Consider the following 115,343-nt stretch of genomic DNA (forward strand, 5'->3'; position numbering starts at 1 on the left):
AGCGGCAATGATTAGCCAAAAAATCGTCTCTGCTCGGTACTAAGCAAGAATGAAGCCAGCTTTTTATACAACCTATGAATGACATCAATAAATATTATTGAGCACTATTTCTGCAAAACAAAGTCTAATTTTATGCAACTTGTGTAATCGAATTACACAAGAAATAACCATGTTGTTCGCATGCCAGACACTTTCTGTAGTTTTCTTTCACATCTATTCTTAAAGTGATCTAAATCAATCACCCCAAAGGGCTATCTTGCTAGACTCCGCCCCAATGATGAGGAATTTTTTGTGCCTCAACACAACAAGTTATTAGCTATGCTTAGGCACGAGTTGTTCGTGCAACAAAATCTAATAATAGCTAGCATAGGAAGTGCCGCAGGAAGCGGAAAAACACAATTCAATTTAGAATTCATAACTTTTAAATATATGAGGAATCTATGTCAGACGCAGTGAATAAAGCGCACTCTGATTCGGATATCGAGACTAAAAGCTACCGCGAGCTTCACCGTCCATCATCTGAGTTCGCAAGCCGTTCAGACTACCTAGACCACGAACTACAAATCATGAAGCCACGTCGCTATGGTTTGAACTTACCAGGTCGTGACTTCCGCTTTGAGCTTGAAGACCTTGTTCCAGCACTTGCTGGTACTATCGGTATTATCGCAATGTACTCTGCGGTAATGATGTCTTGGGCTGAAGGTCTTACTGCTGCATGGGACCACGTTAACTTAGGCAAAGATTTTGCTATCGAAGTTGCTCGTGTAGAAATGCTTATCCCTGCACTCCTTTTCTGTGTACTTGCTTCTGGTTTTGTTAACCCTAAAGCCAACCTTGCAGGTAACCACGGTCCAATGATCCCTCTTATTGGTACCATCGCTCTAGCTGGTGCCCACCCTCTTGCATTGGCAATTCTAATCGGTGTATTCGGCCTTCTACTAAGTGCCTTGAAAGGCGGCTCCAAACTGGTGAACCTCACCTCAGAAGGTACAGCCGGCGGCTTGCTTATCTTCTTGGGCTTAACAGGTACCATGAGCCAAATTACTTCGATTCAAGAATGGGCGGTTGGTCTACAACCTTCTACTGTTGAAGCGGGCAGCATGGGTTACGTTGGTCTTATCGTACTTGCAGTGACTATCGCGCTATATGCGTTCCTTGCAAAAGTGAACAAGCGTTGGCTAGCAATTCCAGTATGTGCTTTCACAGGCCTTGCAATCGCGCTTGTACTAGGTGCTGGTTTCGATATTAAATTCGTAACTGAAACAGGTCTTCCGAACCTAAACCCAGTTTACTGGTGGGGCAGCACAGAAGAAGGTTGGATGCTAGGTCTTCCTAACATGGAACACTTCATCGCATCACTACCGTTTGCAATCCTAGCAGTAGCGATGTGGTCTCCTGACTTCCTTGGTCACCGTATCTTCCAAGAACTGAACTACCCTAGAAAGACTGAAAAAGTACTAATGGACGTTGATGACACAATGACTATGTGTTCTATCCGTCAGATGGTAGGTACTGCAGTGGGTGGTGGTAACATCACTTCATCTTGGGGTACGTACATGATCCCAGCAGCGATCGCGAAGCGCCCTATCCCTGGTGGTGCTATCCTTCTAGGTCTTCTAGTAATGATCATCGCAATCCTTGGTTTCCCAATGGACATCGCGGTATGGCCACCAGTAATGCGTGTTGCTCTTCTTGTAGGTGTATCTCTACCTCTACTTGAAGCGGGTATGCAAATGGTGAAAGACTCGAAAGATTCTCAAGCAGCAGGTATCTGTATCTTTGGTTCAGCAGTTGTTAACCCAGTTCTAGCTTGGGCACTAACGATGCTTCTAGACAACAACGGTCTAATTGGTGATAAAGAGCGTGCATCTCGCCTATCATTTGTAGACAAGATTGTGATCCCTGTAGGTGTACTTGTTATCTGTTTAGTCGCTATGCTTGCAGTAGGTATGCTAGAAGGACAATATGGCATTAAAGCTTGGCTATAATGACATTCGTTCAAAAATTGTGTGGGTAGCGCTTGTCGCTACCCAATTTTTATTGAGTTTTTTTAGTATTTATTGATTTAGTTTAAGGTTTGCAAAATTTTTTTAGTGTAGCCTTGAATTGTGGTTGGGAAGAACCCACATTGTTAGCAGTGACAATATTTATAGTTTTATGAACCAAACTTTCTTATTTAAGACTATAAATATTGTTATTCATTAAGAGTGTACTGTTCTCCATTTGAAAGTGGAGATAGCTGGCTCAACGGCGAACCAGTACGTATTTTTTTCTACTACAAAGGTAGGTATGTCATGGCAGAGCAATTTGCTAAAGCTTGGGAAGGTTTTGCTGCAGGCGACTGGCAAAACGAAGTAAACGTTCGTGATTTCATTCAGAAGAACTACACTCCGTACGAAGGCGACGAATCTTTCCTAGTTTCTGAAGGTACTGAAGCGACTAACAAGCTTTGGGCTAAGGTAATGGAAGGTATCAAACAAGAGAACGCGACTCACGCTCCTGTTGATTTCGATACTTCAGTTATCTCTACCATCACTGCTCACGATGCAGGCTACATCGAAAAAGACCTAGAAACTATCGTAGGTCTACAAACTGAAGCTCCTCTTAAGCGTGCAATCATCCCTAACGGTGGTATCCGTATGGTTGAAGGTTCTTGCAAAGCTTACGATCGCGAGCTTGATCCACAAGTTAAGAAAATCTTCACAGAATACCGTAAAACGCACAACGCTGGCGTATTCGATATCTACACTCCAGATATCCTAGCATGTCGTAAATCAGGCGTTCTAACTGGTCTTCCAGATGCTTACGGCCGTGGTCGTATCATCGGTGACTACCGTCGTGTTGCTCTATACGGTATCGACCGTCTAATGAAAGACAAGCTAGCTCAATTCAAGTCTCTACAAGAGCGTTTTGAGAACGGTGAAGATCTACAAATGACTATGCAGCTTCGCGAAGAGATCGCTGAGCAGCACCGTGCACTTGGCCAAATGAAAGTTATGGCTGAGAAATACGGCTGTGACATCTCTCGTCCAGCTGAAACTGCACAAGAAGCAATCCAATGGACTTACTTCGGTTACCTAGCAGCTGTTAAATCTCAAAACGGCGCAGCTATGTCTCTAGGTCGTACTTCTACTTTCCTAGATATCTACATCGAGCGTGATATCGCTGAAGGTAAGATCACTGAAGTTGACGCACAGGAAATGATCGACCACTTCGTAATGAAACTACGTATGGTTCGTTTCCTACGTACTCCTGAGTACGATGATCTATTCTCTGGCGACCCAATCTGGGCAACAGAATCTATGGGTGGTATGGGTCTTGACGGTCGTACGCTAGTTACGCGTTCAAACTTCCGTTTCCTAAACTCTCTATACACAATGGGTCCTTCTCCAGAGCCAAACATCACTGTTCTTTGGTCTGAGCAACTACCTGAAGGCTTCAAGAAGTTCTGTGCGAAAGTATCTATCGATACTTCATCAATCCAGTACGAGAACGATGACCTAATGCGTCCAGACTTCGAGTCTGATGACTATGCAATCGCATGTTGTGTATCTCCAATGATCATTGGTAAACACATGCAGTTCTTCGGCGCTCGCGCTAACCTAGCTAAGACTCTTCTGTACGTTATCAACGGCGGTGTGGATGAGAAACTGAAGATCCAAGTTGGTCCTCAAATGCCTAAGATCACTGACGAAGTTCTAGACTTCGACGATGTATGGGGCAAACTAGACCACTTCATGGATTGGCTAGCTAAGCAGTACGTGACTGCACTAAACAGCATCCACTTCATGCACGACAAGTACAGCTACGAAGCTGCACTAATGGCTCTACATGACCGTGACGTTCGTCGTACTATGGCTTGTGGTATCGCTGGTCTATCTGTTGCAGCTGACTCTCTATCTGCAATCAAATTCGCGAAAGTTAAACCAGTTCGTGACGAAGATGGCGTAGCAATCGACTTCGAAATCGAAGGCGACTACCCTAAATTCGGTAACAACGATGCTCGCGTAGATGACATCGCTTGTGAGCTTGTTGAAGTATTCATGAACAAGATTCGTCAGCTTAAGACTTACCGTGACGCAATCCCTACTCAGTCTATCCTAACTATCACTTCAAACGTGGTATACGGTAAGAAGACTGGTAACACGCCTGACGGTCGTCGCGCAGGTGCTCCTTTCGCACCAGGTGCTAACCCAATGCACGGCCGTGACGAAAAAGGTGCTGTAGCGTCTCTAACGTCTGTAGGTAAACTACCGTTTGCTCACGCTAAAGATGGTATCTCTTACACGTTCTCTATCGTACCTAACGCTCTAGGTAAAGATGAAGGTTCACAACGTGCTAACCTTGCTGGTCTAATGGATGGTTACTTCCACCACGAAGCTGGCGTTGAAGGTGGTCAACACCTAAACGTGAACGTTCTTAACCGCGAAACTCTAGAAGACGCTGTTAAGCACCCAGAGAAATACCCTCAGCTAACAATCCGTGTATCTGGTTACGCTGTACGCTTCAACTCTCTAACTGCAGAGCAACAAGCTGACGTAATCGCACGTACATTCACTGAGTCTCTATAAGACTGATTGAATTAGCACTTTGAGTGATAGAACAGAGGCCGATGCTGTAAAGCGTCGGCCTTTTTTTGTGTCTTGAACTAAAGTTGTGACATTGCCTAAGATTTTGTTCTCGATCTTCCGTATGATGCGCAAAAAGCTTGCAAACATCATATATGAAACTTAGTAAATTAATCGTCCTTGCCTTGGTGTCTCCAGCGGCACTTGCAACCACAAAATCCACAGTCTCTTTCACTTTAGATAACGATGGCATCTTCGGCGTAGACCAAGATTACACCAACGGTATTTTCCTTTCTTACGCAACCGATAAATTGCGTGAAGACTCTGAGTGGAAATGGTTTACCTTAAACGGCAACGGCCAAAGCAACGTAGATAAAATTGAGTTGGTACTGGGCCATAAGATGTACACACCTAGTGACATTGAAGCCGACTACCCTCTTGTTAACGACCGCCCTTATGCCGGCTACCTTCATACTGAAATCAACTACATCTCACTGACGCCTGACCAAGCAGTACGTTACAACTTCACCATCGGTGCAACTGGCGAGAGCTCACTGTCAGAAAAAGCACAGGAATTGGTTCATAGCATTACGGGTTCAACCGACCCTCAAGGCTGGGACTACCAAATTGATGATGAGATTGCATTCAGCGTAGGTTACCGTGCATTCAACAAACTGATGCGCAGCGAAGGTGAAAACACACAATGGGAAATCACCAACGTAAACGACATCAATGCGGGTAACTTCCGTAGTGACGTTTCACAAGGCGTGATGTTCCGTTGGGGTACCAACTTAGCAAACAGTATTGGCGCGGCAAACATCAGCGTCGAGAGTCCATTCCATGCGAGTATGCTGGCTAAAAGCACTTCGAGTTGGTTCTTGTTTACCGGATTCGAGGGTCGCTACCGCTTTAACGACATCACTATCGAAGGCGATCGTTCTGGTCTCCCAGAACCATCAGACCAATACGATGTGACGCTACAAAACTGGCAAGCAAGTGCGGTTGCTGGTGCGACTTGGTACAACCAAAATTATGGCGCAAGCTTAACCTTCACGGTGAAAACACCGGATTATAAAGAAGCACAAACCGATGTTTACGGCACTGGCTCTCTTTCTTTCTTCGCCTTCTTCTAATTAAATGCCCCTATGCGGCGTGTGAGTTTTCATTCGCCGCTTTCTTTGCTCACTATCTCACCAACGAAAGCCCTCTTAGACTGTTTTAACCCTGCAATTTGTAATAAAATAACGGACAGAATTTATTAAAAAATGAGAGCAAAAGATGTCAACAACTGGTCGTATTCACTCATTTGAGTCATGTGGTACCGTAGACGGACCTGGTATCCGTTTTATCGTCTTCTTGCAAGGTTGCCTAATGCGTTGTAAGTATTGCCATAACCGTGATACTTGGGACACGCATGATGGCAAAGAAGTGACAGTGGAAGAGATTATTGCAGAAGCAAAAACTTACCGTCACTTTATGAATGCATCTGGCGGTGGTGTCACGTGTTCTGGCGGTGAAGCAATGCTTCAACCTGAGTTCGTTCGTGACTTCTTCCGCGCTGCTCAAGCAGAAGGCATTCACACTTGTCTGGATACCAATGGCTACATCCGTAAACACACTGACGTGATCGATGAAGTGTTGGATGCGACTGACCTAGTCATGCTTGATTTAAAACACATGAAAGACGAAATCCACCAAGACTTCATTGGTGTGTCTAACCGTCGTGTTTTAGACTTTGCTCGTTACCTACATAAGATCGGTCAAAAGACTTGGATTCGTTACGTGGTAGTGCCTGGTTACACTGATGAACCAGAGGCTGCACACATGCTTGGTGAGTTCATCAAAGATATGGACAACATTGAGAAGGTGGAGCTTCTTCCTTACCACAAACTTGGTGCACACAAGTGGGAAGCTCTGGGTCTTGAGTACCCGCTTGATGGCGTTAACCCTCCGTCAAAAGAGACCATGGACGAAATCCAATCGATCCTTTCTCAATACCACTCAAATGTGAAATACTAAGCCTCGCTAGGCTATTGAGTATTCTGAAGATACCAGCAGCTCGCTGGTATTTTTTTGTCTACACCTTGCCTAATACACCAAACAAACTATCGCTTTCGATGCCCTGTAAAGCCGTATCGGACGTATATCAAGGTAGTAAACAAGAAGTAAACTCGCAGGAATCAGAGTTGGGATAGTGCACATGGATTGGTTTAATTTTGTCTCGGTCATCATTGTTGGTTGGGTTTTTATCGCTTATTGCTTGCCAGATTGGCGCAACGTCGTTTGGCCTAAGATGACACAAGAGAAACCTTTCCAACATTTGGTCTTCGCCACACTCTTTCTGCTCTGTATTTTGTGGTCTGCACAGGCTGGTGTGAAAGATGGCCTTCAGATTCACTTTCTTGCGTTAACAACATTGACCATGATGTATGGCTGGCGAATCGCGTTTCTACTTAGTATCCCAGCTATAGTCGTCAACCATTTACTGCATGGTATTCCACTGTCTATGTTGCCTTCAGCATGGGTGCTTTCTGCACTAGTGCCAATACTCATCAGCTATCTAATTTTTTTGCTAAGCTACCGTTACCTTCCACGTAACATTTTTGTTTTCATTTTTGTGGCTGGGTTCTTCAATGGGGCACTCACCGGTAGCCTGCATTTACTCATCAACTCGTTTTATCATCTTTCTGTGGGTCATTACGACTGGCAAACTATCCAACACAATTACTTTGTTTTCGTTCCGCTACTCGCCTTCCCTGAAGGCCTACTCAACGGAATGTCTCTGGCCGTATTGACCGTATTCAAACCAGAATGGCTGCGAGTATTTTCAGACCGAGACTATATATACAATCACTACCATAAATAAGCTGTCATCACCCATTAACACGGTGTTTGTAAACTGGCTAAATTCGACAATTCTTGCCATTTTTCATATTAAATATGTGTTGAGATCATGTTTCACCTTCGTCCGAAACGTTAACCTAAGCACATTAAAAATGTATTAGATTATTTAGTGAGGTCATCATGGAAATGTCAAACGCTCAACGTTTGATCCTATCAAACCAGTACAACCTAATGTCTCAACTTGACCCTAACAATGCAGCAAAATACAAGCGTCTACAAACTATCGTAGAACGTGGCTATGAGTTGCAAATGCGTGAGTTGAACAAAGATTTTGGCTGCATCACTGAAACAGAATGTCGTGAAATTATCGACATCATGGAGATGTACCATGCGATGCAAGAGTCCAACAAAATGCTGGATGATGAAGAGCGTAGCAAAGTGGATCAGCGTCGTCTTCAGTTCCTTGGCTTCGACATCGCAACAGAAGCACAGCAAGTGCATTACGTACGCTTCCTAGTGGATTCAGAAGGTCTCTACCCTCAATTTGATAAAGCAGACCACCACTTCAACAGCCAAATGCCAACGCTAGAGAAGTACCGTCGCATGCTAAAAACATGGCGCAACTGCCCTCGTCAGTACCATCTATGTGCGAACGAGTTAGCGCAAATCTTTAGTGCATAACACAGCAAGTATTTGAAAAGGAGGGCAAAGGCTCTCCTTTTTTCTTTTGCCCTGTCACAATTAACCTCACTCCTGTCTGCGCACTTTTGCCTTTCTTTCTCCCTACTTACGTACGAATCACTCATTGCCGTGATTCAAAGCCAAATATCTGATTTCTCAACCTCCTATTCACAGCACAAATTTTTATCTCTTCAAACAGTGATTCAAATGTCACTTTTGCAATAAATTCATAATTGTTAAGCAAAATTGGAAATCCCCGACTAGGCTTAGAATGAGAAAGGGAGTGATTGAAAGGTACCTATCCATCGTTCTCCGTTGCAGTGAAAAAATGTCCATAAAGCAAAGTCTTTGGTGTTGTCTAGCTTGCATTCAGTACAAACCAAACGAGATAACAGGACGTATAAGTTCATACAACGAAGGGCATATCAAGGATGGATAAGCCTGCGTCAACGTTCGTCGGTAGACTGACTAGTTAAAGGGGAAAGCGACATGAGTATTTTCGACCACTATCAATCAAGATATGAAGCTGCAAAAGATGAAGAGATGTCGTTACAGGAGTTTTTGGCCCTGTGTAAGGATGACAAAAGCGCTTATGCCAACGCGGCAGAACGACTACTGATGGCTATCGGAGAGCCGGAAGTCATTGATACTGCTCAAGACCCAAGATTGAGCCGCATCTTCTCAAACCGAGTTATCTCACGATATGAAACCTTCAAAGACTTCTATGGCATGGAAGATGCGATCGAACAGATTGTTTCTTATCTCAAGCATGCTGCGCAAGGTTTGGAAGAGCGCAAACAAATTCTGTACTTACTCGGCCCTGTGGGTGGTGGTAAATCATCGCTTGCCGAGAAGCTAAAAGCATTGATGGAAAAAATGCCCGTTTATGTATTGAGCGTAAACGGTGAACGAAGCCCAGTAAACGACCATCCATTCTGTCTATTCAATCCGACAGAAGACGGTGAGATATTGAAGAAAGAGTACGGCATTGAACATCGTTACCTACGCTCAATCATGTCACCATGGGCTGCAAAACGTCTGCACGAATTCGGTGGTGATATTACCAAATTTAAAGTGCTTAAAGTTCGCCCATCTATCCTAGACCAGGTCGGTATCGCTAAAACTGAACCAGGTGATGAAAACAACCAAGATATTTCATCGCTGGTCGGTAAAGTCGATATCCGCCAACTTGAGCATTTCTCACAAGACGACCCAGACGCGTATAGCTACTCTGGTGCATTGTGTAAAGCGAACCAAGGTTTGATGGAATTCGTTGAGATGTTTAAGGCGCCAATTAAGGTGCTACACCCACTCTTAACGGCAACTCAAGAAGGTAACTTTAACGGTACTGAAGGTCTATCGGCGATTCCATTCGACGGTATGATTCTGGCTCACTCGAACGAATCTGAGTGGCAAACCTTCCGTAACAACAAGAACAACGAAGCGTTCTTGGACCGTGTATACATCGTGAAAGTGCCTTACTGTCTGCGTGTATCGGAAGAAGTGAAGATTTACCAGAAACTGCTTGAAAACAGTGAGCTGTCTAAAGCGCCTTGTTCACCAAGTACACTCGAAACTCTGGCACAATTCAGTATTCTTTCACGACTTAAAGAACCTGAAAACTCATCCATTTTCTCGAAGATGCGCGTGTATGACGGTGAAACACTGAAAGACACCGATCCGAAAGCGAAGAGTTACCAAGAGTACCGTGATTACGCTGGCGTTGATGAAGGTATGAACGGCCTATCAACACGTTTTGCGTTCAAGATCCTGTCTCGCGTATTCAACTTCGACCAAACCGAAGTGGCTGCAAACCCGGTTCACCTATTCTATGTGATTGAACAACAAGTGGAACGTGAACAGTTCCCTTCTGAAGTGGCAGAAAAATACCTTGAGTTCTTGAAAGGTTACCTAGTGCCTCGCTATGTCGAGTTTATTGGTAAAGAAGTTCAGACTGCGTACCTAGAGTCCTACTCTGAATACGGTCAAAACATCTTCGACCGCTACGTCACATACGCAGATTTCTGGATTCAAGACCAAGAGTATCGTGACCCAGAAACAGGCCAACTGTTCGACCGCGCTTCTCTCAACGCTGAGCTAGAGAAGATCGAGAAAACAGCAGGCATCTCTAACCCGAAAGATTTCCGAAACGAAATCGTCAACTTTGTGCTTCGTGCGAAAGCCAATAACAATGGTCAAAACCCTGTTTGGACCAGCTACGAAAAACTGCGCACGGTAATCGAGAAGAAAATGTTCTCCAATACCGAAGAGCTACTTCCGGTTATCTCGTTCAATGCGAAAACCTCTTCTGAAGATCAGAAGAAACACGACGACTTTGTCGCTCGCATGATGGAAAAAGGCTATACCGAGAAACAGGTTCGCCTACTTTCTGAGTGGTACCTACGAGTACGTAAGTCATCCTAACCAGTTTGAGTTAGGTCGCTTGTGAAACATGAAGAGGGCTATTTCATGGCGCAATTTATAGACCGAAGGCTCAATGGCAAAAACAAGAGCGCTGTTAATCGACAGCGCTTCTTGAAACGCCATAAAGAGCAGATTAAAGAGTCGGTAGCTGACGCAGTGAATCGACGCTCGATCACGAACACGGAAACGGGCGAAGACGTCGCTATACCGCACAAAGACATCAACGAACCTATGTTTCATCAGGGTAAAGGGGGCGTGCGTGACCGCGTGCATCCTGGTAACGACCAATTTATCACTGGTGATAAGATCGAACGCCCGAAAGGTGGCGGCCAAGGTGGAGGTGCAGGTGAAGGCAATGCCAGCCCTGACGGTGAAGGCCAAGACGAGTTCGTTTTCCAAATTTCAAAAGATGAGTACCTCGATATCTTGTTTGAAGATTTAGAGCTACCGAATCTTGAGAAGAACCAAATTGCCAAAATCACAGAATGGAAAACACACCGTGCGGGTTATCAAACAGCGGGTATCCCATCCAACATTGCTGTCGTTCGTTCGCTACAACAATCTTTGGCACGACGCACCGCAATGACAGCAGGTAAAAAACGTCTTCTAAACGAGTTGGAGGATGAACTTACTCGCATCAAAAACATCGAGCCCGCTCAACAGCTCGAAGAAAATCGCCTGAAGAAGGAAATAGAAGAGCTACGCAAGAAAATTGAAAGCGTACCCTTTATTGATACTTTCGACTTACGTTTCAAGAACTATGAGAAGCGCCCAGTGCCTTCAAGCCAAGCGGTCATGTTTTGTCTGATGGATGTATCTGGTTCTATGGACCAGGCCACCAAAGACATTGCAAAACGCTTTTATGTACTGCTTTATCTGTTCTTAACGCGCACCTACGAGAATGTGGAGGTGGTCTTCATTCGTCACCATACCCAAGCAAAAGAAGTGGATGAACATGAGTTTTTCTATTCGCAAGAAACGGGCGGCACGATTGTTTCGAGCGCGCTGAAGTTGATGAACGAAATCGTCCAAGACCGTTACCCTGTGGGTCAATGGAACATCTACGCAGCACAGGCATCCGATGGTGACAACTGGGCTGACGACTCGCCTCGCTGTCGTGAGTTACTCGTCAATAAACTACTGCCTAACTGCCAGTACTATTCATACATTGAGATCACGCGTCGCTCACACCAAACACTGTGGCACGAGTATGAGAAACTGAGCGAATCGTTTCCAAACTTCGCCATGAAAAACATCCGCTCCGTGGAGGATATCTTCCCAGTCTTCCGTGAACTATTCCAAAAAGAAACGGCGTAAGGAGGCTAGCGATGAATACCGCAACGACAAACCTTTCGGGGGAAGCCTCGAAGAAGCGCAGAGAAAATATGCTTCCAGATGGTCCAGATTGGACCTTTGAATTGCTGGAGCGTTACCACAAAGAAATCAAGCGTGTGGCGGAGCATTATCGTCTCGACACCTACCCTAACCAAATTGAGGTCATTACCTCAGAACAAATGATGGATGCATACTCAAGCATCGGTATGCCCATCAACTACAATCACTGGTCATTTGGTAAAAAGTTCATCCAAACGGAGCAGAACTATAAGCATGGTCAAATGGGCTTGGCTTACGAAATCGTGATCAACTCAAACCCATGTATCGCTTACCTGATGGAAGAGAACACCATCACCATGCAAGCGCTGGTTATTGCTCACGCCTGTTATGGACATAACTCGTTCTTCAAGGGCAATTATCTGTTCCAAACTTGGACCGACGCCAGCTCGATCATTGACTACCTCTTGTTTGCGAAGAACTACATTGCGGAATGTGAAGAGCGCTATGGCGTACATGAAGTCGAACAACTACTCGACTCTTGCCATGCTTTAATGAACTTCGGTGTGGACCGTTACAAGCGCCCTGAGAAGATTTCCATTAATGAGGAGAAAGCCCGTCAGGAAGAGCGTGAAGCTTATCTGCAATCGCAAGTGAATGAGCTTTGGCGAACCGTTCCACAATCGAAAACCAAAGAAGAAGACATCAAAGTGCGCTTCCCAAGCGAACCACAAGAGAACCTGCTCTACTTCTTTGAAAAACACGCGCCATTGCTTGAACCTTGGCAGCGAGAGATTGTACGTATTGTGCGTAAGGTAAGCCAATACTTCTATCCACAGAAGCAAACTCAAGTTATGAACGAAGGCTGGGCAACCTTCTGGCACTACACCATCCTTAATCACCTTTACGATGAAGGTTTAGTGTCTGAAAAATTCATTCTCGAGTTTCTGCACAGTCACACAAGTGTGGTTGCACAACCGCCTTACAACAGCCCTTACTTTAGCGGCATTAACCCGTATGCGCTTGGCTTTGCGATGTTCCGCGACATCAAACGCATCTGTGAAGAGCCAACCGACGAGGACAAAGAGTGGTTCCCTGAGTTAGCAGGAACAGACTGGCTAGATGCGGTTCACTTTGCCATGCATAACTTCAAAGACGAGAGCTTTATTAGCCAATACTTGTCACCGAAACTCATGCGTGATTTCAAGTTGTTTGCCATTAACGATGATGATCGCAAGAACTTCGTCGAAGTAGCTGCGATTCATGATGAGATGGGTTACCGACGCATTCGTGAAACGTTGGCAGCGCAATATAACTTGGCGAATCTAGAGCCGAACATTCAAGTCTTTAACGTGGATGTGCGAGGCGACCGCTCTCTAACGCTTCAGTATGTTCCTCATAATCGCATTCCTTTGGATAACAGTTATGAAGAAGTCTTGAAACACGTTTATCGCCTATGGGGTTTTGATGTGATTCTTGAAGAAGTGAAAGACACCGGACACAGAGAAATTCTCTCGACATGTCCGAAACGCAATCAGTACGACACCAATATCTAACCGATACAGCGTCCGCGCTATCGTAGATACAAAAAGGCTCCTCAATGAGGAGCCTTTCTAATTCTAAAATCAATACTCACTTATTGGGCTTGGCTAGCGACAATGGCTCGTACTGCTTCTAAATCTGCTGGTGTATCCACACCTGCTGCTGGCGCTTCTTTTGCCACTTCAACATGAATCTTTTCACCGTGCCAAAGTACTCGAAGTTGCTCTAGACACTCGATTTGCTCAAGTGCGCTCGGCTGCCAATTCACATAAGTATTGATAAAACCAGCACGGTAAGCGTAGATGCCGATGTGACGCATCAATGGATTCACGATGGTTTTGTCTTGCTTGGCAAAGTTGTCACGATCCCAAGGGATTGTTGCACGACTAAAATACATAGCGTAACCACGCTCGTCCGCGACTACTTTTACCGCATTCGGGTTGAAGACTTCTTCTTCCGATTCGATCTCAACCGCAAGTGTTGCCATTGGCGCATCGCAACCTGCTAGGTTGTCAGCTACTTGGCGAATAATAGACGGCGGAATCAATGGTTCATCACCCTGAACGTTCACCACGATATGGTCGGCAGGGATAGCCATTTTTTCTACCACTTCCGCTAGTCGCTCAGTGCCAGATTCGTGGTTTGGCGAGGTCATACAAACCTTGCCACCAAACTGCTCTGCCGCCGCCGATACGCGCTCATCGTCAGTTGCGATAATAACGTCTTCTGCGCCCGCTTGTAAGGCTTGTTCATAAACCCATTGGATCATTGGTTTGCCACCAATGTCTGCCAACGGCTTACCCGGTAAGCGGCTTGACGCGTAACGTGCAGGAATGACAACCGTAAAAGACATTAGCGTCCCTCGTCCATGCTCATTGTTCGTGCTTCTGGCTCAAGCAGAACAGGAATACCCTCTTTGATTGGGTAAGCAAGGCGATCCAGTTTGCAGATCAACTCTTGATTATCTTTGTCGTACGTCAGCTTACCTTTGCACACAGGGCAAGCTACAATCTCAAGCAGACGGTGATCCATAAGTCGCTTTAACCTCTTTAATTCGATTTAAAATTCGCTCTGCATCGTTTGATTCAAACTGAGCAGAAACGGGTAGATACCACCAATTGTCTTGCGCATAACTGTCGCATTTGACGGCATCCTTTTCTGTCATAATCACATTCGCCCCTTGTTGAGCCAATGCGTGTAATTCTTGCTGATCAAAGTCTTGATGATCGGCAAAGCCTTTCGTCACTTTGACATCCGCATTCATTGCGTTAAGTGTATTAAAAAATCGTGGTGGATGCCCAATCCCCGCAAACGCAACGAGATCACGTAATTCACTGACCTCGACTTGTTGTTTTGTCTTCAGGTTTATCGCCTTTGATGGCGCTAAAGACATTGGCATTTCGCCTTGCTGAGCTTGACCACCATTAGTGATGATAAAGTCGACTTCAGCAAGACGCTCTACCCCTTCACGTAGCGGGCCAAGTGGAATAAGGCTTTCATTGCCAAAGCGGCGATTACCATCAACGATAACGAACTCGATATCTCGCTCTAGAGCGTAATGCTGGAGGCCATCGTCAGTAATAATGATGTCAACGCCAGTTTCAAGCAATGCTTTCACCGCATTGGCTCGAACCGGATCTACAGCGACAGGCGCACCAGTACGACGATAAATCAGTTTCGGCTCGTCTCCACAGTGTTTCGCTGGAGTATTGTCATCCAAAACAAGCGGATACTGCGGCGCTTTCGCCCCATAGCCACGAGACACAACGCCTGGTTTGTAACCAAGCTGCTGTAATTGCTCCACCAGCCACACAACAACCGGTGTTTTACCATTGCCCCCAGCCGTAATGTTACCCACCACGACTACAGGCACTGGCGCTTTGTAAGCTTGTTTTTTACCTGATTGATATTGTTGACGCTTAGATTTACTGATCGCACCAAACAACAAGCTCAGTGGCCACAAAAGCGGCCACAGCAGGTATTTGAGAGGATGGTTTTCGAACCAGATTTTTTCAACCACAGTTCTTAGGCACCAAATTGGATTCGATGAAGTTGAGCGTACGCGCCGTCTTTCTTAGCAATCAGCTCAGCGTGGTTACCACGTTCAACGATAGAGCCTTCATCTACCACTAGGATTTCATCTGCATTCTCGATCGTCGACAATCGGTGTGCAATCACCAATACCGTCTTATCTTTTTGCAGTTCATCCAACGCCGATTGAATAGCACGCTCAGATTCCGTATCCAGAGCTGATGTCGCTTCATCAAGAACCAAAACAGGGGCATCGCGAAGAAGTGCACGAGCAATGGCGACACGTTGACGTTGACCGCCAGATAGACTCGCACCATTCTCACCAATCATCGTATCAAGGCCGTCTTCCATCTTGCTAACGAACTCAGTGACGTGAGCAAGTTTAGCGGCACGTTCGATGTCTTCACGTGTGTATTGATCTTCTGTCGCGTAAGCAATGTTGTTTGCAATCGTATCGTTAAACAAATGCACGTTTTGCGATACAAGCGCGAACTGCTCACGTAAGTTTTTCAGCTCATAATCGCGAATATCGTGACCATCAAGCGTAATCGAACCGCTGCTCACGTCGTAGAAGCGGTTGAATAAGTTCGCGATGGTACTCTTACCTGAGCCTGAACGACCAACAAGAGCCACCGTCTTGCCTTTTGGAATATCAAAGCTTACGTTCTCAAGTGCTGGTTTCTCTGCACCTTCGTAGGTAAAGCTGACTTCTTTCACTGCAACATCACCATTTGCACGTTCTACAGTGAACTTACCTTCGTTCTTCTCTGGCTCTAGATCTACCAGTGCGAACAAGGTTTGGCTTGCTGCCATACCGCGTTGGAATTGTGACGTTACGTTTGTCAGCGCTTTAAGCGGACGCATCAAACCAAACATTGCAGAGAACACAACGGTAAATGTACCCGGCGTTAATTGATCTTTGATTGAGTCGATACTTGCTAGGTAAAGCACCACAACAATCGCGATAGACGCGATCATTTGAATGATTGGGTTTGCTGCCGCTTGAGCCGTCACCAACTTCATGCTTTGTTGACGCATTTGGTTGCTGACTTTTTCGAAGCGTTTGCCTTCGATATCTTGACCGCCGTAGCTTAGTACGACTTTGTGACCTTTCAGCATTTGCTCAGCAGACGCCGTCACATGGCCCATCATAGTTTGCATGTTCTTAGAGATCTTACGGAATCGCTTCGAAACGATACCAATACCCCAAGCAACAACTGGAGCAACAGCAAATAGAACCAAAGAAAGCTGCCAGCTGTTGTAGAACATTAATACAAGAAGACCGATGATGCTCGCGCCTTCACGTACAATGCTCACCAACGCTTGGCTTGTTGCAGCAGAGACTTGTTCTGAGTCGTAAGTAATACGGGATAGCAAGTTACCTGTTTTTTCTTTGTCAAAATAAGACACAGGCATGTGCATAAAGTGGTTGAACACCATTCGACGAATTTGCATTACCACATTTCCGGATACCCAGCTTAAACAGTAAGTGGAAACAAATCCGCTCACACCACGAATAAACATCATGGCGAAAACAATCAGTGGAAGCGTGCGTAGAAAATCAGATTCCGCATTACCAAAACCTTCATCAAGAAGCGGTTTTAGCAAAGAAATCATATAGGTATCTGAAAGTGCATTAATGACTAACGCAATGACGGCAACGATAATGCCCGACTTATAAAGGCGAATAAATTGCCATAGACGCTTAAACGTCTGCCAGGTCGTTTCATCAGTATTTATCGACATAGAAGTGCTTTATTTTCTTACATTAAGACTCTTATTCTACTCCCTTACGCAGCATCTGCCTATACCAAGGCTCAATTGTCTCGCTACGTTTGGTTTCAAAATGCCAATCGTCTTGATCTATGAACAATGACACTTGACCGCTTGTTCCTGTATCCAACCAGTGTGCGTTTGCATTCTCATAAGCCTGAATAACCTTGTCTGCAGGCATTCCCCACTGATTGGCTTTAGCTAAAGACGCAATAGCAAGTTGCGGAGAAACTGCTTTCACAAACTTAGTGTTGGATGAACTTTTGCTGCCATGGTGAGGCACAAGCATCACATCACTTTCTAGTCTGGCGGGTTCACGAACTAATATCCATTCGCTGATGGCTTCAATGTCTCCCGTTAGAAGCAGTTTAAAATCAGATTCTGCGTCGACGACTCGAATAACACACGAATGAGGATTGTAAGCACGGTTTACCTGCTTAGGCGGCCACAACACTTCAAATTTAAGCGTCTGCCAAATCCATTGCTCTCCTGCGATACATGGTTGGTAATCAAAGTATTGCTGACTGCTGTATTTTATTTTCGGAGAAAAGTGTTGCTCTATGTAGTCTCGACCACCAGCATGGTCTGAGTCTGCGTGACTCACAATCAATACATCGATAGAACGAAAGCCTCTGCGATGCAAAACGGGCGAAACAACCTGTTGAGCGATACTGCCTGTGTCCCACGCTTTCCCAGTATCATAAAGAAGAACCTCTCCCTCCTTCTCTATCAAAACGGCCAGACCATGCCCCACATCCAATACATCGATGCGCCAACGTCCAGATTGACATTCATGAAACAGAGCAGCAGACACAATCACGAGCAGCAAAATAACCATCACGCCTTCGGTTAGAAATCTTGCCCCGATGAAAGCACAAGTTATCGCAATTACCAGTAGCGTCATCTCAAGACTCATGGAATACCAACTGCCTTCAGCGAACTGCAATGACCAACTAAGAGGCCAAAGCATCCAGTCTAAACATTGCCACAGAAGAGCAGCAATACCGTCAGACAAAGGAGTAGCAATGAGCGCGATAAACATCAAAGGAACGACAATGAACCCAAACCAAGGAATAAAAATGAGGTTATAAGCGATGGAGGACAAACTGGTTCCTGAGAAAAACACACCACTGATGGGGACAATCAACAAAGTAAGTACTAACTGTACTTTCAGTAGTGCTGTTAACTTAGCAATCCAGTGGCCTTGAGCCTGTTGTACAACATTAACGGCTAACAATACCGCGACAACAGAAAGGTAAGACAACCAAAAGCTTATATTTAGAGTTGCAAACGGCTCTAAGCAAAGCTGTATTGAAACCGCAAGTAGAAGCACACGCCATGGGCTCCAATAAACCAAGCTAAATTTCAGCAACAAATAAATGGCGCAGACAGAAAACGCACGAGTTGTTGGTAAAGAGAAGTTGGCTAACCATGCATAAGCAAGAGCAGTGACAAGTCCAAATAATGGCGGGAGGAAGGCGTAGCTGGGCAGCCCATACCTAACAACAAGTCCGACACTCATTCCAAACGCAAAAGCCATCCCTATGTGCAAACCGGATATCGAGACCAAATGCAGTAAGCCGCTGTCTCTCAAAGCCCCCCAATCGGACTGAGTAAGCAATGATCGGTCACTAAAGGCGAGTGCACTGATCAAAGGAAAATGTTCAAGTTCTGAGATATGTTCATTGGTGGTCGCGATGATTTGCTGACGTATAGACGTTTGTGTGCGGATCACCCACGTGGCATCAGAAATGACTACCGCCCTTGCAACGATACCTTTTCCAGCAGCTTGTTTCTCTGCATCGTACCCAGCTTCATTCTTCAGACCCAAAATGGGTTTCATCGTGACCTGAGTGGTGAATTCACTGTTAACAGTCAGAGGGAATGCGGTTATCAATCGGATTTTTGGTTTAAGAAAAGGTAACAGCTTTTGAGAATTCACCTGATTGATCTGCGCAATTCCTTCATATCCGTGACTTATTTGCGTAAAAGGGCTGTCAACTTTACCATTTATGGTAATATTCACCCCTGCTTGAAACAGGGCTTGTCTTTGATGCTCCATAACATTGCCGTGGATAATGACAACCATAAAGCCCCAAATTGCGCCTATGCTCAATAAGCCGCGCCGTAATTTGATTATCGAGCCAATGGCAATTATTCCCAGCAGCAACCATCGCCAATCTGGCATCGTCGGCCACCACGCAGACGAGATAATGCTTGCTACAAATAACGCCAAGGTCAAACTTTTTTCTAAGAGAGTCATGTCGTCCTATGCCTAGAAAGCTGATTAAACGCTTCATGCCAGATCATGAAATGATCAAACGCCAAAAAGCACTGAAGGTCTTCGGCAACGTTTTATACAACCCAAATCTGTGGTGTTTAAATCGTCGCTCTGCATCTGGTGCTTTTGCTGTTGGTCTGTTTATGGCGTTTGTTCCGCTTCCGAGTCAGATGATCATGGCTGCAGGTCTTGCCATCATGCTTGGCGTAAACTTGCCTCTCTCTGTCGCCCTTGTTTGGATCAGTAACCCAATCACCATGCCAGTACTGTTCTACTTTGCGTACAAACTTGGCGCACTGGTGATGCATGTACCACCACAACCTTTCCACTTTGAGTTGTCGTGGGAATTCATCATGCAACAAATGAACACCATTGGGCCTCCGTTCTTGTTGGGCTGCGCGATTTGTGGTGTTGCTTCGGCAATCATTGGCTACTTCGGAATTCGCGGACTCTGGCGCTATTCAGTAGTGAGAAGTTGGCAAAAACGCAAAATACGATAAGTACTTATTGAAAAAATGGCAGGTTACAACGCGTTGATTGGAAAAGAGTTAACGTTTGAAATGAAAGAAGATGTAGCCAAGGTATGAAAAATACTGAGCCAGTATAGACTTAAAAATAAAGGACCGAAATTCGGTCCTTTATTTTTTTTGTGTTTCGTTTATTTGGCTTGTTATTTCGAGCTCAAAACCGCAGCGGGATTCAGCTTCGCAGCTCTCGAAGCCGGATACCAAGTTGCAAGCAAACTCAAAATAATCGCCGTGCTTGATACCAAAGCAACATCTGGCCAATGCAGTTGTGATGGCAAGAAGTCGACAAAGTAAATGTCCCCTGATAAGAACTGGTGCCCTATCAAGCTCTCTAAGGCTTTGATGATTGGTGTTAAGTTTAATGCGACAAACACACCCACGATACTGCCAGCAATGCTGCCGAATACCCCTGAGAACACTCCCTGCCAAACGAAAATGCGCTTAATCAGCCCATCTTTCGCGCCCATAGTCCGAAGAATCGCGATTTCTGCAGCGCGGTCTTTCACCGCCATCATTAATGTCGAGACAATATTGAAGCTCGCTACGCCAATCACTAGCACCATCACCAAGTACATAATCGTGCGGACTAACTGGATATCGCGATATAAAAAGCCAAACTGTTGTTGCCAGCTTTTTAGATACACATACACATCAATCAGATTACCTACTTCTCTCACAATCGAAGGGGCGTTCAGCACATCATCGGTTTTGAGAGAAATCCCGGTAACGCCATCACCCAAGCGCGCATACGCTTGAGCATCCTTCAGTGGGACTAGAGCGAGCGAATGATCTATTTGACCATTTAGTGTTAGAAAGCCTGCGACCTTAACGCGAACACGCTTCGGTGCTTGAACTTTATTGGTGCTGCCTGTTTGTGGAATCATCAACGTAATATAGTCACCCACATCGACGTTCAGTTCGTTCGCAACACCACGACCCAAAATCACTTGTTTTTGACCTGGATAGAAGTTTTGCCAAGCTTCTGGATCAATGAATTCAGACATGCTCGAGACGGCCTGTTCAAAAGCAGGGTCGACACCGCGAACCTCTATCGCTTTTAACTTGGTGCCTTTTTCGGCCAAACCCGTAAACCGAACATAAGGTGCTGCCGCGACAACGTGTTCGTGGTTTAGCGCTTGATTCATGGTTTTGGTGTAATTGTGCAGCGGGCCATTCACCCCTTCCAGTTCACCGTGCGGGATAACCGACAGCACGCGCGATTGCAACTCACGCTCAAAGCCATTCATAGCAGAAAGACCAATGATGATCACTGCGACGCCGACAGCAATACCGATGGTTGAAGAAAGTGAAATGAACGACACCATCTTGTTACGCTTTTTAGCGCGACTGAAACGGCCACCGATCATCAATGCTAAAGATGAAAACAAAATTAGCCCTCCGCAACCGCTGTTTCAGTGATAAAGCGATCCACCAGCAAGCCATCTTGCATATGCATTTGACGGTCCATTTTTGCCGCTAACTCGTTATCATGAGTCACGACTAAAAAGGCAATATTCGACTCTTGGTTTAACTCACGCATCAAATCATAAATTGCCAGCGCCGTATTGTGGTCTAGGTTACCTGTAGGTTCATCTGCTAATACCAGATCAGGTTTGTTCACCAATGCTCTTGCAATAGCAACACGTTGGCGCTCACCACCAGACAGTTCAGATGGACGGTGATCCATACGATGACCTAAACCCACTTTTTCCAACAATGCTTGTGCGGCTTCTTTCGCTTCAGAAACCTTTGTTCCGCCGATTAATAAAGGCATTGCCACGTTTTCTACCGCAGTGAAGTCAGCCAGCAAATGGTGGAACTGATACACAAAACCAAGGTGTTTATTACGCAAAGCCGCTTGCTTATTCGAGCTTAACGCGGACAAATCTTGACCGAGAAAATCAACTTCACCTTCTGTCGCATCATCCAATGCGCCAAGAATATGAAGTAACGTACTTTTACCTGAGCCTGATGAACCAACAATAGAAACCAATTCCCCTTTGTCGATATCAAAGCTCACGCCTTTCAGCACTTCAGTATCTAGCGAGCCTTCTCGGTAGACTTTACGAATATCACGACATTCTAATAGCTTATTCATAGCGAAGTGCCTCAGCAGGTTTAACAGAAGATGCTCGGTAAGACGGGTAAACAGTGGCAGCTAGACTCAGAGCAATCGCCAGCACTACCACTAATAAAATTTGGAATGAATCAATCACGATTGGCAGATGGCCACCGAAGCTGAACAAGGCAACGCCTGCGGCTTCCAGAAGCGCATTGAGGTTTAGCGATAAAGCCACGCCGACGGCACCGCCAACAATCGCACCAATCACACCGCTACTTGCGCCTTGGACCATGAAAATCGCCATCACTTGAGATTGCTTCATCCCTTGAGTTTTGAGAATCGCGACTTCTGATTGCTTCTCCATCACCACCATAATCAGAGCAGAAATGATGTTAAACGCCGCAACGCCAACAATCAGACCAAGCATCAAGCCCATCATGTTCTTTTCCATTTTTACTGCTTGGAAAAGCTCACCACGTTGCTCACGCCAATCACTCCATTTCCAATCGTCTGGTAATGGTTTATCTGCAAATTCAGTCACCATAAACGGGTCAGAGAAATACACGCGCCAACCTGAGACGGTGTCTTTCGGCAAACGCATTAGCTTTGAAGCATCCGTCATGTTAACGATCATAAGCTGACCGTCGACATCAGAGCCGGTATTAAAAATGCCTGCAACAGTGAAGTTACGTTGACTTGGAATGCGGCCTAGAGGCGTAAATTGAGTGGCATTGGTCACCATCAAACGCACTTTGTCACCCATAGAAACTTTCAGGGAGCGCGCTAAGCTGTGACCAAGAAAAACTTTATACTCACCCGCTTTTAGTGACGATAAGCGGCCAGCAATAAGGTGATTAGAGATAGGATCGCCCAATTTAGGTTCGATACCAATTAGGTAGCCAGCTGTCAGCTGAGCAGAGCTTTGGATCACCGCTTCACCACGAACGATAGGTTCCGGTTTCGCGCTTGTCGACATATCTTGAATGAACTGAGGGGCATTTTCACTGATAGGAGTTTTACCATCATGTTGTGAAACGACCGCATGAGGAAGCACACCTAAAATGCGTTCTTTAAGCTGGGCTTCAAAGCCATTCATCACGGAAAGTACGGTCACTAACGCCATCACACCGATCGTGATACCCGCTGTCGACATATAAGAAACAAATCGACTGAACCTATCTCCGGAGCGTCCCCGAAGATACCTCAAGCCGATAAACAGAGAGATAGGATGATACATATAAGGCAAACCAACTGGTTTTTTAATAATGGAGCTATTACTTAGCTAATTAATATTCGTTATCTTACCTTACTCTTACTATGAAGAAGACAAGATAATCGCCAAATTTGTCAACGACATGCAATAAGTCCCTATTTACAGCAAAAAGTTCAGCCAGAAAAACAGGTAAACTTGATAACTTAAACTGATTAGCGATAATCATTGCCCTATCCTACTCATTCTTCAATGAAATGAGAGCGCTCGTTGGCAGAAAAGGACCAAATTATGACAGAGCAAGAATACTTCACCGTACACCACAATCTGACGATCAACGTCGAAAAGTTAGAGACGGGCTTTGCTCTGCCAGATGAAGAGACTTTTGTATCAGAAATCCCCGCACCTTTCATTGTCGCGAGTGAATTCAGTCATCTCGATATGTTGGCTGATAACGCAAGACTCGAGCTGCAAAGTAAAGAGCTCAAACACGTCATCTATTTGCTGGATACACAGAACTCAAAATTAAACCTGCTACTGAGTTTTATGCTTTCTCAACAAGATGATGCCAAATTACGTTTTCAAACAACTCAATTCGGCGCTAGCCAGTTGAGCTATCGCAGTGATTCTGAAGTAGAAACAGGAAAACTGGTTCGCGTAAAACTCTTCTTAGATCATCCAGCTGCAGCAATTTACTGCTACGCTCAGATAGTAGAATGCGAATCTACTGAGCAAGGCTATGTGATCACACTCAAGTACAAATTACTTAGAGAAGCTGACCAAGATTTATTAATCAAAGCCGCGCTATACCAACAGCAAAAATTACTCCGTCAGCGCTCACTAGAGCGAGATAACAAATAATTACCATGACAAAAGCAACGATTCTCTCCGTCACGAATCCGTCTGAGCGTGGCGACAAAAAACAGCTTGGCAACCTACCTGGTGCCGCATTGCCGATGGCGATTGCAGAACTGGCTAAACAGCATTCAAGCCACTCTCTGCTTGTAGTTCCCGATCCGCAAATGGCGCTTAAGCTCCAAGCAGAAATAGAGCAGTTTACTGATCAATCGGTCAGCCTATTCCCTGATTGGGAAACGCTGCCTTACGATAACTTCTCTCCGCACCAAGAAATCATCTCAGACCGTATTGCGCGTTTATATCAGCTACCAAACCAAGCCGGTGGCGTAACGATTGTGCCAGTAAGCACCGTATTACAGCGCCAGTCTCCACGTGACTTCTTGTTGCAACACACCTTGATGGTAAAAACAGGCGATCAGTTCTCGCTAGAGAAGCTTCGCGTTCAACTTGAAAACTCAGGCTATCGCCATGTCGATCAAGTGTTTGGCCCTGGTGAGTACGCAAGCCGTGGTTCGATCCTTGATTTGTTCCCGATGGGCAGCTCGGATCCATACCGTATTGATTTCTTCGATGATGAGATCGACACGATCCGAACGTTCGATCCAGAGAACCAACGTTCTATCGAAGACATTCAGCAAATCCAGTTATTACCTGCTCACGAATTCCCGACCACAAAAGCGGCGATTGAAGATTTTCGTACCCGTTGGCGCACTCAATTCGAAGCGCGACGCGAACCTGAATCGATTTACATGCAAGTCACCAAAGGCACGTGGCCAGCAGGTATCGAGTACTGGCAACCACTGTTCTTCGATCATACAGAAACGTTATTTGACTACTTACCTGAAGACTCGCAACTGATCATCGTTGGTGATATTGAAGGCGCGGTTGATACCTTCTTAAATGACGTCGACTACCGCTATGATCAAAAGAAAATCGATCCACTGCGTCCGCTATTGGCGCCACACGAGTTGTGGCTCAAGAAAGACGAACTCTTTGCTCAGTTTAAACAACTGCCACAAGCACAGTTAAGCTTAGAGAAAATCGTTAAGCGCGCTGGCCGCCAAAACCTCGCGGTGCAGTCTCTTGCAGAGCTTGGCGTTCAACAACAGAACAAAGAGCCACTGGCACGTTTACGTCAATTCAGTGAGCAGTTCGTAGGCAAAATCGTCTTCTCAGTCGAGTCGGAAGGTCGCCGTGAAGCGCTGACCGAGCTTCTCCAAGGCATCAAAGTTCGCCCTGTCGTACATGGTTCACTCTATCAAGCGCTTGATTCTGACGATCGCTTCAGCTTGATTCTAGGTGCTGCAGAACACGGTTTTATCCATGATGAGCTCAACTTCGCACTGATTTGCGAAAGCGACTTATTGGGCGATCGCGTTATCCAACGCCGCCGTAAAGACAAGAAGACCGTCAATAGTGACACTGTTATCCGTCACCTAGCGGAGCTTAAACCGGGTCAGCCTGTTGTCCACATCGACCACGGTATCGGCCGCTACATTGGCTTACAAACCCTTGAGGCTGGCGGAATGAAAACAGAGTACGTGACTCTTGAGTATCAAAACGATGCCAAGCTTTACGTGCCCGTGTCTTCATTAAACTTAATCAGTCGCTATTCAGGTGGCGCTGAAGACAGTGCGCCGCTGCATAAACTGGGTGGTGAAGCATGGGCGAAAGCTCGTCGTAAAGCTGCAGAGAAAGTTCGTGATGTTGCCGCTGAGCTTCTGGATGTTTACGCGAAACGAGAATTGAAACCGGGCTACAAGTTTGAGCTAGACCGTGGTCAATACGCGACCTTTAAAGCGACTTTCCCGTTTGAAGAAACCGACGACCAATCAATGGCCATCAATGCCGTTCTGTCCGATATGTGCCAAGCAAAAGCCATGGATCGCCTTGTGTGTGGTGATGTGGGCTTTGGTAAAACAGAAGTTGCGATGCGCGCAGCATTTGTTGCCACAGACAATAGTAAACAAGTGGCGGTCTTGGTTCCGACGACCCTACTTGCACAACAGCACTTTGAAAACTTCCGTGACCGCTTTGCCAACTTACCAATCCGCGTAGAAGTGCTTTCTCGCTTTAAATCGGCAAAAGAACAGAAAGTGATTCTCCAAGATGTTGCCGATGGTAAAGTGGACATCGTAGTAGGTACTCACAAACTGCTCTCAAGCGACATCAAATTCAAAGACCTTGGTTTATTGATCGTCGATGAAGAGCATCGCTTTGGTGTGCGCCAAAAAGAAAAAGTGAAAGCGATGCGTGCGGATGTCGACATCCTAACGCTTACCGCGACACCAATTCCGCGAACTCTGAACATGGCGATGAGTGGCATGCGCGACTTGTCGATCATCGCGACTCCGCCAGCACGCCGTTTGGCAATCAAAACGTTTGTGCGTCAACGTGAAGACTCCGTGGTTCGTGAAGCGGTACTGCGTGAAATCATGCGTGGTGGTCAAGTTTACTTCCTACATAACCAAGTCGAAACCATCGAGAAAACAGCGGAAGACCTGCAGAAGCTCATCCCTGAAGCGCGTGTAACCGTTGCCCACGGCCAGATGCGTGAACGCGAGCTAGAACGCATCATGAATGACTTCTATCATCAGCGTTTTAACCTTTTGGTGTGTACCACCATCATAGAAACCGGTATCGACGTTCCGACCGCCAACACCATTATTATGGACCGAGCAGATAACCTTGGTCTTGCACAGCTGCACCAATTACGTGGCCGTGTTGGTCGTTCGCATCACCAAGCATACGCTTACTTGTTAACGCCACATCCTAAAGCGATAACAAAAGATGCCATCAAACGTCTTGATGCAATTGCATCTCTGGAAGATCTGGGCGCAGGCTTCACCCTTGCAACACACGACCTCGAAATTCGTGGTGCGGGTGAGCTATTAGGTGACGAACAAAGTGGTCAAATTCAATCGGTTGGTTTTACACTGTATATGGAGATGCTTGAACAAGCGGTTGAAGCATTGAAAGAAGGTAAAGAGCCATCGCTGGATGATCTACTTCGCGAGCAAACCGAAATTGAGATGCGTATTCCTGCCCTACTGCCGGATGATTACATTCCGGATGTGAACACGCGTTTATCGATGTACAAACGTATTGCAAGTGTGAGCGACAATGAGGGCTTATCCGAGCTTAAGGTTGAACTGATTGACCGATTTGGTCTGTTACCAGACGCAACGAAGAATCTCCTATCTGTCTCAGAGCTGAAAATTGGGGCAGGAAGTCTCAAAGCGAAGAAGATTGAGGCGCATGACAAGGGCGGATTCATTGAGTTTTACCCTGATGCTGACATAAACCCAGCGTATTTGGTTAAACTCCTGCAATCACAGCCGCAAAAATTTGCAATGGAAGGTCCAACTAAGTTCAAGTTTAGCGTACCATTAACGGACCGACGTAAACGCATTCAGTTTGTTCAAGACTTACTGAATGATTTTAAAAAGAATTTATTACCAACGAGCTAATAGTCGAATGAGAATACTGATCCCATTATTGCTTCTTTGTGTCTCAATGCCATCTTGGGCTGCGCGTCAATTTGATATTGAAGTAATTATTTTCAAGCGAGCAGTCGACGCTGAAAGCACCAGTGAATCATGGCCAAATGAACTGCCTAAGATCGAAATGAGCAATGTCGGCAGTTTAGACAGCGAATCTTACCGCCGTTCAAAAGGCGTAACCTTACTACCACGTTCTTCTTTCCGTTTGAACGCCCAAGAATCCGCATTAAATAATCATGCTGGTTTCAAAGTGCTTAAGCACGTGGCATGGCGTCAAGGTGACCGAGGTAAAGCAAGCGCTCCTATTTTCCGCATCGTTGGTGGTCGTGATTTCTCAGGCTCTTACAACGCTGATGGTAGCCCAATCGGTAGTAGCTCTTCGCTAACAAGCGATGGTTACAGCGAAGAGAACGTGAGCGGTCCACTTTATGAGCTAGACGGCAAGCTACAAATTTATGTCCAGCACTACTTGTTCGCTGAAACGACGATGGATTTACGTGAACCGAGTGTTCGCGAAATCCACATCGAATCACAGCCATCAGATCAGCTGACAAATGAGTTGGGTGAAGTAGACGGTAACGTACAAGTCGGTAACTTGGCAGAAGTGTCACCAACAGTGACCGAAGAGAAGTTCTTGAAGAGCTTCCGAATGGATCAAAAGCGCCGTATGCGCAGTAGTGAAACGCACTACTTAGACAACCCACTGATGGGGATGATCATTCAAGTTCGTCGCGTTCAATAAGTCACGAATTAAACAGAAAAGCGCAGCACTGGCTGCGCTTTGTTTTATCTAGAATCTCACATGGAAGTTGTATCGATTCATGGCACCAGATTTTGAAATCATAACACCACGCTTAGCGCTCAAACTGATTCCATCAGAGCAAGCACACTCATTGCAACGTTTACTCGTCGAATCCCCTTCCCTACATCAATGGTTAGATTGGTGTAACGAGGACGTCTCTCTAAAAGATGCTCAAGATTTTCTATTGGCAACCCGCTTAAACTGGGTAAAAACCGAGGCTTTTGGCTTTGGGGTTTATGAACGAGAACACAACAGCCTTGTGGGAATGGCCGCTGTGAATGAGCTTTACCACACCTTCAACATGGCGAGCATTGGTTATTGGATTGCTGATCGCTATCAGCGCAATGGTTATGCTCACGAGGCGATTAGAGCACTGGCAGAGTTCTGCTTTGCAAAACTGAATTTAACGCGTGTAGAGATCGTCTGCGATTTAGACAACACAGCAAGTCAGGCGTTAATTGAGTCGGTAGGGGCCAAAAAAGAAACCATTGCGAGAAATCGCTTTATCTTTCACGGAAAACCAAAAGACGGCGTGGTGTATTCGCTGCTTCCTAGCGACTTAGAATGAAAAAAGCCACCGACATACGGTGGCTTTTGTTTTATTTATCATTGAGCTCTTTCATCGAACACTCGACACAGGACTCAATCTTCAAATTAGTGCAGCTTCAAGTTTGGACGCAGTACGCGGTTGATACGGCCAACCAACATCATTAGGCCAGTCTTAATCACACCGTGCAGCGCCATTTGGTGCATGCGGTATAGCGAGATGTAAACCACGCGAGCAATACGACCTTCAACCATCATGGAGCCTTTAGTTAGGTTACCCATCAAGCTACCTACTGTAGAGAAGCGGCTTAGAGAAACCAAAGAACCGTGGTCTTTGTATTCGTACTCTTTTAGCTCACGGCCGTTAAGCTTAGCAACGATGTTAGTGAACGCTTGGCTCGCCATTTGGTGCGCAGCTTGAGCACGTGGCGGTACAAATGAACCATCTGGTTGAGTACATTGAGCCAAATCACCTATAACGAAGATGTCGTCATCACGAGTGGTTTGTAGTGTATTTTTCACAACAAGCTGGTTGATACGGTTCGTTTCTAGACCTGCGATATCTTTGATGAAATCTGGAGCCTTGATGCCTGCTGCCCATACCATGATTTGAGCAGGGATCTTCTCGCCGTCTTTCGTTGTCAGACCATCTTTATCAGCTTGTGTCACCATCGTCGCTGTACGTACGTTTACACCCAACTTAACCAACTCTTGGTGTGCCGCAGAAGAGATACGTGGTGGAAGTGCAGGAAGAATACGCTCACCCGCTTCAACAAGGTTTACGTTTAGCTTGCTAGAATCTAGGTCGCCAAAACCGTATGTACGTAACTCTTTCACCGCGTTGTGAAGCTCAGCAGATAGCTCAACCCCCGTTGCACCCGCACCAACAATCGCGATATCGACTGTGCCGTTACCGTTTTTCGCGTGTAGCTTCAAGAACTCGTTGTTCATTTCACTACGGAAACGGTGTGCTTGTTCTGGGCTATCTAGGAAGATACAGTTGTCACGAACACCAGGAGTGTTGAAGTCGTTAGATGTAGAACCAATTGCCATCACTAGAATGTCGTACTCTAGTTCGCGACTTGGCATAAGAAGTTCGCCGTGATCGTCTTTAAGCTCACTAAGAATGATCACTTTACGCTCACGGTCGATGTCTTGAAGGCTGCCCATTTGGAAGTCAAAGCTGTGGTTTTTCGCATGAGCACGGTAGCTCAGTGCATCCACACCTTCGTCCAATGAACCTGTTGCTACTTCGTGCAATAGCGGTTTCCACAAGTGGCTCGCTTTACGGTCTACCAGTGTAATTTGCGCACGGTTCTTACGACCCAGAGTGCGGCCCAGTTTGGTTGCCAACTCAAGGCCACCAGCACCGCCGCCTACAACGATAATGCGTGTCACAATGTTATCCTCTACAAAAATGAATATATGGGTTCAGCTCGATGCTGACTCACAGTAATCTGAGGTCATACATCCAACCGATGAATTCTTTGGTCTCTAGAGGTGAGCTCACTTTTGGATAAACACCGATACCATCTTGTTTTTTGCTTATTCTTATTAGCTTATTGATGTGCATCGGTTTCTTGATCTGAAATACACGATCTCAGACAAAAAATGGGCAAGTTTCTTACTCGCTCTCAATTTTTTTTGATATTTATCAAATTATTTTTACTGAGTTCATTATATAGGGCAATCTTTTGATGGCAACAAAAATCCTTACTCGAGATACGGATTGGCTAATTTTCGTCTGTTTGACGGTAACGTTTTCGTGCCACAAAAGGTTAAATCGATAAATCAAGCCGATAAATCGATACAAAATGTAAAATCTTGAGGAATCAGTGCAGTTCGTTTGAGCACCAGTAGAAACAAAAACAGCACTTCGAAAAGTGCTGTTTAAACAAAATAAGTTTGTTCGCTCTAAGACAAGTTAGGCGCTTTTGAATGCCTTCATCGCTTGCAGATGATGAGAGATCTTCTTGAACTTATGAGTTTGGGTTTCATCCCAAATGATTTCGTAGTGTTTATCCAGTTCTGCTGCGGTTTTTGAGTTGTCGTGGATTTCATCTTCTTTCGACAAAATCACCAAACAGCGCTCTTTGTTTTTCGCACGGAATTGCTCCACACATTTGGTCGCAATATCTTCGTACTCTTCTGGACGGTCAATACGCCCTGCCATCGTCTTCTCTGGATGCAAGTTCGGGTTGAACATCACTTGCTTAATGCCGCAAAGAAAACCAATTCGCTCTGACCAGTATGCGCCAAGGCCAACACCACAAATCAGTGGGTTTGGATCGTCCGCTTGGTCAATGACCTTAGACACTTCTTTCAATAAGTGCTGCATGTCATGCTTAGGATGAAGTGTGCTGTAGTTGATGAAACGAACGTCATCATCGATGAATTGCAATTGAAGAACTTTTTCGTGGTTACCCGGGCTTGTACTATCAAAGCCGTGCAAGTAAATAATCATGTGTACCTCTCCCTGTGACTTGCTGGTACTTCACTTTAAACTACCACTATTTCTTTATGGTTAAAGAGGAAAAAGTCATGAGTTATCAAAACAGTGATCTTCCATACATAATAAGTCTTTAAACTCACGAGCACTGTCTAAGTATTGTTCATCATCCCACAATTTGTAGGCCAATAAATACCAAAGCATCGCCATCATTTGAGTTCTTGGCATCCACGCTTGCACGCCTTCCAACCATAAAGCGACGTCTTCAATACCACGAATCTGGCAATATTGTTCTACACCCCGTTCAATAGGCACATCGGCGAGTTGCAGAACCAGCGTCAAGTCGAGTCTTGGATCCGCTAAGCCAGCGTACTCCCAATCAATCACTTTTACGCCCTCTTCGCCACGAACTAAGTTGTAACACCCAAGGTCAAAATGGCACAGTGCTGCAGGGACTTGCGCCACGCTTGGCTCAGAACGCCACTTTTGATAAAGCGCTTCGTACTCAGTGCCGACGTACTGACCAGCCAGTTCCAACCAATAATGATCGATGCGCGAAAGATACGAGAACGGAACTAAAGGAACCGCCGTTGCAGGATATTCATGAACCCTAGCAGCAATCGGTAATAGCTCTTCAATATCAATTCCTGGCTTCGTCAACGTTTCACCCGGCACCCACTCCACTAACAAACCTTGCTCATGCACAAAGACGGGCTTTGGACCTAGGTTGAGAGGGGCAATCGCATTGAGTACTTGATATTCGTTGTGACGAGAAATAGCAAAGGCCTTGCACACATTACTGGTCGGTCGCCAGACGTAAGCAAGACCTTCTGAGGATTCCAACCGCCAGCAGCGATTGGTAAGCCCACCAGTGACGGTTTGAACCTTCACTGGTGGTGATGCAAAGAAGCCATCAAGCGCATTTAAACTCGGGTCTAATTGTTTCGCTTGTTGCCAAGAAAACCACGCCATGAACGACTTCTCCACTTAGGTCATAAGACCAAACTGAATCAATTAAAGACCAAATAGGCTCTTAGATTGTTCTTTACGGATTTCCGTTTCATCCGCCCATTCGATCAGACCCGTTTCTAGGTCCATTAGGCGCATAGTCATTTTGTAGTAAACGTCTTTGTCGCTGCCTGCGTTTTTCACGATGCTAGAAAGGTTACCGTAAAGCATGTATTGCGCACCGACCATTTTACCGAATTGGATTGCCGTGCTTTGGTTTACTAGCTCATCAGTGTTTTGGAAGTTAAGTTGCTCACGAACAGACTCAACACGATCCATGTCTACGAAACGGAACTTACCAGAGTTCAGCATCTTAGTAGAAATAGTGTCAGTGATAGACTCCGTATCGATGTGTTCGCTTGTCTTGTTCTTGATGCGCTCAACAAACACGATAGGACGTTGGTCACGAGTAATTGCTGCCACTGAACCTGACATCATCATGCTGTCTACCATTTCGCCAGCAATTTTTTGTAGATCCGTCGAGCCGAAGTCGATCGTTGTGGTTTCTGTCGCTTGCGCATCACCGTAAGAGACTTTGTTTGAACAACCACCCAGAATGACGGCAAGACCTAAAAGAGCAATAATACTTTTTTTCATGAGAGTTCCTTAGTTTGTGTTTCATCCCAAGGCGTCTCCACCTTGGCAAAGCAGCATAGCCGCCGAAATTGTGTTACTCGAAACGAGTTAGTTATCTTGTGCTTCGCGAATTTGTACGCGGAATTGAGTCCCGTTAGGGTTCACCGTCACTTCAGACAAAGTCACTTGTTCAAATCCACGCACGATCATTTTGCGCCATGGACCCGGTTTGGTATTCACCTCAAGACCAGTATTGTCGTACCAGTAAAAGCGGTAAAGGATCTCTTGGTCACCTTTATAGTTACTGCTCAACTGCACAACGCCACGCGGACGGTCATCCACATAAGTCGTGGTAATGTTGTCTACCAACAGGCGACTACCCATGACGTTATCGTGGAAGAAAACCTTTTGGGTTTGGCCATCGATTCGGATACCAGCGGTGTTGTCAGCACAACCCGCTAAACCAATGATCACTGCCAAGCCAATAAGCCATGCTCTCATTACAACCTCCCTAGTTGTTTATGCCAAACTGTGGAATGCGATCCCTGACGAGATACCCAAACCAACGTTGTTTGCTGTGCTGGCACTTCGAATTGATACACCTGATCGCCAACGTTTAAGCTTTGCTGCCCCGGTTTCACGACTTTCGAAGCCGTTTTCACCGTACCTGGTAGCGTCTGCCAACTTCTGGTATCAGGTTGTTCGGTTAATGTATTCCACACATTGAAAAGAATGTTGCCGACATCATCGCCTTTTGCCGCTTCTTTTCGGATTCTGTCTTTTGCCCAAACACGAATCGCTTGGCGAATCACAATCGTAGTCAAACGTTCGTGCAAATCGTTTTGCGCCATCGCGTTCACATCGGCCAATGTGCTTGAAGGTAGCTTGTTGCCATTTAGCGCAACATCTCCAAAACGCTGTGTTCCACGTTTCGGGTAGTAAGGCAGCGCAAGCGAATAAATCGCACCGTCGCCTCGGCTATCATAAATCGGCAAGTCAATGCGCCAACCTTGCAGCGCTTCCACCACGCCTTGTTCGTCTATCACGATCACACGACCTTGTGACTTACTCAGTCCTGAAGGCGCTTTGCCGTAACGTTTTTCAAGAATACGAAGATCTTGACGCATACCGAGCTTTTTCGCGGCATACATTGTACTTTCAATCACTTGCTTATTATCTGGCATCACAGCGAGCGCGCGACGATAGTCTACGTACGCACTGTTCAAATCTCGTGACGCTTCATAAAGCAAACCAGAAAGGTAGAACAAGTAGCCGTTTTGCACTGAGCTAAGCTTCTTGCCTGCGTCTGGGTAGTTGGCTAACACGCTACCTAGGTTCGCTGACATACCTTGCTTCTTAAGATCCTTCTCTGCCTGCTTTAGTTCCTTTTCACGTGCTTTCTTTGCCGCTTCTTGCACTTGGTTTGCACGACGCATTTCAACCAGTGCCCCTTCAAGGTCATTCTTTTGTAGGTAGTTCAGACCGAGGTACAAATGCAAAAAGCCGAGTTCATAGTCGGCAGGTTGGTATTCGTTTAGGTTGTCGTTAACGGCAAGAGACCCAACACTGGTCGCCGTTTCCGTTACAGAAATGGTTGCGCGATCTTGTTGTTTACGCACTGCACGATCGCTGTCTTCAAGTGAACTCAGGCTTTTTGGGTAATCTTGGGCAAGAAACGAGATTCGACCTTGCTCAAAGTTGCCAAGTATATCGCCACCAATATCACTCGATTGCAGTTGCTCAGCTTTGGCATATTCACCCGCAACCACTGCCTGATAGACTTGTTTATTTTGGTCGCTGTAATGACTGAAGAGATTGCCAGCGGACAAGTTTGCACATCCTGTAGCAAGCAGGACCCAGCTCATTAATCCGAATAGCTTCACACCATGTTTCACATTTATCTCCACAAATGTGTTGTTCGTCAGGAATAAAGAAGTGGATGAATCACTTCACCCACTTCTAATAGATTAGCTCAATACCATAGGACCTAAAGGACGACCGCCCACTAGGTGCATATGAATATGATAGACTTCCTGACCGCCATGTGAGTTACAGTTTACGATCAAACGGTAACCGTCTTCTGCAATGCCTTCTTCTTTAGCAAGCTTCTTCGCTACCGTGAACATACGTCCCATCATCGCTTCGTCTTCCGCTTCCACGTCATTTACTGTCGGGATCAGCTTATTTGGAATGATAAGGATATGGCTTGGCGCACGCGGATTGATGTCACGAAATGCCGTTACTAAGTCATCTTGGTAAAGGACATCTGCTGGGATTTCTTTGCGAATAATTTTGCTAAAGATGGTTTCTTCCGCCATGGGTACTCCATTTTATAAGGTGTGTAACCTATTTAGTATGCGCTAAGCCAAAAGCGAGCTCAATAAAAAACAGTGTTCACTTAACATTATCAATATAAGTCGTGACGTTGAAGCTTTTTTTGTCGTGTGCGTCATAAAACGTGCGTCGCAAACTCAATACAATCCAGTGAATTTTGTTACTTTTTTAAGACAATTCTTATTTATATTGTCTATTTTTGGGAGAGGAAGCTCACTTATGCGAGGTTCAGTTATTAAACGGATGTATGCAGGCTTCGCACTGATCATCGTCCTGTTTGCTGTCACGATTGCCATTATGATGGGGGGCATGAATGATATTCACGGTAAGTTTGAGACGGTATCTAAGTCTTCATTACCACTTGTTTCATTATCTAACCAAACCAGTGTTGAACTGCTTTCTGCAGACAAATCTTTTAAAGACTTCCTGACCACAGAGAATAAACAACGCATGGACGAGATGCGTCAGGAATTTGCCAAATCTCAACAAACCTTTGAAGCGACATTGAGCCAACTTGAAGTCGCGAGCCAAATCTACCCTTCTCTTGCCGAACCTTTTTCTCAGCTTAAAGAACTTGAGCAGAGCTATTTTACTGAAGCAAAAGAAGCCATGGATAACTACGAAGCCATGTTCGCTGCACAAGAAGAAGTGCAAAAGTCTTCTCGTCGCTTCCAACAACTTAACACTGAGCTTTCTGTTGGTCTGAAAGAGTACGTGGCGGACCAAAGCAGTATCTCTGTAAAAGTGATGGCAAAGAGCTACTTCATCAAATTGAAAGATGCTGAAGTTATTACGTCTGATGCCTTAGCAAGCTCGAACCCTGAGTTTGTAACTGAAGCCGTAGCGAAAAACCGCAAGGCAGTCACACACCTCAACTACGCATTCCGTGGTTTGGTAACTCAACTTCCTGAACTTCAAAAAGCTTTTGGTGAATCAGTAGAACAATTCACACGTGACGTCGGTATGCGTGGTGGTGTTTTAGACCAACACAACAACTACCTTTCGGCTCGTGCGGCGCTTTACAACAACATTGCGAACCTTGCCACCAAAGTTGACTCAAGCATGTCGATTCTTGAGCAATTCACAACAACCGCAACAGACAAGCTCAACGAATCTTTAGCGGATGCAGGAGACATTTACTCAGCAGGCGTGACGAAAGCGATTGTGATTGCAGTGATTGTCGTTCTGTTTGCAACCGCCATCGGTTACCACATCGCACAAAGTGTCCGTGAGCCACTAACACGCATCTTGAAAGTGCTAGAAAGCCTAACAGAAGGCGACATGACACAGCGTATTGAAAATCGTCACAACAACGAATTTAGCCGCGTAAGTGGGCATATAAATACCCTTGCGGACAGTTTGCACAACATTCTTGTGAAGCTTAACGACGCTTCAGAGAACCTTGCTTCGACCGCTTCAACGAATGAGCAAACCTCTTCTCAAGCGCAAGGTCAATTGAACTCACAGCGTGAGCAAACCGCAAATGTGGCGACAGCGATGACAGAGATGTCTCACTCGGTTCAAGAGGTCGCACAAAGTGCACAAGGCTCACTAGAAATGGTTCAGCGTGTAGAAACCGCTTCTGACCAAGGTCGCAACGTTATGAACAGTAACATCTCGACCATTAACCAGTTAGAAACGCGTTTGAATGAATCTGTGTCTGCGGTTTCTGAGCTACAGAGAATGAGCGGCCAGATCGGTTCGATTCTAGACGTGATTCGTAACATCGCTGAACAAACTAACTTGTTGGCACTCAACGCCGCCATTGAAGCCGCTCGTGCTGGTGAACAAGGCCGTGGTTTTGCGGTTGTTGCGGATGAAGTTCGCGTGCTGGCATCCAAGACCACACAATCGACAACTGAGATTGAAGCAATGATCAGTAACCTTCAATCGAGTTCGCAGTCTGCTAGCCAAGTTATTCAGAGCTGTATGAGTGATATGGAAATGTCCGTTGAGCAAGCTTCAAAAGCAAATAGCTCTATGGAAGAAATCCAAGCGCTTATTATCGAAATCAGCCAGATGAGTACCCACATATCTCAAGCGGCAGCAGAGCAGAGCGAGACTTCAGCGGATATTGCGCGCAGCATTGAAGACATCAATAGCATTGCCGATCAAAGCTACCATGCGATGTCGAGTATTGCTCAAACTAGCGAATCTTTGACGCAATTAGCGCATCAGCAAAACGAACTGGTTCATCGATTTAAGCTATAAAATCCGCCGCCAAATTTAACGGATTTATTGCAACCAACTGTATAAGGGTGACTTTTTATTGAAGTCGCCCTTGTTTTTTATGAGCTGTGTCTACATATGGTTTATATGGCTTGCTCATCCCTTTTCTTTTCTCTTTTCGAGCAAGCCAAATAAGAAGGAAAACCTATGGCTGTTCATGTTGGTATTATCGACCAAGATCCAGTGAGATTAGTCACTCCTCTTTTGGATAATCGCACTGTAAGTACACATATCGTCTTCATCGGCGACAAGAGCCAATCCGATATGTACGAGCGACTGAGCGCAGTATTAGAGCAGCGAGAAATTACGTCTGAATTCTTTGAAATTCCTTCTGCAGTAAACACTTCTCTGATCAAACAATCTGTCCACAAATTGGCAAAAGACCTCCACGACCGAGGTGAAGAAGTTAAACTCAACGCAAGTTGTGGCCTACGTCACCGCCTGCTTTCCGTGTACGAAGTCTTCCGTACTTACCGCTGGCCTATCTTCGTAGTAGAACCAAACAGCGACAAACTGTGCTGGCTTTACCCAGATGGCAAAGAAGATACGCAAGTAGAAGACCACATTACCATCTCTGATTACCTAACGATTTTCGGTGCACGCGGTGAATTCCACCACGTAGACCTTCCTCCTCAACTTGACCAAAAGCTTTACGAACTGGGTGAACGCTGGGCATCTAACGCACTTGAGCTTGGCCCTGGCCTTGCGACGCTGAACTACCTTGCAACCACTTGTCGTAAAGAGCAGAAGTTGGATGTTGAGCTTTCTGAGAAACAACAAGGCTACCGCGAGCTGAACATGCTGCTGACCGATTTGGTCGAGGCACAAATCGCGACATACGAAAATGGCGTGCTGACGTTTGCAGATGAAGACGCTCGTCGTTTCTCTAACGGTGAATGGTTAGAAACTCTGGTTCACAGCACTGTGAAGCAGATTCAAGACACCATGCCGACGATCCAAGACCGTTCATTGAACGTGCAGGTTTATCGCAAACTCGGTGAAAGCGAAGTTCGCAATGAACTTGATGTCGCAACGGTGGTGAACAATAAACTTCACATCATCGAATGTAAGACCAAAGGCATGCGCGATGATGGCGATGACACCTTGTACAAGCTTGAATCTTTGCGTGATCTGTTAGGTGGCCTACAAGCTCGTGCCATGCTGGTCAGCTTCCGTCCGCTGCGTCATAACGACATCACACGTGCTGAAGACTTAGGGTTGGCACTTATTGGCCCAGACGAGCTGAAAGATCTCAAAACTCACCTAAGTGCTTGGTTTGAAGCCGCTGGTGGTTCTGACGAAATCTAATCGTCGATATCGTTCAAAAATCAAAAAAGCAGCCTCGAGCTGCTTTTTTATTGCGTCAGATTTGTTGTTTGAATACTCAGACAAAACTGCGAGATAGAAAAAACCAGAGGCGAACCTCTGGTTTTTCCCGTTTGTTTAAATGCCAACTAAATGTTGTGCTTAAAGCATCTTACGCGCTGCTTCTACTACAACTTTAATTGAGCGAGCTTCCGTTTCTTTCAGCGTTGAATGATCTGGAATCTCTTTTTGTGTACGGTTGATGATTACACCCGCCACACAACCTGCTTTCAGGCCAGAGCTTGCACACATGGTTAGCAGTGTTGCTGACTCCATCTCGAAGTTCAGAACGCCCATGTCTTGCCACTCTTGCATAGAACCTTGGAAACGCTTAACAACACGGCCAGAGAATGTATCGTAACGCTCTTGACCTGGGTAGAAAGTGTCACTTGAAGCAGTCACACCCATATGAACAGTTGCACCAGACTCTTCAACAGCCGCTTTCATTGCTGTTGCGATTTCGAAGTCTGCTACTGCTGGAAACTCCATTGGAGCAAAGTGTAGGCTCGCGCCGTCTAGACGAACAGAACCCGTAGTCACGATCATGTCACCTACGTTTACGTGCGGCTGGATTGCGCCAGTAGTACCAACACGTAGGAAAGTGCGAACGCCAAGCTGCGCTAGTTCTTCTACTGCGATAGACGTAGATGGACCGCCGATACCTGTAGAACAAACCACAACAGGTTTACCGTCTAGCTCTGCACGGTATAGCGTGTATTCACGGTGACTTGCTAGAAATACTGGGTTTTCCATTTCTTCTGCGATTTTTTGTACGCGCGCTGGATCGCCTGGAATGATTGCTAGAGTAGCACCATTAAGATCCGCTTCAGTAACACCTAAATGGAATACAGCTTGAGACATAAGTCGCTCCTTGTTGTGGCTTATTTTGTAAACAATAAGCTCATTAATAAGTTGTTGGGTACAGATGCACTGTAGCGAACCTTTCACCAACATTGAGTGATCACAGTCACAATGAAACAATGTAATAAATCTACACTTTCAAATAAAAACGGTTTAGATCACACTTTAATAGCCAAAAGATCATTTCGTTGCATACTAATGAGTGATTTGCCAAACGAATTATTCAGCATAGTGATTACCGTTTTATGGACACAAAAAAGCCCAAGACAGTACGCCTCGGGCTTCTTATTCATCGCTCAGCTGTTAACTGATTTATTTCACTTGTTTTGATTCAAAGCGAAGCAGACGCAGAGCATTCAATGTGACTAGTGCCGTTGCACCACTGTCGGCAAGTACCGCAACCCACAAGCCAGTAATGCCCAGTAAGCTTGTTACCAAGAACACACCTTTTAGACCCAGCGCAAGCGCCACGTTCTGACGGATGTTATTCAGCGTCGCACGTGATAGCTCGATCATACCTGCTAGCTCGATCAAACGGTTGTGAGTCAGTGCAGCATCAGCCGTTTCAAGTGCAACGTCAGTACCACCGCCCATCGCAATACCAATGCTTGAAGCTTTCATTGCTGGCGCATCATTAATGCCGTCACCCACCATCGCGACAGTGTGCTGTGCTGAAATCTCTTCCACGTAGTGCACTTTGTCTGCTGGTAGCAAGCTTGCTTTGTAATCAAGGCCAATTTGATTCGCAATAGCTTCGGCACTGCGAGGGTTATCGCCAGTTAACATCACTGATGAAATACCCAGTTTTTTCAGTGCAGCAACCGCTTGTTGAGCGTCTTGGCGAAGTGTGTCTTGCCAAGCAATCAAACCAATCACTTGTTCATCGTGACGAGCGATAACCACCGTCTTACCTAGATCTTCCAACGCCACGACTTGCTGTTCGATGTCAGACGCGATGGCAAAATCGGCTTTCGATGGCGCAATCACTTGAACCAATTTGCCTTCAACAAGCCCTGTCACACCAGAACCAACCTGCGCCGTTTTGTCTGCCGCTTCAGGAATGTTGATGCCCTGCTCTTGTGCTTTGTTCACCAAAGAAATTGCTAGCGGGTGGCTTGAGCCAATCTCAATCGACGCCGTTAAGCTTAATAGCTGCTCTTCTGTTACATCGAATGGAACCACATCAGTTACTTGCGGTTTACCTTGTGTCAGTGTGCCCGTCTTATCGAATGCTACAGATTCCACACGACCCAGTAGCTCAAGCGCTGCACCACCTTTGATCAGTGCGCCTCGTTTTGCCGCTGCCGCCAAGCCAGAAGTGATCGCCGCTGGCGTAGAGATGACGAGCGCACATGGACATGCGATCAACAGCAATGCTAGACCACGGTACACCCACGTTTCCCAAGGTTGAGCAAACAACAATGGCGGTGTGATGATGACTAATAGAGAGACAAGCATCATCAATGGTGTGTACCAGCGGCTGAACTTATCTAGGAAACGTTCAAGTGGTGCTTTGCGTGATTCCGCTTCTTCAATCAAATGTAGGATACGGTCAATCGCGTTCTCACCTTGGCGAGACGTCACTTTCACATGCACGACTTTGTCGACAACCACGGCACCTGCCATGATTTTACCGCCTTCGTTGTGCTCTACCGGAACGGACTCGCCCGTTAATGCACTTTCATCGAAGCTTGCCGCTTGAGTCATCAGTACACCATCAGCTGGCATACGACCACCCGGCGCAACTTCAATCACATCCCCCGGCTGTAGTTGTGACGCTGGCACTTCTTGACGTTCGCCGTCCACAATCAGAGTGGTATTTTCTGGAACGAGATCCATCAATGCTTGAACGCCACTACGCGCACGAGATGATGCGTATGCTTCTAACTTTTCACCAATAAGGAAAAGCAATAGCACCATCGCCGCTTCTGCGGTTTCACCTAGGTATAGCGCGCCCAGCGCTGCGACACTCATCAGCGTTTCAATCGCGAATGGTGTACCACTGCGAGCCAACTTGACCGCTTTCATCGCAACCGGATACAGACCAAGCAAACAGGTCAACGTAAAGAGCCACGTGCTGAAGGTTGGGTGTAAATCAGAGATAAGACCGGCTAACGCCATCGCACCTGCGATAGAAAGGATTTGAACATTGTCTTTCATAACGCCTAACCAACCTTTTTTCTCGGCTTTTGGTTTTGGCGCATCTGTCGAAGTCAGTGGGAAACCGGTTTGTTGAGAAACTTGCTCAATGACAGGCGCAAGTGCACGGTTATCAAAATCCACCACCAGCTTTTCAGTCGCGAACAGGACTTTGGCGTTCGTGACACCTTCAACAGAAGAAATGGCTTTTTCAAGTTTTTGAGCACAGGCAGGACAATCCATGCCTGACACTAACCAGCTATGGCGAATGGAGGACTCAAGGGGTTCGGCAGGGCCTTCATCTTCAAGAGAATCCGAGCTGCAGCTTCCGCCGCTGCAACAAGAATCCTCTGAAGTGATCACGCTTGCTTGCGTAATATTAAGAGCAGGTTTTGCCGGTGCGCAGCAAGAGTCGTTTGCACCTAGCGCCACCGCAGAGTTGATTTTGCCTGATTGGCAACCTTGATGTTTCGTACACATAATTCACTTTCCTTATTGGTGATAAGTCTCTATCTACCGCTAAGAATAAACCTTAGAGCTAACTCCAAGGTCAAGCGTATTTATGTGAAATTAGGAAAATTTACGCTTTTTCCTCTTCCAGAGCGGTGGCGACCTCATCAATCAATACCGCATCGTGAGAACAGAAAGGCTGAGTATTAACGCAAGTGATGGCGGGATCGTCTTCCACCAAGTCTTCACCAAAGTTCTGCATCAGATCTTTGATGTGCTTGTTCAGCACTACCAGTGCAAGTAAACCAAAAACAATCGTACCCACTGCTTGGCCGTAAAGCACACCGAGCGCGCCATACCACTGAGAACCGAAGTAAACAAAAGGCAACGTACCTATGGTCGCTTTGCCCAAATTCAATGCCGTTGAGTACAGCGGTTTACCAAGGTTATTGAAGGAGGTGTTGGCGACGAACAAAGTACCATTGAACACAAACGTAATCGCCACATAGGTACAGAAAGCAGCAACAATAATCGCAGCGTCACCCGTCAGGCTGAACATGGCCACAATGTAATCTTGCAGAACGTAAAGCAGAGCACATACGGCGAGAGTATAAATGGTAGTCACCAGCAAAGAGTCGGTCAGAGTTCGCTTCACGCGATCCATCCGCTCCGCACCAAAGTTTTGACCAATGATTGGGCCGACCGCACCAGACAAAGCAAAAATCACAGCAAAACACACTGGAGTTAAACGCCCTATCACGGCAAAACCTGCCACAAAATCCTCACCAAATTGGGCAATGTGAGTGGTCACAATCGCATTACCAATCGGCGTAGCAGTGTTGGTAATAATGGCGGGCACGGCAATCGCCAAAATCGGTTTAAGGTTAATTTTAACGATATCGAGATTAGGGAATGAAACCAGCTTGTGCACTTTTACTAGTGGGTAAAGGGAGAAAGCCAATACCGTGAAACGCGCAATAACAGACGCCGCTGCTGCTCCTTCTACGTTCCATTTGAAGACGAAGATAAACAGCGGATCAAGAATCGCGTTAACAATACCGCCCGCTAAAGTCGCCCACATAGATCGCTTTGCATCTCCAGCGGCACGCAGTCCTGCACCGGCAGACATACCTAACGCAAGTATCGGTGCACTTGGTAATAGAATATTGAGATAAGCTTCTGCACGCTCGGCAGCGACCCCTTCAGCACCTATGGCTGCGAGTAATTCAGGAATGTGGATGAACATACTAATGGTAATGACCAAGCTGATCATAAAGGCCACCAGCATGATACTGCCACTCATCAACCTTGCTCGTTCAAAATCCTTTGCGCCAATCGCTTTAGAGACCAAAGCCCCCATAGCAATCGAAGTACCGATGGATGCTGAGGTTGAGAAGAAAATCAGCGTTCCAGCAAAACCGACAGCCGCAGCAAGCTCTACCTGCCCTAGCATACTGATGAATAACATATCGAGCAGATCGACGACAAACAGTGCCATCAAACCGACAGAGCCTGCACCAGACATCACTAAGATGTGGCGCATGGTAGAACCTTGGACAAACTTCGCGTCTTGCGTAGACATATTCTTCCTCAACGACAAAAAGACGCCGAGGCGTCTTTCGTCTTAATACTTATTGTTTTGTTCTTAAACGGGATGTTTGAAACATTCGTTCAGTGTTTTGCCGATGGCTCTTAAAACATCGCGTCTTGTGATCACACCAACGAGCTTATCTTTGTCATCCACCACCGGATACATCTTAGGTTTACCAACTTTCATCATGTCAGCCAATTCGATGATCGACATTTCAGGCGATACCGATAGCGCGTCTAAGTGCATGCACTCTTCTACTGTGTGTGTATCCTGACAGTGGTAACTGGCTTTAACGAGTTTGTCTAAAAGGTCTTGTTCAGAAAGGAATCCGATGACTTTCTCGTTTTCGTCGATAACAGGCCCACCTAGAGTAACACTTTGCATCACCTTGTCCAAAGCCGCCGTCAACGACATGTTCTTGGTGAAAGTCACTGCCTGTAACGTCATGTAATCTTTAACTTTAAGTGAATGCATTCTTATCTCCTTAGCGGCACGTTTTTGCTGCCTTTAAGATAAGTGTCGTCTAATTTCTTGATTTTACTAAATGGAAATTAGCAATTTTATTTATAGGTGTAGTCTATTGATCTTTATCTGAATTGATACATAACACAAAGCAATGAATACTAAGTTGCATATTTATTTAAAGTTACATCGACCATCTGCTTGGCTGTGAGCAAAGAATATACAAAGCTTGGACGTGATTCGAGTCAGGAGTGAGTCAATATAAGAAGGGCGAAAAGAAATAACTAGCTATGCAGCAGAAACAAAAAAGCCAGCCTTAGATTTAGGCTGGCTTTTGATGTTATATCACGCGATTAAATTATGCGTTTTCCATTGAAGCGACGATGTCACGAGCCACCGCTTCTGCCACTTTAATGCCATCGATACCCGCAGAAAGGATACCACCCGCGTAGCCTGCACCTTCACCCGCAGGGAAGAAGCCTTTCAAGTTGATGCTCTGGAAGTCTTTACCACGCTTGATGCAAACTGGAGAAGACGTACGCGTCTCAACACCCGTCAGCAAACCATCTTCTGATGCAAAACCTTTGATCTTACGATCGAATGCTGGGATTGCTTCACGAATCGCTTCGATAGCAAATGCAGGTAGCGCTTTTGACAGGTCAGTCAGTTTGATACCCGGAGTGAATGATGGTTCAACATCACCCAGTGCACTTGGATCGCGACCTTTCAGGAAGTCACCGATTTTCTGTGCTGGTGCGTCGTAGTTCTCACCGCCGAGTGTGTAAGCGCCCGATTCTAGTTCACGTTGGAAACGGATACCTGCTAGAGGATCACCTGGGTAATCAACTTCTGGAGAGATACCCACTACGATTGCGCTGTTCGCGTTACGCTCTGCACGAGAGTATTGGCTCATACCGTTGGTTACCACGCGGCCTTCTTCAGAAGTTGCCGCAACAACAGTACCACCAGGACACATACAGAAACTGTAAACCGTACGACCATTCTTACAGTGGTGAACCAGTTTGTAGTCTGCTGCGCCAAGAATTGGGTGACCTGCGTTTGGACCAAAACGTGCTTCGTCGATCATCGACTGTTTGTGCTCGATACGGAAACCAACAGAGAACGGCTTCGCTTCCATGTAAACGCCACGGTCGTGCAGCATTTCAAAGGTATCACGAGCACTGTGACCTACCGCTAGCACCACGTGACGAGATTTGATCTCTTCACCGTTTGATAGCGTTACGCCTGTGATTTGGCCATCTTCCATATGTAGATCGTCAACACGAGTGCTAAAGCGGATCTCACCACCTAGCTCGATGATTTTCGCGCGCATCTTCTCGATCATGGTAACCAGTTTAAAGGTACCAATGTGCGGCTTACTTACGTATAGAATTTCTTCTGGTGCGCCTGCTGCTACAAACTCAGTGATCACTTTACGACCGTAGAAGTTTGGATCTTTCACTTGGCTGTAAAGCTTACCATCAGAGAAAGTACCCGCGCCGCCCTCACCAAACTGCACGTTTGATTCTGGGTTTAGTGTGCGCTTACGCCAAAAGCCGAACGTGTCTTTAGTACGCTCACGTACTTCTTTACCGCGCTCAACGATGATTGGGTTAAAGCCCATTTGAGCCAAAACCAAGCCCGCAAATAGACCACAAGGACCAAAACCGATCACCACTGGGCGCTCTGTTAGGTTCTCCGGTGCTTTCGCAACAAACTTGTATTCCATATCTGGTGTTTGGCGAACGTGCGGATCTTTTTCGAATTTCGCTAGCAACGCTTCTTCATCACCTTCAACGATGATGTCTAGCGTGTAGATAAGATGAATATTAGTTTTCTTACGAGCATCGTAGCCGCGTCTAAAGACATTAAAAGAGATAACTTTCTCAGCAGCAATGCCAAGCTTTTTAGTAATCGCGTCCAATAGCGCGCCTTCCTCATGATCTAGAGGAAGTTTAATTTCATTAATACGAATCATGTGATGTCTCGTTATGGTAGGTGTCTTAGCCAGAACTACTAATTTCCCCACGTGAATATCAGGGGTGAAAAAGCAGTCAGCTCACAATGGCGCGCATTTTACGAGAAATTGATTTGTCTGTCATACTAAATCCAAGTTGCGCGGCGGAATTAACGTAGCGAATGTTGAATTTTGCCTTGGGATGAGTATTATCCCCATTCTTCAATTTTGACTAACTTAAGAGCTGATTATCATGGCGTTTGTCGTAACCGATAACTGTATCCAATGTAAATACACAGACTGTGTCGCGGTATGCCCTGCTGATGCCTTCCACGAAGGCCCAAACTTTATGGTAATCAACCCGATTGAGTGCATCGACTGTGGTTTGTGCGTGGACGAATGTGCCGCAGCCGCCATCTTCCAAGAAGACGAGCTTCCAGAAGATCAAGTGATCTACAAAGAGCTCAACGCAGAACTTGCAGAAATCTGGCCGGTACAAACTGAAGTGAAGCCAGCAATGGATGAAGCGGAAAAGTGGAACGGCGTACCAAACAAGTTGGACATGCTAGAAAAATAAGCGCATTAAAACGAAAAAAGCGTAATGAACCTCAACTTGAAAAAGTCTGGCTCGTTACGCTTTTTTTGTATCTATGATTCGTTGCTGCGATTAGCTGTGTTGACGACGCATGTTATCCAGAATAATACCTGTCGCCATTGCTACGTTTAGAGACTCAGCACCGCCAAACGCTGGAATGGTAATCTTGTCGGTCACAAACTTCGATGCCGCTTCACGCACACCGTGAGATTCACTGCCCATCAACAAAATGCCTTCTGCTGAGAATTCCGTCTTGTGCACACTCTCGCCTTCAAGGAAAGCGCCATACACTGGCAAGTTTGCCTCTTCTAGGTAGCTTGGTAAATCCACTAGGCTCACTTGCACGCGACCAAAACTGCCCATGGTTGCACTGATGGTTTTTGGGTTGTATGGATCGGCACAATCTGTACTCGCGATGATGTGCTTGATACCGTACCAATCCGCTACGCGAATGATCGTACCTAGGTTGCCCGGATCAGAAACGCCATCCAATGCGATCATCAAGCCTTTTGCCTGAGGCACTGTTACGTTTGGAATTTCAACCACAGCAATGGCTGCATTGTTGCTCACCAGCGTACTTGCTTTAGTTAAGTCATCTAGTGACGCTTCAATACACTCGAAGCCATTTAGTTCTTGGTTGTGCTGCTCTAGAAACTCAGCCGTCGCAAAAATCTGCTTTACCATGAGTGAGCTGTTCGCCAATTCCAGTACGTTCTTTTCACCTTGAACCAGAAATAAGCCGTGCGCTTTACGCTGCTTCTTTTGACCTAAAGCACGCAGCAGTTTTAGTTGGTTTTTTGAAATCATGAAAATATCCCAGATGAAAGTTGGTGAAGTACCAGATGAAAACGGGGGGATTATAGAGTAAACCTTCGCACAGCTAAAGAGATGCCTTGCTTGAGAGAAAAGAAAAGCCCACCAAGCTATCACTCTCGGCGGGCTTTAGGTATCTGTCGCTTCCCTATGCTGAAAGAATCGACACCACCATTCTTAAACGACTTTGGTTTTCGTCATCTCTTTAATGCCAGACAAAATGAATGTCGGCAGCGAAGACACAAGAATCACACCAAATAGGTGACCAGCACTTAGTGCCTCTGTGTTAAAGATCAGCTGACCAAGACCGGTGTAAATCACGCCAAGGGACAGCGTTGCCGAGACCACTACAGCACCCAATAGGTATTTGTTGGTGAATGGATTCTTGCGGTATAGCGAGTTAAATGTACGCGTGTCACAATACGAGTGCCCAGATGGTCGCTGAAGAAGCTTTCGTTACGCTTACGCGGCTTACGCTCCATCAAATCTTTCTCTTCAGGTTCTACACCTAATGCCAACGCTGGCAAGCCGTCAGAAACTAAGTTAATCCATAGAATCATCAGTGGCGTAAGTGGCAGAATCGCTTCTGGTCCCATCATCAAGAAGGCGAACAAGATAACCGATACTTCACCCACGTTTGCCGTCAGTGCTTGGCGAATGAACTTACGCAAGTTATCGAAGATCTGACGACCTTGGCGCACGGCTTTAACGATCGTGCTGAAGTTGTCATCCAGTAGAATCAAATCGCCCGAATCTTTGGCTACCGATGTACCGGTGATACCCATTGCAACACCGATATCCGCACGGCGAAGAGCTGGCGCGTCGTTCACGCCGTCACCTGTCATAGCAGCCACTTCATTATTGTGTTGCTGAGCTTGAACAATGCGCAGCTTGTGTTCTGGTGTTACACGAGCAAAGACGGCAACTTCCGGACAGATTTTACGTAGCGCTTCATCATCCATCTCATCCAGTTGTGCGCCCGTGATGACCAAGTCTTTTTCACTGCGGATAATACCGATTTCGCGTGCAATTGCCGCTGCAGTAAGTGCGTGGTCACCAGTGATCATTACCGTGCGAACGCCTGCGTTATAACAGCTTTCTACTGCATCGCGAACTTCTGGACGTGGAGGGTCCATGATTCCGTACAAACCAAGCACGGTCACATCTTTCTCTAGCTCAGCAGGATCACGTTTGAGATCATCTTCTGTCAGCTCTTTATAACCTACGGCCAAAGTGCGAAGCGCTTGCTCTGCAAAGTCCTGAATTGCCGCTTCGTAGTTCGCAATCACCTCTTCTGCAGGGCTTGCCGCTAACGCTAAGCTGCCTGTCGACATCGTTGGTGCTGTAGGTAGCTCACCACCGTCGACCATAAAGCCAGAAGCGTTACGCAACACCACATCTGGCGCACCTTTAATAGCCAAGAAGTGCTTACCATCCGGTCCTTTGACAATCACTGACGCCATCTTACGAGCAGAATCAAACGGGAACTTCTCAACGATAGAGTAACCGCCTGTCGATAGCATGTCTGATTGTTCCAGACCTGCTTTTGCCGCTGCAACAATCAATGCGCCTTCGGTTGGGTTACCACGCACAGACGAGTTATCGCCATTTTTAATGTATTCCGCATCATTACACAGGGTCGCAACCACTAAGCCTTTCATCATCTCTGGGCTTTGCTTTGCATCGACCGTGTGACCTAGCGGCTTGAATTCACCTTCAGGGCTAAAGCCTTTGCCTGACACTTCCCAGTAACGACCACTTGCATCGTACGCTTTCATTACCTGCATTTGGTTCTGTGTCAGCGTACCCGTTTTATCTGAACAGATAACCGTGGTTGAACCCAGCGTCTCAATTGCAGAAAGCTGTTTCGCTAATGCGTTGTTCTTCACCATGCGCGTTGAGCCCATAGTCAAAACAATTGAGATAACTGTTGGCAGACCTTCTGGAATCGCCGCTACCGACAACGAAATACCCGTGTTCAGAATTTCCAGCCAAGGCATACCGTGGTAAAGGCCGATACCACAAACCACAGCCACCACACCCAAAGCCGCAACCATTAAGGTTTTTGCGATGGTATCCATACGCTCTTGCATTGGTGTTTTGGTTTCTTCGGTGTTTGCCATCATGTCCGCAATGTGGCCAACTTCGGTCTTCATGCCAGTGCTGACAACCACACCTAAGCCTGTACCAGTGGTCACAATCGTGGTCATAAAGCCCATATTACGCTGATCACCAAGGCCGACGGTTTCGTCTTCAATCACCTTAACGATTTTATCAACCGGCTCAGATTCACCAGTAAGCGCGGCTTCATCTACCGCAAGACGGTTCGCTTCAATGATGCGCACGTCCGCAGCAAGGATGTCACCCGTATTAATTTTTAAAATGTCACCCGGCACAATGTCACGTGCCAACACATCAACCCATTCGCCATTACGACGAACTTGTGCGGTTGGCGCTGCCATTTCGCGCAGCGCTTCCATGCCCTTCTGAGCTTTAAACTCTTGCCAAAATGCAATGATGGCATTGATGAAGATGATCACCGTGATGGCAATCGCATCCACAAGGTGACCAGTAAAGAAGGAAACGATCGCACCAATACCCAGAATGAAGATCAATGGGTTCTTAAATTGGTGTAGGAATAGCTCAAGGGCAGATTTGCCTTCTTGCTCTTGTAGCTCGTTTTTGCCGTGTTCAGCCTGACGCTGCTCTACTTCTTCCGAAGTCAAACCTTGCTCAGTTGATACATTTAATTGAGTCAGTGTTTCTTCAACCGACTCAGTAAACCACTTTTTAGTCATGGGGGTCTCCAAAAAGCATTCAAGCGACATCAGTACAATTTCAAACTGATAAAAAGCATTCGCTGAATAGAATTGAGTTAAATCGCCTCGCTAGTCACCGTCGCACCGGTTATTTTCATTTTGAATATTTATCAAGAATCTATTCAGTGTTATGCCAGCGAGTAAAAATAACCTACCCGAACCGATGAATACTTGTAATTAACTTTCAGATAGGCAGATAGCGAATGCGGACGAATCTTTGACCCCAATCAATCTCGATTTTATTTTGTCATACAAAAGATCAATTAAGTGTAAATAAACATGAATAAGACCCCGATTAGACTAAAAAAACACTTCATTTTTCCCGAAAAGTGTAATTTTTCTACAAGATGGTTTTATTAAGAGTGGCTAACAAGCGTGACAAAAATGCAAACTATCCGAAAAGATTTGCAAGGGAAGATAGAAAAATTGCTAATAAATAATGACCAAATTTAGCTAGTCGAAATACATCACATTCGAGTTATGCAAATAGCATATTTATTCAATTTAACAACAAAGAGAAACCACAAGAGACATGGCTGAATACTGCATACAAATTTGGTTGTGAGTGATGAGAATCCACCAGCCAGACGAATAGCCAGTTGATAGAAAGGGAAAAGGTATAAGAGTGGATTTTACAGCGCAGAAACGAAAAAGCCTCGCTGTATAAGCGAGGCTTTTGTCGCTAAAACCATAATGCGTCCAACCACATAGTTTAAACTCAACAAGTTACATATCGATTGAAACCATAATTTGTCAAGATTTAAAACCATAACATGTCCTTTTGGTCAGCTTCAACAAAAACACAGAGGTTAGGTGTAAGAAAGTTACACAATACTAGAAGCAGTCAAAATGTGGTTTCTAAAACAGTGGCAGTAAGTGTTCATCTCGTTACACTATTGGATGCGTTCTCTATCAAACCGGTGATGAGTGCAGAAGAATTTAGGGGGAAATAAAAACATCCCCCTTTATCACTAATATGCTTTAATTTCTCATATTATCTGATTATATGTAGTTGCCAATCTTATAAAAAGAGCGCGTTATTTATACTTATCACCTAACTTATAATCACTCAATTTAAAGAATTTAAACTCAGAGTCTTTGACGTACTTGTTGATTTTATTAACTATGCTTTCATGAATTAACAACCCGCCTCCTGCTACTTTATGAGGTCGTATAATTAGACGATTTTCTTGTGGGATAGCATCTAACACTTCATTCTTGAACTTATACTTTATGACCTCATGCCTACTGTCGTCAGGGGAGTAGTCGAGTATCTCACTACGCTCGAAATCAATACAGTCAAGGTTTTCATACGCATTAAAGAAGAAAAAATCTTCATGCCACTCTTCATCATCACCAATCAAAACAGCAGGGAACAATTGGAAGCCATTTATATTGAGCGGCAGTAATTTATCTGCAATCTCCTTAGATACTACAGGAAAAAAACTGTGGAGATTAAAGTCACTTACAATGAAAGGCATATCACCTTTTTCTGCATTAGTAAAGAATATAGGGCCATCACCAAAATCTAGTTTAGTGAAGCTGTAACGGCGACGTCCTGTATCCAATGATGCTTTTAAATGAAGATAAGTATCTCTAAATGGGATTTCAAATACCTTGTAGTATTGTTCTTCGTAACTATTCATATTCCCCTCTTTGGTGACCAACTTGTTCCAAAAGATATTTGAACTTCTGGAGTATAACCTTTGAATTCATCCCACTCCCCCCTGTGACCATTCTTTCCATTCTCACAAGGAGTTATAGATTTTGATAGCTCGCCTACTTTCCCACTGTTTGCGCACCCAATATAGATTTTGTTTTTCTTATTAAAATGCTCACTAACCTTTGTCAGTGGCAAGCTAAAGTTCAAAATCCTTTTTAATAGTTTCTCACTGATCGGATCCATGTGTTTTTTATGGATCTCTCTTTTCGGCTCTACGACTTCGGTGGTGCCATAACAAAGATAAATATCTTGAGCTATATCGACTAAATAGTCGATCACTTCACTATGGTAATTGGATGCTTTTATCTCTGAAAATTGATTACTTTTAAACGTATGCCCTGTCCTGTGAACTTGGATACCAAGGTGGCAAGCCCCTTTGTAGCTGGATGGTAAACCAACAAGGTTTGATAAGCTATTTATATTATAACCCTTATCTATAAGAGCTTCTTGCATATCTTTGTCAATTTCACTTAGTGCCTTCCCTGATATGAGGTGGTGAGTATCCATCTGAATGCCATTACAAAATGGATGTGCTTTTTTCTTATTATACTTATTCGCACTTTTAATCCATTCTTCTCGGTAGTCAGGTACCTTCTTACCATTAACTTTTTCTTTAGGATTTTTTTCTAAGTTTCCTCTTATTTCTTCACTCATTTTATTTCCTTTCTAGCTCACCACGATAAAGCTTTGGAGTACGGTGTTTGCTGCTTTTACACACTGTACACTTGCCTTTTCGCTTTTTACTCTCAACTTCTTTTGACAGCGTCATGTTTGCTCGGCCTTTGATGGTGTCCCCTTTACGTTTAGCCAATTTGTCCGCTAAGCCTTCCAGATCTCCCATGATTTTGCTCATTTCATCCAAGGTCTCACCAAAAGTATCGAGTGCTTTTTGAGCTCCGGCGATTTGTTTAGCACGTTTCCCCTTAACTACGAGCCTCGCGGCAGTGGAAGTAGCTCGAGCTGCGACACCTGCACCTAGAGTAAATAACCCTAACACGAGGTTCAGAACGACTTCTAGCAATACGTAGATACCTAGCTTACCGCCGTAATAGGTATAAAAGTTTGGTGGGATCGCATCCAATATCAGGACAACGTAAGCACTGTAAGTTATTGCTGATGAAGGATCTCGCATTACTGCCATGGCCTTCGGTAAAGCGCCCGTATCATCAATTTCTTTCGCCCACTCAGGAGCTATCTCTCTTAAGGCTGTGTCAATAAATGTTTGAAGTGCTCTCGCATCGTTTTCGGCAATATACTTCGGAAGCGCAATAATCTCTTCATGATATTTGGCAATCAACCGAGCACGTTCAACAGCATCCTCCGCGCCATCATAAAACTCTATTAGTTTCTCTTTTAACCGCTCACCATTATCTAACATCAGGTCACTCAGGGATTCCACACCATCTTCAAGTGCCTTTCCGAGCAAGTCAGTCACATCGTCGAATGACAATTCATTTACAGGTTTTGTTGTATTCGACAAATACCATCCTGCCCCTGCTCTTACTTGATCTTCAAGGGACTGCTTTATGAAATTGTGGGCTTCAGCAGCATAGACAGCACCTGTATCTAACACTGATGCGCCAGCATCCCAAACAGTATTACCAAAGCTACTCCAGAAATCTTGACTAAACATGTCTGTGAAGTCTTTGCCCCAGTCAACAATGCCATCATCAATACCGTCTGCCAAACTTGCAACACCACGCGTTTGCCACTGTAAAGCGAAGGGTTGCATTGCTTTGCAGACTTGGACATAAACGCTGTCTAGACGGCGTTCGATGAGCTCTCGTGTGTCCTTAATCTGACGCTCTATTCCGGGCTCACCAATTATCTCAACAGTAACGAGGTCAGTATTCGGCTTCAGATCATCAAAAGCAGCTACCCCACCTTGCTTCTCACTACTCTCTATAGCATGAATAGCGCTATCAGAGACGGTACTCTTATTTGGCAGCTTGTTGAGTGCTACCTGTTCAGCATGTACGACTGAATTCGTCTGTATGCGTATATTGTCAGCAAGGAAAGGGGTCTGCCATAGGTCATCATAAAAGAGCTGGACTTTAACCCACTTCTGCTCTTCTAAGTCGATTTTTAAAATCGCATTTATGACAACTTCAATATTCCCTGCCTCTGCTGAATACACGTTATCCGGTGCCTGAATGACTGAAACTTCAGAGGTATCATTCATCAAGCTTTCCGCTTTGGTTTGAAGACGCTCAAACGCGCTTGAAAGGTTATCGGACAGTTTTTTCGAGTAGGTATTTATCGTACTTACATGTGCGTCATAGATATCTGACGAGAGATACAGGTAGTTTAATCGGCTAGCCTCAGAGCTAAGTGATTCGAGACGCCCTTTTACTTTTGAAAGCACCGCTTCAAGCTGACTACTAAGCGCTTGCTGTGCACTTTGCCAGTCGTATTCTTGTAAGAACGTTTGTGGGTTCCCTTTCCCTCTTGCTCGCATGTATGCCAGCATTCGATCTGCTGTTTCATGTTTTGGTAAACGGAACAGAACCGAAAGTAATTCACCTTCCTCTAGAACCAAGGGTAAACCAAGAGAAAGAACACGATCCATACTCTCTTCAGACATGCTTTCAATCCCTGCTACTAAGGCTTCAGCAAGAATGCTGAATGAAAAGTCTGGATGACGCTGGAGAAAATGTGTTTTGACCTCTAAATCGACAATGTCTAAAAAATAACGATCGGCAGTTAGACTTGTCCCCATTGCTCCCCATCCTTCAGAGGGAGGAGCTATACGGTAGGGGTGCCAAAATGTTTGCTGACCTTGAGATGCTCTATCGAAAAAGTCTTCATCAGTTAGCGTCATCAAATAATGTGGATTATCAATTCGCACAACTTTAGGAACAAACGCATTCGTACTTTCTTTAGCCAAAATCTTAATTTGTCCCGGTTTTAAACCAGAGACTGTGCTTTTTCCAGAGTCATCAAAGTGCCCGCTCGTTAACACACTTCCTGATGGGTCGGTAATATCAAAGTCAGCATCTTTGAGCAGAATGCCGTCAGGATAGCGAGCTTTCACGTAAACCGTGTATGTCCCTTCTTCATCTTCTGTCACGCTGACAGCAGGGTTTTGAACGCCACCCAAACACATTGTGTTAGCTTTGTTCATTGTCATCTGATCAGAGAGGCGAGCGACGCCTTTTCCTTCAATCAGGACATCGGGAGAAGCTGAAATGAATTTTGCTTCCGCCTCGATAGTACCCGAGGCGACACCTTTTTTATCACCTGCTGCATCGCCAGTACTTTTTGCAAATGTGCTGCCTTTTAATGCAATGCTATTCCCACCGTCAGCGGTCACCGTTGTTGAACCGCCAGCTAAATCAGACGATTTAGCATTATTACCGTAAGGGATAGGTACGATGGGCTTCCCCACTTTTGTTAGACAGACATCTGGCAGTGTTGCATTTGCTTCGCCGCCCGAACCTTTATGGACAACACTGAGTCCATTTGCACTTATTGTTACTGCCATAATATGATCTACTCAGGATTAAGTGGATTAGTTGAGCTTTACTTTGGAGCCCTGAATCTTCTGAATTTTTTCAGCACTACTACTTACATGCTTAGCCGTTGTAGTAATACGCCCATCCGTCCCACTAAATTTAGTTTGTGCCTCGCTGGAACCAATAAGCACTTCTTCCTCTGCATGAAGTGTTATTTTCTTTGCTTTAACAACAAGCTCTTGTTCTTCCAGCAAAGATATGTAGATATCAACTAATGTTGGAATGGTGAGGTCTTCGGATAGAAAAGAGATACGGCAATCGAGTTTATTATCGATGGCCATAAAAATTTCTGACCGAGTAAAAGCACGGCCTAATGATGCCCAAATTGGTTGAGAAAATGGGTTATTCTCAAAATCTACTTTTACTCTATTCTTCTCTGGATGAACTTCCACTATCCAACCAATTCGAGAGCAGGGTTTTGAAGTGATGTTAAGGTTGTCTAGGGGTAGTTCTTGATTCATAGTCGACCTAGTACTTTTTTAGATCTAACTATTTTATCCCTGAGCGGTTTGAATAGGTAATGTGGAAATGAATAGTTACTACGATTGAAGTACGGACTTAAAAGACATTAGACCCAGACAATATAACTAAATTAGCCAGTAAATTGGTTTAATCGCGTGTGTTTTTCACTTTTCTATAGATTTATCTCGCACTCATAGTTGTGAATCAAATCACACAAGCGAGGTTGCGATGTCATCACTATAACTTGAGCGTAAAGAGTAACTTGTCAACCTTTACGCCTTTCCTCGTTCTCACACTTCAGTCTGTGCAAACATAACTCAAAACCCTCACTCATCACTACCTTCCCAACCAATATACCAGAGTAAAAGCGTTAACAAAGGCTATCAAATAATCCAGTTCTCTAATGAGCCACAAAGTTTGAATGGGTAAGAAAAAGTCAGATTATGATATTTCGATTCTGGAATTGCCCATCGAAATCGTCTAGCGAAAACACACTGAATGAATAACGACAGCTTAGAAAAGCTTTAATTGTCAGACCTTGTTTGTATGACAAACTTTTGATTCCCCTAACTGACATGACACTAATAAACAAAAAACCATCAAGCCTAAACTCGATGGTTTTTATTAACTGCTTGTTCAGCAGGTCGGTTGCTTTCTTCCTGACCTATTCTTAGCTGCCTATGCGGCAGGACACAAGAAGTTAAGGTTAGCATTTACCCCTAATGAATTCCTAGCTGCCTATGCGGCAGAACACCAAGGTTTTCGGTGAACTGAATAAACGCCCTCATTCTTAGCTGCCTACACGGCAGGACACTGTAGAATATAGTCTCTAAACATCTGATTCTGCATGCTTAACGTCACAATTCACCAAAATACCCTTTTTCTTCTTGCATCTGTAAGTCATTGTTTTTGAATCTCTAAAAAACAGCTTTAGAAAAAGGGTTAAAAACGTAACTCAGGTACCGTGCCTTTTCTTTCTTGATTGGTGGCTAAACCGTAGCTATTAAAGTTCGCTGCACCGCGCTCACTAACAAGCTCCTTTTGTACAAACAACATATAATCTTCCCCAGATGAACCGCTGCAGATTGGTATTCGATGGAAGCTATCGATGACACGCTCTTCGTTCGTTACTGGCAACGATGGTTCAAAACCAGATAGTTCGGCTCTCGCCACGCTACGTTTGATTCTGCGTTTCTTAGAACCTAAGAAGCTTTTCCCAATCGTTTGGTTACGGACAAACCTCACCTCAATCGCAGAGTCTGGCACTTCACAAACACTAGAAATCTCAAACAGACCTTCATTTACCATCAAAGAAAAATAGGGCTGAAAAGAGAGTCCAACCATCACCTCCTTATCGTCAGCAACAAAGGCGATGGTTTGACCAACTGTAACGTCACTCCAGTCGGGAAAGCTCACACCTATTTTATTCATGACTTGACGGTTATTGACCATAAACAAGTGCATTTGAGAGATACAACGCCCTGCTAACAGCTCATAGTCGGCTTGAACAGGGGTATAACGTATACAGAAGTAGTAACGCTTCGTCATAATCATCCTTACTTCGCTTTGGAACAATTGAAGAGACCACCCTTGATCAAGACCGACATAATAAAGTGCACGTCATTTGGGATGGTCTGAGAAGCTGTCATACTTTCGATCCAGTTCTCTGTATTTCTGAGCAGTTGATAGAAGTCATTTCCATGGGACACGTGTCGCCTTGCTATAACGTATTCTCGATCTGCCCCATATTCGTTCACTCTTAATGGTTTATCTGCGTTTTCATGCCACCAATCGTCAATCGATTGCAACGCTGCACCAATTTTTTGACCATGAAATGCAACAGTCTCCTCTCCGTTCAATAATTCGACAGTAGCTAACTGCCTAGTAGGAACACCATCTTCTCGGCTATCTAAAAACTCTTGGCTTGGGTAAACCTCATCCCCCCAACCAACTCCAATTTTAGCTTTGACATCCATATAGAAATATTCGGTTGGGTCAGACAGGGCTCGCATCAAATAGGCTGTGAGCTTTTCTAGGCATTCTGCTGACGCCTCATCCCAATGACCATACCAAGAAAGCTTTGTTGCGTTTTCTACAATCAAGGTTTGTGAATCACTGGTGGTCACTTCTATCGACAATTTTCGACACTCTCTGTTTCTCCAAAGCCAACTACCAAGCAGAATGTTCTTCGCGTATCGTAGAGCAAGTTCCTGATACCCATTGAGCTCTTGATATGTTTTAGCAAGTAACGAAAGTTTAGAACGCACTTCATCATCAATACAGGTATCTGGAGTTAGAGAGTTGGCTCGAATTCGAAGGGGGAATGCACAGTAGATATCATCAACACCAGGTTTGACATAACACTCTTCGATGAACTGAGGATTGGAGTAAGCTAAATCTTGTGGAGCAACATTCTTTTCTACAAACTTGCCCCCTTTGTATGCTTCTGCATAACCACCTTTTGGTGCGCGCAACCTAGTTCTATCAATTTCAAGGGGGCACATCTCACCACTTTTAGATAGATAGTAGAAATATGCTTTGCCAGCAGAGAGTGATCGAACGTAGTTCAGCTGAGTGCAAAGTTCCATAAACGATTAATCCCTATAGTTTTTTATAAGAATAGTTTCGCTACTGCATTCTATCGACCAAAAGGCATGGTTGAAAAAGTGATCTCTTCCACTAAAACGTACTTCTATCGGATTCACTTTCTTAGCTAACCCTATCGCATTCTCTGCATAGGCGTGACAATCGGTGATCGAGTTGCACCGTTTAGTTGGACGTTCTAACAAATGGTAGCCAATAGAAACTGGCAAATTATTAGCGTCTTTCGTTATTAAATGCTCTAGGTCATCAAAGTCACTCGGCTGGTTGTCACTTGGATATAACCAGCGCCCGTAGGCTGGCAAACCTTTTATGACATGGAAAAGCTCGCTCCTACTGGTAAACGTCCTTAGCCACTCAATCTGCGTCGAGAGCTGTGGTTGGTATAACGCCCCTCCGGCGAAAGCAACGGGAAGTGCCGTTTTAAGCGCAGCCTTAAAATCTGAAATTCGGCTTTCACTATGAACTCTAATAACTAAGTCTATTTCTAGGTCCGCCAATCGTTCACTACGAATGGTAGGTCGTTTCGCGTTCGAAACCGTTCGAGCTTTAGCAACCGAGTTAGGCTCGGTAAGCTTCGCGGTCGATTGAATGTTCTCGCTTCGGACATAAAAAGAGAAACTCGAAAATTCAAACAGGGAATCACAATTAACTAGCTTATTGAACTCCCTTTGATAACGGTGCATGAACCCCCAAATAGCCGTCAAAGAAGGAGCACCACACAAATAAGGGCTGCTCATTGCGACAGCATCTTGCACTTTCATTGATGACAAATAGATATACTGCTCGCCCGTTACCTTATCTGCATTACCAGTAGGTTTACTGAGCTGTTCGAGAATCCATACAATTTGGGCTTTAACGAGCTGCATAAGCTTAGGGTGATAGGCAAACTTGGCAGCATACTTATTATTCTGAAACGTAAGATGTAAACGGCGATTAAACTCACTGGCTAAGGAGCCTAGGTCCGATTCTGGTAGCGCCAGAAAGGCTTGAGCTAAAGTGTCATCATGTTCCAATTGCTGTTGATTAGGATCAGCATCAACGATATCTCTTAACTCAATTAAAGGAAGCATCCAAAGGGCTATCTGCTTTCGCAATATCTTACTTCTAACCTTGCGAGCACTCTCTCTTTGCTTCTGTGTTTTTGATGGTTCTGATCCAATTAAGTGGTTTAACACCTGACAAATTTTGGCGTTAGTTACCTGATAATCATCAAAGTAGTGACCACTCTTTTTTCGACTTTCAGGTAACGTTCCACCTCTCGCTGGTTTGACGTCTAGCGGGTAGTTTAGGGCTTTCATATTCCCACCTAAACTGCCACACAAGTTCCCAATACTTGCAGAATTTGGCAGTGACGAAGACACAAAGCTAAGCTTACTTTCTCGATTTCTCGATCTCACTTCTAACTCGCTCTGAATGGCATGGCTGACCACTGGGGTCAACGAAATATAATTATCCCCCCATGGAAACCGTAGCTGCTTACTGTAAGAACTGACGCTATCGGGAAAATGATTATCAGGGAGTTGCTCTTCAATTGTATGTTTTAAGCGAGCAAGTGACTTAGCACTTAGACCGAATTCGTTGAGCAACTCAATCCAAATGGAGCTTTCTTGCTTGATAAGTGAAAGGATGCATACGGGCTGTGATTGCCAACTAAAAGGATTCAATAACCACAATGTGTGACGATATACCGCAGAGTTATGCGCCCACCCCAAGCGCTGCTCTAATACTCCGCTTGAAATGAATACCTCGGTTGTCGTAAGAGGCTGCGCGACTATCCGCTGATCTTTAACTCGACAGTCTGGAAACTTGAGATTATGAGTGTGGAACCATTTAATTTCATCAAGGGACGCTTCTAAGTTCTCAGTCGCTTTTAAATGCCTTTTAGCTCGGGCAACATCCAACCAATCCGAGCACCTATCTGATTGATGGCTTGAACTGAGATTAAGCAAAATCGTTAACGCTTCTTTTTCAAACCCTTCAACACAGACATCTTCTGTATAAGGCATGAACATCTTCTTTAGCGTAACCTGCTTTACTGCTTCGTCTTCAATTGCTAATAAGTCACTTAATTTCGTCATAATTACCACTCAGGCAGATATACACTTAAACCATCACTTTCAGAGCTCATTCGAGTCAGCTTTGTTTCGATGGCACTTCTTAAAGTAAACGCCGATTCATGACTCGCTATCTTTGTATGCATTCGCGGCCTGATAGCGGCTTTAATCTCACCAAACTCATACAACCGATACACTTCATCGGTGGTGCAAGAAAGCAATGTAGAAGCTTCTATGGGGCTGAGCAGTACATCACCGATATTTCCTTTGGCGCTTGAGGGCACTGTTGCCATTAGCTTTGTAAAGTAAGCTAACACCTGTGCAAGCACGATATTGTGACTCAACTGCCGACTGGGTAACTGACGACAATCTTTAAGCAGATCGCCAAAGGCTTCATTGAAAAACACCTTCTTCCAATCTTTTACTCGAACAAGTTCTGCCTTCTCTTTCAAGGTATCGAGGTCTTGCCATAGCGCCGTTGGCCAAGCGCTACAGTATTCAACGAATGACTCAAAACTGAGGTCATCGATATCACCATAGCGATTTACATACCAAAGTAAAAAGCCATAGCGCTCAGATAACGTCATTTCCCCCGTTAACAATCCCAAGGGTTTTGAATCATTTCCTAACAACCATCGAGCGACCAATATCTCAGCCTCTGGCGCATCCTCGACTAGCGAGTTTCGGAGTTCAAAACCACATTCACATTGGTTAATACTATCGGTACTTTGGTATTCAAGTCTCGACTTACACTCAGGACAGTGATGAACCAGTTTACAGCCATGGTGTTCACAAACTTGGTGAGAGATAAATTGCCATTGCTGACGAATGTAGGGGGCTTCGTCAATGCACAGAGGGCAAATAGGCGTGAAGCGTTTGCGAAGAAAAGCATAAGGGTAATCAACCCCGAATCTATGTACAGCTTTGTATTGCGGAGAAAATTGAGCTTTTGAATGTGATAACGCTAGGCGAAGTACGCCAAAGTTAATGAGCTTTAATTGGTTCTCAAGATGGATAAGAACCCGCACTCGCATTTGGCTTGTCGTTTGAGCGTGGTAGATATTGACGCGATTGAGCTCTAAGGGGAACGCACCAGTAATCGCTTCATGCTGATTCAACGTCTCGAACCAAATATCTTCGGCGAAATGAGAAAATCGCTCGTAACCTTGCTCTTGCGATAAGCGCAACATGAAGCTTTCGAGCGATTCGTCAGGGTAAAGTTGAATGTCCGTTTTCACATGCCACCACTAAAACTTAGAATTTCTAAGTTTTAGTATTGCCGTTAATCCCAATAATTCAAATTCTATGGAGCTAAACTGTGACTAGAAATCAATTTCAGGTTTACCACCTTGGCATTTAGGACACTTTCTTTGAAATACATCAGTCCCATTGGCGCCGTAAACAACACCGCACCCAGATTCAAGACATTCGAGTTTGTACGAAACTTGGTAATGATCATTACCATTCACAAACCTCGTACCATGATTTTTCTGGTTATTACGGTTTACATAACCAATTACCGTAGTCTTCGTAGTGCCACTTTTAAACAAGTTTAATACCTTCCATTACATCCAACCTGAACCACCACACTTCCAACAGCCACCATTAATACCACCATCACCACGGCAATTACTACAAGTGGTGAAGCCCGTTTTGTAAGAGCTTTGAGTTACTGATTTCTTAATAGACCCTAATCCTAAAATAGGACTTTTCGATGTGTGAGTGACCTTGCCAGCTCCCGTTTTTCTCTTCGTTCTAGATTGTGGTCTTGTCTCTTTAATTTGAGTTGGTGACTCCCGCTTTCGAAATGCATCGAATCGTTTTAGCCACTCTTTCGCCTCTTGACTAGATGTAAACTCGCTCAGTTTTACATCTGCCTTCGATGACAAAATCCACTTTCCACCCAGTTCATAAAGGTGAACTTTACTAACTCCTAACAACGACTTATCTACAAATTCAAACGTTATATCACTGAGTTCAGAACGAAGCTTTCTTAGTTCGACTTGATGTTTCTCAGTAACAAAAATTTTATGTTTTTTATTAGCTAGCGTGATTTTTAAATCTTTTTGAAAGGATGAACCGAGAGCTTCTAACAATTGAACTTCGTTATCATTTGCATGTTGATACATTGCACGATGGTTTGGACAAAACAGCAGATCGGAAAAACTACTTTTCTTAGCGTGGCTATGAACCGAAATTTCTTCGAAATAATACTCTCCAGTACCTAATTTAAACGGTAAAGCTGATTGGCAGATCTGGCAGCAAAGTTCATTGGCATCATTTACATACTGCTCTACCAAAAACTCTCGTGAAGATGCATATACTTTTTGTTCTTCAAGCGCCTCTGTTATCTGAAGTTTTTCGATCTCTTCATTCGGCAGCGCTGATTTAGGCCAAACCCATACAAACTTGTGTTGGAGATAGTATTTCTCTTTCAGCCATGCTAAATCTTGTTCCCATTCACGAATGGCAACAGACATATTATTCTTCTTTCTCTTCGCATTTCGAACAAAAGCAGCTATTGCCTCTGCTAATTTCTTCAGCCTTTCTGAGCTTTTAGGGGCACCCCACTCGGCGACATACTTGCGGCTATCGACAAACGGCAAACGTTTTGAATAAACGTTACTCAATAGCTCTTGCCTCTGTTTAAGCCCCAAGCCATTAATTCCAACGCAATAACCTACCGCAGATAACATACCTACTTTAGGCCAGTTAGATTCAGGCATGCTCTCATCTGCTTCATAAGCGACGGTCGAAGGCCATCGGAACGTTTCTAGCTTAGGAGTCGCCGCAGATGACACTACTGGTTCAACTTTAGTCTTTTCTGATATTTCGAAACTAGACGACGCTTTAACCTCTACTTCTAATTTAGGATTTTGAACCGTTGATTGAATTAAGACATTAGTTAACGCAACAGCTTCAAGTTCTGGTTCATGTATGGGTGTCTCTACAGGAGCTGCCTCTTTTGGCACAGCTACAACTTTATTCGCCTTAACCTGAGCCCATGTAGGCCATGGAGTCACTTGTTTTTTAGAAGCTGGCTGTAAAGCCATTCGGTGTACGATCGGTTGTCTAGTGGTGTCTTGATGTTTCGTTGCGACCTGATTGATATAACTCGACGGTGTGCGTCTAGTTGGCTTTATAATGGCCTCACGCCCTCTTTCTTCACGAAGTCGTATTTTCTCTTTTTTCGCTTGTTTCTTAGCTTTTTTCCTTGCCTTCTTCTCTGCTTTTTCCTGCTCACTAATACATGCCTTAGAATTAACTTTCTTATCAGTACTTTCTAAACTTCTCCAAAGCAACTCCAATTGGATTTCTTTGAACTGTTCATTCGTTCTAGCATCATCCAATACTGTGCGAATCTTCTCAACCATCTGCTCGGCATCTGATTTGCTTGAATATTTGTAAACAGAAAAGTCATAAATAAACTGATTTTTTGAGCGAGATGGTGTGGGTAACGAACTCATGGAAGCGAATAACCTCGAAGAAAAAGCATTAAAATCAGAGCACTCTATCAATAAGCATGAGATTGCACATTGCTTTTAATCAATTAATACTTTTAAAAAGGGAGCTAATCGCTCCCTCTACAAATTCAATTTTCTATTCTTTCCGCGGCTATACCATAGCTTTTCATCACATCTAACAGCCTTGGAATGTTGTCACCCCACTGGTTTGAAATGGCAATAAGCTCACCAGAGGTCAAAGTAATTAAATCACATTCTGCTGAATGATAACGGCTCATATGCTTGTCAGCGATTTCCTCAAACAAAGCAACGGCACGAGGCAAGTTATAGTCTTTTAACGCATCCTTGATGACAGATAGGCTTTGAGGATTTTCTTGTTCAATCCAATGCGTCAAGACAGCCAATGCCAACTTACGTTTGTTATAAACTTGACCATTAAATCGATATTTCGAGTAATCGCGCTGCCCCTTTTTACTGGTGCGTTGCTCTGCCTGTTTCTCGCGGAATTTGACTTGATATGCTTCAACCTCTGGAACAGGGATGATCTGCTCTGCATTAATCAACACATCGTCTTTGTAGCGGTATGGTGTAAGGCGAACACAACTGATATCAATGCCTTTGTCCCGCAACCAAAGGACAGATGTGGTCAGTTCTTTACCAAAATCAGCGGAGGCAAGCACGATACGGACATCGTTCCCAAAGTCATCCAAACTGCTTTCATCTAAGTCGACAAACTCTAGAATGGTTTCGCGGGCATTGATTTCTAGCTCCTCTTTAGCGATGTAACGCTCAAAGTACTCACATGCCTTATCAAACGTCATCGTGGAAATCATCGCAGCATAGCGAAGCGCTTGAAGCTCCATGTGTGCACCGATTTCATCGCGTTTCAACTCAATCACCACCAAGTTAGCATTGCGGTCAATTGCCAGTAGATCAATACGTCGGCGGCTGTCTTCCCAGTCGGAGAACTCTTCAGAGATAACAAGGCAATCAGGTGCAATAGCGTCGATGCAACCTTTAAGTGCTTCTTGTAAATCCTGCCGTTCTTGCAGCCCTTCGGCGGCAAAAGTGGTTTGAGTTAAAGCGGTTAGATTTTTATTTGAAATGTTGTAGAGGCTCATTATTGTGTTTATACCTTTGACATTATTCTATTTTCACTAAACTGGTGACTCGCAACTTGGGCACTTAATGTTAATTGAAGACATCGGCATCAAAGATAAATAGGTCCAATACTCGCCATTCTTAATCAATCGTGTATTGCAGGTACCACAGTGGTTATACACGGTAAACTGAGTACACTCATTGCACCGATACCAACGCTTTTGATGATTGGACCTCATTGAGTTAGTTACATCAGAAACTTTTTCTGAACCGCAAGACACGCAGAAATTTATGGCTTGAGTATCATCAGACTCAGCACGAGTTGGCGTATTGTCTTCAATGCCATATTGCAAAAACATCCCTAGCATACGTTGAATTTCATCAAGATAGCGCTGCGACTTCATTGGGTTAGCACATACTGCACCATAGTTTGTAGCTTGGCGTTCATGGTATGCAGGCTCCCAATCAAACATGGATAGCTCACCTAAATAACTGTCTTTCGCCCATTCCTGAGGGGATACGACTTTCTCAACCGCATCTAACACGGGGTGAAGAACAAACACGTTATTCTCTTGGCCTTCGCTATAATCCTTAACTTTATATAGTTCATGGATAACCCCACCGATCCCACCTCTTTGCTTGAGATAGGCAGCAGAATAGTACTTTGCGTCGACGACTAACCGCTTTGAAATCTGGTTACCACTTTTGGTAGTCGCTTCTACATCCAAAACAAAATCAGGGCGCTTGCCATTTGCTAAGAACGGTTCGTATTGCAGAGTGATAGCTCTTGAAACACTTGGGTTGAAAAACTGAATGCTGATTTGTTCTTCATTGCCTTGAATATTCGCAATCAATTTTCGTTTCCAGTTTTCCTCTGGCTGATATCGGAATGCCTGAGTCAGCACTTTGATGATTTGCAGCAAACACCAACGTTCATAAAGTAATGGCATGTTGACTAGTCCAATCGCCTCGACTTTCTCCAGCGAAAGCAAAATGTCCTCATCGGCCAAGCCAATCTGCTCTTTTAACTTTTTAAAACCCGAGTGAACCGCTTGATAGGCAGGGTTTTGCACAAAAGTCATAGAGTTAGGAAAGGTGCTTTTACTTTTGACTTTGCACTGACGCCATTCTTTTTCTACTTGCTGGAAAGGTTTCAGTTTTGGCTCAAGCGCTTTGTGTACCATTCCCACCTTTTCATGTTCAGTTGCGAAATAACCCAAGCGCTTATTGATGGTAGAACGTTCTTTCTCCTGTTCAGAGAGCTCTTCCGGTGTCAGCTTCGTTTTCCAGCCATTTTCATTTAGAGCAATGCCTTGCTCGCGCAACTTGGAAAACTTCTCTTTATCTCTTAAGAGTGATCGCGAATCCGCCAGAATCGTTAGTTTAGATATGTACTCTGGGTACAAAATCGAAGCTGTTCCTCTCCTAGAGGGAGGAGGCATAATTGCCACCATGTCATAGTCGCTGTATGGCTTAAACAAGCTCGCGTAATGCTCACCAGAACTAAAAATGGTATGTCCATTAAGTTCAAACTGTTGCCAATCATCATGCAGGGATGGCTTGATTTTTGCCCACCACTCGTTCTCAGAGCCTGTTGCTTTTTCTAGTCTGAGATAGCCTTTGGCAGCATGATTCAGTGAAAAGTACTTATTGGCATTAATTTCACCTAACTGACTCGCCAACTCGGCATTGATTACTTCTGTATCAAAGCGCTTTTTAAGTCTTTCTAAGTCTTTAACTACAAGGTCACGGTTGATAATACGATAGTCTTTTAAACTGTCTAAACGCTCATTGAGCTTTTCAATAGCACCAGAAAAACGACTCTTTTTGCTCTCAGCCACCTTAACCAATTGCTTTACAATGCTCAGCGTGCTCGAAACCACATACAGCACATACTGGTTTTCTGGCACGTTGTAACTCGGCTCAGATGCGCGGCTCGTTAAATGCTTACGCGAACCTTTGGTACAAATCTCCATAAATGTACGTGGAACAGGGCGTACCTCTTTGGCCGGCTTCAATGCTTGAACTTCTTTTAGCTCAACTTTGGGCTTTTTGAGGATGGTTTGTGCATTGCTAAGAATTGATGCGACTAATGACAACGCTTCTTGGTCGATGGCTGCAACCTGTGAATTTTTAGCATCGCCCGTGATATGACTATTCTCATCCAGTATCAGCTCCCACAGGTCCGCTTTAAAATCTGATAGGTAGCGAGAAAGGTCCGATTTAGTCTGTTCGGAGATATCAATATCAAGCTTTAGTGTCGAGTTACCAATAACAAACGTGATCTGACCAGCCGTTCGCCTCGCTTCACTGCGCCACACCCGTTGTTTTGCGTCCCAATGAGCAGGCTCAACCCACCACACAGCATTAGATGCGGGATCGGTTATCGACTCTAACTGCTTTCTATCACCATTAGGCATGACAATGTAAGGCGGAGACTGATCACCATGCTTAGTTTTAATCGCAAGTTGAGCAAAACGTAGCTCATCGACCTTAGGGTAGATGGTGGTGTGTGCGGAAAATGCATTGTTCCCCGTCTGCTCAAGCTTTAGCGAGTACTCCGACTCGCTAACACTGACTAAGGTTTGCTTATCGTGCCATTTGGTCTCGATAAACTTGATAACGAATGGAGCTTCCATGATTACGCCCAGTAGTTCACAACGCCATCATTCGATTCAGCCGTTTTAACCAAACGCTCTACCGATTTGGTGCAAGAAAACTCCGCCGTTATCTCTGCTTGATTATCCAACAGCGACTCAAGGCGAGGCAAGAATACACGGCTAACAAGCTCAGCTTTACTGTAATCGCCTACTTGCTTATCACCATCAAATGTGAATTTTGGTAGCACCTTATGAACGATAAAGTTGTTGATGGCCAGAGACTTATTGTCGTTTACATCGCTAAACAAACTTACGTAGTTAAGCCCCTGTCGAATGGTACGCATACCAAACTCCACGCCAAGCGGGTCAAAGACATCTCGGTTTAAGGTCGTAAACAACTCGCAGAATTCATTCGAACGTTCAAATTTCGGATAAGGGGTACGCTCACCAAGCTCTTCAATATCAAACACTAGCGGTAAAGTAACGTCGTCTAGCCCGTAAGAGTCAATCTCATCAAAAATCGCATCCCAGTCGGTCAGCAAAGGACTCTTAAACTTCATCACATGTGCACGGTCAAGAATTTTTGGTGATAGGTAATGCGTGGTTTCGTCGATGTTGATAGCACCAATGATTCTTACGTTCGCGGGAATCGTGATCGACGAAGGCGTGCCGAGAACACCTGCCAACATACGTCTGATGTCACCGTGGTATTTGATCAGTGAATCTTTATCGCTAAAGCCAAATGCGCGTTTCATTTCAGCGTTAATCTCTTCATCTTGCATAAGCGCAACGAAGTCCACGATGCCATTTTTGCTGAATTTTTCTTGCGCGTTGGAAATGATCGAAACAACCCCTTTTAGCTCGGCAAGAACGTGTGCGGCTTCATCATCTGAGTAAAGTTGAATGATCGGTTGCTCGTTACGTTCTTCGAGCTTGGAAAGAAAATCAGCAAAGTAATATTCCACTCGGGCAAGGTTCATTTCGTCCAGGCAGATGAAATATGGGATATCTGGGTTTTGCTTAGCTTCAATCAACGCCTCAAGAAATGGTGTCGCCAAGTATTTCTTTTCTAGCGGGTTGTAATAGCCCAGCAAATCTTCTGAACTGGTCCAGTTTGGCTTAACAGGGATGATTTTCGATACCCCACCAATAGCCTTGGCAAACGACTGAACTAGGTTCGTTTTGCCTGAGCCAGAGTCTCCCGCCAAAATGATAAGATCATTGGTACGGATAAGCGTCAAAAAGTTCTCAATAATATGGCGCGGGTAGAGAATATCTCGTTCTTTTAGGTGCGCTTGAATGTATGAAACGGCATCGCTGTAGTTAGAATCAAAAGCTTGCGAAAAAGAGATGTGCTCGCCACGATCCTTATTAGACAAGGAGCTTCCAACAAAAAAGTCAAAATCGTCCTCATCCAAAAACTCAAAACTCTTGAGGAAGATGGCTTTCTCTTTGATGAAATCTGTTAGTTTCTCGACTTTTCTTGCCATACTTTCCTCTACTCTTCGGCTCTTTTCGATAATGACGTCTAACTCAGCTTTGCTTTCTTGAATCTTCAGATTTAGCCGATGATTATCATCATTTAGTTCTTCATTTCTCTTGATTGAGCTTTCAAGCTCTGTCGTTGATGCTGTGATTTTATCCTGTGTACTTTTGAATGCGTCTGACAACTCCGCCAACTTCTCAGTCATATCCTGTTGTTTTTCTTGCAACGCAGCCTCTAACGCTTCTGTTTCTGAGGCGATTCTGTGTTTAACGCGCTTAACTTCTGCGTCATAAATAACTTTGCGTAGGAGTGTTTCATCTTCATTTTGAATTAGGGCTTGCCGATCTAAGTTAGGCAATGCATCGGGCAAGTAGGTCAAACGCTCAACCGTCTTGTCATTGACGGCTAATAGAAATGGGTTGTTTTTTTTAGCTCTTTGCGGGATGGACGCTAACATTAGCTCACAAGCAACCATGCCTTTAGTGTCATTGCCTAACACTATTTTTGCTACTGATGGGTTTAAAAACACACCTGATTGCAATTCATACGAATCAGCCAAAGGGTATTCTATGCTTTGGTTGCCATTAAGTGTTTTTGCGTTACGAATGCCAGCCCAGTTCCCTGCCTCGTTAATACTCAGTTCACCCCAGACATCAATTTTATGATTTTCCAAGCCCCAACTATCATAAAGGCGTTGGTAAAGCTCTTCATCAGAGAGCCCTTTAACCTGTTCAAGGTCATAGATAACTTGTTCTAAAGCCATGATTTTTATTCAAACAATGGAAAGAAAAATGACAGCGCTAAGGCTGCCATTAGTGTGTGGTAAACCCAATATATTTGCCTACTACAACGCCTGCTCAACAATCGCATCAGTAAGCTGAAGCTGGGTTTGTTGGCTGTCTTCTATGCGTGACTTGAGTGCGTCGCAAAACTCCAATATCTCCAGTGTTTTACTTACTATTTTTTCCTGCTGGGACAATGGAGGAACGGCAAAAGTCAGGTTTCCTAACTCCGTTGAGTTTATGTTCTTTACGCCTGTTGTTGTTCTTATTGGTCTTTCAATCTGCGTTCGAATAAAGTTAGATTGCATAACGAGAGAAAGGTATGAAGAGCTTACAATCTCAGTGGGTAGCCTTGCTCTAACCAAATACCCAGCATAGGCAAAACCTTTTAAGTCTCTTGTTACTTCAGTGCAACGTCCCACGATACCTAAACTGCCATTTGAGCGTATAAATATCAGATCGCCTTTGGAAAGCTCTAAATCTTCGACTTCACTCTCTGTCAGAGAAGAGAATTTGAGGTCATCTGTTGATATAAATCCATTAACAACATTCGGAATTCTCAACACTGGAGCCCCAACAACGCCATAATCAGACTTCTGTGAAGTACCATATTTCAAATCATAGAAAACAGAGCCAAAACGACACCACTCCCACCCCTTAGGCAGCTCAAACGGCTTTTCATCATCAGCAATCGGCGGCAGTGCTTTCTGCTTTTTAATTTTCTTCTCTTTGACTAACTGAGCTTTTTCTTCCGCAATACGCTCAAGTAGCTTTGCTGCTGGCTCATCATTCGAGTTTTGCGGCACCAGCTTACCCATTACCGCCAGTTGCAGTATGGTTTGTTTTAGCTGGTCGATGCTTTGCTCTGTGGTGAACAGGGTATCGAAGTGCTCGCTGAGCCGTGCCCAGTTCGCCATCAGTTCGGTGGCGTCTTGGCTGTTAGTGAGCGTCGCCAGCAGGGTTTCTACCAAAACCTGATGGGCATCAAGGCTAGCATCGGTTTGCTGCTCTAGTCGGTCGCACAATGCCATCAGTTCGTCGACTTTGGCGACAATGCGGTGCTGTTCTGACATTGGAGGAAGCGCGAAAACGTAGTTAAGGAGCTGGTCTTGAGTAATTCCGGCCACCGTAGTGCCTGTACCCGTGATTTTGATAGTTGAATACGAGTTCAAGAAAAAGTCAGTCTGAATAAATTTGCTCAATGTTGCTGACTTTAAATCTTGATTAAATGCCATTGGAGTTTTGACGATCGCAATTTTGCCAAGTCCCATGCGAGTACAAATCAACAAATCATCTATATTTGCAAGTCGACTTCCAGCAATTAGACCTGCATCAGATATGTGGTCTTGAGTGTCATGGAGAAATTTAGACTTTCCAAGGTCTTTAACGCTTGCCCAAGGTATATCTCCATCCCAATAAGCAGGCTCTCTTTTACTTGGAGTCCCTCCGCTCGCAATAGAGAGAAACAACTCACCAACTCGGCACCATTGCCACCCATTGGGTAGATCAAAAGTAAGTTCTTCTGGCGATAAGTCCGGAAAAGATTTGCTTTTTTTAATTTTTCCGTCTTTCACCAACTGCGCTTTCTCAGCCGCAATTCGCTCAAGCAACACAGAAGCAGGTTCATCTGTAGGATCTTGCGGCACCAACTTACCGCGCACCGCCAGTTCCAAAATCAGCTCACGCAGTTTCTTAATGCCATAAAGCTCGCGCTTTTTGCTGCTACCGCGACCCGAAGCCGATTTCGCCTGTACTGCCGATGTCCAGATGTCGATATGGTCAGTGATCAGTTTTTCTGTAGACATTACTTCACCTCATCCGCAGCTTGCGATGATGCTGTTTGCGACGATGAGAGGGCATTCCCCAGAATGTCTTTCAGTTGGTTGCGTAGCTCGGTGATTTCTTGCTGTTGAGTCTGGTAGCTTTCAAGCAGTTCATCGGGGTCATGGCTGACCACTTCGCCTTGATACGGGTTTTTGATATCGAGGTTGAAGTTACGAGCAATGATCTCATCAATCGAGACTTTCCACGCGTGGTTGTTTTCTTCGCGGCTGGCAAAACCGTCTGCCTCAACGCCCCACCAATCCATTTCTTGCTGAAATTCTTCAAACTTCATCGGCTTGGTTTTGCTGTAGTTCTTCACGCCCTCTGGGTATGGGTGCTCGTAGAACCACACGTCTTTAGTAGGCTTACCTTTGGTGAAGAACAGAATGTTGGTCTTAATGCCCGTGTACGGGTTAAACACGCCGTTTGGCAGGCGCACAATGGTGTGCAGGTTACATTCTTCGGTCAGCAACTTTTTGATCTTGGTTTTGACGCCTTCACCAAACAAAGTGCCATCCGGCAATACCACACCCGCACGACCATTGGCTGGGTCCAGCACTTCAATGATGAGTTGCAAGAACAGGTCTGCCGTTTCACGGGTTTGCATCTCTGCAGGGAAGTTCTTTTCAATACCGTCTTCTTCGGTACCACCAAATGGCGGGTTGGTAGCAATCACGTTGATGTTGCTATCCCAGCTAGACAGTGGTTTGTTTAGGGTATTGCCGTGTTTGATTTGTACAGGTACTTCAATACCGTGCAGCATCATATTGGTGATACACAGTAGATGTGGAAGCTGTTTCTTCTCTACACCGTGGATTTGCTTTTGCAGCGTTTGGTGGTCAGCCGCCGTTTTCACGTAGTTGTTTTTAACGTGGTCGAATGAACAAGCAAGGAAGCCGCCCGTACCCGTTGCTGGGTCCATAATAGTTTCGCCAAGCTTAGGGTCTAAACGGTCAACAATAAAGCGGGTGACCGCACGAGGAGTGTAGAACTCACCAGCGTTTCCTGCGCTTTGAAGATCTTTTAGGATTTGCTCGTAAATATCACCAAACAAGTGGCGCTCGTTAGAGTCGGTAAAGTCTATTTCATTAAGCTTGTTGATGACTTGGCGTAGCAACGTACCGTTCTTCATGTAGTTGAACGCATCACTGAATGCTTCTTTTACTACAAAGCCACGCGGGTTTTTATCTACCGGCGCCGTCATGTTCTTTAGATGAAAAAACAGGTCATCGTTTACAAATTCCAGCAGTTTGTCGCCCGTAATACCTTCTACATCTGCTGCCCAATTACGCCACAGATATTTTTCATCAATCGGTGTTTTGTAGTCATCCATTTCCAACTCTAGCTCTTCTTCCTGAGCATCGAATACTTTTAGGAATAAAAGCCATGACATTTGACCAAGGCGTTGAGCATCACCATCAACACCTGCGTCTTTACGCATAATGTCTTGAATGGATTTAATTACAGAACTGATAGACATGTTTTACTACTTTAGCTAACTGAAAATTGGGGCGAATTATAGCAGAACATCGCTCGAAAAAATCGATTTATGTCTATGAATGTAGGCGTATAATCACGCTAGAATTATAGATTCAATAAATACTTATAAGTCAATCATATTAGTTGCTAATGAAAATAGAATGCCCCCATTGCCAAGCCGATAATGACATCGAGTTTGCTGAGAATATCTCTTGTAAAGAGTGCGAGAAGAGTTTTAAAGGCTTTAGCTTTAGTAAGCGAAAATGGATATCAGCAAGTACCACATTGCTTATTGGTGCTTTTGGTGGTTACCAAGTGAATAATGCTTTCGATGAAGAACGCTATCCCCTGGAAGTGGAGTACGCGATCATAGATACCTGCGTGAACTCTTCCCAAAATATGGTCGATGTAAGCTGGTATGAAAACAAGCGAGATACTTGTTTATGCGCGATGAGTAAAACTGAAAAAGCCATACCGTATTCGGAATATAAAGCTGACAACAAGCCGTTTATCGCAGCATTCATCCACAACTCCAAGGGCTGTTGAGTAAATAAACGAAAAAGAGGCGCTAGTGCACCTCTGGGTATATACAGCTATTTGTTTTTAGGGGTATTTCCGCGACCGCCGCCCGACGGTTTGCCTGTCGTACTTGGGTAATTTGGATTCGGCTTAGCACCACCTTTTGGTGTACTAGAAGCTGGTTTATTCATGATGAACTCCTATTTCCCTTGTTTTTGGTTGTGAGCAGCCGCGCGTTGAGCTCGGCCAGCAAAGTCACCTTTAGGAACTTGCCCACCATTTTGTTTTGCGGCATTACCTTGGATGCGAGCAGCGGCTTCTGGTGTCATTGGTGTTTTTGATTTAGTCATGATTTTATCCTTTAAAATTGATTATTTACGTGTCTTCGCTAAGACAATTGCATATTAACGAACGGACTTGGGACAAATGGGGACAAGAAAAAAACAAACAGAGATACGAGACCTTATTGCGTCTTTGGGATGGAGCATTCGTCAGTTGGCTGATGTGCTATATGAAGAACTTTATTGCGATGATTACGAGGATCTTCAAGATGTAACCCCAGAGGCAGTCTCAAACTTTTATGAGAAGCTAAAGAAACATTTAAAAAGAGAAACGACATCGGAAAAGCGCCTTGATGCGTATCTAAAAGTCATTACTGAACACCCAGACTACCTTTCTTTAAAGCTAAATATGGTGCCTACAAAGTACATAAATCATTCTTGCTTAGACGATGAGTTCACTAAGCTTCTTTCAGAGTTTTCTTCAGAGTTAGATCGAGTGGGTGAGTCAAAATAAAAAGGTCGCTAAATTTAGCGACCTTTGCGAAGGGAGTTTATGCGGTTTGTTCAAATGAAATTTGATAGATTGCCGCTTCTAGTTCATTTACCGCTTCGAGATACTGCGGCTTACCACCAAAGCCTTTCTTGATGATTTCAATCGGTCGCCCCATTTCATCGAAAGGTTTTACTTTCAATACATGAATATTTTCAATCTCTTGAACGCCTTCATCCGCGTACTTATCCAGTAGATTATTCAGTACCTGCTGTGCTGTTTCACCGTACTTAGTGAAGTAGTTGCGCTTTTTCACGTTCTCCGCTCGCTCTTTTCGAGTCAATGGCGGTTGGTCATATACAACGTGACAAATCATATCAAATGGGTCCATGTCTTTGCCCACTTCTTGCTCCAGCGCTTCCCATATAATGCCGAGCTCAGCAAGTTCATCAATAACGGCTTGCTTGCGATCCGCATCATTCCATTTCTTGGTGAAATCATCCATTGACGCAAACTGCGTTGCCATTGCTTTACGGGTATAGTCTTTAAATGATTCCGTTACCAATTTACCGTCACTGTCATAGTACTGGACACGCTCCGCGACCTTGGTTACCGCAACACCAGACACATAAAACTTGCGTACTTCTTCTTGAATCGGTCCATCTTCACCTTCAGGGATGTTACCTCCATCCGTTGGGGTATCTGTTGGTGTCGTCGGTTCAGAAATTGTAGTGGGGTCTATATCATCCTCGAAAGACGAGTCATCTATCCCTTCATCACCTGTGCCATCGACAATATCGTTGAGATCATCTGGGTTTTCAAAATCTTCTGGTTTAGTGACTTTTACCCTTTCTGGTGTACCGTCAAAACGTTCATCGGCAAAGAGCTCTGTCGCCTTTTTAAAGTCAAGAATAGAGAACCACAGCTTACCAAATCGGTCATCAATACGCGTGCCTCGACCAATGATCTGCTTGAATTTGGTCATGGATTTGATCGTCGAATCAAGTACGACCAATTTACATGTCTTTGCGTCGACCCCTGTCGTCATCAATTCAGATGTTGTTGCAATCACCGGATATGCTTTTTTCGGGTTAATGAAGTTATCAAGCTGAGCTTTGCCGATTTCATCATCCCCTGTAATCTTCATTACGTATTTTTCGTTTTTCGCCATTTGCTCTGGGTTGCAGTTAGCAATGGCACGTCGCATACGCTCTGCATGGTCGACGTCGTTACAAAACACGATGGTTTTCGCCATAGGATCTGTACGTTTTAAATATTTAGTAATGGTTTGAGCAACCAATGCTGTTCGCTCATCTATCACCATTGTTCGGTCGAAATCTTTTTGGTTGTAGATGCGATCAGTGATGGTTTCCCCATGCTTGTCTTTCTGACCTTTGGTTGGACGCCAACCTTGTAAGTCTACATCGAGATCGACACGAACCACTTTGTAAGGAGCGAGGAATCCATCTTCGATCCCTTGCTTTAGAGAATAGGTATAAGCAGGCTCACCAAAATATTCAATATTAGAAACTTCGTCTGTTTCTTTTGGCGTAGCAGTCAAACCAATTTGAGTAGCGGAACTAAAATATTCCAGAATTTCTCGCCAAGCGCTGTCTTCAGACGCACTACCGCGATGACACTCGTCAACAACAATTAAGTCAAAGAAGTCAGGGCTCACGTTCTTAAAGATTTTCTTCTGCTCTTCCTGCCCCGTCATCGCTTGGTAGAGACCTAGGTGAATTTCAAAAGCAGGATCGATATTGCGGTTTCCAATTTTGGTCATGGCAGTACCAAATGGCTGGAAATCGTTGTTCTTCGTTTGGTCAACTAAGATATTGCGATCTGCCAAAAACAAAATGCGCTTTTTCGCACCGGACTTCCATAAACGCCAAATGATCTGAAATGCTGTGTAGGTTTTCCCCGTGCCCGTTGCCATCACCAGCAACACTCTGTTCTTTCCTTCAGAGACAGCTTCAATGGTTTTGTTAATCGCATTTAATTGGTAGTAACGCGGAGATTTACCGCTTCCATCATCGTAGTAAGCTTGTGTAATTAGCGGCAGTTGCTCGTCTGAGTAACCTTTCCATTGGCAGTATTTTTCCCACAACATTTGAGGGGATGGGAAGTCTTCGAGTCTGATTTCTGTTTCTAGTTGCTCAGGGTTCGTTTTATCATGAAATATAAACCCATCACCATTACTCGCAAACACAAACGGAACATCCAGAAGTGACGCATAATCCAAGCCTTGCTGCATTCCCTTACCAATTTCGTGCTTGTTCGCTTTCGCTTCCACTACAGCAAGCGGCATACTCGGTTTGTGATACAGCACAATATCAGCAGACTTCACTTTCTTACGCGCGGCAATCTGACCACGAACTACAACTTTACCGTCACGCAGTTTTACTTCTTGGCGAATTTGGTTCATGTCATCCCAGCCGTTTTCTTTAATAGCGGGAAGAATGAACTTGGAGATGATGTCGGCTTCAGACAGCTGAGACTTGGAGAACTTTTCGACCATACGACTTTGATTCCATACTGAATTGCGACGGATTATATAACAAAGTTCATATGGGTGAAGAATAAGAACGCAACAATAGTATGGTTAATGGGTAATCCGATCACAAATTGTAGGCTTGGGAGATTAAACATAGTCAAAAGCCGCTATCACTCGCTCTCGAAAGGCCCCTAGCTTGATACGTTCTGATTCTTCAAAGGCTAAAAAATCCCTATTCGTACTTTCAATAAAAGTTCCTCTCGCCCACTCAAGTTTTCGAAAATCGTTTTTTCGTGATTCATACGTTGTGCCAGCCTCTTCCGAAGATGAGTTTACACAACGTGGAATTACTGAGTTTTCAATACCAACAAACATACAAGACTCTGGAATGTCTTCTTCTACACGTTCTGCGAACTTGACCAAGCTTTCTTCAGCAAAGGTATATAACCATGCTTCTTGGTTAGGTGAGTCATTAACTCTCAATATTCTTCCAAGGACCTGTCTAAAATAGAGTTCCGTTTTGACCGAACTCATATGGCAACAAACCTGCAGCCGAGGGATATCCGTTCCTTCACTTATCATTCCAACACTGACTATCCATTGAACACTCGAGTGACGAAAAGACTCAATTTCATTCAACGGATTGTCATGATGATAAGTCACGATGCATGCTGATTGATTAAAGTGCTCAACAAGCCGCTTTTGAATATGTTTAGCGTGCTTGATAGAAGCGGCGACGACCAACCCGCCTGCGTTTGGCGAGATTTCCCTGATCTGCGCTAGCTTTTTACAGGCACTATTCAAGATGTAATCCATTGCTTCTTCATTGTGAATGACGCTTTGATAAGAAACATCGGATTCTTTAAGGCATTCTAAAATGGAAGCAAAATTCTGATTACTATTACCAATCTGGATACTCAAATGCTCGTTGTCTATCAAGGCAATTTTAGGTTGGCGACATACCCCATCAAAAACTGCCTGTTGCAAGCCGTATTGATAATCGCAAACAAGCATGCCTTCTGGATCAGAATACTCAGCCATAACAATCGGTAAACGATCAGAGCGCCAAGGAGTACCCGATAGAGCCAGAGTATAACGAGCAAAGCTTTGTATTTTTGACACAATCTCTAGCCCCCATGAATTTGACCGCCCCTCATCATCGAACGAGCAGTGGTGGATCTCATCAAATACGACTAATACCCGATATTTACTGACGGTGTTCCAGAAGTTTTCATCTAAAAAACGGATGGATTGATAGGTGTAAGAGCCCCCAAGAGACCCCAAGCCTCCATTAAAGGAACATTCCAATTTCCATGAAAAGGTGTTTTTCATCCCTTCGGCAACCGAAAGCGACGGTGAAAAACAGAGAACTAAGTCAATCATACCTTCTTGAAAAAGACGCTTAGCAACCTCTGCTGCCATGAGCGTTTTACCCGCACCAGGAGTGGCTTGACAGAAAAAATGTGGGCGTCGATTTGATGAAAACTTATTGATAGCCTGATCTACGCACTCAGCTTGCCATGTTCTTAACATTGGGAAGCCTTGCTTTGGGCTACTTGCATCCAGTTGGTTAGTGCATTGATTTTGCCCAATAGCTTAGCTGATCGCTCTCTCGCTGCATTGAATAACGGTTCCATATCATGCTTGTTGTTTGGAAAACGCGTTAACAAAGATTGGTATTCCTCAATCTCGCCCAGAGTAATCGCTAACTCACCTTCATGTTGTTTTTTCTCTTGTTCTAGTGCATTTAGAGAGAACTCCGGAGTTTGAACAGTTATTGAATCAACTTTAGCTTTCTTATTTCTAGCTGCTCGAGGCTCAATTGTAAGCGCTTTAAATTCATTAGTTTGATGGTAACGCTTGCCTCTGCGAGTCCCAATGACAGAAAGCCAGCCTTTCTCCTCAAATGATAAAAGTTGTTTGTAAATATACTTTCGAGCGTCGCCCCCGCTCGAAAAGGTTGAAGTACCGTTTAACAAAGCATCCCTCGCTTCTACAACAGAGAAATTGTCCATCCCTTTTTCAATCAATAGGTTAAACATATCAGGGTTAATTCTGGTTACTTTCTTCATGTGACTCTTGCATACAACAAAAACTTAGGATTGCTAAGTATACAAAAATCAGTAAAACTTAGACAATCTAAGTTATCTAAAGGTTGAAAAGAAATGTGTAAGTGCAGAAAGACAACCCAATCCCAGCGAGGCTCAAAGCTGCGCGTAAAAAAGCCAAGATCACCCAAAAAGATTTAGGGGTGAAAATCGGCATGGAACCAAGTTCTGCTAGTGGGCGAATGAACCATTATGAGAAAGGTAGACACGTACCAGATATTGGTACACTCGAACGAATGGCTGAAGAGTTAGATGTTCCCTTGAACTATTTTTTCTGTAGGAACGAATTGAGTGCTGAACTGGCGTGTGCCATTGATAAGATGAGTGATGAAGAGAAGGCGGTGTTACTAGAAAAACTGACACCATCTAGTTAACTCTGAGTAATGTGCTTCACTAACCAATAAGTTGCTGTATCGATAGTTTGCTAAAAACCTGCTTTACAAAACGAAGTTCACCAGTCTCGGCATCAGTTACATAATTTTCATAAGAAGCTATTTGCTCTATGGTTAGAGCATCTATCTGCACAGTGAAAGGATTTATATCATTCGGATCGTTAATTTTCTCGTAAACAGCAGCAAAGTCTTCCTCACCAATATAGTCCTTATTTTTCGCCAAAGCGACGTCTAGTGCGGCTGCAATTAACTCTTTAATTTCACCAAGTATACCTTTGCTTGCTGATAACAGTCTCATTGCGAAATCGACGTCGGTCAACGGCACCTTGAATGGTAAAGGCACCGTCTTTCCAGAGCTTGTAAAACATCTAAATAGTTATCAATTGCGGACTCATCTGTGATCTTAATGTAAGGGAGTGTGCGTCGAACCATAATTCGCCTGTTCCACTGAGAGTCCTCTAAAATTAGCCCGGCACTATGAAGTCCTACAAACACTATCGGCAAATGACACTCATCACTAATCATTTTGAGGCGATCTCTAATATCCTGCCTCTGGTTATGACTGGTTCGTTCAAACAACTCTTGACACTCCTCAATCACTAATAACTTAAGCCCAACTCTTTTCGATGTCTCAATCACACAATCCGTTAATCCAATCTCTGAAGGCTTAGCTCTGCTATTTCTGTAAGCGCCAAGCTCTTTGGCCATCCATAGTAAAGTCTCAAGTAACGAGGGTCTTACACGAGTAATAAGGACTTCATTCCTTGATAAGTTTTTCTCGATAAAGTGATTAATAGTGGCGGTTTTACCTGCACCGGTGCCTGCTGTCAGAAGCATCGATGGCGCAAAAGTGCCAAACTTCCTGCGTTTAATTATCCATTCTAGTCCAGAGAGAACTTTTTCAACCTCTGGGTAAATTGAAAATGAGTCATGATAGTTTGCTAAAACTTCGTCTCTATTTAAATTCCTTCTCGCTGCTGTCACAACTATTTCCTTAGATTTCTGCGCTCGTCCCATTTAGCTCTGAAGCTCTCTAGCGGTGTTGTATCCGAGCTTTTTTCTGACTCTGCGACCTTTTTGTTTGGTTTAGGTGTTCTGTCACTTAGTTTGGAATGAGGGGTGTCGCTATTAACACTCGATATTTCTGCAACTTTCTTGGTAGATTTCGCCTTTCGTTTTCGCTCAGTGTGAGTTAACTGCATTAAGTCTGCTTGTTCTGATTCGATTCGGTCATGCAGTGCAAGTCGAGCTTTTGCTAATGACAGCACATCCATTTCCCCCTTTATATAGGTTCTATGAGCCGCCAAAATCTTTTCATGTTCGCAAACGCTCAATCTGACGGTGTAACCCATTGGGTCCTTACTCGGAACCTTCACGTACCCTTGAAGTTCATCGAGGTAAACATAAATAGCGGATAAATCATCTGGATCTACTTTTATTTTCTTTTTTGAAGACTCGTTTGTTTGGGGGTATGTTTTTCGATAATCAGACAACGCCACACAGTCATATTCTAAGTGCATGAACTTAATGCCTTTATCTGTCAGTTTTCTATACTGAAGAATCCCCATAACTACCCTAAATGCTTGCTCGTGCTCGGGTAAGAGTTTTAGTGGTGGTAAAGCGTCATAGCTTTGTTTCCAATAAAGGTTTGGTATTCTTTTATAACGACTATCAGCATTAGCATTGTGCACGTCTACTATCCAACGGTGAAACTCCTCTACAAAGGTACTAAAGCGCATAACTGCATCTTTTTCTGGCTTATAGTCTTCTTTTTCCAGCACGTTGGAGAATGTTTTACCCGGCACCCAACCGACAATCCCTTGAACAATTTCACCAAACTTACGTTCAACAAATGGCTTTAACCATGGTTTCCGAACCTTGTTATAAACGACATTTATCCCGACCTCCAAACATGCATCCTCCCAGCTTTTTGACCAAAACTCCGCGCCATTATCGACCACCAAGTTCTCGATTTTCCCTTCGCAAAGCCACTCATTGTTGAATGAAATAGGCATTTCAGAAATGTAGCTCTTACTTTTTGTCGCATGAATAACGGCTCTCGATGCCGACACATAACTAGGAGCCTTAAAGCCAAGATGAAAGCCTATTATGCACCCACTAAAAACATCCACGAGTAGTGTCAAATGCGCTCTACCTAATGGGACCATTAGCTCATCATGCAATAAAATTAAATCCAACGGGGTGTGATCCATTTCGACCCGCTCCAAAATTCGAGTCGGCATTTCTACAGATTGGTAATAGTTAAAGAGCTTATCTGCGTAGTATTTACCATGGCGAGCTAGCGCGACGCTGTATGGTTCTTCTTTACGAATACGCTTCTTAAATGCTTCATATGAGACTTTCGGAATTTTTCCAGCGACAATGGCCTCATTAGCTACGGTTATCCTATCGCAATAGAAGGCGTGTGCTGCGCGAATCGACTGTCGCCTTGCGTCTAAAAACATCTTCAGGGCTTCATCATAATATTTTTCATCACCAACAACTCTGGCATCTCTGTTACCTTTGAGGTGGTTTTTATCGACTAAGCTAGTAAAACTTCCATCCGAGTCGACGAACGAATTATGCCAACGTTGCAGTGATTTATAGCTTGGTTTTTTGGTAAGGCGTGTTTTGTCGAAGTGTTTTTCAATTAGAGGAGTAAGGTTTTTAGAGGTCCAACCTCCATTAAGTTCATTCGCAACTAAGCACAACAATTTGTACCTTTCTAGAGCTTTGTTCTTCTGTTCCTCTGGATAAGAAGAGAGGTCTCGCTCAATGATTTGTGTTGACTGTAATCTCGAGTACTTTAGACGTTCTGTCTGAGCTGCGGGCAAAAACTCATGCTTTAGATCAGAATCTTCGTCGTACTCAGGCTCAAACTCGTCATGGAATCGGCCTACCATTTCATCTCACCGAAACAGTTGTACTCTCACTCAACTGAGCGATGTCTAAATCAACACCAGCTTTTCCTACTGCAATAAGTCTTAAAACAGAAGCAAACACCCGACCAACAGACTCTCCGATTGAGTCTGCTATATCACTGATTTTCATAGTGTTCTGTGCGATCAGGTAGGAATATACTTTTATTGCAAGCTCATCGCCTGCGATACACCCACTGTAACGGTGCACAAGCTCAGTATTCTTGAGAAAGTACCCATCTCTAATTTGCTTGTCAGTCACTAAAACAAGACTAACCCCTCTTCGGTTGGCGGCCTCTTTACGAGCAGAAAATTCTTGTTTAAATGTTTTTGATAATGTCTTCGTGTGTGGCTTAACTTCGACATATTCGAAGGTGCCGTCGTGGTAGGTAACTAGAAAGTCGGGTGTGTAAGGGCGCTTCTTTCCATTGAAGTCATAGTAGAAACCCTCTGGCTGAGATTCGTACCGAACTACATCTGGATCATATTCGAAATGATAGCAACAGTCTTTCTCCAAACTACCCTCACACATAACAGCGTCTCGGTTTTTTAGACTCGAGAACTTAAAGATGTTCTTATTAGGTGACGGTTTGCGAAGATTACGGATATACATATGCGTCCCTTTTGTTGTAAAAAAACAACCGAAGTAAGCTTAGGACACTTTATGGATTTTAAAAGGACAGATTATGGTTTTATTGGGACAGGTTATCGTTTTAACGACAGCTTTTAAAGGGTGGGACCCCAGCCACATCCCGGCACACAAGTCACCCGCTGCGGCTGCTTCCTTCCGGACCTGACCGAGTTCACGAGCTATTGTTGCGAGAGGACCAGGGCCCCATAATTCTGTTTTGAGAGCGCGTCTCAAATGATGTGAGGATTATTCAGCATCGCCTCTCGGATTGCAAGGGCTAAAGCGACGATTTTGTCCATTTCATTTCTGTTTGAACAAAACTCGGTCAATTCAGCGTTTTAAAGTCAACTCATGCAAGGATTTGGCTCAACGCTTGTGCGAGAGGCTTGCTTACTTGAGTACATGTCCTCATCCGCCAAATGCAATGCTTGCTCTAAGCTAACGCTGCGCTCGCGCTTAGTCGACACGCCGACAGAAATCGTTACCTGATTCAAATCACCAAAATGTTCACCTTTGACATCAAGGGCGCTTAGCTCTTCAATCGCTCTTGTTAACTGCGTTTCTGTCGGATAACCCAGCAGGATGAACTCATCACCACCAATACGATAGCTTCTACCTGCCCAAACGCGATGTATCTTTAGCGAAATCAATTGCAGTACTTTATCCCCTGCTCTGTGCCCATAAGTATCGTTGATTTGCTTAAACTTATTGATATCGAGGTACAAGATAGCCAAGTCTTTTGGCACGCCTTGTCGATACTTCACTTGCAACGAGCGACGATTTCTTAATCCGGTTAAGTTGTCGGTATTAGATTGGCGATACAGATACAGCGTCACACCAAGCGCAAACACCAACACAAAAATAAATACCGCTTGCGTCTGAGTTGCTAAGCGCACTTCATATTCCAACGCAGTGCGCCAATCCGGTCTCAAATCGTAATGGGCAACAATCTTCTCCAAGTCCAGCATGGATATAGCGCGGCTAAAATAAGGGGCGAGAATCTCACCGCGCTGGCTAGTTGATAAGCCAACCGACAGTTCTGATTCGTAAAACTCTCCGATGGCATCGTCTTGCTCGATGGGAATTAGCTCACTCAAACGTAAGAAATGATTGAGCATTGCGGTATCCATCGCAATGTAATCAATCTCTCTCGCCAATAAGGCATCCAACATCAACTGCTGCGAATCAAAACGATTGAGTTCCTTTAATGGCAGCATTTGTGTGAGCATTTGGTCGAAGAAGTCATCTTTCACCACACCAATACGCTCAGAAATCAGCTGAGAGACGTGAGAATACACATTTGGTTTGTAACCAAGGCGCTTAACCATGACGGAGGTTGGGTAGTAATGAGGCTGAGGGAAGTGGCTAAATGTACGTCGCTCGCGGCTAATCGTTAAAGGAGCAAGCATATCGAACTCACCTTGGATAAACTGGTTATACATAGATTCCCAGCTCTCGTTTGGTTTGCTGATCACTTGGCAATTCAATGCCAAAATCTCGCAGCTCTTTAGGACGATATCCGCTGTCATTCCTTCAACGGAACCATCTTCTTTGTACACCACATAAGGAAAGATAGATTCAAATTTGATGGTAAACGGCTTTTCTAAATCGATAGGAAGTTGCTTGATCGACTCACGCAATGCGGTTTGTCTCAACTCAAATTGGTACAAAGCCACCTTCTCTCGAAGTAACTTCTGCACTGCTTCACTATGGATAAAATCAGCAAATCGAGACAGTTCTTCAAGGTGGGTTCCCTTTTGGCTAACAATCGATACTGGCTTTATTGAGATGTGGTCATTAAGCAGCTTGGCATCAAAGCCTTCAAGTAACATTGGTTTGAGTTGATTGATGGCATCGACAACGCCGTCTACTTGTCTAGAACGTAACAGCGATACCGCCTCCTCATGCCCTTGGTAAGGCACCTGAATCAACTCAGGATAATATTGTTCAAGTAGCGCTTCGTAGATGGTGTCTTGTGGGACGCCAACGACGGTCGCATCACTCAAAATCGTATCACTTAAACCATACAGGTAGGTGTATTCAATGTTGGTGGGACGCGAGTAGCTAAACAGCTTCGCCCTTTCTGGGGTGTAGGTGATGTTGGCGGCAAAATCACTTTCACCACGGGCGACAGAATCTAAAATCGCATCAAAACTCGAGTAATTAACATACTGAATTGAGACACCAAAGTTCTCTGCCACCGCATCAAACAGGACACGAGTAACGACATCATCCGCCTCTGTCGCCACCTTATAATGAGAGACTTGTTCTGGTTCTGCTTTGAGACTCAGACTCAATAGAAAGCAAGCAAAAACCAACAGCCTTTGAACTACTTTAACCATGACTAACGTTTCTAAAAAGGCCCACTTTGTATAGGGGCTAAGATTGAATTTTTATTATTAAATGCACAATAAATATGAAAGGCCGAACATATAACATCCGGCCTATTATTTCATAAACAAATCAATAGTCTGCCGCACGGGTCACTATTTACTCAGTGCAGCTACAACTATTTTATAACTCGGCTTGCTCATCACTACTACGTAAGATGTAGTCCGTCATCCAAGCCGTTCCTAACAAGCATATCCAGACAACAAAAACAGGGTTAGGAACTTCGATATTGGGGCTAACGACCAAAGCAGCAAAGCCAACGGTTGGTAAGGTCCAACAAAGCAATTTACCCCAGCGCAATGAATTTTTAATCTTAGTCAGCGCTTCCATCGACGCCAAAATACCTGTGATGCTTAATGCAACAAGCACCGCATACGGCAAATCCGCTAGCCATAAAGGCAGTAATAACAACAAAGACCACCAAGCGTGCTTTTCCGATGGTTTCCAATGATTGGCAGACCACCACATCACAATCACGGATAAGGTTTGCACAGCGGTTAGCCAAGCAGAGCCACCTAGCTTACCCCCCTCCTGCGTGACCATAATGCCTACTTGTAACGTGAGAACAATCAGACCCGCAGTCAGCAACACGCCCAATGAACTCCGACGAGAGAACACCACCATGAGTAACGGGAAAAGGATCAGGATACCGACAGACAGCGCAATAGGCTGCATCGATAAGGTGACACCATAAACGGTCATGGCACCGAGCAGAATCAGACCTGCAAGACCACCTTGTGGCAGTATCCATAATGCGGGGATCATTAAGGCGAGAACGGGAATCTCTCCTTCGCTCAAACTGATGGCACGAGCGCACACCACGGCAAGAAGAGTCGTAACAAGAAATTGAAGTGTCGAAAAAATCATAGCGCCTCCTGGCTTCCCCAACCAACTTGGTAACTCAACGGCATGTCAAACTGGGCATTAAAAGTCGTTGAGCGGGTCTATTTATAAACTAAGCATAAGCCTGTTTTTGTATTTCCAACTTACTCTGGTAATCAATTGCAGCTCAAAAAAGGAACACAGAAAAAGTGGTAGGTACGGACGAGCGGCAAATGATGTTAAGGAGCAAGAACTGATAGCGAAGTACAAGTCTTGTGTATTACCATTCCTTGGTAAACAACAGTGGACACTTTCAGTATGGACCAATTTTTGATGCAAATCTTTGCTGTAATTCACCAAATTCCCACAGGGCGAGTTTCTACTTATGGTGAAATTGCAAAAATGGCGGGCTACCCTGGCTACGCAAGGCACGTAGGTAAAGCGCTAGGTAATCTGCCGGAGGGCAGTAAACTGCCTTGGTTTCGAGTCATTAACAGTCAAGGCAAGATTTCATTAAAAGGTCGAGACTTAGAAAGACAAAAGCAAAAGCTGGAAGCAGAAGGGATTGAAGTGTCTGAGATCGGAAAAGTCTCACTTAGAAAATACAAATGGCAGCCTTAAGCTGCCATTTTTAATAGGTTTACATTGCCGGTAGCAATTAACGCGTGCCAACTAGGCGAATGTTTGCTTCGTGTGTTTGATCTGCGTCCGTAATCACTGGGATGCTAGTATCATTGATAAAACGCAACTTACCATCCACTTCGATACGAGCACGTAGGCTGTAACGATGGTTAGGTTTAATGTCGTTGCTGTTGTAGCTTAGTTCAAATGCCAAAGGTACTTGCTTACCTTCAGTTTCGAATGTTTGTTTAGCAAGAACTTTAGCTGGGGCATCCGCCAGAGAAACGTCTTCAAGTGCAACCGTTACTACTGCGTGTGGAGGCAGTGCGATACGCTCACGGTAAGCCACTGTACCTGTAATTGTCTTCATAGACGCCTCAGCCGATTCCATTTCTGTGTTTTGAGAAGTTTGGCAACCCACTAGTGCAGCACCGAATAGTAAAGAAGTAACAAGTAGTAGTGTTTTTTTCATAGTTTCCTCAACGGGTGTATCATTTCGCGCTAAGTATAGAGGGAGATTATTAAACTGTCTGCTGTACGTTTAGCGATTTGACAATAGTTTGACTAAGTTAGAAATTACCAAACAGTTGATTTTGTTTCATAATTGAAGCAGCAATAAAAATAAGGTGAGGAGACATCATGAGTAAACCATTAAGAGAATTGCTCAGCCTACTACAACTCGAAAAACTAGAAGAAGGCTTGTTCCGCGGACAAAGCGAGAACCTAGGTTTACCTCAAGTTTATGGTGGTCAGGTTATTGGACAAGCGCTATCTGCCGCGCGATACACGGTAGAAGACGCACGTACTGTACATTCATTTCACAGTTACTTCCTATACCCTGGCGATCCTGAAAAGCCGATCATTTACGATGTCGAAAACCTGCGTGATGGCCGTAGCTTTAGCACTCGCCGCGTGAAGGCAATTCAGAACGGTCGTCCGATTTTCTACCTGACCGCTTCTTATCATGGTGACGCTCCGGGCTTTGATCACCAAAACACCATGCCAGACATTCCTGGGCCAGAGAATTTCCCTTCTGAGACGGAACTAGCAAGCCACATTGCAGAATTCTTGCCGGAGAGACTACGCAAAACGTTCTGCGGCGAGAAGCCGATTGAAACGCGTCCGGTGAATATCGTTAACCCGCTGAAGCCGAAGAAAACCGAAGCGAAACAATATTTGTGGATTCGTGCCAACGGTGAAATGCCAGACAATCAGTTGATTCATCAATACCTACTCGCTTATGCGTCGGACTGGGGCTTTCTGATCACCGCATTACACCCACACAAAGTATCGTTGATGACGCCAAACTTCCAAGTAGCGACCATCGACCACTCTATCTGGTTCCACCGTCCATTTAAGATGGATGAATGGTTGCTGTATGCTATCGAAAGCCCAACAGCAAGCAATACGCGTGGTTTGGTTCGTGGTGAGATCTACAACCAGCAAGGCCACCTTGTTGCTACCGCAGTTCAAGAAGGCGTGATGCGCTTTACCAAATAAACCATCGCGATGTTCAATCAAAAAAGGAGTGCCGATGCACTCCTTTTTGTATTTAGTTCTTTTGGTAATTTAGGCTGACGACAGCCCACTCATAAAGTGATTTCGGGTAACCGTACTTCCCTTCACCGTAAATAGTATCCGGTTCAGCATAGAAGCCGCCCGCATCACTCGCCAAAAACTCTCGCGCACCTTTGCGGTAATGAATCAAAGGACTCATCGATTCGTAGGCCGTATTTGCATCTAACGGTCGGTCATCAATCACCAGAAAACGCGTCATTCTAATGCTGCTACCGTTTTCGCAATATCCCGCATCTGAATAATCGACAGCAAGGAAAGGTTTCGTGTCATTTTCATTGAGTTGCGAACGACAACCATCGAAACGGGCAACGTGCATCCACAGACCACGAGTTTTCGCAGGATCATCATTGCCAACTGGCTTCATGTTTAAAAATACGACTTTGCCTTTGCCATAAAGCGCGAGCTCTGTGTCTGTCGGCTCTCGTACACTTCTAGCGCCCATAACACCAAACTCACTCTCTTGAAGATTGGCAAACTCAGGGCCACTTAACGTGCTAATCACTACCGTTTGTTCGCTATCCAGTTGAGTGTATTTATCGGCGTCACCAGAATCGGCAAGATCAAGAAAAACCGTCACCAATGTACTGCTCAGCGCTTTATAGTCTTGCGTTTCCGCCTCAGAAACATTCAGTTGAATCGAGTGCCCAAACTCATAACCTGTGAGGGTGATGCTTCCATTCGCACGATCCAGAGTCGCTATTTCTTCACTAACTGAGGTAGCAAACTCATAGCTACGCGTACCAATCGCCGTACCAATCTCTAACTCCACACGCTTAAACGGTTCAAATGCCACCGTTTGACGAGTCGCGCTTAATCCCGGATGTTCCGCTTTTGCAATCGAGCCATTAACGGTGATCGTCTTCGTCAGATAATTGCGGCTTGTTAACGTGACTTCCAAGGAGTAATCGCCAGCATGAAGCACATCTAATACCCCCGTATCAGACGATGCCATTTTTACCGTAGGTGACGCTTCGTTAATCAAACGGTAAGAGGCAGTGGTATCGCTATCTGTGACTACTGGCTTTAGCGTTTTATCTGAACCAAAGGTTGCACTTGGGTATTGGACCGTCGCTCGACTTTCAATTGGCTTGATGGTCACATTAAAGCTTGCTTGACCCGGCGTGAACTTATCATCACCAGAGTCAGAAACCACAATACGTGTGCTGCCAGCATTAAGAACGCGCATTTCTCCTGTGTTGCTATCTAGAGACACCACATCGGTCGGTGAGCCATCTGCAAATTGGTAAGTCACCTGCCCAACCGTTCCGCTAATAGTCGGTTTGCTTGCCAAAGGTTTGAGCGCATTCCAATTATCTTCAACATCTGATGAAATTTGAATGCGGCTCGGAGCACTCAAGATATTGAAAGTCACTTTATGCTCAGGACCCGCACTGTAATTGTCGCTTTCCTTACGACGTAAAGTCAGTGTGGTTTTACCCGCTTTGTAGACATGCACGATCCCATTAGCAATCATGTTTGCTACGTCTGGGTGTGTATTGTTGGTCATCTCAATCACATCACCGGAGCTAAGCTCGTCAAAATCTTTTAGCAGATTGAATTGGTGATCCTGACTGTAAACCTCTTCATAATCACGAGTCGCAAGCGGCTGTCCTTGCGCTTTAGCGATATCAAGGTTCACTTTGAACTGAGTTGACTGATAGAACTCTCCGCCATCATCTTCGAACGTTAACGTGTAGTTACCCGCCGTTTCGAGATATAGCGTATCTGAGGACATTCTCAGTCCCTCTGGTAAATCCCCAACCAGTTTGACATCGCCCTTTTGCCCCGCAAACGCGAGCGGAATCGATAGATCTTTCTGATAGGTAAAGGACATATCAATGTCTTTGATAACAGGGTGTACTGCTGCAGTAATATCGATATAAAAACGCGCTTTCGTAGAAGGGAAATTACGCAAATCGCCCTCAATCACATCAACCTCAGCACGGCCAACACCTTGAATCAACAGAGCGTTGCCGTCGTCAGAAACACGCACCACGTCTTGGCCTGATACCACATCAAAATGATAATCTCCCAGCGCTCCCTTAACTTGTGGGTACAACGGAGCAAGCGCTTGATAACTTGCCGAGATGTTTGAAGCACTGATGTTTTGTCGCGTTCCCTTGTCAATTGCAACGTTAAATCGAGCCGTTTGCGTCTGTTCAACAAAACCTTCACTGTACGTTGCCGTTGCTTCAACCGTTACTTGCCCAGTGTTATGAATCAAAAGTAAACCGGTATCTGGATTCAATACATCAGCGACTTTGTCATCAGGGGTGCTATTGATGATCTCGTAGCGAATGCTTTTGGTTTCTGAACTATCCAGTCTCACTGGTGTCAACGTCAGACCTTCGCGAAACTCACCCGTTAGAGGAGCAAATTGCAGTTGCTCAGCACCAACTTGATAAAGGTGAATATTGACGAGTAAATCACGAGCTTGGTAATAATCGTCGCCCGAGTCATGAACACGTACTTACGCCGTTCCAGATTTCCCGATGGCGAACACTCGACCGTCGGTATTAACCTGAATCAAGTGTTCAGAACCACTTTCTACGGCATAGCTCAGAGAGCCTTTCTGCCCTCGTACAACCAAAGATCGCCCTTCAGTTTCTGACGCGTTAAGACTGACATCGTTTGCAGACAGATCGGCATTGGTGCCTTTGTCTACGGTAATCGTAAACGTGGCCTCTGACGTTTCGTAAGTCGGACTGCTGTCCGTCACTTTAATTGACGCCGTACCTGGACGAAGGATTTGTAACTGACCATCGTCGATTTGAACCACATCAGAAGGAGTTGAAGATAAAATTTGGTATGTGATCTTGCCTTGTACGTTACTCATTGCCGTATTTGCGACACTTCCAATGCCATCAAATGTGAGTATTGCGTCTTCAACTTTAAGTTGAGGTCGACTTTGTTTTGTTGTTTGAGTTGAAGAACCCGAATTACGCGGCTTGGAATCGCCGCCACCACCACAGCCAGCGATTACTGCAGCAAGCAAAAGGAGAAAATAATATCTTTTCATTTTTTGTAATAATTTCTTACATCTTATAAGTGGCGGCGATAATAATACGATGTTTTATTCACCGCTAGCCCCTTTTTTGATTAATAAGATTATCGATAAACCACATTACCATTCGCTAAATCAATAAAATGCCGCCAATTTTCTAAAACAAGCTCGCTAATGCGACGAACAACCGTTTACGATCCGACTTCTTGTTAAATTAGCGATGATTAAATTAGGGTTTTCAATAGATTAAAATATAAACAGTCGATCACACTTTAGCTGGCGTGTTGTGTGGATATTGAGGAAATATGAAGTCAACAGAGTGACTTCATATCTTATTTAGGTAGGAATTTAGGCACCGTAAATAGGCAACTCAGTCGTATACTTGATTGGCTCCATCGCAAAGGTTGAAGTAACGTTGGATAGCCCTCTTACACTGTTCACCAATCGCTTGTAGAACTCGTCAAAGCACTTCATGTCTTTGACCACAACCTTCATCATGTAGTCGTACTCCCCCGCCATGCGATAGAACTCCATTACTTCAGGAAAATCACTTACCGTGGTCACAAAGTGGTGATACCAACCTTCTGAATGGTCACTGGTCTTAAGTTGCACAAACGCAATAAACGACAAGTCGAGCTTTTCTGCGCTCAACAACGCCACGCGCTTTTCGATATAGCCTTCATCTTCCAGCTTTTTTAAACGCTTCCAGCAAGGCGTAGTAGTCAGGTTCACTCGCTCGGCCAAGTCATTTAGAGACAAGGTTCCGTCGTTTTGGAGGAAAGAAAGTAACTGCCTGTCGATTTTATCTAAGCTCATTCCTAGAATTTTCCTAATTTAGAGAAAATTTTTCTACCATTGATGAATAACAGAACAATAATAGCAAAGTTTTTCTCTAAGGTTATAGGTAGATTATCTCTATAGACAAAAACAACTACCCTACAGATTTTCGAGGAGTCACGTTATGTGTACTGACCACAACTGGATCAACAATGCTGTACGCAAAATCGAAGCAGACTTTCAACGTTCAGCAGATACTCACCTATTCAAATTAGACCTACCTTCTTTGGAAGGCATCGACATCTACCTAAAAGATGAAAGCACGCATCCAACGGGTTCATTGAAGCACCGTTTAGCACGTTCGCTTTTCCTTTACGCGATTTGTAATGGTTGGGTTGGTCCAGAAACCACGGTGATCGAAGCATCATCAGGCAGTACAGCTGTTTCTGAAGCGTACTTCGCGCGTCTACTTGGCTTACCGTTTATCGCAGTAATGCCAAAAACCACAGCACGCAAGAAAATTGAACAAATCGAATTCTACGGTGGTAAAGCGCACCTTGTTGACCGTTCAGACCAAATTTACGACGAGTCTCGTCGCCTAGCGAAAGAGCTAAACGGTCACTACATGGACCAATTTACTTACGCTGAGCGCGCAACCGACTGGCGTGGTAACAACAACATTGCGAACTCTATCTTTAGCCAAATGGAGCTAGAAGATCACCCAATCCCAAGTTGGGTTGTCATGAGCCCAGGCACTGGCGGTACATCTGCAACGATTGGTCGTTTCATCCGTTACCAAAAATACGACACAAAACTGTGTGTGGTTGATCCTGATAACTCTGTGTTCTATGACTACTTCCAGTCTGGCAACGCAGACATCAAGGGCGAAAACGGCAGCAAGATCGAAGGCATCGGCCGCCCACGTGTTGAGCCAAGCTTCATCGCTGGTGTCGTAGACGAAATGCGCAAGATCCCTGATGCTGCGAGTGTTGCAACAGCGCATTGGTTGTCTGGTTTGATTGGTCGTAAAGTTGGCGCATCGACAGGTACTAACCTATACGGCGTACTTCAGCTTGCGTGTGAAATGAAACAACGTGGTGAGACAGGTTCTATCGTGACACTACTTTGTGATTCAGGTGAACGTTACCTAGATACTTACTACAACACTGAGTGGGTAAAAGAAAACATCGGTGACATTCAACCTTACCTAGCACAGCTGGAAATCATCCAAGCAAAAGGTTGTGTTGAGCCAGCATGTTGCGGCCCAATCACCGAGTAAAACAGATTCTTTAATAAAAACAGCCTGCTCAATCAGCGGGCTGTTTTTTTATCTGCTTAATACAGGAGAGTTACTTTTTCTGACGCGCTTCAAATGCTGCCAGTTGTTCTGGTGTCGCTTTTGGTTGGTGGTTTTGTTTCCACTCATCGTAAGTCATGCCGTAAACACGCTCACGAGCATCATCGATGTCGATATCCACACCAAGGTCTTCCGCTTCTGCCTTGTACCATTTGCTGAAACAGTTACGACAGAAACCAGCAAGGATCATTAGATCGATGTTTTGCACGTCTTTGTTTGCATCCAAATGCGCTAATAGACGGCGAAACGTCGCTGCGTCCAGTTTGTCTTGCTCTTCTTGGGTTAGATTTTTGTATTTGAATTCAGCCACTTTACTTTCCTTTTATTTATCTCGCAGCTCATAGCATAGAAATGAGTGAGCCTGATGAGTCTAAAATTTGCGCCATTACAACAAATTTCCCTCTAAAACCACGCACTCACCCAAAAGACTGATATGATAACTGCCAGTTATCTTATTGATTAAATTAATACTAATTCTAAAAACGGTCTTTCACAAAGGTTATCGCCAAGTTATGAAAAACGCCATCCTATTATTATCTGCATTGACCATGAGTCTGCCAACTGTCGCCGCTCAAGAACAAACCCACCAATCTTATTTATACCTAGGTACAGGTAATGTGGGCTTTGACACTCCGAATTTTGGTTCTGATCGCGACAGTGGCTGGTCGACACCTCACATTACGGTTGGCTGGGGTTACCATGTAAACCAATACCTCGCATTTGAAGGGGTACTGCGTTATTCACAAAATGAACTTAAGAATGATGCTCTAAAAACTGACTTAGACCTTCACTATTACCAAGCAGGTATGTCTGCGGTTGTAACCAGTGATAACTTAGGTGATACGCCACTGTCACTATTTGGCCGCGTAACTGCGCTTGGCACTCAAGCTGAAATGTACGTACCGAACGAGCAAAAAGTCACAGACGATTCTGGCGCACTATTCAACATCGGCGCGGGTGTCCATTGGGATATGAGTAAAGATATCTGGTTACGTGCTGAATACATTTACAACGTCGCAGACATGGGTTTTGATGACTTCTACGACAGTTATGAAGGCGTGCAAGTGAGCTTGGGTAAACGCTTCTAATCGAACGCTTCCAAGCTGGCTTTAAAAACCCAGAATTGAAGACAAAGAAAAGCCGAGGTCATTGCCTCGGCTTTATTGAATCTGATTGTTGCGCAGACAATGGCGCTAGAAATTATTATTCCGAAAACTGGCCAGCGGTATCTTGCTTTACATGGCTACTCTGTTGCCCGGCATCCAATGAAGTCAGCACACTTTCTTGGCGATCCAGAATCGCACCTGTCAACTTCGGTAATGCTGTCGTTGCTAAAAGTGCCATTGCACCAGCAACCAAAACCATCTCAACCATGTAACTACCACGGAATTTTTTCAAGGGAACACCTCAATAGCATCGCCGACACAAGCATCGATCCTCAGATACTTTGTCTGCCAAGACCCGTCGTTCGGTCAAACACGATGAGCGAGTCCTGTGCCCCTCGAAGAAGTGGTGAAATAATAACCAATATTTATCATTAGATCTATAAATAGTTAGAATAAAAATACAAAAAAAACCGAGCAAATGTTGCTCGGCTTTTAATTTCAGCATCTTACAGAGATCACTTATGGATGTGCAATACGTCCTTTTGTATCGTGGCTTAGCGCTTTATTAAGCTCAGCTTCAACATGGCCAGGTGAGCGCGTCTTCGCAGAGATTAAACGGTACATCGCAGGGATAACGAACAGGGTAACTAATGTCGCGAAGCCCATGCCGAAGAAGATGACCGTACCTACTGCCACGCGGCTTTCATAGCCCGCGCCTGTTGACATGATCAGTGGAATCGCACCAGCCAACGTCGTGAATGCCGTCATCATGATTGGACGTAGACGACGTGCTGCCGCATCAGTGATCGCTTTTTCAAACTCGATACCACGGTCACGTAACTGGTTAGCAAACTCAACGATCAAGATACCGTTCTTGGTTACCATACCGATCAACATGATCATGCCGATCTGACTGTAGATGTTCATTCCTTGGCTCATCACGACTAAACCGAGGAAGCCACCAAATACACCCATAGGTACAGTGAACATCACCACCAGCGGGTTAACGAAGCTTTCGAACTGCGCTGCGAGTACTAAGTACGCCACCAAAAGAGCCAATGCGAACACGACCGCTACGCTAGCTTGGTTCTCTTTAAAGTCTTTTGACTCGCCAGAGTAGCTCACTGAAATATCACCCGGTAGGCTATCAATCGCTTCTTGATCTAGGAAATCGAGTGCATCCCCTAAGGTATAACCTTCAGATAAGTTGGCAGTAATGGTGATCGACTTTTGCTTGTTGTAGTGAGACAAACGAATCGACGCCGCGACTTCTTCAATCTTGGTCACCGTGTCCAATGTCACCAACTCACCACTTGTGGTTCGCAAGTAAATTTGGCTTAGGTCTGCCGCGTTATTGAAGCTGTTCTCATCACCACGTAAGTAAACGTCATATTCTTCACCACGGTCGATGTAAGTCGTTTCACTCTTACCACCAAGCATGATTTCCAGTGTTTCAGAGATGTCTTGTACACTCACGCCAAGTTCAGCTGCACGGCGCTTATCTACTGACACCAACAGCTCAGGTGTTTTCTCGGAGTAGTCGATCTCCGCACCTTCCATCATTGGTGATTCTTCGGCCTTGTTCTTAAGCATTTCTGCCCAGACCAAAAGCTCATCATAGTCCGATCCACCAAGCACAAACTGAACTGGCTCACTCGATCCACCGCGGAAACCTGGCATGAATGGGAACACACGAACGTCAGGAATACCTGCCAGTGACTTACGCACTTCATTCAACGCTTCTTGCGCGGTAACGTCACGTTCGTTCCAATCGTCCAAAATCATGATAACGAAACCCGTTTGGTCACCTGCTTGGCCACCGAATGCTGGTGTTTGGATACTGAACGACTTCAAAAAGCCTTGGCCCAACAACGGCATTAAACGGTCTTCTACGATGTCCATGTTTGCCGACATACGGTTGTATGACGTTGCATCTGCACCACGTACAAAGGCAAAGATAACACCACGGTCTTCTTGCGGAGTTAACTGTGCAGGTACTTGATTCATCAAGCCATAGCTGCCGCCCATACACGCAAGGATAACCAAAGGCGCAGCCCAACGAACTTTCAAGGCGCCGCGCAACGCTTTGCGGTAACCCGCTTCCAACTTGGCGAACAGTTTATCAACCGCTCGATTAAATCGGTTTGGTTTCACATTCGCTTTTAGAATCTGACTGCCTAGAACAGGAGTCAGTGTCAGAGCAATCAATGAAGAGAAGATCACCGACATTGCCAGCAATACGGAGAACTCGGTAAACAGCAAGCCTACCATGCCATCCATAAAGGAAATCGGTAGGAATACCATCACAAGAACAAGCGTTGTTGCGATAACCGCAAAGCCTACTTCTCGCGTACCTTTATAAGCCGCCAGTAATGGTGATTCACCACGCTCAATATGGTGGAAGATGTTTTCTACTACTACGATGGCATCGTCCACAACCAGACCGATAGACAGGATCAGTGCCATCAAAGTAATCAGGTTGATAGAGAAGCCAAAGTAGTAAGCTGCAATGAACGAGGAAATCAGTGAAACGGGTACGGTCACCGCCGGAATCAGGGTCGCACGCGCCTGACCGATAAAGATGTACAGAACCAGAATTACCAAGCCACCCGTAATAAAGAGAGTGCTGTAAACCTCGTCAATCGAACGCTCGATAAAAACGGTAGCGTCATAATCGATCGCGAGACGAGTCCCGTCAGGCAGGAACTTCTGAATCTTATCCACTTCGGAGCGAACAGCTTGTGCCACTTCTAGCGGGTTTGCATCAGACTGAGGCACCACACCTAAGCTGATGTTAACCACACCATCACTCTTAAACGTCGAGTTCTCGTTTTCTGCGCCAATGAACACGTCCGCCACATCTTTTAGATAGATAGGCGTGTTATCACTTGCACGTTTCACGACAAGGTATTGGAAGTCTTCTGGCGTGTTGTAAGTACGCGCAGTTCGCACCGACATTACGGTTGAGTCGTTACGTACTTCACCACCCGGGCTTTCTAAGTTTTCACTTCGCAGAGCGGCTGTAATGTCAGATGCTGTAACCGAGCGACCCGCCATCAGGTCTGGTTTGAGCTTCACATACATTACTTTGTAAAGGCCACCAGACAAGTCGATAGAACTTACACCAGAGATCAGACTGAAACGGTCCATCAGAACACGTTCGGCGTAGTCTGTTAGCTGGGTTCGGTCCATTTCAGACGAGCTAAGGTTAATATAGAGGGAAGCTTCACCCGAACCGTTGTTCTTAAAGACCACAGGGTCGTCGGCTTCGTCCGGTAATGAACGCTGAGCACGAGCTACCGCATCACGAACATCACTTACGCCCGTATTAAGGTCATAACCCAATTCAAAGGTGATGGTGATACGCGACATGCTGTTTCGAGTTGTGGAACTGATTTCATCAATACCACTGATACCCGAAAGTTGGTCTTCCAATACTGAAGTAATTTGGCTTTCAATGATGGTTGCAGAAGCGCCTTCGTAACGAGTGCTGATCGATACAACTGGGCTTTCGATGTCTGGCATTTCACGTACCGCTAGCTTAGTAAACGACACAAAGCCGAATACACACAGCAGCATGCTTAATACCAACGCCGCAACGGGGCGCTTTACGGAAACGTCAGAAAGTAACATTAGTTCGCTTCCTTAGCCGCTTCGTCTTGCGTGCCCTGCTCACCACTTGCCTTAGCAGTTTTCGCTTTTCCTGGAGCAACGATCTCTTTAACTTCAACGCCATCGCGCATGTTCACAATGCCTTGCACGACGATCTTGTCACCGATCTCTACACCAGATTCAATCACTACTTCATTATCAACACGAGCACCCAAGAACACTTCTTGACGCTTCGCTTTGTTGTCTTCATCAATAACGTACACGAAACGCTTAGTACCTGAGTATTCCAGCGCTTGAACTGGGATAATAGGCGCTTCAATTGCAGGGAACGCCAACGAAGCATTCATCAGCATGCCCGGCTTGAGATGATTTTCTGGATTGTCGAATTCAATACGAATACGTAGATTCAAAGTCTCTGCACTGATGCGAGTATCGATGCCTGTTACTTTTCCGACGAAATCAACACCGTTCCAAGCACTGGTCGTCGCGTGAACTTCCATACCGACAGACAGCATCGACAGGTAACGCTCTGGTACTTGCAGATCCAACTCCATGACAGAAAGGTCATCCAGAGTCAGTAGCTCAGAACCCGCGCTCACCATTTTTCCTCGGCTGAAATCGATGAAACCAACGGTGCCGGCAAAAGGTGCACTGATATTTAGGTCCGCTAAGTTGGCTTTTGATGCATCAAGACGTGCTTCGGCAATCTCTACGCTCGCTTTTTGTGCATCGATTTCTGTTTGAGTGATGGCGTTACGTTTAACCAAACGCTGAAACTCTTTTAACTTACGTTGCTCATCTTTTAGGTAAGCTTTTGCCTCTACTAATGCCGCTTGCGCTTTATCGTCATTTAATAGGATAAGAAGTTGGTCTTGTTGAACGTTTTGGTTGGCTTTTACGGCGATCTCTTTCACCTTGCCAGCAACCTCAGAAGCAACAACAACCGATTGGGCAGCTTCAAGCTTGCCGATCAGTGACAAAGACTGGTTGATTTGATGCGTCTCTACTTGCTCAGTTACCACCGTAACTGTTGATGGACCACGTTTGGCTGCAAAAGCGGCTGGTGATGCCATTAAAATAGAAAGCGTTAAAACAGATAAAGTGGCTCTCATACTCATAATTTTGACTACTAATCAGATAAACTTATGTCATTAAACTGAATACAGTTTATCAGTTGATACGACGCCTAACGTCAAGTAGTGTAAATTCAAGTAAAAAGTCAGTTTCTCTTTTGTATAAACGACATACAAAACGCTGACTTTCTACCATCTTTGCCCAAAAAGGCAGCATTCAACGTAAAAACGTAAGAAAAACGCTTTACAGCCTGAGCGAGTTTGCTATGATGCGCTCCGCACTTGAGAGATGTGTTGGGAAAACAATCTTAAGTATAAAAATACCCTGGAGGGGTTCCCGAGTGGCCAAAGGGAGCAGACTGTAAATCTGCCGGCACTGCCTTCGATGGTTCGAATCCGTCCCCCTCCACCATATTCTTTCTTATGTTTTTCCTTTGAACATGAGAACAACTTGGAAGCTAGGTTGGGAAACTAACTTTTAAGTATAAAAACACCCTGGAGGGGTTCCCGAGTGGCCAAAGGGAGCAGACTGTAAATCTGCCGGCACTGCCTTCGATGGTTCGAATCCGTCCCCCTCCACCATATTGAAAAAGCCAGCTCATTGAGCTGGCTTTTTTCGTTCTATAACTACCGCTTTTCAATGACGCACCTAACTATCTGGATAAACCTAGCCTCACTCACAGCGCGATTCTTAGTGGTCTTTCGTTAAGTAGTACGACACCTAGGTGCTTTTAACTAGATCTGCTTGAGAGGGAATCCAAGTGTCAGTTGGTTTATTTAGGTCAATGGAATCAAGCCATTGATCACCTCCGTCAGTTCTATCTTCACTATTCCCTACTGTCCCGCTCATCGTTTCCCCTATACCTACCCTATTTAGTTCGACTTCAATCACTCACCATTAGCTTGATACGTTTAGATTCTGTGATCTAAGGGCATAAAAAATCCCGCTCGAGAGCGCAATGTAGATCAGATAAGGATCGGTTGACCGATCCTTCTGCTGAGAGATAATCGGAAGCCTGTTTCTAGGCTTCCGATTTTTTATGTCTATCCAAAACTGTTTTGCCGATTTCCTCGAAGAAAATCCTGTTGATGTAGCTCAACTCACCACTTTCTCTGAACATATCCCAGATGAATGGGTTGTTAAGGCAGCTAGTCTTTCTGATAAGGCGACTATTCGCCGACGTCGGCTACCAAGTGACATGGTCTTGTGGTTAATTGTCGGCATGGCCTTCTTCCGTAATGAACCTATTGCCGAAGTTGCACGAAGAATGAATGTCTGTGCGGATGGCTTAGCCGATGAAGAGTTATTAGCAAAAAGTGCTTTAACTCAGGCAAGACAACGTTTAGGTAGAGCTGCACCAGAGTGGTTGTTTAAACAATGTGGGCGGACGTGGGGTCTTGAACGATACCGTGATGATACGTGGCAAGGATTACAAGTTTTTGCTGTAGACGGTGCTCTTTTTCGAACCGCAGATACCCCCGAACTTAGAGAGCACTTTGGCTCGGGTAATACCTCCAGCAACAGACAGACACCGCATCCAGTGCTAAGAGTTGTGACTATCATGAATGTCCGCTCTCATGTCATCGTTGACGCCGCTATAAGCCCCTATCGGCGTGGTGAAATCCCGCTTGCTATGCCCTTCATCGACTCCTTGCCAGATAACTCTGTGACGTTACTGGATAAAGGGTTTTACGGTGCAGACTTACTTCTCTCTCTTCAAAATAGCGGTATCAATAGGCATTGGTTGATACCAGCAAGGAAGGGGCTGAAATACACACTTCTAGATGAAGAAGAAAGTAATGACATGCTCATAGAAATGAAAGTCTCTCCGCAAGCTCGCAAAAAGAACCCTAGCTTACCTGAGAAATGGCAAGTCAGAGCGGTGACCTACGAAGTACAAGGTAAGCAGAAAACCGTTTTTACCTCCCTTCCTAGAACAAACTACGACGCGAAGGCAGTAGCCAAACTCTACCACGAGCGTTGGGAAATCGAATTGGGTTATCGTGATATCAAAAGCTCAATGCAACACAATACCTTAGTATTACGCAGCAAAACAGTAGACCTTGTTTATCAAGAACTCTGGGGGCTGTTGCTTGGTTATAACTTAGTAAGACGTGAAGCGAGTCAGGCCGCGGTTGAGCATGGAAGAATGCCGAATGAAATTAGCTTTAAATATGCTTGTCAGTTTATAGCGAGCCAACTGAAGGTGATGAGTAAAGCGATATCGCCAGGCAATACACCTAAGCGTTTAAAGAGTCTCAGGGGAGATATATCCATCCTCTTTATAGACAAACGCCCTAAGCCTAATCGGCCTAGGGCGGTAAAAATATCAAAGACCCGATATCCTGTTAATCGCAAAGCAACTCCGCTTAAGTGAACTACATTGCGCTCGAGAGCGGGATTTTAATAAGACTAAATTGAACGCTGTTGGTGATTAACCTTGAATACCAACAATCAACCAAGGTGCGTTTGGTACCGTTAGGTCACGTTCTAAGTGCCAGATATCTTCGATGTCTTCTTCGATACCTTCTTCTGCATCACGGTAACGACCGCTAAATTGCAGGCTAAGCTGTGCTTTGTTCGCATCGTAGTCAGCACGAACAATTTCCGCATCTACATACATCACATCAGTATGTTGCTCGCCATCTAGCTTCGCACGTTCTGCTTTCAGATCTTCGAACAGGCTTGGTGAAACGTACTCTTCAATTGTATGAAGTTGGTTGTGGTTCCACGCGCCTTGCAGGATTCGGTAGTGCTCACGAGAGCCGTTGATGAATGCCGCTTGGTCAAAACCCGGTGGGTAGTTATGCGGGATATCAGTTTGTGCACCGAAACCACCAAAACCACCTGCATTTGTGTTGTTAGGCTGCTGTTCAAAGTTCTGCATGTTTGGTTGCTCGAACTTAGAAGCGTTACCACCAAATGCTGGCTGCTGACGATGCTGATTCATACTGCCCTGCTTAGCACCAAGCATGCCGCGCATCAGCTTGAAGATAACAAACGCAATCAAACCAATGATCAGGATATCCATAAACTGGATACCTTCGAATGCACCACCAAAGAATGCTGCCAATAGACCACCAGCAAGAAGACCACCAAGTAAGCCGCCCATCAAGCCTTTCTTGCTTGAAGATTTAGCACCTTGTTCTTTACCAATGGTGTTTGTGTTTTGTTGCTGCTGTTTAGGAGCAGGAGCCGTTTTATAGCTCTTACCGAACGACTTACCACCACCAAACTTCTTCGCTTCCGCGATAGGCGTTACAGCAACGGTAAACATCAGTAGGGCGACAATCGAAAATAAACGTTTCATCGTTATCCTTAAAATTGACGATAAGTACTTAATCATGCTGCCAGATAACAAGATGAACAAGCATCCAATATCAGTAGCACGCTAAATATGAGATGTGACCATCATACTCCGTCAGATTCAACAATGAAACATTCCACAATAGAAGACATGTATCAGAATATTGCCAAGCAATAGGTTTATGACTTGTTTGCGTTATTGACGGTCAATCGGTAGCTGACTATCATATTGAACGTTGTTCAATAAGTAGTTTTAAATTATGGCGCGCAGAAACGATCACACCAGAGAAGAGTTGGTCAACTTGACTCTTTCCACAGTCAAAGACTTTTTAGACGAAAACTCTTACCACGACCTTAGCCTTCGCAAGATCGCTAACATGATAGGTTACGTGCCAAGTACGCTAGTTAATATCTTTGGTAACTACAACCTACTGCTTTTACATGCCGTTGCACAAACATTGGATGAGTTGCAACAAGAAGCCGTAGCCGCGACGAAAAACAGTAAGGATGCTCATCAATCACTTTTTGAACTGGCATACTGCTACCACGACTTCGCGCAAAAGCACCCATACCGCTGGCAACTTGTGTTCGAGCACAACATGAATGGTGCCGAGCTACCAGAGTGGCACGCAAAACGCATCGACGGTATGACTGGCATGCTAGAATCCTTACTTGCTCAAATCGCACCGCACCGTACTGAATCTGAAGTACTTCAAGCGAGTCGCCTATTGTGGTCAGGTGTACATGGAATCACGCTTCTTAGCGTTGATGATAAGTTTTTCTCTAGTGAACCTATTGATGGTAAAGAGCTTATTGATAACCTGATTTCAAACTATCTGATCAGCTGGTAATAAAGGATTATTCATGTCATCAGACAGCCAGTCGTCTTTGCTTAGGCAGCGAAAGTTCCTCCCCTATTTTGTCACCCAGTTTTTCGGAGCTTTCAACGACAACATATTCAAAAACGTACTGCTGCTGTTTGTGGCCTTTGCTGGGTCCAGCGCATTACCGATATCTAGCAACCTGTTTATTAACTTGGCTGCTGGTTTATTTATTCTGCCTTTCTTCTTGTTCTCGGCGTCTGCGGGCGTATTAGCTGATAAATACGAGAAGTCTTGGTTTATTCGTAAGGTAAAGCTTTTCGAAATCGGCATCATGCTTTTAGGAGCGATTGGCTTTATCACCGAAAGCTACGGCGTGTTGCTCTTGCTGCTTTTCTTGATGGGAACGCAATCCGCATTCTTTGGTCCCGTCAAATACGCTCTACTTCCTCAACAACTCAATGAAAAAGAGTTGGTTCCTGGCAACGCATTGGTCGAAGCCGGTACTTTTATTGCAATTCTGGTCGGTACGCTTGGCGCGGGGCTTATTGCTTCGGCCGACAATGCGAAATATCTTGCTGCCTTCTGCGTCGTTATCTTTGCTGTTCTTGGTTACTTGTCGAGTCGTTTTATTCCATTTGCATCAGCAAGCGCACCGGACATTCAATTCAAATGGCAGCCTTACAAGCAAACCAAACACACACTCTCTATTGCCAAGTCTGACCGCATCGTTTTCCAATGCATCATGGCAATCAGTTGGTTCTGGTTCTTGGGTGCAGCATACCTGACTCAGTTCCCGAACTTCACTAAGGTGTATTTGAATGGCACCGAAAGCGCAGTTTCCTTCCTATTAGCGCTCTTCTCTGTGGGGATTGCGGTTGGCTCAATGGCATGTAACTGGCTGTCCAATCATCGCATTGAAGTGGGTATCGTACCGATTGGCGCTTTAGGGATAACCATTTTCGGCTTCTTGATGGCGACATCGATTCCAACGGACTTACCTCGATTCCATACATTCGCAGAATTCGTCAGCTATGACGCTTTCTGGCCACTGTTCTTCTATCTATTGATGATTGGTATTTCGGGTGGTTTGTTTATCGTTCCCCTTTACGCCTTAATGCAACACAGAGCGAAAGAAACGGAACGTGCACAAGTGATTGCTGGCTTGAACATCTTTAACTCTCTGTTCATGGTAGGCAGCGCTGTATTAGGCATTGTTTGTTTGAGTGTGCTTGAGATGAGCATTCCTCAACTGTTCGCTCTTTTGGCTATCCTGAATTTCTTGGTTGCCGCATACATCTTCCTGCAGATCCCTATCTTTGTGGTGCGCTTTGCGATGTGGGTGGTCACTCACACCATTTACCGTGTCAAACATAAGAACCTACATCACCTTCCAGAACACGGTGGTGCGTTGATCGTCTGCAACCATGTCAGCTATATGGACTCACTACTGTTAAGTGCGGTCTGTCCTCGCCTGATTCGATTTGTGATGGAAGAAGACTACGCAAACCTCCCTCCTTTGCGCCGTTTCCTTCGTCGAGCTGGAGTAATCCCTATTTCAGCAAGTAATCGAACGTCTATTCGTCGTGCATTTAATGATGTTGAAAAAGCACTGAGTGAAGGCCATATCGTGTGCATCTTCCCGGAAGGGCGTTTAACGTCAGATGGTGAAATGAACGAGTTTATGCGTGGTATCGACATCATACTTCGTCGCAGCCCTGTTCCAGTGATTCCAATCGCCCTAAAAGGCTTGTGGGGCAGCTATTTCAGCCGAGCAAAAGGTCGTGCTTGTAAAGGATTACCAACTCGCTTCTGGTCTAAACTAGAAATTGAAGCAGGAACGCCTGTCGATCCAAAGCAAGCAACGTCACAAGTGATGTTTGAAAAAGTGAAAGCACTGCGCGGCGAGTGGCGCTAAACTCAAACCAGTTAATTTGAGAATGTTGAACATACGTTTAGTTTTACTGAACGCATGTTCAATTCATTAAGACTTTCTGACCAAAAGCGTTACTGTATACTCCACGCTTTAACTCATAACAACGAACGACACCCTTGAATACAAAGAATATCCCCTTTGGATTGGCACTGCTGTTTTGTTTAACCCCTTTTGTGTCCTCTCCTATCGCGCTTGTGATCGGTTTTCTTTTGGCGAGTTTTAGCCTAGTACCGACAGAGCTTCCTATTGCTTCATTTACCAAGAAGCTGCTTTCTTATTCCATTATTGGTTTGGGCTTCGGGATTCACTTTGACCAAGCTCTTGCGGTCACTTCTGATGGCATCGGTCTGATCATCGCGACCATCCTTGGCACGCTTGTGATCGGCATGATGATCGCCAAAGCAATAAAACTCGAACGCACAACGGCGTATTTGATTGCTTCTGGTACCGCCATTTGTGGTGGTAGCGCGATTGCTGCGGTCGCTCCAGCGATCAAAGCCAAAGACGAACAAATCGGTCTTGCACTTGCAACGGTTTTCGTTCTGAACTCACTTGCGCTGTTCATCTTCCCTGTAATTGGTCACGCTATTGGCTTGGATCAGCATACGTTCGGAACGTGGGCTGCGATTGCAATTCACGATACCTCTTCCGTTGTGGGTGCTGCATCTGCTTACGGTGAAGAAGCATTGACTACCGCAACAACATTGAAGCTTGCTCGCGCATTGTGGATCATTCCTGTCGCACTAGTGAGTGCTGTGATTTTTTCTCGCGGTAATGGAGAGGAAGGCAAGAGTAAGTTAGTGATTCCTTACTTCATTTTCTGGTACTGCGCTGCGATTGCATTCAGCGACTTCTTCCCGCAATTTGAAGTGGTATATCAAGGCATTTTTGCTATTGCTAAGCAAGCGCTTGTGGTGTGTCTGTTCTTGATTGGTTGCAGCATTTCAGTATCGAAGCTGAAGTCGGCAGGCGCTAAACCATTGTTGTTTGGTGTCACATTGTGGGTACTAATTTCTACTACGTCTTTAGGCTGGTTACTTCTCAGCTAAACCTTGATTGATTTTCTGAGGCTGGGTTGGCTCGACTTTTCGTGTGCTTTGGCTTTTGTGTACCAACACTAATGCGATCGCGACCAGAAAAGCAGTTAACTCAGCCAATGAGCGCGTTAAACCCTCCGTACTCATCGCCACACCAATTTGTAGCAACACCGCTGCCGCTAACACTAACTTGATCATCCTGAACCTTATGCTTTATTCCTTCATCTTTGAGCATGATTATGATTCAGAGTTATAAGGATGCGAAATTCCCTTTCTGACTAACACATAGCAAAATTGACTATGTTACCGCAAACCACCCTTCATTAACTTTATCTCAACTGACTTTCTAACCAGCGCATAAAGGTTCGGACTTTAGGACGATTTTGGGCACCTTCAATACACAACATGTCATAGCACTGCGGCGTCGACATTGTTGGATACGGTGCAACCAGCTTCCCACTCTCTATGTCTTCCTTCACGAACTGGTATCGTCCCATAGCAACACCGACGGAGGATTTTGCCGCAACCAATTCAAATCCGAGTTGGCTAACGGTGTAATGATGACGATAAATATCGATATCAACCTTGTGTTCTCTACTCCAACGCTCCCAAACATCCGAACCGATAGAGTGAATAAAGTTAATCCGCGTCAGACTCTCCAACCCATCTTCAAATAACTTAAGTCGTTTAGCATACTCAGGTGTACAAATAGGGATGTACTTCTCGCCAAACAGACGGATGCGATGGGTATCTTTCATATCATCCACACCATAGTAAATGGCAACATCAATATCATGTAAATGCAGATCTTTTGGCTCATCGGACACCAGTAACCTCACGTTAAAACCCGGATATTTCGCATGAAAGTCCGCAAGCTTTGGCACTAGCCAACCAGTAGCAAAGCCAGGTGAAGTCGCGAGCGTGATTTCTCCCTGTAAATCTGAAGTGGTGATCTCTTCGATTTCACTGAAAATAGCATTAAGCGATTGTGACAACGTTGCATGAAAACGGTGTCCCTCTTCCGTCAACTCCAACTTACGCGTGCCACGGGCAAACAAGCTAAAGCCTAATTCTTTCTCTAACGTTTTAATCCGATGACTTACGGCTCCTTGAGTCAAAAACAGCTCTTTTGCTGTCAAAGTGAAGCTCAGTGTTTTTGCCGCCACATTAAATGTATGCAGATTTCTAAGCAGTAACTGTTGATTTGCCATGATCGACCATGCATTAAAAATATTAATTTATGATAGTAGTGAATTCGTTTGTTTGCGTCGATAATTAAGTTTCAAATAGCGCTTAGAAACTTAATAAAAACGCCACTTTCAAACATAGATCATGTTTTAGGTGGTATTAAAATTATAGGGGCAAATATGAATATACTCGGCTACATGCAAAAAGTCGGTAAGGCATTAATGGTACCCGTAGCGACCTTACCCGCTGCGGCAATCTTGATGGGGATTGGCTACTGGATAGACCCGGTCGGCTGGGGTTCTGAAAGTGTTTTAGCGGCATTTCTCATTAAATCAGGCGGTGCAATCATCGACAACATGGCGGTACTATTCGCCGTTGGTGTCGCATTTGGATTAAGCAAAGATAAAAATGGCTCAGCAGCTCTCTCTGGGTTTATCTGCTTTATGGTACTGACGACGCTACTGGCGCCGGGTGCCGTCACACAGCTGATGGATGTCGCTGCGGATGAAGTGCCCGCGGCATTCAACAAAATCAACAACCAGTTCATCGGTATCTTGGTGGGTATTATCTCCGCTGAAATCTACAACCGTTACTCAGGTGTCGAACTACCAAAAGCACTGGCGTTCTTTAGCGGCAAACGCCTAGTACCTATTCTCACTTCTATCGCAGGTATGGCGCTGGCTTTTGTTCTGCTTTACGTATGGCCTGTGATTTACGATGCATTGATTGTTTTCGGAACCAAACTTGAATCCATGGGTGCGGTTGGCGCGGGTTTATTTGGCTTCTTTAACCGTCTAATGCTAACTATCGGCATGCACCACGCGCTTTACCCTGTCTTCTGGTTTGATGTGGTTGGCATCAACGACATTCCAAACTTCTTAGGCGGCGCGCAGTCTATTGCTAATGGCACAGCTGTAGTCGGCCAAACGGGTATGTACCAAGCAGGTTTCTTCCCAATCATGATGTTTGGTCTGCCGGGCGCTGCGCTTGCGATTTATCACTGCGCTGACAAGCAAAACAAAGCCAAAGTGTTCTCAATCATGTTGGCTGCGGCAATGGCGTCCTTCTTCACTGGTATCACAGAGCCTCTAGAGTTCAGTTTTATGTTCCTAGCGCCAGTGCTGTACCTGATTCACGCTGTGCTGACTGGTATCTCAATGTACATTGCGGCAAGCATGCAGTGGATGGCGGGCTTTGGTTTCTCAGCTGGTTTCGTTGACTTCGTGCTATCAAGCCAAAACCCACTAGCAACCAAATGGTACATGCTGATCCCACAAGGTTTAGTCTTCTTTGCGATTTACTACAGCGTATTCCGCTTTGCGATCATCAAGTTCAACTTGCGTACGCCGGGTCGTGGTGAGGACATGGAAAAAGAAGTCACTGAGAATATTGGCGAGCTAGCAAAAGATTACATCGCCGCAATTGGCGGTGCAGACAACATCCTAGAAGTGGACAACTGTATTACTCGACTTCGTTTAACCGTAAAAGACTCATCCCTAGCTGACGAAGCTAAGCTTAAACAATTGGGTGCTGCTGGCGTAGTAATGATTGGTAAAGGCGGCTTACAAGTGATTATCGGTCTAGGAAAAGTAGATAAGGTAGCTGAGCAGATGAAACTCGCGCTCGCTAACTAAAGAATTGTGGTGACTCACCATCACCACATCCCCCTGAAGTGCAATAACGCTTAGTCACCGTTTTGCACTTCATTTTTTAACCAGTCTTTCACCGCTTTGCGCGAGATTTTTATTCCCCCACCCAACAGGGCTTGAGGCATTGCGTAATACGCTACTGGCCATTTGAATTTTTCTAGCTTAGTTTGCAGATGTTGCTCGTATTGAGCTTTGTCCAGTAACGACTCTGCTTGAATCACCGCCACTGGCCGATGTCCAAATTCAACATCTTCTATTGGAACAACGATACTTTGCGAAATACTCTCGATTTGGTTCAGTACCGCTTCAATTTCTTCACAGTGAACATTCTCACCGCCAGAGATAAATTGGTTATCTGCTCGACCAATGATCTTGAGTTCATCGCCTTGCCACTCTCCGAGATCCTTACTATCGAACCAACCATCTTCATTCAAGAGTGAAGTCACAGCCCCTTGCTTGAAATAGCCTGCTGCTAGAGTTTGCCCGCCGATATAAATACGCTCCTCAACCAGCTTAATATCGCGATTTTGCAATAGATGCCCCGCATTACTGATGCTATCAATTTGCTTCGCAGTTACGGTAGAGGCCGCTTCTGTCATGCCATAGCCTAGCCAAGTTTCAATACCCTTCTGTGTCGCTCGCAGTGCGAGTTCGTGCGCTACATGACTACCGCCCAGTAAGACATGCGTGAGAGACAGTTTGACTTCATCATCCAGTAAACGCTTAAGCTGGGTCGCGACTAAAGAAGCGTGAGAGGCACCAAGAATGTCATCAGCAAGATTTCCGCCCCCCACTTTGAGTGTTGCACCAGCAAATAGCCAGCGATAGACAATCGCCAAGCCTGATACGTGGTAAAGCGGCAAGGAAAGCAGCCAAGTATCTTGATGGTTGAATTGGAATTCGCTTAACAGACCTTGAGCAGAAGCCAGGTGCTGACGATGAGTATGCACCACGGCTTTAGGGGTGCCTGTCGATCCAGAGGTAAACACAATAGACGCTAAAGCATCATGTGCGTAGCCTTCGTTTGAACTGCCAACGTCACATTGCGATTCGCTATCCAGAGTCGAAAGCTGGATGATACCTAGTTGCGATAACTGCTGTTCCGAGTAGCCACTGGCAACACCATCAGCAAACCACACAAAACGTTGTTGAGTTGGCTTATATAGCGTCGTTAACTTGCCTGAGAGAGCCTCAAAAGGCTGCGGCATGGTCAACGCAGTGATTGCACCTATCTGCTGAGCAGCAAGATAAAACCACAGGGTTTCAACTTGGTTCTTACCGACTAGCGTCACCACGTCTCCACTCGCCACACCCTCTTGTTGAAGGTAGCGAGCGTACAAGTCGACACGAGCAGTCAATTGTTGCCAGTTAACTTGCTCTTTGGTTGTCTCAAGCGCAATAGAAAAAGGGCTCACTTGAGCCCAATATTTCCATGGTGCAATCGCAACAGTATCTATGCTGAATGCCACACTAACTCCTGCTCAGATAGCGGAAGAACTGGAAGTTCACATTTAGGCCAACTTTGCTCTAGCTGCGCTTTGAACAAACCAATCGTATCCAAACCTGGGATCTCATTAGGTAGTTGCCATTGTGCCAAGCGAGCAAGTTGGTTCAGGCCAAGGCTTGATTCAATGCTTGAACTGATTACGGCTTTAATACCTAATGTCTTCGCCTTTTCAATCAGCTTAATACAGAAATCAACTGAGCCGATCAGCGTTGGCTTGATAATGATGGTTTTCACACCTGTAAGATCTTCTAAGCTGAAGTCTTCACGGCGAACCGCATCTTGCAGTGTTTCATCCCACGCGATTGCAATACCCGTATTGATTGCAAAAGACAGGCTATCACCCGGAGAGCGGCATGGCTCTTCCAAGAAAGTAATGCGCTGGCGCAGTGATGGTGCTATGTACTTAGCAAACTGCTGGGCTTTTTCTGGCGTCCAAGCACGGTTAGCATCAAGACGAAGCGTCAGCTGTGGAATCGACTCAAGGAACAAGTTCACTAGCATGCCGTCACGAATAGGTTCGTACAAACCCACTTTTACTTTCGCGACTTTTTCGCCTTCCATTTCGTTCAGTTTCGGAATCAGATCGTCTGGATCACCGTTACACAGAGGGGCGACTTGGTACTTACCTTGCGCAGGTAAACCGCCTTCAAGTTCCAGCTGAGCCATAGACAGACCAAATGCAACCGATGGATACATGTGGTTGTAATCTAAAGGCAAGTTTGCCACCCAGCGCTCTGCTTGCGCTTGCAGCTGAATGCCCGCTTCTTCAGTGCCTTCTAGGCTGAAACCAACCAAAGGAGCAACTTCACCGCGACCAACCTTGTCACCGTCCGTTAATTCAAGGATATAACCTTTACGTTCCGTCAGCTTGTTATCACGTAGTATTACGCCACTGTCCATTGGTAGACAGTAACGGTAAATCTTCGCTTTACGCATAATTCGAATCCTATTTAATGCCGTATATTCTGAGCTTTTTAACGAGAGAACTCGCTAGTCTCCCAGAGGGCGAGACGCTCAGGACGAAAAACGAAACAGAGGAGCACAAAGGCTCCTCTTCTTATACGGATTATGGGTTACGAGGGAACTTGTCGAAGTCTGGACGACGTTTCTCGTTGAATGCGTTACGACCTTCTTGGCCTTCATCTGTCATGTAGAACATCATAGTCGCGTTACCCGCAAGTTCTTGCAGACCCGCTTGGCCATCACAGTCCGCGTTCAACGCAGCTTTCAAGCAACGCAGTGCCATTGGGCTGTGCTGTAGTACTTCACGACACCAACGAACGGTTTCTTTCTCTAGATCCGCTAGTGGTACAACCGTGTTTACCAAGCCCATGTCTACTGCTTCTTGAGCATTGTAGAAACGACATAGGAACCAGATTTCGCGAGCTTTCTTTTGGCCTACGATACGAGCCATGTAAGATGCGCCCCAACCGCCGTCAAATGAACCCACTTTAGGGCCTGTTTGACCAAATTGAGCGTTGTCAGCCGCAATCGTTAGGTCACACATCATGTGCAGTACGTGACCACCGCCCACAGCCCAACCTGCTACCGATGCGATCACTGGTTTTGGACAAGTGCGAATATCACGTTGGAAGTCCAATACGTTTAGGTGGTGTGTACCTTGGTCGTCTTTGTAGCCGCCGTAGTCGCCACGGATCTTCTGGTCACCGCCAGAACAGAATGCGTCTTCACCTAGACCTGTCAGAATGATCACGCCAACACCAGAGTCGTAGCGTGCATCTGCCAACGCATCAATCATCTCTTTTACCGTTTGAGGACGAAACGCGTTACGCACTTGAGGACGTGCAATAGTGATTTTCGCGATACCATCTACAGACTTGTGGTAATGAATGTCCTCGTATTTCTCGCTGCAATCTTTCCATTGAACCGGAGCGTAAAGTTCTTCTTCAGAAATGCCTACTGTTTTAGCCATGGTGATTCCCATTGTTCTCGTTGCTCTCACTCAAAGTGAGAATGAATTATTTGATTAACTTGCCTCGCAAATCGCTGTGGTTGCTCTTGGTGGACGTTATGCCCAGCACCTTCGATTTGTCGATACGCCAACCCGCTTGTCTCAGCCAGTTGGCTAAATTTTTTGTCTTTTTCACCGCAGATATAATGCAGTGGAACCGCTTGCTGTTGCAGAGCTGGGAGCAAATAAGATTGCTTCGCTAATGACGTTGCAATCAGCATATCCGCTACCGCGGAACCAAGATTAGCACTTCGTTTCGCAATCAATGTTTGTCTTTGCTCATGGTTTAGTGAAGAAAAGACCAACTGTTGGTACCAATCGTTCAAAACACAGGCAAGAGGCTCAGTTTTGAAACGCTTTGCCCAGCGCGAATCGTTTTCGAATCGAGCCTGTCTATCTGACTCACTTTGAAGCCCGAAGTTTCCTCCTTCCACAATGCTTCCACAAATATTGAGATCTGGAAAACATTGGTGAGCAAGGCCATGCATAGCAATGCGTCCACCCATTGAGTAACCAGTCAGGATAAGCGGTTGTTGCGAAGGAAATAATAAAGATAGTGCGGAATTGAGTAATTTGCAGCAATCATTCAGATCGCTGCAAGCAATAGATTGGCTGTGCCCATGACCAGGGAGGTCAACCGTAACACGTTCATACTCGGGTAACGCGTTGATACACGCTTGCCAATCTTCACCGCTACCAAGCAAGCCATGCAAAAACACCAGAGTAGGCAAAGTACTACTTTGGTGCTTTTCCGTTGCTGGGAAGCGTTTAGAATAGAGCATGCAAATTCTTGTTGAAGGATTTTAGCTGCTCTACCGCTTGGTTCGATGGCGTTTGAACTTCAACCACTAACGCCCCTTCGCCGCTAGCAAAATGCTCAGAGACTATAGATTGATACTCAGCAAGCGTGTTCGGTTTGCGATACTGTAAACCAAACTGTTTCGCTGCATGTTCAAATTCATAGCCATGAGGCATTTGATAGAACGACTCACGATGCTCTTGCGGTACTGGAAGCAAGTCAAAAATCGCACCACCATCGTTGTTAGTAATCACCAACACCGAAGGCAACTTGCTGTGCGTAAACAGTGCTAGCGAGTTCAACCCATATAAGGCAGAAGTGTCGCCAATAAACATTAACATCGGGTTCTGGCGCGCACGTTGTACCCCGCTTGCCGTTGCAAACAGGCCATCAATGCCAGACGCACCACGGTTAGTGAAAACCTCTGTGTTATCAAGCTTGCCAAACATGTCGATCAATCGGACAAACAGACTATTGCCAACAAACAGATCCACACCCTGAGCACGCTCAGCCACATCAATCGCCAACGCAATCTCACTCAGCTCACTTTTAGGGTCTGAAGCAAACAAGCCTTTCGCATGTTGCGTGACTTGTTTGATGTCCGCGGCAAGCTCATTTGCCCAACCAGCGTGTTCTGATGAAAACTCCGTCGTACGTTCAACCCATGAGCTTGGCTGCTCTGCCCAGTGCCATTGTGGTAAGTGACTTTGGTTATCTCGCTCTAATCGAGGCGATACATACCAATATTGAATGTCACCACCTTGCTGATTGCGCGCTACGTGTTTTTCTAACCAGTGATTAAAACGTTTAGAAATGATTCGACTACCGAACTGCACGATTAAGTCACAGCCATCCAGTTGGCTTGCCAATTTCGGATTCTGCAACCATAAATCAAAATGCGCCCAATCCGAACTGACACCACTTTGCGGATCAGCAAGCACTGGCCAGCCCATTTGCTCTGCAAACGCTTGTGCGGCTTGCGCCTGAACCAGTGGCAAACTACCAATGACCACCACACCTTTGTTATCCCCACAGCTTGGAATGGCACTGCTGGTTTTCGGGTTAAAGCGCTGGCAATACGTCACCTTGCTATCTCGCCAACCGGCAACGGTATCAAGGTAGTCCTGATAGGTGCTCTTTTCTGTATTGGAGTACAAAGGCTCTGGGAACGCACAGTTAATGTGAACCGCGCTACCTCTTAGGCGCTGAGTAAACATCACTTCATCA

88 protein-coding genes, 2 tRNA genes, 1 other RNA gene and 2 pseudogenes (1 of these 93 cut by a window edge) are annotated in these 115,343 nt (G+C 45.0%); 31 read left to right on the forward strand and 62 right to left on the reverse strand.

Translation table 11 applies throughout. The annotated features are described in order from the left end of the window. The first annotated feature begins 440 nt into the window (after positions 1-440). The 9 genes from KJB05_RS12570 to KJB05_RS12610 all read left to right on the forward strand — a co-directional run bounded on the left by KJB05_RS12570 (position 441) and on the right by KJB05_RS12610 (position 13,405). Complete coding sequence (locus tag KJB05_RS12570) at positions 441-1,988, forward strand: DUF3360 family protein (RefSeq protein ID WP_208443919.1); 1,548 nt, start codon at positions 441-443, stop codon at positions 1,986-1,988. Positions 1,989-2,294: 306 nt separating this feature from the next. Beyond that, positions 2,295-4,571 (forward strand): formate C-acetyltransferase, encoded by a 2,277-nt coding sequence (pflB, locus tag KJB05_RS12575; RefSeq protein WP_033005553.1) that lies wholly within the window; start codon positions 2,295-2,297, stop codon positions 4,569-4,571. Positions 4,572-4,723: 152 nt separating this feature from the next. Next, complete coding sequence (locus KJB05_RS12580) at positions 4,724-5,701, forward strand: lipid A deacylase LpxR family protein (protein ID WP_208443918.1); 978 nt, start codon at positions 4,724-4,726, stop codon at positions 5,699-5,701. 145 nt (positions 5,702-5,846) lie between these two features. After that, a complete protein-coding gene (pflA, locus tag KJB05_RS12585) occupies positions 5,847-6,587 on the forward strand; it encodes a pyruvate formate lyase 1-activating protein (protein WP_005437470.1) in 741 nt (246 codons plus the stop codon). 181 nt (positions 6,588-6,768) lie between these two features. Further along, on the forward strand, positions 6,769-7,434 hold the full coding sequence (locus KJB05_RS12590; protein ID WP_208443917.1) for an energy-coupling factor ABC transporter permease: 666 nt from the start codon (positions 6,769-6,771) through the stop codon (positions 7,432-7,434). A 158-nt stretch (positions 7,435-7,592) separates the two neighbouring features. After that, on the forward strand, positions 7,593-8,093 hold the full coding sequence (locus KJB05_RS12595; protein WP_020195025.1) for a YfbU family protein: 501 nt from the start codon (positions 7,593-7,595) through the stop codon (positions 8,091-8,093). Between the two features lie 489 nt (positions 8,094-8,582). Then, on the forward strand, positions 8,583-10,517 hold the full coding sequence (locus KJB05_RS12600; protein ID WP_208443916.1) for a PrkA family serine protein kinase: 1,935 nt from the start codon (positions 8,583-8,585) through the stop codon (positions 10,515-10,517). Between the two features lie 45 nt (positions 10,518-10,562). Beyond that, positions 10,563-11,834 carry a YeaH/YhbH family protein gene (locus tag KJB05_RS12605; protein ID WP_009707120.1) on the forward strand — a complete coding sequence of 424 codons (1,272 nt, stop codon included), beginning with the start codon at positions 10,563-10,565 and terminating at the stop codon, positions 11,832-11,834. Positions 11,835-11,845: 11 nt separating this feature from the next. Then, the gene (locus KJB05_RS12610; protein WP_005437485.1) at positions 11,846-13,405 is read left to right on the forward strand and encodes a SpoVR family protein; all 1,560 of its coding nucleotides are present in this window, start codon (positions 11,846-11,848) and stop codon (positions 13,403-13,405) included. Between the two features lie 80 nt (positions 13,406-13,485). On the opposite strand, the gene kdsB is transcribed toward KJB05_RS12610, so the two are convergent. The 5 genes from kdsB to KJB05_RS12635 are packed head-to-tail and all read right to left on the reverse strand — an operon-like array spanning position 13,486 to position 19,458. After that, positions 13,486-14,244: a 3-deoxy-manno-octulosonate cytidylyltransferase gene (kdsB, locus tag KJB05_RS12615; protein ID WP_208443915.1), complete on the reverse strand. Its 759-nt coding sequence runs from the start codon at positions 14,242-14,244 to the stop codon at positions 13,486-13,488. Continuing rightward, positions 14,244-14,423 (reverse strand): Trm112 family protein, encoded by a 180-nt coding sequence (locus tag KJB05_RS12620; RefSeq protein ID WP_005378451.1) that lies wholly within the window; start codon positions 14,421-14,423, stop codon positions 14,244-14,246. The genes kdsB and KJB05_RS12620 overlap by 1 nt, the downstream gene beginning before the upstream one ends. After that, the gene (gene lpxK / locus KJB05_RS12625) at positions 14,404-15,411 is read right to left on the reverse strand and encodes a tetraacyldisaccharide 4'-kinase (RefSeq protein ID WP_122067893.1); all 1,008 of its coding nucleotides are present in this window, start codon (positions 15,409-15,411) and stop codon (positions 14,404-14,406) included. Before lpxK ends, KJB05_RS12620 begins: the two co-directional genes overlap by 20 nt. A 5-nt stretch (positions 15,412-15,416) precedes the next feature. Beyond that, complete coding sequence (gene msbA / locus KJB05_RS12630) at positions 15,417-17,168, reverse strand: lipid A ABC transporter ATP-binding protein/permease MsbA (protein WP_045412815.1); 1,752 nt, start codon at positions 17,166-17,168, stop codon at positions 15,417-15,419. Between the two features lie 31 nt (positions 17,169-17,199). Further along, complete coding sequence (locus KJB05_RS12635) at positions 17,200-19,458, reverse strand: DNA internalization-related competence protein ComEC/Rec2 (RefSeq protein ID WP_208443914.1); 2,259 nt, start codon at positions 19,456-19,458, stop codon at positions 17,200-17,202. Positions 19,459-19,466: 8 nt separating this feature from the next. Between KJB05_RS12635 and KJB05_RS12640 the strand changes: the two genes are divergently transcribed. Next, complete coding sequence (locus KJB05_RS12640; protein WP_009707126.1) at positions 19,467-19,976, forward strand: DUF2062 domain-containing protein; 510 nt, start codon at positions 19,467-19,469, stop codon at positions 19,974-19,976. Between the two features lie 170 nt (positions 19,977-20,146). Here KJB05_RS12640 and lolE read toward each other — a convergent pair whose 3' ends face one another. The 3 genes from lolE to lolC are packed head-to-tail and all read right to left on the reverse strand — an operon-like array spanning position 20,147 to position 23,302. Continuing rightward, positions 20,147-21,391: a lipoprotein-releasing ABC transporter permease subunit LolE gene (gene lolE, locus KJB05_RS12645; protein ID WP_027726601.1), complete on the reverse strand. Its 1,245-nt coding sequence runs from the start codon at positions 21,389-21,391 to the stop codon at positions 20,147-20,149. Positions 21,392-21,393: 2 nt separating this feature from the next. Next, positions 21,394-22,101 (reverse strand): lipoprotein-releasing ABC transporter ATP-binding protein LolD, encoded by a 708-nt coding sequence (gene lolD, locus KJB05_RS12650; RefSeq protein ID WP_005437497.1) that lies wholly within the window; start codon positions 22,099-22,101, stop codon positions 21,394-21,396. After that, complete coding sequence (lolC, locus tag KJB05_RS12655) at positions 22,094-23,302, reverse strand: lipoprotein-releasing ABC transporter permease subunit LolC (RefSeq protein ID WP_027726602.1); 1,209 nt, start codon at positions 23,300-23,302, stop codon at positions 22,094-22,096. Before lolC ends, lolD begins: the two co-directional genes overlap by 8 nt. Before the next feature lie 264 nt (positions 23,303-23,566). Here lolC and KJB05_RS12660 point away from each other — a divergent pair, with 264 nt between their 5' ends. From KJB05_RS12660 to KJB05_RS12675, 4 genes are all read left to right on the forward strand, one after another. Beyond that, the gene (locus KJB05_RS12660; protein WP_208443913.1) at positions 23,567-24,136 is read left to right on the forward strand and encodes a PilZ domain-containing protein; all 570 of its coding nucleotides are present in this window, start codon (positions 23,567-23,569) and stop codon (positions 24,134-24,136) included. A 5-nt stretch (positions 24,137-24,141) separates the two neighbouring features. Further along, positions 24,142-27,603, forward strand: coding sequence for a transcription-repair coupling factor (gene mfd / locus KJB05_RS12665; protein WP_208443912.1), 3,462 nt, complete (start codon positions 24,142-24,144; stop codon positions 27,601-27,603). Between the two features lie 7 nt (positions 27,604-27,610). Further along, positions 27,611-28,378 carry a peptidoglycan binding protein CsiV gene (locus KJB05_RS12670; RefSeq protein WP_005437502.1) on the forward strand — a complete coding sequence of 256 codons (768 nt, stop codon included), beginning with the start codon at positions 27,611-27,613 and terminating at the stop codon, positions 28,376-28,378. Between the two features lie 79 nt (positions 28,379-28,457). Further along, positions 28,458-29,006 (forward strand): GNAT family protein, encoded by a 549-nt coding sequence (locus tag KJB05_RS12675; RefSeq protein ID WP_208443911.1) that lies wholly within the window; start codon positions 28,458-28,460, stop codon positions 29,004-29,006. 86 nt (positions 29,007-29,092) lie between these two features. Here KJB05_RS12675 and KJB05_RS12680 read toward each other — a convergent pair whose 3' ends face one another. The 7 genes from KJB05_RS12680 to hinT all read right to left on the reverse strand — a co-directional run bounded on the left by KJB05_RS12680 (position 29,093) and on the right by hinT (position 35,335). Beyond that, positions 29,093-30,382 (reverse strand): NAD(P)/FAD-dependent oxidoreductase, encoded by a 1,290-nt coding sequence (locus tag KJB05_RS12680; protein WP_009707133.1) that lies wholly within the window; start codon positions 30,380-30,382, stop codon positions 29,093-29,095. A gap of 526 nt (positions 30,383-30,908) precedes the next feature. After that, positions 30,909-31,448: an alpha/beta hydrolase YcfP gene (gene ycfP / locus KJB05_RS12685; protein WP_005437506.1), complete on the reverse strand. Its 540-nt coding sequence runs from the start codon at positions 31,446-31,448 to the stop codon at positions 30,909-30,911. Between the two features lie 75 nt (positions 31,449-31,523). After that, complete coding sequence (gene thiK / locus KJB05_RS12690; protein ID WP_208443910.1) at positions 31,524-32,405, reverse strand: thiamine kinase; 882 nt, start codon at positions 32,403-32,405, stop codon at positions 31,524-31,526. A 42-nt stretch (positions 32,406-32,447) separates the two neighbouring features. Then, entirely contained in the window at positions 32,448-33,038 is a 591-nt protein-coding gene (gene lpoB / locus KJB05_RS12695) for a penicillin-binding protein activator LpoB (RefSeq protein ID WP_005431666.1), read from the reverse strand. Positions 33,039-33,125: 87 nt separating this feature from the next. Next, complete coding sequence (locus tag KJB05_RS12700; RefSeq protein ID WP_005437509.1) at positions 33,126-33,518, reverse strand: YcfL family protein; 393 nt, start codon at positions 33,516-33,518, stop codon at positions 33,126-33,128. Further along, entirely contained in the window at positions 33,518-34,912 is a 1,395-nt protein-coding gene (locus KJB05_RS12705) for a hypothetical protein (protein WP_208443909.1), read from the reverse strand. The genes KJB05_RS12700 and KJB05_RS12705 overlap by 1 nt, the downstream gene beginning before the upstream one ends. A 72-nt stretch (positions 34,913-34,984) precedes the next feature. After that, entirely contained in the window at positions 34,985-35,335 is a 351-nt protein-coding gene (hinT, locus tag KJB05_RS12710) for a purine nucleoside phosphoramidase (protein ID WP_005437511.1), read from the reverse strand. Positions 35,336-35,570: 235 nt separating this feature from the next. Between hinT and KJB05_RS12715 the strand changes: the two genes are divergently transcribed. Both KJB05_RS12715 and KJB05_RS12720 read left to right on the forward strand, forming a co-directional pair. Continuing rightward, positions 35,571-37,562 carry a methyl-accepting chemotaxis protein gene (locus KJB05_RS12715; RefSeq protein ID WP_039841532.1) on the forward strand — a complete coding sequence of 664 codons (1,992 nt, stop codon included), beginning with the start codon at positions 35,571-35,573 and terminating at the stop codon, positions 37,560-37,562. 165 nt (positions 37,563-37,727) lie between these two features. Next, positions 37,728-38,888, forward strand: coding sequence for a DUF1887 family protein (locus KJB05_RS12720; protein WP_005437515.1), 1,161 nt, complete (start codon positions 37,728-37,730; stop codon positions 38,886-38,888). Positions 38,889-39,047: 159 nt separating this feature from the next. Here the strand turns inward: KJB05_RS12720 and udp are convergent, their stop codons facing one another. The 5 genes from udp to KJB05_RS12745 form a co-directional block, all read right to left on the reverse strand. Next, positions 39,048-39,806: a uridine phosphorylase gene (gene udp, locus KJB05_RS12725; RefSeq protein ID WP_005437517.1), complete on the reverse strand. Its 759-nt coding sequence runs from the start codon at positions 39,804-39,806 to the stop codon at positions 39,048-39,050. 312 nt (positions 39,807-40,118) lie between these two features. Continuing rightward, positions 40,119-42,425: a zinc/cadmium/mercury/lead-transporting ATPase gene (locus KJB05_RS12730; protein WP_208443908.1), complete on the reverse strand. Its 2,307-nt coding sequence runs from the start codon at positions 42,423-42,425 to the stop codon at positions 40,119-40,121. 100 nt (positions 42,426-42,525) lie between these two features. Further along, on the reverse strand, positions 42,526-43,977 hold the full coding sequence (locus KJB05_RS12735; RefSeq protein WP_039985985.1) for an MATE family efflux transporter: 1,452 nt from the start codon (positions 43,975-43,977) through the stop codon (positions 42,526-42,528). Positions 43,978-44,040: 63 nt separating this feature from the next. Beyond that, the gene (locus KJB05_RS12740) at positions 44,041-44,460 is read right to left on the reverse strand and encodes a CBS domain-containing protein (RefSeq protein ID WP_005437523.1); all 420 of its coding nucleotides are present in this window, start codon (positions 44,458-44,460) and stop codon (positions 44,041-44,043) included. A 346-nt stretch (positions 44,461-44,806) separates the two neighbouring features. Beyond that, positions 44,807-46,426 (reverse strand): NAD(P)/FAD-dependent oxidoreductase, encoded by a 1,620-nt coding sequence (locus KJB05_RS12745; protein WP_009707141.1) that lies wholly within the window; start codon positions 46,424-46,426, stop codon positions 44,807-44,809. 232 nt (positions 46,427-46,658) lie between these two features. On the opposite strand from KJB05_RS12745, the gene fdxA reads away from it, so the two are divergent. Then, positions 46,659-46,982: a ferredoxin FdxA gene (fdxA, locus tag KJB05_RS12750; RefSeq protein WP_005431654.1), complete on the forward strand. Its 324-nt coding sequence runs from the start codon at positions 46,659-46,661 to the stop codon at positions 46,980-46,982. Positions 46,983-47,072: 90 nt separating this feature from the next. On the opposite strand, the gene KJB05_RS12755 is transcribed toward fdxA, so the two are convergent. The 16 genes and pseudogenes from KJB05_RS12755 to KJB05_RS12830 form a co-directional block, all read right to left on the reverse strand. Then, entirely contained in the window at positions 47,073-47,807 is a 735-nt protein-coding gene (locus KJB05_RS12755; RefSeq protein WP_020195041.1) for an RNA methyltransferase, read from the reverse strand. A 183-nt stretch (positions 47,808-47,990) separates the two neighbouring features. After that, positions 47,991-50,611: pseudogene (locus KJB05_RS12760) on the reverse strand (cation-translocating P-type ATPase). 1,058 nt (positions 50,612-51,669) lie between these two features. Further along, positions 51,670-52,278, reverse strand: a complete 609-nt coding sequence (locus KJB05_RS12765) for a DUF1629 domain-containing protein (protein WP_104040164.1) — start codon at positions 52,276-52,278, stop codon at positions 51,670-51,672. Continuing rightward, a complete protein-coding gene (locus KJB05_RS12770) occupies positions 52,275-53,009 on the reverse strand; it encodes an AHH domain-containing protein (RefSeq protein ID WP_208443907.1) in 735 nt (244 codons plus the stop codon). Before KJB05_RS12770 ends, KJB05_RS12765 begins: the two co-directional genes overlap by 4 nt. Before the next feature lies 1 nt (position 53,010). Further along, a complete protein-coding gene (locus tag KJB05_RS12775) occupies positions 53,011-55,839 on the reverse strand; it encodes a DUF4150 domain-containing protein (RefSeq protein ID WP_208443906.1) in 2,829 nt (942 codons plus the stop codon). A gap of 27 nt (positions 55,840-55,866) precedes the next feature. Next, complete coding sequence (locus tag KJB05_RS12780) at positions 55,867-56,331, reverse strand: hypothetical protein (protein ID WP_199483324.1); 465 nt, start codon at positions 56,329-56,331, stop codon at positions 55,867-55,869. Positions 56,332-57,274: 943 nt separating this feature from the next. Continuing rightward, entirely contained in the window at positions 57,275-57,880 is a 606-nt protein-coding gene (gene cas6f / locus KJB05_RS12785) for a type I-F CRISPR-associated endoribonuclease Cas6/Csy4 (RefSeq protein ID WP_208443905.1), read from the reverse strand. 8 nt (positions 57,881-57,888) lie between these two features. Further along, positions 57,889-58,920, reverse strand: coding sequence for a type I-F CRISPR-associated protein Csy3 (gene csy3 / locus KJB05_RS12790; RefSeq protein ID WP_208443904.1), 1,032 nt, complete (start codon positions 58,918-58,920; stop codon positions 57,889-57,891). Between the two features lie 6 nt (positions 58,921-58,926). Continuing rightward, positions 58,927-61,014, reverse strand: coding sequence for a type I-F CRISPR-associated protein Csy2 (locus tag KJB05_RS12795; protein ID WP_208443903.1), 2,088 nt, complete (start codon positions 61,012-61,014; stop codon positions 58,927-58,929). A gap of 2 nt (positions 61,015-61,016) precedes the next feature. Continuing rightward, on the reverse strand, positions 61,017-62,228 hold the full coding sequence (locus KJB05_RS12800) for a TniQ family protein (protein ID WP_208443902.1): 1,212 nt from the start codon (positions 62,226-62,228) through the stop codon (positions 61,017-61,019). Positions 62,229-62,555: 327 nt separating this feature from the next. Next, a complete protein-coding gene (locus KJB05_RS12805; RefSeq protein ID WP_244142868.1) occupies positions 62,556-64,457 on the reverse strand; it encodes a hypothetical protein in 1,902 nt (633 codons plus the stop codon). 125 nt (positions 64,458-64,582) lie between these two features. Further along, complete coding sequence (locus KJB05_RS12810; RefSeq protein ID WP_208443901.1) at positions 64,583-65,575, reverse strand: hypothetical protein; 993 nt, start codon at positions 65,573-65,575, stop codon at positions 64,583-64,585. Between the two features lie 36 nt (positions 65,576-65,611). Beyond that, positions 65,612-68,194, reverse strand: coding sequence for a nuclease domain-containing protein (locus KJB05_RS12815; protein WP_208443900.1), 2,583 nt, complete (start codon positions 68,192-68,194; stop codon positions 65,612-65,614). 2 nt (positions 68,195-68,196) lie between these two features. Continuing rightward, the gene (locus KJB05_RS12820; protein WP_208443899.1) at positions 68,197-70,404 is read right to left on the reverse strand and encodes an AAA family ATPase; all 2,208 of its coding nucleotides are present in this window, start codon (positions 70,402-70,404) and stop codon (positions 68,197-68,199) included. A gap of 81 nt (positions 70,405-70,485) precedes the next feature. Further along, on the reverse strand, positions 70,486-72,228 hold the full coding sequence (locus tag KJB05_RS12825; protein WP_208443898.1) for a restriction endonuclease subunit S: 1,743 nt from the start codon (positions 72,226-72,228) through the stop codon (positions 70,486-70,488). Continuing rightward, positions 72,228-73,727 (reverse strand): N-6 DNA methylase, encoded by a 1,500-nt coding sequence (locus tag KJB05_RS12830; protein ID WP_208443897.1) that lies wholly within the window; start codon positions 73,725-73,727, stop codon positions 72,228-72,230. The genes KJB05_RS12825 and KJB05_RS12830 overlap by 1 nt, the downstream gene beginning before the upstream one ends. Positions 73,728-73,876: 149 nt before the next feature. On the opposite strand from KJB05_RS12830, the gene KJB05_RS12835 reads away from it, so the two are divergent. Beyond that, the gene (locus KJB05_RS12835; RefSeq protein WP_049535804.1) at positions 73,877-74,272 is read left to right on the forward strand and encodes a hypothetical protein; all 396 of its coding nucleotides are present in this window, start codon (positions 73,877-73,879) and stop codon (positions 74,270-74,272) included. A gap of 173 nt (positions 74,273-74,445) precedes the next feature. On the opposite strand, the gene KJB05_RS12840 is transcribed toward KJB05_RS12835, so the two are convergent. Next, positions 74,446-74,595 (reverse strand): hypothetical protein, encoded by a 150-nt coding sequence (locus KJB05_RS12840; RefSeq protein ID WP_080971540.1) that lies wholly within the window; start codon positions 74,593-74,595, stop codon positions 74,446-74,448. Positions 74,596-74,671: 76 nt separating this feature from the next. On the opposite strand from KJB05_RS12840, the gene KJB05_RS12845 reads away from it, so the two are divergent. After that, on the forward strand, positions 74,672-75,040 hold the full coding sequence (locus KJB05_RS12845) for a hypothetical protein (RefSeq protein ID WP_038879351.1): 369 nt from the start codon (positions 74,672-74,674) through the stop codon (positions 75,038-75,040). Positions 75,041-75,077: 37 nt separating this feature from the next. On the opposite strand, the gene KJB05_RS12850 is transcribed toward KJB05_RS12845, so the two are convergent. From KJB05_RS12850 to KJB05_RS12860, 3 genes are all read right to left on the reverse strand, one after another. Further along, positions 75,078-77,534: a DEAD/DEAH box helicase family protein gene (locus KJB05_RS12850; RefSeq protein ID WP_208443896.1), complete on the reverse strand. Its 2,457-nt coding sequence runs from the start codon at positions 77,532-77,534 to the stop codon at positions 75,078-75,080. A gap of 123 nt (positions 77,535-77,657) precedes the next feature. Continuing rightward, positions 77,658-79,043, reverse strand: a complete 1,386-nt coding sequence (locus KJB05_RS12855) for a DEAD/DEAH box helicase family protein (RefSeq protein ID WP_208443895.1) — start codon at positions 79,041-79,043, stop codon at positions 77,658-77,660. Further along, on the reverse strand, positions 79,037-79,582 hold the full coding sequence (locus KJB05_RS12860) for a hypothetical protein (RefSeq protein WP_208443894.1): 546 nt from the start codon (positions 79,580-79,582) through the stop codon (positions 79,037-79,039). The genes KJB05_RS12855 and KJB05_RS12860 overlap by 7 nt, the downstream gene beginning before the upstream one ends. A 101-nt stretch (positions 79,583-79,683) precedes the next feature. On the opposite strand from KJB05_RS12860, the gene KJB05_RS12865 reads away from it, so the two are divergent. Beyond that, on the forward strand, positions 79,684-79,992 hold the full coding sequence (locus KJB05_RS12865) for a helix-turn-helix transcriptional regulator (protein WP_045419487.1): 309 nt from the start codon (positions 79,684-79,686) through the stop codon (positions 79,990-79,992). Between the two features lie 19 nt (positions 79,993-80,011). Here KJB05_RS12865 and KJB05_RS28700 read toward each other — a convergent pair whose 3' ends face one another. The 7 genes from KJB05_RS28700 to KJB05_RS12895 all read right to left on the reverse strand — a co-directional run bounded on the left by KJB05_RS28700 (position 80,012) and on the right by KJB05_RS12895 (position 86,817). Continuing rightward, positions 80,012-80,308: a hypothetical protein gene (locus KJB05_RS28700; protein ID WP_244142867.1), complete on the reverse strand. Its 297-nt coding sequence runs from the start codon at positions 80,306-80,308 to the stop codon at positions 80,012-80,014. 17 nt (positions 80,309-80,325) lie between these two features. Next, positions 80,326-80,994 (reverse strand): TniB family NTP-binding protein, encoded by a 669-nt coding sequence (locus KJB05_RS12870; RefSeq protein ID WP_244142866.1) that lies wholly within the window; start codon positions 80,992-80,994, stop codon positions 80,326-80,328. A gap of 2 nt (positions 80,995-80,996) precedes the next feature. After that, on the reverse strand, positions 80,997-82,913 hold the full coding sequence (locus tag KJB05_RS12875) for a Mu transposase C-terminal domain-containing protein (protein WP_208443893.1): 1,917 nt from the start codon (positions 82,911-82,913) through the stop codon (positions 80,997-80,999). 1 nt (position 82,914) lies between these two features. Then, complete coding sequence (locus KJB05_RS12880) at positions 82,915-83,541, reverse strand: TnsA endonuclease N-terminal domain-containing protein (RefSeq protein ID WP_208443892.1); 627 nt, start codon at positions 83,539-83,541, stop codon at positions 82,915-82,917. Positions 83,542-83,664: 123 nt separating this feature from the next. Next, positions 83,665-83,761: signal recognition particle sRNA small type (gene ffs, locus KJB05_RS12885), an RNA gene on the reverse strand. 142 nt (positions 83,762-83,903) lie between these two features. Next, on the reverse strand, positions 83,904-85,901 hold the full coding sequence (locus KJB05_RS12890) for a GGDEF domain-containing protein (protein WP_208443891.1): 1,998 nt from the start codon (positions 85,899-85,901) through the stop codon (positions 83,904-83,906). 172 nt (positions 85,902-86,073) lie between these two features. Beyond that, positions 86,074-86,817, reverse strand: coding sequence for a hypothetical protein (locus KJB05_RS12895; RefSeq protein WP_005437538.1), 744 nt, complete (start codon positions 86,815-86,817; stop codon positions 86,074-86,076). 273 nt (positions 86,818-87,090) lie between these two features. Here KJB05_RS12895 and KJB05_RS12900 point away from each other — a divergent pair, with 273 nt between their 5' ends. Further along, entirely contained in the window at positions 87,091-87,393 is a 303-nt protein-coding gene (locus tag KJB05_RS12900; protein ID WP_005446629.1) for a DNA base-flipping protein, read from the forward strand. Between the two features lie 37 nt (positions 87,394-87,430). Here the strand turns inward: KJB05_RS12900 and KJB05_RS12905 are convergent, their stop codons facing one another. After that, positions 87,431-87,865 carry a YbaY family lipoprotein gene (locus KJB05_RS12905; RefSeq protein WP_208443890.1) on the reverse strand — a complete coding sequence of 145 codons (435 nt, stop codon included), beginning with the start codon at positions 87,863-87,865 and terminating at the stop codon, positions 87,431-87,433. Between the two features lie 167 nt (positions 87,866-88,032). On the opposite strand from KJB05_RS12905, the gene tesB reads away from it, so the two are divergent. Continuing rightward, complete coding sequence (gene tesB / locus KJB05_RS12910) at positions 88,033-88,893, forward strand: acyl-CoA thioesterase II (RefSeq protein ID WP_208443889.1); 861 nt, start codon at positions 88,033-88,035, stop codon at positions 88,891-88,893. Positions 88,894-88,945: 52 nt separating this feature from the next. Here the strand turns inward: tesB and KJB05_RS12915 are convergent. Continuing rightward, positions 88,946-91,990: pseudogene (locus tag KJB05_RS12915) on the reverse strand (cadherin repeat domain-containing protein). Between the two features lie 333 nt (positions 91,991-92,323). Further along, positions 92,324-92,791, reverse strand: coding sequence for an Lrp/AsnC family transcriptional regulator (locus tag KJB05_RS12920; RefSeq protein WP_020195052.1), 468 nt, complete (start codon positions 92,789-92,791; stop codon positions 92,324-92,326). 145 nt (positions 92,792-92,936) lie between these two features. Between KJB05_RS12920 and KJB05_RS12925 the strand changes: the two genes are divergently transcribed. Beyond that, a complete protein-coding gene (locus KJB05_RS12925; protein WP_005437553.1) occupies positions 92,937-94,031 on the forward strand; it encodes a PLP-dependent cysteine synthase family protein in 1,095 nt (364 codons plus the stop codon). 70 nt (positions 94,032-94,101) lie between these two features. Here the strand turns inward: KJB05_RS12925 and KJB05_RS12930 are convergent, their stop codons facing one another. Continuing rightward, positions 94,102-94,419 carry a DUF1244 domain-containing protein gene (locus KJB05_RS12930; protein WP_005431642.1) on the reverse strand — a complete coding sequence of 106 codons (318 nt, stop codon included), beginning with the start codon at positions 94,417-94,419 and terminating at the stop codon, positions 94,102-94,104. 202 nt (positions 94,420-94,621) lie between these two features. On the opposite strand from KJB05_RS12930, the gene KJB05_RS12935 reads away from it, so the two are divergent. Then, positions 94,622-95,197, forward strand: coding sequence for a porin family protein (locus KJB05_RS12935; RefSeq protein ID WP_208443888.1), 576 nt, complete (start codon positions 94,622-94,624; stop codon positions 95,195-95,197). Between the two features lie 115 nt (positions 95,198-95,312). On the opposite strand, the gene KJB05_RS12940 is transcribed toward KJB05_RS12935, so the two are convergent. The 3 genes from KJB05_RS12940 to KJB05_RS12950 all read right to left on the reverse strand — a co-directional run bounded on the left by KJB05_RS12940 (position 95,313) and on the right by KJB05_RS12950 (position 99,945). Next, a complete protein-coding gene (locus KJB05_RS12940; RefSeq protein ID WP_208443887.1) occupies positions 95,313-95,507 on the reverse strand; it encodes a type II secretion system protein in 195 nt (64 codons plus the stop codon). Positions 95,508-95,734: 227 nt separating this feature from the next. After that, the gene (vmeF, locus tag KJB05_RS12945) at positions 95,735-98,848 is read right to left on the reverse strand and encodes a multidrug efflux RND transporter permease subunit VmeF (RefSeq protein WP_041054832.1); all 3,114 of its coding nucleotides are present in this window, start codon (positions 98,846-98,848) and stop codon (positions 95,735-95,737) included. Then, positions 98,848-99,945 carry an efflux RND transporter periplasmic adaptor subunit gene (locus tag KJB05_RS12950; protein WP_027726604.1) on the reverse strand — a complete coding sequence of 366 codons (1,098 nt, stop codon included), beginning with the start codon at positions 99,943-99,945 and terminating at the stop codon, positions 98,848-98,850. The genes vmeF and KJB05_RS12950 overlap by 1 nt, the downstream gene beginning before the upstream one ends. 282 nt (positions 99,946-100,227) lie before the next feature. Here KJB05_RS12950 and KJB05_RS12955 point away from each other — a divergent pair. The 3 genes from KJB05_RS12955 to KJB05_RS12965 all read left to right on the forward strand — a co-directional run bounded on the left by KJB05_RS12955 (position 100,228) and on the right by KJB05_RS12965 (position 102,278). After that, positions 100,228-100,312 (forward strand) — tRNA-Tyr (locus KJB05_RS12955). 85 nt (positions 100,313-100,397) lie between these two features. Then, positions 100,398-100,482 (forward strand) — tRNA-Tyr (locus KJB05_RS12960). Positions 100,483-100,940: 458 nt separating this feature from the next. Beyond that, positions 100,941-102,278 (forward strand): IS4 family transposase, encoded by a 1,338-nt coding sequence (locus KJB05_RS12965; RefSeq protein WP_213053080.1) that lies wholly within the window; start codon positions 100,941-100,943, stop codon positions 102,276-102,278. A 57-nt stretch (positions 102,279-102,335) separates the two neighbouring features. On the opposite strand, the gene KJB05_RS12970 is transcribed toward KJB05_RS12965, so the two are convergent. Next, entirely contained in the window at positions 102,336-103,211 is an 876-nt protein-coding gene (locus tag KJB05_RS12970; RefSeq protein ID WP_009707155.1) for a TIM44-like domain-containing protein, read from the reverse strand. A gap of 256 nt (positions 103,212-103,467) precedes the next feature. Here KJB05_RS12970 and KJB05_RS12975 point away from each other — a divergent pair, with 256 nt between their 5' ends. From KJB05_RS12975 to KJB05_RS12985, 3 genes are all read left to right on the forward strand, one after another. After that, positions 103,468-104,058: a TetR-like C-terminal domain-containing protein gene (locus tag KJB05_RS12975; RefSeq protein WP_208445879.1), complete on the forward strand. Its 591-nt coding sequence runs from the start codon at positions 103,468-103,470 to the stop codon at positions 104,056-104,058. 13 nt (positions 104,059-104,071) lie between these two features. After that, on the forward strand, positions 104,072-105,946 hold the full coding sequence (locus KJB05_RS12980; RefSeq protein ID WP_208445880.1) for an MFS transporter: 1,875 nt from the start codon (positions 104,072-104,074) through the stop codon (positions 105,944-105,946). Between the two features lie 161 nt (positions 105,947-106,107). After that, entirely contained in the window at positions 106,108-107,013 is a 906-nt protein-coding gene (locus tag KJB05_RS12985; protein ID WP_038893312.1) for a putative sulfate exporter family transporter, read from the forward strand. Here KJB05_RS12985 and KJB05_RS12990 read toward each other — a convergent pair. Further along, a complete protein-coding gene (locus KJB05_RS12990; protein WP_180825662.1) occupies positions 106,999-107,199 on the reverse strand; it encodes a hypothetical protein in 201 nt (66 codons plus the stop codon). The genes KJB05_RS12985 and KJB05_RS12990 overlap by 15 nt on opposite strands. 131 nt (positions 107,200-107,330) lie before the next feature. Next, the gene (locus KJB05_RS12995; protein WP_005437566.1) at positions 107,331-108,212 is read right to left on the reverse strand and encodes a LysR substrate-binding domain-containing protein; all 882 of its coding nucleotides are present in this window, start codon (positions 108,210-108,212) and stop codon (positions 107,331-107,333) included. A 156-nt stretch (positions 108,213-108,368) separates the two neighbouring features. Between KJB05_RS12995 and nagE the strand changes: the two genes are divergently transcribed. After that, the gene (nagE, locus tag KJB05_RS13000) at positions 108,369-109,823 is read left to right on the forward strand and encodes an N-acetylglucosamine-specific PTS transporter subunit IIBC (protein ID WP_208445881.1); all 1,455 of its coding nucleotides are present in this window, start codon (positions 108,369-108,371) and stop codon (positions 109,821-109,823) included. 50 nt (positions 109,824-109,873) lie between these two features. Here nagE and menE read toward each other — a convergent pair whose 3' ends face one another. From menE to menD, 5 genes are all read right to left on the reverse strand, one after another. Then, entirely contained in the window at positions 109,874-111,307 is a 1,434-nt protein-coding gene (menE, locus tag KJB05_RS13005; RefSeq protein ID WP_208445882.1) for an o-succinylbenzoate--CoA ligase, read from the reverse strand. Then, a complete protein-coding gene (menC, locus tag KJB05_RS13010) occupies positions 111,292-112,281 on the reverse strand; it encodes an o-succinylbenzoate synthase (RefSeq protein ID WP_038893307.1) in 990 nt (329 codons plus the stop codon). Before menC ends, menE begins: the two co-directional genes overlap by 16 nt. 130 nt (positions 112,282-112,411) lie before the next feature. After that, a complete protein-coding gene (gene menB / locus KJB05_RS13015; protein ID WP_009707163.1) occupies positions 112,412-113,278 on the reverse strand; it encodes a 1,4-dihydroxy-2-naphthoyl-CoA synthase in 867 nt (288 codons plus the stop codon). A 26-nt stretch (positions 113,279-113,304) separates the two neighbouring features. Beyond that, entirely contained in the window at positions 113,305-114,099 is a 795-nt protein-coding gene (menH, locus tag KJB05_RS13020) for a 2-succinyl-6-hydroxy-2,4-cyclohexadiene-1-carboxylate synthase (RefSeq protein ID WP_208445883.1), read from the reverse strand. Beyond that, a protein-coding gene (gene menD, locus KJB05_RS13025; protein WP_208445884.1) for a 2-succinyl-5-enolpyruvyl-6-hydroxy-3-cyclohexene-1-carboxylic-acid synthase crosses the window boundary here: on the reverse strand, positions 114,086-115,343 show its 3' portion. 461 nt of this gene lie beyond the right edge of the window; the window shows 1,258 of its 1,719 coding nt (coding positions 462-1,719); its start codon lies beyond the right edge, outside the window; the stop codon is at positions 114,086-114,088. The genes menH and menD overlap by 14 nt, the downstream gene beginning before the upstream one ends.

Source organism: Vibrio sp. B1ASS3 (assembly GCF_905175355.1).
Classification (GTDB): Bacteria; Pseudomonadota; Gammaproteobacteria; order Enterobacterales; family Vibrionaceae; genus Vibrio; species Vibrio owensii.

Bases quoted from the DNA above. Each gene is read 5' to 3' on its own strand.
- KJB05_RS12875 (WP_208443893.1), bottom strand. From the start codon at position 82,913: ATGGTAGGCCGATTCCATGACGAGTTTGAGCCTGAGTACGACGAAGAT.
- KJB05_RS12570 (WP_208443919.1), top strand. From the start codon at position 441: ATGTCAGACGCAGTGAATAAAGCGCACTCTGATTCGGATATCGAGACT.
- vmeF (WP_041054832.1), bottom strand. From the start codon at position 98,848: ATGTTACTTTCTGACGTTTCCGTAAAGCGCCCCGTTGCGGCGTTGGTA.
- KJB05_RS12600 (WP_208443916.1), top strand. From the start codon at position 8,583: ATGAGTATTTTCGACCACTATCAATCAAGATATGAAGCTGCAAAAGAT.
- ycfP (WP_005437506.1), bottom strand. From the start codon at position 31,448: ATGATTATTTACTTGCACGGCTTTGATAGTACAAGCCCGGGTAACCAC.
- cas6f (WP_208443905.1), bottom strand. From the start codon at position 57,880: ATGACGAAGCGTTACTACTTCTGTATACGTTATACCCCTGTTCAAGCC.
- tesB (WP_208443889.1), top strand. From the start codon at position 88,033: ATGAGTAAACCATTAAGAGAATTGCTCAGCCTACTACAACTCGAAAAA.
- KJB05_RS12610 (WP_005437485.1), top strand. From the start codon at position 11,846: ATGAATACCGCAACGACAAACCTTTCGGGGGAAGCCTCGAAGAAGCGC.
- KJB05_RS12745 (WP_009707141.1), bottom strand. From the start codon at position 46,426: ATGATTCGTATTAATGAAATTAAACTTCCTCTAGATCATGAGGAAGGC.
- lolD (WP_005437497.1), bottom strand. From the start codon at position 22,101: ATGAATAAGCTATTAGAATGTCGTGATATTCGTAAAGTCTACCGAGAA.
- KJB05_RS12635 (WP_208443914.1), bottom strand. From the start codon at position 19,458: ATGACTCTCTTAGAAAAAAGTTTGACCTTGGCGTTATTTGTAGCAAGC.
- KJB05_RS12830 (WP_208443897.1), bottom strand. From the start codon at position 73,727: ATGTCTATCAGTTCTGTAATTAAATCCATTCAAGACATTATGCGTAAA.
- KJB05_RS12815 (WP_208443900.1), bottom strand. From the start codon at position 68,194: ATGGAAGCTCCATTCGTTATCAAGTTTATCGAGACCAAATGGCACGAT.
- msbA (WP_045412815.1), bottom strand. From the start codon at position 17,168: ATGTCGATAAATACTGATGAAACGACCTGGCAGACGTTTAAGCGTCTA.
- KJB05_RS12880 (WP_208443892.1), bottom strand. From the start codon at position 83,541: ATGTATATCCGTAATCTTCGCAAACCGTCACCTAATAAGAACATCTTT.
- nagE (WP_208445881.1), top strand. From the start codon at position 108,369: ATGAATATACTCGGCTACATGCAAAAAGTCGGTAAGGCATTAATGGTA.
- kdsB (WP_208443915.1), bottom strand. From the start codon at position 14,244: ATGTCTTTTACGGTTGTCATTCCTGCACGTTACGCGTCAAGCCGCTTA.
- KJB05_RS12925 (WP_005437553.1), top strand. From the start codon at position 92,937: ATGTGTACTGACCACAACTGGATCAACAATGCTGTACGCAAAATCGAA.
- KJB05_RS12855 (WP_208443895.1), bottom strand. From the start codon at position 79,043: ATGTTAAGAACATGGCAAGCTGAGTGCGTAGATCAGGCTATCAATAAG.
- KJB05_RS12795 (WP_208443903.1), bottom strand. From the start codon at position 61,014: ATGACGAAATTAAGTGACTTATTAGCAATTGAAGACGAAGCAGTAAAG.
- thiK (WP_208443910.1), bottom strand. From the start codon at position 32,405: ATGGCGTGGTTTTCTTGGCAACAAGCGAAACAATTAGACCCGAGTTTA.
- pflB (WP_033005553.1), top strand. From the start codon at position 2,295: ATGGCAGAGCAATTTGCTAAAGCTTGGGAAGGTTTTGCTGCAGGCGAC.
- KJB05_RS12660 (WP_208443913.1), top strand. From the start codon at position 23,567: ATGACAGAGCAAGAATACTTCACCGTACACCACAATCTGACGATCAAC.
- KJB05_RS12950 (WP_027726604.1), bottom strand. From the start codon at position 99,945: ATGAGTATGAGAGCCACTTTATCTGTTTTAACGCTTTCTATTTTAATG.
- KJB05_RS12965 (WP_213053080.1), top strand. From the start codon at position 100,941: ATGTCTATCCAAAACTGTTTTGCCGATTTCCTCGAAGAAAATCCTGTT.
- KJB05_RS12675 (WP_208443911.1), top strand. From the start codon at position 28,458: ATGGCACCAGATTTTGAAATCATAACACCACGCTTAGCGCTCAAACTG.
- KJB05_RS12850 (WP_208443896.1), bottom strand. From the start codon at position 77,534: ATGGTCGAAAAGTTCTCCAAGTCTCAGCTGTCTGAAGCCGACATCATC.
- KJB05_RS12860 (WP_208443894.1), bottom strand. From the start codon at position 79,582: ATGAAGAAAGTAACCAGAATTAACCCTGATATGTTTAACCTATTGATT.
- KJB05_RS12605 (WP_009707120.1), top strand. From the start codon at position 10,563: ATGGCGCAATTTATAGACCGAAGGCTCAATGGCAAAAACAAGAGCGCT.
- KJB05_RS12825 (WP_208443898.1), bottom strand. From the start codon at position 72,228: ATGTCTACAGAAAAACTGATCACTGACCATATCGACATCTGGACATCG.
- KJB05_RS12590 (WP_208443917.1), top strand. From the start codon at position 6,769: ATGGATTGGTTTAATTTTGTCTCGGTCATCATTGTTGGTTGGGTTTTT.
- KJB05_RS12740 (WP_005437523.1), bottom strand. From the start codon at position 44,460: ATGCATTCACTTAAAGTTAAAGATTACATGACGTTACAGGCAGTGACT.
- KJB05_RS12840 (WP_080971540.1), bottom strand. From the start codon at position 74,595: ATGACTAAATCAAAAACACCAATGACACCAGAAGCCGCTGCTCGCATC.
- KJB05_RS12980 (WP_208445880.1), top strand. From the start codon at position 104,072: ATGTCATCAGACAGCCAGTCGTCTTTGCTTAGGCAGCGAAAGTTCCTC.
- KJB05_RS12890 (WP_208443891.1), bottom strand. From the start codon at position 85,901: ATGGTTAAAGTAGTTCAAAGGCTGTTGGTTTTTGCTTGCTTTCTATTG.
- KJB05_RS12595 (WP_020195025.1), top strand. From the start codon at position 7,593: ATGGAAATGTCAAACGCTCAACGTTTGATCCTATCAAACCAGTACAAC.
- KJB05_RS12620 (WP_005378451.1), bottom strand. From the start codon at position 14,423: ATGGATCACCGTCTGCTTGAGATTGTAGCTTGCCCTGTGTGCAAAGGT.
- KJB05_RS12770 (WP_208443907.1), bottom strand. From the start codon at position 53,009: ATGAGTGAAGAAATAAGAGGAAACTTAGAAAAAAATCCTAAAGAAAAA.
- KJB05_RS12765 (WP_104040164.1), bottom strand. From the start codon at position 52,278: ATGAATAGTTACGAAGAACAATACTACAAGGTATTTGAAATCCCATTT.
- KJB05_RS12995 (WP_005437566.1), bottom strand. From the start codon at position 108,212: ATGGCAAATCAACAGTTACTGCTTAGAAATCTGCATACATTTAATGTG.
- KJB05_RS12700 (WP_005437509.1), bottom strand. From the start codon at position 33,518: ATGAGAGCATGGCTTATTGGCTTGGCAGTGATCATTGGTTTAGCGGGT.
- KJB05_RS12990 (WP_180825662.1), bottom strand. From the start codon at position 107,199: ATGATCAAGTTAGTGTTAGCGGCAGCGGTGTTGCTACAAATTGGTGTG.
- KJB05_RS12905 (WP_208443890.1), bottom strand. From the start codon at position 87,865: ATGAAAAAAACACTACTACTTGTTACTTCTTTACTATTCGGTGCTGCA.
- menH (WP_208445883.1), bottom strand. From the start codon at position 114,099: ATGCTCTATTCTAAACGCTTCCCAGCAACGGAAAAGCACCAAAGTAGT.
- KJB05_RS12775 (WP_208443906.1), bottom strand. From the start codon at position 55,839: ATGGCAGTAACAATAAGTGCAAATGGACTCAGTGTTGTCCATAAAGGT.
- KJB05_RS12975 (WP_208445879.1), top strand. From the start codon at position 103,468: ATGGCGCGCAGAAACGATCACACCAGAGAAGAGTTGGTCAACTTGACT.
- KJB05_RS12780 (WP_199483324.1), bottom strand. From the start codon at position 56,331: ATGAATCAAGAACTACCCCTAGACAACCTTAACATCACTTCAAAACCC.
- menB (WP_009707163.1), bottom strand. From the start codon at position 113,278: ATGGCTAAAACAGTAGGCATTTCTGAAGAAGAACTTTACGCTCCGGTT.
- KJB05_RS12580 (WP_208443918.1), top strand. From the start codon at position 4,724: ATGAAACTTAGTAAATTAATCGTCCTTGCCTTGGTGTCTCCAGCGGCA.
- KJB05_RS12720 (WP_005437515.1), top strand. From the start codon at position 37,728: ATGGCTGTTCATGTTGGTATTATCGACCAAGATCCAGTGAGATTAGTC.
- KJB05_RS12895 (WP_005437538.1), bottom strand. From the start codon at position 86,817: ATGATTTTTTCGACACTTCAATTTCTTGTTACGACTCTTCTTGCCGTG.
- KJB05_RS12730 (WP_208443908.1), bottom strand. From the start codon at position 42,425: ATGTGTACGAAACATCAAGGTTGCCAATCAGGCAAAATCAACTCTGCG.
- KJB05_RS12845 (WP_038879351.1), top strand. From the start codon at position 74,672: ATGGGGACAAGAAAAAAACAAACAGAGATACGAGACCTTATTGCGTCT.
- lpoB (WP_005431666.1), bottom strand. From the start codon at position 33,038: ATGAAAAAAAGTATTATTGCTCTTTTAGGTCTTGCCGTCATTCTGGGT.
- KJB05_RS12735 (WP_039985985.1), bottom strand. From the start codon at position 43,977: ATGTCTACGCAAGACGCGAAGTTTGTCCAAGGTTCTACCATGCGCCAC.
- KJB05_RS12900 (WP_005446629.1), top strand. From the start codon at position 87,091: ATGGACCAATTTTTGATGCAAATCTTTGCTGTAATTCACCAAATTCCC.
- menC (WP_038893307.1), bottom strand. From the start codon at position 112,281: ATGCGTAAAGCGAAGATTTACCGTTACTGTCTACCAATGGACAGTGGC.
- KJB05_RS12670 (WP_005437502.1), top strand. From the start codon at position 27,611: ATGAGAATACTGATCCCATTATTGCTTCTTTGTGTCTCAATGCCATCT.
- KJB05_RS12920 (WP_020195052.1), bottom strand. From the start codon at position 92,791: ATGAGCTTAGATAAAATCGACAGGCAGTTACTTTCTTTCCTCCAAAAC.
- KJB05_RS12715 (WP_039841532.1), top strand. From the start codon at position 35,571: ATGCGAGGTTCAGTTATTAAACGGATGTATGCAGGCTTCGCACTGATC.
- KJB05_RS12835 (WP_049535804.1), top strand. From the start codon at position 73,877: ATGAAAATAGAATGCCCCCATTGCCAAGCCGATAATGACATCGAGTTT.
- pflA (WP_005437470.1), top strand. From the start codon at position 5,847: ATGTCAACAACTGGTCGTATTCACTCATTTGAGTCATGTGGTACCGTA.
- hinT (WP_005437511.1), bottom strand. From the start codon at position 35,335: ATGGCGGAAGAAACCATCTTTAGCAAAATTATTCGCAAAGAAATCCCA.
- lolC (WP_027726602.1), bottom strand. From the start codon at position 23,302: ATGTATCATCCTATCTCTCTGTTTATCGGCTTGAGGTATCTTCGGGGA.
- KJB05_RS12805 (WP_244142868.1), bottom strand. From the start codon at position 64,457: ATGAGTTCGTTACCCACACCATCTCGCTCAAAAAATCAGTTTATTTAT.
- KJB05_RS12970 (WP_009707155.1), bottom strand. From the start codon at position 103,211: ATGAAACGTTTATTTTCGATTGTCGCCCTACTGATGTTTACCGTTGCT.
- KJB05_RS12640 (WP_009707126.1), top strand. From the start codon at position 19,467: ATGCCTAGAAAGCTGATTAAACGCTTCATGCCAGATCATGAAATGATC.
- KJB05_RS28700 (WP_244142867.1), bottom strand. From the start codon at position 80,308: ATGAGACTGTTATCAGCAAGCAAAGGTATACTTGGTGAAATTAAAGAG.
- fdxA (WP_005431654.1), top strand. From the start codon at position 46,659: ATGGCGTTTGTCGTAACCGATAACTGTATCCAATGTAAATACACAGAC.
- mfd (WP_208443912.1), top strand. From the start codon at position 24,142: ATGACAAAAGCAACGATTCTCTCCGTCACGAATCCGTCTGAGCGTGGC.
- KJB05_RS12820 (WP_208443899.1), bottom strand. From the start codon at position 70,404: ATGGCTTTAGAACAAGTTATCTATGACCTTGAACAGGTTAAAGGGCTC.
- KJB05_RS12810 (WP_208443901.1), bottom strand. From the start codon at position 65,575: ATGAGCCTCTACAACATTTCAAATAAAAATCTAACCGCTTTAACTCAA.
- KJB05_RS12935 (WP_208443888.1), top strand. From the start codon at position 94,622: ATGAAAAACGCCATCCTATTATTATCTGCATTGACCATGAGTCTGCCA.
- KJB05_RS12755 (WP_020195041.1), bottom strand. From the start codon at position 47,807: ATGATTTCAAAAAACCAACTAAAACTGCTGCGTGCTTTAGGTCAAAAG.
- udp (WP_005437517.1), bottom strand. From the start codon at position 39,806: ATGTCTCAAGCTGTATTCCATTTAGGTGTTACTGAAGCGGATCTTAAT.
- csy3 (WP_208443904.1), bottom strand. From the start codon at position 58,920: ATGGAACTTTGCACTCAGCTGAACTACGTTCGATCACTCTCTGCTGGC.